Below are 115,343 nucleotides of genomic sequence, written 5' to 3' on the forward strand. Positions count from 1 at the left end.
AAAAATGCCCGTTGCCGCTTATGTTATTGAGAATTCGGCTGTCGCTGTATGTTGTTCAGCCCGTGTATCCCAACAGGGTGCTGAGGCAAGTCTCAATACGGCGCCTAATTTCAGAGGACAGGGTTATGCAGCAGAGGCTGTAAATTGCTGGCAGTATCATGTTAAAGAGAGCGGGCGGATTCCAATCTATAGTACATCGTGGGATAATATAGCTTCGCAAACTGTTGCCCGGAAGTTGGGACTAATTCAGTTTGGTGTGGATTTCAGCATCACGACTTCGTCATAAAAGGATAAATTCATTTATGTTAATGAAGTGCATCAATCCGCTGCGTTGAAACCTGGAATCAAAAGTTGGTGTTGCAGAAATGATTAGGACACTTTTATACAAAAAAACCTGCAATATGTCATTGTAGCGCATATCCGTATCTATCGGGATGAGTATAATTATGATCATAGCTTTGTCGAGTTTATTGAGAATGCCGTTCATAAGTTTGAGCAGGGACAGGAGTGATTCCATGATTCGCAAACGTATTGCAAGCGCCACGGTGATGCTATGTACAGCATGGATGCTGGTAGCATGCTCGAATCAGGCGGAAAGTCAGGACGTAAGCTGGAAGATTGAAAGCAATCTTCAGCAAATCGTGAGCGAACCTGAGGTTCTGACCAGCAGTAATCCCGGTGATTATATTGCTGCTAACACAGAGGCGTATGTTCAGATTCGGGATACGGGTGAAGAGGGGTTAAACGTCCTGATTCAGCAGCTGGAGTCCAGTGCAGATAATGGCCTTAAGGAATGGCTTATGGCTCAGGCAAGTACGGAGCTGCTCGGAGAGCGTAATCCCGTGGAACGCTGGCAAAGTGGCAAAGACTGGCTCAGACAGTATAAAATGAAGGTAGAATAATGAATAATGTCTCATCATCATTAGTGAATAATTTACAACGGAAGTAGTGGAGGGAACGGAATCGATTCTGAAGAAGCGGTAGCGTTCGCCTTTGTCTCCGAATTTGCACATTTATAAAATATATCAAGAAAATTTGGAGACAACAGCGATCGAAAGAACGATCCGTAACCGAAACGATCACCGCAGGTCGTCAAGTGTTAACGTCTGTGATGATCCGGAATAACATAACTCACCTCCCAGTCACCATGAGCAGGAATGAGAGGTTCCAGGAACCTGAAAGAATACGTTATAGAGGTGAAACCCTTGAAGAAGAAAATTGCATTTTTTGACTCGGGAATCGGTGGTTTAACCGTCTTGCACAAGGCTTTGCATCAATTCCCTGAAGAAGCGTTTCTGTATTATGCCGATACGTTACATGTTCCTTATGGGACCAAGTCCGCCGATGAGGTTAGAGGACATATCTTCAATTGTGTGGAGGCTATTGTTCAGGAAAATGTGCAAGCGATTGTGATTGCCTGTAATACAGCGACCAGTCTGACCGTGAAGGATTTACGTGCCAAGTATGATATCCCCGTTATCGGGATGGAGCCTGCTGTGAAACCGGCAGTGGAAATGAATCGAAAAACTGGCAAAAGAGTGCTTGTATTTGCTACAGCCCTGACCTTGAGTCAAACGAAATATCATGAATTGGTATCCCGAGTGGATGATCACCACAGTGTCGATTCCATTCCATTACCTGAACTTGTAGAGTGGTGTGAGCAGTTGGACTTTGATTCACAGAAGATTGCGGCGTATTTCCGCTTCAAACTGGCTGATCTTGATCTGGACTTATACGGTACAGTTGTACTTGGCTGCACGCATTACCCATTCTACACTTCGATTCTTCGTACAGTTCTGCCAGATCATATTCAGATTATTGATGGTAGTACGGGAACAGTTAACCGCTTGAAGCAGCTTCTTGGGTTGGCAGACCAAAAGGGCGTGTGGACAGAGGATAAGGTTACTTTTCTTAGTTCATCTGGCCGTTCGGAAGACCGGGAGAACATGCGAATTGCACTCCAATATCTGGAGAAGCATTGAATGTAAGTTGAATCATCAGGAGGTGAGGGTGATGCAGTCTATTTATCTCATCCGTCATGCCAAAGCTACAGGGCAAGAACCGGATGCCGAGCTTACGGATGAAGGACTTCGTCAGGCAGAAGAACTTGCTGAGATGTTGGCGGAGCACTCTATACAATACCTTGTGTCGAGTCCGTGGAAAAGGGCACTTCAAACCGCAGCTCCACTGGGCAAAACCGTCCTGCAACATATACATACGGATGAACGTCTTCAAGAAAGGGTGCTTAGTACCCTTCATCTGGATAACTGGATGGATGTGCTTGAACGTACATACACGGACGAAGACTGGACGGAAGAAGGTGGTGAATCTTCTCGTTTCGCGACAGCTCGGGGCCTTGAGGTGCTGGGCGAGCTGTGGAGTCGACCGGAGCATAGCGGGGCTGTGATTACACACGGCAATCTGTTATCTCTGCTCATTCGCAGCCATGATGAATCCTTTGGATTCGAAGAGTGGAAAAATCTATCTAATCCTGATGTATATGTCCTGGAAAAACAGCAGGGGGATAAAGTCACACACAGCATTCGCCGTATATGGCGAAGTTAAACATAAAGAGAGTGCTCCAGCGATTTTTAAGATCGGCTAGAACACTCTTTTCAGTTTACGATGTTGGTTTTACAAAGCGGCGACTAATAACATTACCCAACCTACCAAAAATGCTACTCCGCCCAGGGGTGTGATCGCCCCCAGTTTTCGAACGCCAGTTACACTTAGGACATACAGACTGCCCGAGAACAATAGGATGCCGGCGAATAGCAGCCATCCAGCCAGCAACACAAGAGAAGGCTGCTCCAGTCGATCAGCGAGCAGTCCGAGCAGGATAATTCCGATTCCGTGAACAAGGTGATATTGAACGCCAGTCTCGTATATTTTGATCATGTCAGCAGACAATCTGCGTTTGAGCGCATGTGCACCGAATGCTCCAAGGGCAACAGCAAGAAACATCATGATACTTCCAAGTATAATCAAGGTCTGCATGTGGTCTTGTCTCCTTTTTAATAGTATTAAGCAGAATTTTTCTGCTCGTTATTATGCTTACAGCTTACGCAATTGAATGCGCTGAATCGAATGATCCGCTTCTTTTTTCAAAATCAGTCTGGCTCGTCCTTTAGTTGGCAGGATGTTTTCGTGCAGATTTTTGGCATTGATATCTTTCCAGATCTGACTTGCCGTAAGAACAGCTTCATCTTCTTCCAGATTGGCAAAACGACTGTGGAAAAAGGAATTCTCATTCTGAAACGCTGTATTGCGTAGCAGCTTGAAACGCTCAATGTACCAGTGACGGATATGCTCCTCTTCCGCATCGATATAGATGGAGAAGTCAAAAAAATCACTGACCAACAGTGGAGTTTCCTTTTTAACCTGGAGCACGTTAATTCCTTCAATAATGAGGATATCCGGCTGACATATGGCATTCTCTTCACCTGCAATGACGTCGTAGGCAAGATGGGAGTATACGGGAGCCATCACTTCGGGTTTGCCTGATTTGACATCACCCATGAACTGAATCAGTGACTTGATATCGTAGCTTTCCGGAAATCCCTTCCGGTTCATGATGCCTTTCTCTTGCAGTACAGCATTGGGATACAGGAAACCATCCGTAGTGACCAGATCCACCTTGGGATTTCCTTTACCTCTTGCAAGCATAGCCTGGAGCAGGCGGGCAGTTGTACTTTTGCCCACGGCAACACTGCCCCCAATACCGATAATGTAGGGAGCGTGATGTGCTTCTTTTTTTAGAAAAGATGCCGTTAAGCGATTCAGCTCTCGTGAAGCTCCTGCATATAAGTCAATAAAGTGGGTAAGAGGTAGATAAATATCCTCAACTTCTTGAATGGATACCTCTTCATTTAATCCCTTTAGCTGTTCCAATTCCGCTTTCGTTAGTGGAAGAGTGGTCTGATATTTCTTCAAGTCAGCCCATTCCTTGCGGTTAAACTCGGTGTAAGGAGAGTATAAATTCATGAGATCCCGCTTTCTGTATGTAATGTTATGTTGGCACAATCATTAGTGTACCAAATTTCAGGGAACTGACAACACCTTTACATTGATGCTCCTTAGTATATTCCCTGAAAGTTGAATGAAAAGCAACTTATAGGAAATTGTAAACCAAATTATGTTAAAGTCAACGTATACCATGCGGGAGGGTGACAGCAAATGATCGTATATGAGAGAGAGCATGATTTTGTTTTGACCGCACAGCATGAGCATGGACTAGTAGCCGGAGAAATGGCTTCCCATTGGAAAAGGGAATTGTTAACTGATGAAGCACATCGAGAAGATCTGATTCTTGCCGCAAAAGAGCATGATCGGGGGTGGATTGAGTTGGATTCTGCTCCATTCTGGAATGATTATAGTCAGATACCGTATTCGTTTCGTGATTTTCCGCTACGTCCACGATTTGTATTTTACCGTAAAGGTATTGAAGAGGTTCGGGAGAAAAACCTGTATGCCGGGTTGTTGTGCAGCATGATGTATACAGATTTGTTTCAAAACAATCTGGGTGCTAACGCCAATGATGATGAAGATATCAGGGAGTATCTAAACGATGAACGGGAGCATCAGTTACGTATGGAACAGCAGATTGGTGGTGGTGAAGCGTTGAAGCTTAGGCTGAAACATGATGTGGAAATTATGCTTTTTTGTGATCAGCTCAGCCTTTTTCTCTGTATGGAGGAACCCGGAACACCTGCTGCACGTTATGATTTTTTTGCTGATGGACTGGGCTCTACTTTCGATGCCTGTTCAAGGCAGCCCATTCAGGCCGAGTGGCTTTCCAATGAGAAAGTAGGATTGTCTTTTGTGCCGTTTGATGAGGACTTTACAGTCGTTATGCCTTACAAATCGGTGCCGAAAGCAAGTATTCGCAAATTTGGTCTGCTGCAGGCTTATCGCCGTGCCGAGTGGAAAGAGCGCCGGGTGTTAATTACAGGCATGAGCTGAGTATCGCCTTTTCGATACTCAGTTCAAAAGCAAAGTATTGCATACATCATAAAGAGGCGGGCCTCCGAAATTTCCGGTGTCCGTCTTTCGTATGCGTTTATATCGAAATTGAATTTGCAGATAATCAGGAAAGTGAAGAGGGATTCTGAATAGAGATTGAAGCAGGAGAATCTATCTATGTACCAGAAGTGTTAGAGTACAACGAAGTATATAAGCTTAATTCAACATTTACACAAGAGCGGAGAGGACAGAAAAATACCTGGGAATCAAGGATTGGAAGGTTCTTCTATCTTCGTAGTGAATATGTGAATTGCAAGGGATTAGGTTTTGTATAAGGCAACTGGGAGGATAAACATGGACACTAGAACTGAGATTTTAACGATGTGTATGGTATGGGACAAACGGAATGATCAGGTGCTATTAATGAATCGACCGAACCAAAAAGGATTTCCGGGATACATTGCTCCTGGAGGGAAAGTTGATTTTCCAGAAAGTATTGTGGATGGTGCCGTGCGAGAAGTTAAAGAGGAAACAGGACTTGTGGTGAAAGAGATTACATACAAAGGTCTTGATGAATTTTGTGATCCGGAGCAAGGATTGCGATATATGGTATTCAACTACGTGGCTACTTCTTATGAGGGAGAGCTATTGAACGAGCCGCCGGAAGGCGAACTGTTGTGGGTGTCTCTAGGACAGGCGCTTGAGCTGCCCATGCAGGATTGGTTTGCGGAACGTTTCCCGAGATTTTTTCAAGCAGGTACGTTTGAGCGGAGTGTGATCTGGGAGAAATCAACCGGACGTACCCTGAAAGAGACGTTTATGGTGTATAGCGATTCGGTTCTTGAACAAAGTGAAGTCAAATAATTCAAAACGCTCAGGAGGAAGAAACCATGGGATACCAGCATGCACTGGAAGGATACATTGCAGCGACCAATACACATGAGTTTGATGAGGTAAGCAAATGGTTATCACCGGATGCCATATATTGGTTTACGGGAACGTCTTGTACTACGCTTAATGAAATTCGGGCTTATTTTGAAAACGCTTGGGAGACAGTCAAGGATGAGGTGTATCGTGCAGAAGATGTCACGTGGATTACGACTGGCGAAGAGCAGGCGGTCTGTATTTACACCTACCACTGGAAAGGAATGTATCAAGGGGAACCGGCTGCTGGAAAAGGTCGGGCTACCAATGTTTTTGTTGCAGGCATCAACGGAGAATGGAAATTAATCCACGAGCATTTAAGCACGGGTGAGTAACGTGTAGAATAGAACTTTTGCTTTTATAACAGATTACTTGAATAAAGCTAATAAATGAGGCTTCTATCTGAAGCATGTCTCATATTTTATCAGCCAATTCTATATATTTATATCCAGATATTATGATATAATGAAGTTTACTTTTTAAAAGGAGAGGACTTGCTATTATGGATATTACATTTCGTGAATCGCTTGAGGGAATAGGTATCGACCAACTTAGCGGGGATTTTTTCGAAGGTTGGCCAAACCCTCCATCTAAACCTACATTTCTGAAGTTGCTGGAACAATCCTATGCTGTTGAACTGGCTGTTGATGAAGAAAACGGAAATGTGGTGGGCTTTATTCAAGCGATTTCAGATGGAGTTCTTAGTGCATATATTCCCTTATTGGAAGTGCTCCCGGAGTATCAGGGTAAAGGGATCGGAACAGATCTCATCAAGCGTATGTTTAATCGTCTGGGTGATCTCTATATGATTGATCTTTTGTGCGATAACGAACTCCAGGAGTTCTATGAGAAACAGGGCATGCAAAAAGCATCTGGCATGGTGATTCGTCATTATCAAAATCAGGCTGGAGCGGTGAATAGCTAATAGATTTGGTGAACTAGATGGTTGAAATAAAGTATAAAAATCGTTCCGCAGTAACCCGAGGTTATAAAAAGAGAAAAATATGAATTCAGACCAAAACATTTATATACGGAAGGTTGTTATATATTTGGTGATCTAGCCATACATAGGCTTCTGCAAACGGGACGTAAATGAATATGTACGAGGAAAAGGTGGAGATTGGTGTGAAATTGTCGTTCCGGATTTTGGACTGGGAAGAAGAAAAACCTTATGAGCTTTTATTGATGGCTGATCCGTCCAAAGCCATAGTTGACGAATATTTGAGTCGCGGTGTTTGTTTTATCGCTGAATATGAAGGAGAAATGGTAGGAGAGTTTGTTTTGCTTAAGACGCGTCCAGAGACGGTAGAGATTGTTAATATTGCCGTACAGGAAGAGTTACAGGGACAGGGCGTTGGCAAACACATGATCAAGGAAGCGATAGAAGCAGCACGCAGGCTCGGTGGTCGAACGATAGAAATTGGGACAGGCAACTCAAGTTTTCATCAGTTGAAGCTGTATCAACGCTGCGGTTTTCGCATTATAGGGGTCGATCGGGATTTTTTTGTGAAACATTATGAAGAAGAGATTATAGAAGATGGTATTCGCTGCGTCGATATGATTCGTTTGGCTCTGGATCTGGATACCGTGGCAGAGGAGAACAAGAAGTGAAGATATATCGCCTCAAATCAGAGGATCGTCGCAGCATTACCGCTTATGGAAGTGAGGGAGCAGAGATTACGCCGATACTCCGAAGCACAACAGCCTGCCACGTAGCACAACTGAAACTGTCTGCAGGAGGAAGTGTAGGTTTGCATCCAGCAGTGGGTGAGCAGGTGTTTCTGGTGCTTGAAGGGGAAGGTTGGGTGGAAGGTGAGACAGGCGAACGGGTAGCTGTACGATCGGGAGAAGCCGCGTATTGGACTAACGGAGAGAATCACCAATCTGGCTCGAACAAAGGACTAACCGCATTGTTGATTGAGGGTGAAGAACTGATTGTACGGTTATCGCTAGAGTCGGGAGATTCTTAAGATAGGGGCTGATGATTTGAGTGTCTGGGTCATTGTTATTATTGGGGTGATTTTTACTCCGTCGTTCTATCAGATGAATAAGCGTATTCGTAGATTGGAAGAGCAAGCTAGGCATCTTTCAGACGAGAGGAAGAACCTTTAAGTGGATCGGTACACACACATGGGAGTATACGGTTTAGTCAGCTGGGAGCGAAAATTCCTGTTAGTTCATAAGGCAAGAGGAGCCTATATAGGGGAATGGGATTTGCCTGGAGGAAGGTTGGAGTTTGGTGAGCAACCGGGGGCAGCCCTACACCGTGAGATTGAAGAGGAGACGGGCCTTTCCAATCTACAATTGGTAATTCGTTCTGCGGAGTCGAACGTATTGGAGTGGGTTTACGAAGGCGAGCCGGAAGAGCTGCACCATATTGGAATTCTATACGATGTATATTTGACAAGCGAAAGTCGGCCTTATGAGATCAAAAGGGAACCGGATGGCGAAGATTCACTGGGCGCACAATGGTTTACTATGGAAGAGGTCGGAGCGTTATCGTTGACGCCATTTGCAGAGTATATGATTAACAAACCTATTTGATTTGAATTTTAGGACTGGTCAAATGGAACAGAATCGTTTATTCTGAGATGGATAGATTACAAATTTTTTTAATTGAATAGGACTGACACCTTAAAGCATAAGGCTGTGAATCTGCGGATTCGTGGCCTTTTTTTGTGTTTTTAGAGGTGAATTGGGTCTTTGGAAGGGGGTGCTGCATGCCTTGTGGTGATGGGGATCGCTGAAAAATAATACCAATAGCCTAGATTTGCATGGTAGAATATTGATGATTATTACAAATTTAGGTTTTGGCTTGAAGAGTAGTACGATTGCTGAAGAAGCAGAAGTTTGCCCCATACTAAGGTACATAGGAGAGTGAGTAGATTTGAAGAAGCAGATGAGATCAAACGTTAGGAAATCAAAAAGGAATGTGTTGATAGTAAGTTTGTTGACGACGGCTTTGATGGCAGGAACGCTGCTGACTACTGGAACCGTGGGTCTGGTGTCTACTGTGGATGCTGCTACAAGCACGAATGGAGCGGGCACAATGGCTTCTGCACTTACGAAGTTCAAAGATATCAAAGGGCACTGGGCGCAAGCTACAATTGTTAAAGCCTATGATAAAAATCTGATTTCCGGTTATCAGGATGGTACATTCCGCCCCAATGCCAAAATCACCCGTGGTGAGTATGCTACACTTCTCAGCCGTGCAACCAGCTTGGAAAAGGTACAAGGCGAGAATCCTTTTGCTGATCTCAAGGGACACTGGTCTGAATCAGCTGTGACACAGTTGGTCGGCCAAGGCTTCATTCATGCAAGTGATTATCCGAAAGGATTCAACCCCAATGCCGAGCTGACACGCTACGAGATGATGAAATGGATTGCCAACGGACTGATCAAGTCGGGAACCAGTTTCCAGGATGCTTTTGACGATAGCAAAAATACACTGCTACCTACCCCTGAAGTAAATCGGGGAACGATTCGTGCAGAACAAATTCCTTATCTTGCACTTGTTCGCGGCACTGGCATTGTCGGTGGATTTGAGGACGGTTCCTTAAAGCCTGCTGATCCAACAACGCGAGCTGAAGTGTCTGCCATTTTGCTGCGTTATATGGATGTCGAGGGTACGGATGCAGGAAAGTACAGTGATCTGAATGAAATGCGTGAGGTTGGCACGACGGGAACGAATTTAACGACGATTAGTAATTACTTTTATACTAAAAATTCTGTTACGGTAAGTGATCTATCTAAAGGGGATATAAAGTTATCTAACAATTCAGGAGTGCTCACGTTTCATAGGTTTATAGTAGTGAAAGTTCAAAATGGTAAACCTCAAGGAATATACACCAAACTATTTGTGGAACCCAAAATTTCAAGTGGTGATTACTATTTAACATTTACAGACCTATCTTTTACATCAAACACAGATAACACAGATTTAATAACCTATAGTAGTGGTCTGAATAATGGATTACTGAAGTTTAGAAGATTAGATTTAGATTATGCAAAGAAGAACGGATTCACTACCATTCCTAACAGTCCTAAAGAACTCATTACTAAGGGCAAAAAAGTTAGGTTCTGGACTAGATCTTCTTTAGATTTCAAGAATGGGACATATCATATCACTTCGGAGAATATAGGAGAAATGAAAATACAAAATATGTACTATTAGTGAGGTGATTGTACTTCTATGAAAAAACGAATGCGGTTGCCCGTATTCAATTGGTCTAAAACATTGGTTGTATTCTTCGTCATAAGTTTTGGCTTGGCGGGGTTGTCGATGAATAATTCTATTTATGCTGTAAGCGATCCATACGGTCCAAAGTCAATGAAAAGTCCTATTCTAAAATCTATTCAAGCTGAAAAAACAATCGGTACCCCCGGCGTTTACTGGTATCAAATTGATGATGGAAGATTTAGAGCAGACCACAGTGGAGGTCCCACATATTCCAACAATGATGGGGGTTGTGCTACTCCCTATCCCGCTTTAAAAGAGGTGCCGGATAGTGTTGACTTTTCACGCTGGCCAGCAGTTTCTTGGCCCCAATATAACGGGAATAATTTGTCGGCCTCGAGTTTCAAGGAAGTGAAAATCAAAAGTGTAGAGTATCAAACAAAACCTGAACAAGAATCTTATACAGGAGTAGGAAGAACGGTTATCACACCTCCAAGCACAATAGTCGGTATTCGGACTTTAACTGGTGGAAATCATGAATGGACTCAGAACGACCCATTTGAAAATGGCGGAAAAACAACTGCAGGCTGTATTAAACATAAAGTAGCCTATTTCACTCCAATGGACATCATCTGGGAAGGGGATCTTGAAGAAGAAAAGGAGATTGACGTAACCCCAGATTCTACCCTAACGGTTGGAGAAACCAAACAGATGGTAGCCAAAGTTAAAACGAAAAACTATGGAGCTACTCAATTTAGTGAAGGCATCGACGTAAGTCGGCGCGAGGCTGAGACCACCTGGTGGTCATCCGATCCGAGTATTGTGAGTATTGAACCGAAAACAGGAATGGTTAAGGCTGAAAAGCCGGGTACTGCTTTTGTACGTGCAATCTGGAACAACGGTACATACCTCATCTCGGATACGGCTGACATTACGGTAACGTCCGAACCAGGACTCATTGTGAACCTGCCAAACGGCTGTAAAGCAGACACAGCTACACCGCTGCAAGCTAAAGCTATCCTAACCAAGTCAGACCTTTCTGTTCATGAGCTTACTGCTCATCCCAAATTGACCTGGCAAAGCTCCAATCCAGCAGTAGCGACCATAGGTGCAGATGGGAAAATGACGATCAAAGGTATCGTCGGCAGCACTACCATCACTGCGCGATTTTTGGATACTGCCCAGCAGTTGGATGAGGAAGGAACTCAGGTTTTAGATGTAAAGGATTGCACAGGCAACGGAGGAGATGGGGGAACTGATCCAGGTAACGGTGGTGGTGTTGTGGGTTGCCCCGTGACCATCAGTCCACCTAATAAAGGAGCGTTGATCGATTCGGCTGCCATGGACCCATCTGTCCGGGGCGTGCTGAAAGCTGATGATCGGGGATCTGAGAAGTTTGATGTTACCCGTGGCATCCCGACTTCTGAAGATCTCTATGCAAATGTCATGGCTAAAGGATACTTGTTCCAGCACCGTTGGGTGAACATGACGGGAACAGTGACTTATACGGTTAACGTAAAAAAGAAGTATCACAAAACATGGACGATTCCGGGCAGAGCCTCGACAGGACCGAATGATCCAGGCACACCTCCACAACCTAAGGAACTAGACGTTCCTGTGGAAAAACCAATGCAGGTCATCCGACAATATAGTTATTGGCAGATTGATAATTTGGAAGTCTACCAGCTAAATCAAGCTACGATATCCAATTATGCACTTGGTGGCTACGGTGGTACAGTAACGCTGACTCCAAACGGATATACACCGCCGACCTTACAATCGGCTAATGATGATGCCGTTACCGCACATGTGAAACCTGCACCTTGCAAGGAAATCGACCTTGGCACTGAAACAAAGTCAGGCGGTGACAGCGAGCCGCCTACACCTGATGAGACGTCATTATTCCAATCCAAAGCGGAGACTGAGGTCAAAGAGAACACTGTAAATAATGACAAGGTAGTGTTTAACGGTACCACTGTGATGGATCCTGCTTCGATGGATAAGACTGCTCCGCGACCTGGGACAATCCCTCAGCCTGATATGATCGGCGACAACGTGCTGTACCAGAATCGTTTAACTATTCAGAATACACTGGTCAACAAGGCGGACCAACCGACAACGGGCGAGATCGCATATGGCTTGATTCCTGGCAACATTAAAGGCGGTCAGAATCAGAAGTTTTCTATTCAAGGAATCAATTCTGTAACGGTGCACACGCCTGTCGTTAACTACGCATGGGTGTCTGATGATCAGCCGCATAACCAGAAAACGGTGCCTGATTCGACCAGTTCAGCGCTCATTTTGGAACGACCATTTATCGTACGCCTCCCGACCTCAGGGCAGCATCTGGACGTAACCAGTTACCCGGGTTATGGCAATAGGGACTATGCCAAGTATTTTCGCATCAAACAGATCCGTTTCCCTTTTGATGTCTATAACGCCGATAGAAGTCAGTTCATTCCAGCCAAGACCTGGGTGGACATTCCGGTCAACCAACTGGATACCGTTTTCTATCTTCCAGTATGGGTGGATGAAGGACATTACCGAATTGAATTTCGCAATATTGCGGAAAATGCTCCTTCGACATTCACCGAACAGCAGGATGCCAACACGAATCTGACCCATCATGTTGCGGCAGATACGGTTCCGGTGGAGGTTATTGGGCGATTGTATGATTTTCACGTTACGGATATCGCCGATTATAATTGGGAGAACGTGTTCCGCAAGCAGCTCGGGAGTTCGGAGCCGACAGGAGTGAGCTACTGGACAGGACTTAACAGTATTGATGGTGATCCGCGAGGGAATCTGGCACCATTCGTGTTACCTGTTCGCCCAGGCAGTCATCCTGTGCAGGGTTTCAGTAATATTGCGGTGAAAACGGGTTACCATATCAAGTTCGACCTGAAAACAAAAGGCAATATGTTTGGCAAACAGGATGGTGTTCGAATTACTCCAACATTCTACTTTGTGAGCAAAGACGGCTCTTCCAGACAAGAAGTCGATCTTTACTACCACCGCGGTCAAGAGCGACTTATCAGGATAGGATCGGCGCAGGATTTGGAGAAACGGTTTGTTGTCCTGAACTCGAGATTGCGTAATGTACCCGGTACGGAATTGGGGGATACAGCGCGTTATCAGTATACGTATGAACTGACAGCCGATGAACGTAACCAGAGATCGCTCGCCGATTATATGGTTACGCTTGTAGATCAAACCTCTCACCAGAAAACGTGGGTAGGCCACTATGACTGGATGATCCTACCCGCTTCCATTCGTACACTGATTGGACCCAAGACAGACATTCCTTCGGGTGTTAGTGTGGACCGAGCGAATGCGGCGATCCAGCGTTGGTACGGAGAATACAGCCTGCCTGCAGATGTATACGCCGTGCCGAAGGGAACCAATCTCGAATCGCTTGCCAGACAAAATCAACTGGATGAAAAGGCTTCTGTATTTCTGAAGGACGGATATATCGTTGTCAACTTTAATATCGAGACACTTCGAGATGGGAATACAGAAGCTCCACACCTGCAATACATTTATGCTCCACTGATGAATCAGTGGAAGATGGAAGGTTTTAACAACAGTCCAGTAGACAGTCAAGGTAGAACTTGGCCCTTAAAGGATGGCGATGTGGTCTTTTACCATGCAGATCAGTCCAGCCGGAGCGATTTTCAGTCTCAGGTACCACATTAAAAAAATAAAAAGTCTGTCAGTTTAAATAAACTAAGTCTAAAAGAAGCTGCCCGGATGCTTTTACGCATTACAGGCGGCTTTTGATTTATAACATTGAATTGCAAGAAATACCCATTTTCTTGTTGAATACCAAGCCAAATGGTTAATATTTATCTTGACGGTTTGTTTTTGGACATTATGGACCACAATTCTAAATAAGGAGGCTGCAAATCGGGCGAAACCTGAAAATGTGCAGAAACCATCGTAGGATAAGCGATTAATAACAAAACGCCATACAATCAGAGCACATTTGTGGGTCGGAAATGTTCCAATTATTCGATTCATCTAATTTATGCATCAATTGAACTAAAAATAGGAAATGCTCCTGAGCGTAAAAGTTTATAGAATAGATATTAGAACACGGACTTCACTTGAAAAAGTTGAGGAAGGTGTAACCCTCGAACGGATCAGGACAGTATTCGACATCTGTGCGACGGTATATACAATCATCAGTTTACTATGATTTTGAAAACGCAGACAAACCTTGACGGGAGCGTCGGAACAACGTTACTACCACCAACAGCACGATTATTGGACTTCATGAAAAATTTAGCTTAAAATGTTGAACGAACGCAAATTACGGCTTAGTCAATGATTTCCGTCAAAAACTTATGACTAAATCAAGACGGAGGGAACGTCGATGACGATCGAGGAAGGCAACAAGAAACCCTGGGAAAGTTACTATGGCCCGAATATGGGATACGTACAGGAACAATATGAATTATACTCCCAAGACCCAGGTGCAGTTACACCGGCTTATCGTGAATTATTTGAACAATGGGGTGCACCGCCGATGTCTGGCAGGGATGCACATAAAGCCTCGTATTCTGGCAACGCCCAAAAGGCTTCCGGAAGCGTGGATATTCAACTATTACAGAAAGCGGTTACAGCAGGGAAACTGGTAATGAATATTCGTACCTATGGTCACCTTGCGGCCGATATTGATCCCCTTGGAATCAGTGAAGATTCAGATACTTCTTTGCTTGAACCGAAGCATTTTGAATTGAACGAAGAAGATTTGAAAGCTCTGCCAGCTTCCCTGATCTGGGAAGGTGCAGATGGACAGACGGTAACAGGATTGGATGCCATCCAGCGCCTGCGGCAAATATATACTGGTCCTATCGCTTATGAATTCAGCCATGTGCATGAAGTTCATGAGCGGGAATGGCTGAACCGCCGTGCAGAATCTCGTACTTCGCCGGCACCGCTTAATCCAGAGGAGCGTAAAGCTTTGCTGGAACGTTTGGTTGAAGTGGAGCAATTTGAAGATTTCCTCCACAAAACATTTGTTGGGCAAAAACGTTTTTCCATTGAAGGTAACGATGTGCTTGTCCCTATGCTGGATGAAGCAGTCCGAATTATGGCACACGCAGGTTCCAGCCATATTTTGATGGGGATGGCTCACCGTGGTCGTTTGAACGTACTTGCTCATGTACTGGGCAAGCCGTATAGCAAAATTTTCTCTGAATTCCATCATTCTCCGAACAAGGATTTGGTTCCTTCCGAAGGGTCAACAGGAATCAATTACGGTTGGACGGGGGATGTCAAATATCATCTGGGTGCAAACCGTTATGTAAAAGACGGCGAAACAGTACAAGCGCGTCTTACGCTCGCAAATAACCCAAGTCACCTGGAATATGTAAACCCAGTTGTACAGGGTTTTGCACGTGCAGCACAGGACGACCGCCGTGATCCGGGATATCCGAAGCAGGATGTAACCAAAGCAGCAACTATTCTGATGCATGGTGATGCGGCTTTCCCTGGGGAAGGTATTGTAGCAGAAACGCTCAATTTCAAAGCATTGCCTGGTTACCAAAATGGCGGAACGATTCATATTATTGTGAACAACCGTCTTGGATTCACAACAGACAGCAGCGATTCACGCTCAACGTATTATGCGAGTGACCTTGCCAAAGGATATGAAATTCCGATTGTGCATGTCAATGCTGACAATCCGGATGCATGTATCGCAGCTATTCGTATGGCAGCAGAATACCGTAACCTGTTCAAAAAGGACTTCCTGATTGACCTGATCGGTTACCGTCGTTATGGTCATAACGAAACGGATGATCCAGAAACAACACAGCCGACTGTGTATGACAAAGTAAAAGCTCATCCAACGGTTAGTCACTTGTACCAGGATCATCTGAAAGAGGAATCGGTTATCGACGATGCCTCCATCAACAGCATTCGTGAAGCTGTGACGAGCCGCTTAAAAGAAGCATATGAGCAGATGAAGAACAATGAAGTACATGAATATTACCAACGTCAAATTAGCGAGCCAGAAGCCGTTTCGATTATTCCAACTGCGGTACCATTGGAAAATCTGCGGACAATTAACGCCGATTTGCTGAAATGGCCAGAGAATTTTAATGTGTATCCGAAGTTGCAGCGTATTTTGCAGCGCAGAAGCACATCTCTGAACGAAGGCGAGAAAGTAGACTGGAGTCTTGCAGAGACGCTTGCGTTTGCTACCATTCTTGCGGATGGCAAACCAATCCGGATCAGTGGACAGGATGCAGAGCGTGCAACGTTTGCCCATCGGAACTTGGTGTTGCATGACTCCGAGAATGGTGCGAAATTCTGCCCACTGCATCATCTGCCACAGGCAAGAGCATCTTTTGCCATCTACAACAGTCCGTTGTCTGAGGAGTCCGTTGTTGGTTTCGAATACGGATATAACGTCTATTCACCAGATACGCTTGTAATCTGGGAAGCACAATTCGGAGACTTTGCCAACTGTGCACAGGTTATTTTTGACCAATTCGTATCTGCCGGCCGTGCCAAATGGTCACAAAAATCCAGTCTGGTCATGCTGCTCCCGCATGCGAACGAAGGTCAGGGACCTGAGCATACAAGTGCTCGTCTGGAACGTTTCCTGCAGCTTTGTGCAGAAGACAATATGACCGTTGCGAATTTGACAAGTGCATCGCAATATTTCCATCTGTTGCGTCGTCAGGCTTCGTTGACTGAAACGGAAGATGCTCGTCCGCTCGTTATGATGTCGCCGAAAAGTCTCATTCGTAATCCTCGTGTCGCTTCACCTGCAACAGAGTTCAGCGAAGGCAAGTTTGAGCCTGTGCTTGAGCAAGCAGGATTGGGCACAAAACCGGATCGCGTAGAGCGCATTGTTTTGTGCAGTGGTAAAATCGCCATTGATCTGGAAGATGCTTTTGAGAAAGATAAAGCAGATTGGTCTTGGCTTCACATTATTCGTGTCGAACAGCTGTATCCGTTCCCGGCGGAAGAAATCAAGCGTGTACTTGCACGTTTCAGCAAGCTGAAAGAGCTGGTGTGGGTACAGGAAGAAAACAAAAACATGGGTGCCTGGACATACATGGAGCCTCGTCTTCGTGAAATCGCGCCAGAAGGAACAACCGTTAAATACGAAGGTCGCCCGGAACATGCGAGTCCTTCCAGCGGTTATCAACTTGTGCATGGCATGGAACAGCAACAGATCATTACATCCGCATTGAAGCAAACGACGAAGAATAATATTCCACTGGGGAGGTAACAGCTGTGAGTGAAATTAAAGTACCTGCAATGGGTGAGTCGATAACGGAAGGAACTGTATCCAGATGGCTGGTCAAAGAAGGCGAAACCGTTAATCAGGGTGATGTTCTTCTGGAACTGGAAACAGATAAAGTAAATATTGAGATCAGTGCTGAAGAGAGCGGTGTTCTTGAGAAAATTGTTCGCCAGGAAGGCGAGACTGTAGAAATTGGTGAAACGATTGGAACACTCTCGGCAGGAACTGGAGGAGGAAGCGGCGCGCCCGCTTCCCAACCAGCAGCGACGGAGCAGAAACAAGCAGCTGCTCCTGCACCGGAAGCTCCTACTCCGCCACCAGCACCCGTTGCTGCAGCACCGGAGTCTTCGGATAGCAGCTCGAAGACAGCTTCACCGTCTGCTCGTAAACTTGCACGTGAGCGTGGTATTGAGCTGGATCAGGTACAGAGCAAGGATCCGATTGGCCGGGTTTATCAGGATGATGTGAAAACTCACAGCACGCAGGGTGCCGCTCCTTCAGCGTCTCCTGCTAAAGCTCCCGCTGCAGCACCTAGTGCTCCGGCAGCAGGTGGTTCCACGTATACCAAACCAGTAGAGCGTCAACGTATGTCACGCCGTCGTGCTACCATTGCGAAACGCCTGGTAGAAGCGCAGCAGACAGCGGCGATGTTGACTACGTTTAACGAAGTGGATATGACGGCAATCATGGATGTTCGTAAACGTCGTAAGGACAAGTTCAAAGAGAAACATGAAATCAATCTCGGGTTCATGTCCTTCTTCACCAAAGCAGTTGTAGGCGCACTGAAAAAGTTCCCAACCATTAACGCGGAAATTGATGGCGAAGATGTTGTACTCAAAAAGTACTATGATATCGGTATTGCGGTATCTGCCAAAGAAGGCCTTGTCGTACCGGTTGTACGTGATGCAGATCGTCTTGGCTTTGCTGAGATCGAAAAAAGCATTGCTGACCTGGCGTCCAAAGCGCGTTCCAACACGCTGGCATTGTCTGATCTGCAAGGAGGAACCTTCACCATTACCAATGGCGGAACGTTTGGCTCCCTGTTGTCCACACCAATTTTGAATACACCTCAAGTAGGTATTCTGGGTATGCACAAAATCCAGCTTCGTCCAGTAGCGATTGATGCAGAGCGGATGGAGAACCGTCCGATGATGTATATCGCCCTGTCTTACGATCACCGTATCATTGATGGTAGCGAAGCCGTACGTTTCCTCGTGACGGTGAAAGAATTGCTTGAAGATCCAGAGTCTTTGCTGATCGAAGGGTAATCCATAACGCTTAACATTAAATTGCCATCTTATAAATAAAAAAAGTAAAGCCCCTGAACGCGGAGCACAGTGTATGCTGTGCACCCGTTCAGGGGCTTTCGTCATTGTATAAGTAATTTGTATCGCATTATACGGAATCGGAGGTTTCTACATGTACTGTGGAATGATGGGCACTGCAGTCGGGCGTATGCCTCTCCAGCCACTCCATGACATGCCCTGCAACCTCAGTCCGATTCGTCTCATGCAGCATTTCGTGGCGTCCCCCCGGATAGAGGCGGTATTCAATATCCTCAAGCTGAAGCTCCCGATATTGGGAGACCAGGTTAAGCACTCCTTTGCCATGAAGTCCCACTGGATCTTGTTCACCCGAGAACAGATATACAGACTTATCCTTGGGAATACGTTTCATGTTGCGTGGCAAGTGAATGTCCAACAGCAGTTTGAAAAAGTCACGGAAAAAACCTGCGGAGCAGACGGCTCCACACAAAGGGTCATCCATAAACCGCTTGACCTCCTCGGGGTCCCGAGACAGCCAATCAAACGGCGTTGTTGCCGGACGGAAAGAACGATTGAATCCGCCAAATACGAGCGCATTGAGCAGCATACTTGGATGACCAGTCCCCTGAATGCCACACTGCAAGAAAGCCAGTTTCTCTCCAATCCGAAGAAGACCACGTTTGCCATTGGTACCGGACAAAATAAATGCATGGTAACGCTCGTGGCCAGCATACATTAGATGCTGTACCAAAAACGACCCCATGCTATGCCCCATCAGAAAGAGGGGCACATCAGGGTTTTCTTTGGCGGCAGATTCGCCCAGATTCATCATGTCACTCGCCATCCAGCGGAAAGCATCGTCGCCGGCATTACCCAACAAATTCGAGTTTTCTACCGTTTTCCCATGACCACGATGATCATTCGCATAGACCGCGTAGCCGTGCGTGGTGAGATGTTGGGCAAATTCAGCATATCGGGCAGCAGTCTCGCTCATGCCATGTGCAATCTGGACCACACCTTTGATGTTGCACTCCGGATCGGGAAGCCAGCGGTACACATGAATACGGGTACCTTCATCGCCAACCAGGCTAAAGGTAGATTCCTGCATCTCGTGTAAATCCTCCTTCACAGGTCACATTAAAGCCAGTTCAATTCAGGGAAAGCACCTTGAATAGATATTTGATTACTCGATTAAGGCAAATAAGAACGAAGAACAGTAGTGTTACCATCCAGCGTATAGGAGCCCAGGTTGGCAGGCAGTAAGTAACATTGTCCAGCTTTCAATTCAATTTTATCCGATTCCGCGTTATCCCACTCCAGCGTTCCGCTACCTTCACAGACCACAAGAATAGTGAAGCTTTCAGTACTTGTAGAGAGCTCCCAACGTTCTGTAACAACCCCTTTTTCCACTACAAAATAAGGGCATTCCGCAAGCTTCAGCCACTCACCCGGAGTCGCGTTGTTTGTTTTCATCGTCGTGGCGCCAGCACCCTCATAAGCCGTTACATTCAATGAATCTTCAACATGCAGCTCACGTGGTTTGCCATCCAGGCCTGGACGATTATAATCGTAAATCCGGTATGTTGTATCCGAGTTTTGCTGGATCTCAGCAACAACGACACCTGCACATAGAGCGTGTACCGTCCCCGCAGGGATAAAGAACGTATCTCCAGCCTCTACAGGTACTTGACGAAGGGTATCCATGACCGTACCATTCTCCAGCGCTTCCTTCAGTACTTCACGATCAACGCCTTCATTCAAGCCGTAGATGATATGAGCTCCTGGTTTGGCATCCAGCACGTACCACATTTCCGTTTTGCCAAGCTCGCCAGGAGGGAGCGCTTCGTAATCATCTGTTGGATGAACTTGTACGGACAGATCATCGTTACAATCAAGCAGTTTGATCAGAAGGGGGAATCGTCCGCCCTTTTCCGAAACTCCTTTGGTTCCAAGCCATGCTGTGCCCAGCTGCTCACGAACTTCGTCCAGGCCTTTTCCAGCAAGAACTCCATTTAATACCTTAGTTGTACCATTGGGATGATCCGCAATCATCCAGCCTTCTCCTATATGTCCTTCAGGTGGCGTCAGGCCGAATTGCTCCAGCGCGCGACCTCCCCATACACGTTCTTTGAACTCTGGTTGAAATTGCAATGGATATGGCGTAGGCATTCCTAATCTCTCCTCTAGTATATGAAATGGTGGATCGCTTTAATCAATCATGACCGCGTATGCGGCATGAATGTAACAGTGAATACGGTTGCACATCTTTATGTAGAACACAAAATGCATAAATTGCACCCAAAGAGTGCTTTGTTGCGATTGTGTCTAGTTTATTGCATTTGTGGATTAAAGGAAATTATTTTTTCTCAATGCCAATCAGAAAAGGGGAGGCATCACGCTGCAATTGGCGATAAATCACCACTTGTGCCTGCTCAACAGGCAGAGCAGAGGACCACTCCAATACCGCATCCGCTTCCTGTGATCCTCCATCATGACCTGGATACAGCACAACGGTAATAATGCCGCGCGGCTTGAGCAATGCCAGTGCAGCCTGGAGAGCAGCAATAGTACTGTCTGTTTCCGTAATTATGGTGGAGTCCGCACCTTCTGAAGGCAGGTACCCCAGGTTGAACATTACAGCACCGACATTACCCTGCCATGTTTCAGGGACGGCCTCAGCCATTCGATCATGGCTTAATTGAAGCATGGAGATGGAGCCCAATTTGGCGCTGTCCTCTTGTTTACGAATACGGGCTTGTGCCAAGGTAAGTGCCTCGCTCTGAATATCGAAACCAATGACTTGACCACGTTTACCAACTTTTTGTGCCAGAAACAGAGTGTCGGCTCCCGTTCCTACCGTTGCATCAATAGCTAAATCTCCAGGCTGTAGACGGGAAGAAATCCATTGATGGGCACAACTTAAAACCGAAAGAAAGCCCATCTTAAGCACCCCTCCAGTATTTTCCCTGCCAGGAATCCCGTTCACGCAGCTCACGATCAATGGAATTCAACACTTCCCATTTGTTCATGGACCACATCGGCCCAATCAGCAAATCACGCGGGGCGTCTCCTGTAAGGCGGTGTACAATCATTTCGGGTGGCAGCATCTCCAGCGTATCGACGATCAGTTTAATGTACTCGCCTTGTTCCAGGAAACGAAGAAGCCCGGCTTCATACTGCTTCACCATTGGCGTTTTGCGCATCAGATGAAGTAGATGAATTTTGATCCCCTGTACATCCATGTTGGCAACAGCCCGTCCGGTATCCAGCATCATTTCATGGGTTTCCTGCGGCAGTCCGTAAATAATATGTGTACACACCCGAATATTCCGTTTGCGTAGCTTCGCAACGGCTTCCTCATAACAATGAGTATCATGCGCACGGTTAATTAGGGTTGACGTGGACTCGTGAATGGTTTGCAGACCCATCTCAACCCATAGGTAGGTGCGTTCATTCAATTCAGCTAAGTAATCAACGACGTCATCCGGTAAACAGTCAGGGCGAGTGGCGATGGACAGACCCACGACACCGGGCTGCTTCAAGATTTCTTCAAAGTATTCACGCAGTTCTTCAACGGGTGCGTATGTGTTGGTATAGGCTTGGAAATAGCCAATGTAGTGGGCTGTAGGCCATTTCAGATGCTGTTTATCCCGAATGGTATTAAATTGGGTGACCAAATCATCCCGTCTGCTACCGGCGAAATCACCCGATCCACGAGCGCTGCAAAATGTACAACCCCCTTTAGCGATAGACCCATCTCGGTTGGGGCAAGTGAAACCCGCATCCAGCATCACTTTGAAAACCTTATTGTTAAATTCGTCTCTCATTTCGTAATTCCAGGTATGGAATCGTTTATCTCCCCACAGAAGAGGAGGTTGTATTGAAGGTGCATTCATCTTCAGGGTACTCCTTTGGCTTACCTAATGGCTTGCTTATTATATTACCGAATTCGACTCTTTTTGAACTTTTACCATTGTATCAAAAAACTCAAAAAAAGGGGAATCTAGTCGCAAAAATAGGCCGTAGAAACGAGGTTTTATCCTTGCTATAGTTTACACATTGTGTTATATTTAAACCAGCGTCAGACACCATCTAATGGGTACTATTCATCATAGCATTTGAATCAATGTTGACGTCATGGACCATACTATACCGTGAGGTGATATGAATGAATTCCCAAGTTAAAAATAATGATCTTCATCATGTTTCTGTAGAACTGACGGCAGAAGAAGCTCTGGCTTTGACAGGTGTTCGTTTCAATGGCAATCCGAAAGTGAAAGCGGCTGCAAGACAAAAAGTTCGCGATGCTTTCGAAAAGACATTTGATTTTTCACACCAAGATAAGGTAGACTATGAACTATTAAAGTAGTTGGACCCCAATTCCAAATAAATCGAAGAGGGAATCTTTGAGATTTGCCCCAAAGTGGCAGATCCGAAGATTCCTTTTTCATTGCTCTTTACAATTAGCCAGTTCTTCGGCAAAATGATTCTGAGACAAGTATGGATAAACGGAGGAATAAGATGCGTTTACGTGGCAGAAAAGGGATTCGGGAAAATCTGGAGCAACAAGTTGATCTCGTTGTTCTTGATCCCAAACAGTACAAAGGAAAATGGTCTGAACTGTTTGGCAATGACCATCCGATCTTTGTGGAATTTGGCATGGGTAAAGGTCAATTTATCAGCCAAATGAGTTATAAATATCCGGAATTTAATTTTATCGGTATTGATATGTACGACGAGCTGGTGCGTCGTGCCAGTGAGAAGGCCCGCAATGCATGGAGTCAGGCAGAAGTGGAAACACCGCCCAACCTGAAGCTGGCGCTGGCCAATATCGAACAGATTGAAGATGTATTTGAACCGGAAGAACTGGAACGGATTTATCTGAACTTCAGCGATCCTTGGCCGAAAGCCAAGCATGCACGTCGTCGTTTGACACATCCACGTTTCCTGAAGAAATATACGGAACTGCTTAACACAAAAGGACAGATTCATTTCAAAACAGATTCGGAGACATTGTTTGATTTCTCTCTCAATGCGATTGCCGACTTTGGTCTGCAAATGACCAATTTGTCCCTGAACCTGCACCGCGATGGATTGAATGAAGAGCATGTCATGACAGAGTATGAGCAGAAATTCATGGGCAAAGGCATGAACATTCACCGGGTTGAAGTCATCGTTGGTGAAGAGGCTTTGCGCGAGTATCAACAAATCCGCTTGGACAAGTATAAAGTTCGGGAAGCTACGGACGAGTCTGGCGAAGATCAAGAGTAATATTATAAAAAAGCGTGATATACATCTGGCTACCAGACTCTCATATCACGCTTTTTTTGCTATTTTCGATGAACTAAACCTCATGCTAAAGCTCCGAATGAAGCTCCTTACGCCGATAATCGTTGGGAGTGACCCCGTTGAATTTTTTAAACATCCGATAGAAATAAGAACTGTTGGTGAATCCGGTTTGCTCGGCAATATCAGCTACGGAGTTTTCTGTCTCAATGAGCAGATATTGCGCTTTGGCTATGCGGGTCTCGTTAATGACATCGGTTAGTCCTTTTAACGTTAGTTGTTTATAGAGTCTACTGACATAGATGGGTGACATGGCTAGTTCATCCGCAATTGAGGTCAGACAAAGATTGGTGTTTGCGTAATCTCGTTCAATAATGCAGTTAATTTTGCGAATGAGTTCTTCATGTTTGAGCGTTCGTTTTTCCTCTACTTTGGATCCAAGCTCATCGAACATGCGGTAGAAGTGTGCGTGAACTTCACTGAGATCCTCAGCATCATGGATCGGCAGCATTGAACGGTCGGAGATGGATTCAAGTGTAAGCTGGTTGTTCTTTTTGAGTGTGTTTCTCACATGATTTAGAGTCATGGTCAGATGGGATAGAGCCAGTTGAAATACGGTAAATGGATATGTTGCCGTTTCGCTCACGATGTCTGCATAGACCTGTTTGGCTTCGCCTGTCTTGCCTGTCATCAGGCAATCAATCAACTGTCTCTCTTTTCCAACAGGGAAAGCATACTCTTTGGCATGGTACGCCATGATGTCCGAGGTATAAATCAGGCAGCCCGGACCCATGAACAAACGATGAAGCGATGCTTCTGCTGATCGGGTATAAGAAGCAATACTGTTTTCCAGTGAATCTTCCGCTGGCCCGATAGTAAATGAAATGGAACATCTTAGATGTGTCATCACGGCAGCCTGCATCATGCACAACAGCTCCTCAATGGAGCTATACTCATAATCAGCTTCTTCTTGAATTTTATCATTAAAGATAAGTGTGATCAGATCGCCGCCCATATCCACAGCTTCGGTGTAGTAGTAGAGGTCAGCCGTTTCCGTGCAAATGTTCATCATTGCATATTTTATAAGTTGGACTTCATCCCGGTAGGTATCGCTGAAATCGGTAAAATGATCAATACGAAGCAGTACCAGTCTGGTTAGACGATGAACATCAACAGAAGAGCCATAGAACTTCATTCGTTCCTCCAGCATGCCTCCGGTTACCGTTTCCCGTCCTTGCAAAGCCCCGCGCAGAAAGTCCTGTCGCAAAAGATGCAGACTGCCACGACGCTCCGCTTCCATCACACGCATACGGACAAGCACTTTATCAATGGGATGATATAGCTTCCGGGACACGAGGTAGGATAAGAGCACTCCCGCAATTAATAGCCCAAGACAAAACAGAACAGTGTGTGTTCGCATATTACGAATATCTGCTGTAATCAGGTCATAAGGCGTGATTCGTACATAGCGCCACCCGAGATTGTCAGGAGCGGTGTAGGTAATAAGTGACTTTTTTCCATCAACCTCTGCGGTAAAGTAGGCGGACTGCTCCTTGTTTTCCAGGATTGGCTGCATAAACGTTTCATTGGACAAATCTTTCATCAGCGCACGATTGCTGAAATCGGACAATAACTGTCCCTGTTCATTGATAATAAACGTTTTCCCTGGCTGATCGACTGAGTTCATATTGGGGCTGAGCCAGTCGTCCTTAATATTTACGACAACCGCATAATTCAGTGTGGCATTGTCATTGATCGTGTCATAACAGAGGTACGTATAGCTGCTGACCTGAGTTTCCTCGGTCGAGCCAACTTGGTATGTACGCGGAATGGGGACAAAAGGCTTGTAGTCATGGAACCTGTCGAGGATACTTGTAATCCCTTGATCGTCAATTTCAGAAATGGACTGTTGTCCATTGCGAACTTCATTGGAGCTGATAAAGAACTCATCATTTTTGGAGTTATATACATAGATGGATTCGATAAAAGGGAGGGACATGCGATAGTTGTCGAGTTGTTCCATCGCTGACGTAATTTCATAGATACTCGGATTCGAATAGAGCAGCAGGGCAGAGATGGTGTAATCCTGATAAATCTGATAAGACAGTGATTTGGCGGTCTCGGTCATCTTGGAGACTTCCCGACTGGTCTGGGTAAGACTATTCATATCTGTTCGGTAGACCTGGCGAAGGGCAATACGATTATAGTTGACGTACAAAATGGTAGAAGCCACAAGCAAGGTGGCAACGGTGCTAACAATTATGCCGATGAGAATCCGTGCAAACACCTTCTGACTGTCCTCTGAACGTTTACGCATGACCTTTCCTCCCGTGGGCCTCCTGTTTTGGATGAACAAAGTTAGACTTCATAGCGAAGGATAAGACTTCATATATGGGCGTGGTGAATCACGGATGTATCTTGAATTATATATTATGTATGCGTTTACATCAACGAAGAACGGCTGCTATGCCCGATTTCCTTAGCTAAAGTTCAACTTTCGCTGTATTGTTCACTAGGTTCAACCTATGCACGATATCAACTTTTGTGAACGCTCAGGCTTCATTTCAGTGTTCGTTCATATTGTTCATATTCCGTTTCGCAGAATCGTTCATGATCCGGCCGGATGATTCAGTATCCGGTAGCGCTTAGGGCAACTACAATAAAAACAGAGCTCCACTGCGCGCCGCGCCGTAAGAAAATCGGGAGGGATCGAGCCATGCTCAAAGAATTGAACAAAAATAAAATTATGTTCCTGATGCTGCTGCCTACACTGATCTTTTTTCTGATTAACTCGTATTTTCCGATGGTCGGCATCTATTATGCGTTTACCCGCTATGATTTTGAAGGTGGTTTGTTCGGCAGCCCATTTGTGGGACTGGAGAACTTCAAGTTTCTTTGGCAATCAGGAATGCTGCTGAAGCTGACAACCAACACAGTGGGGTACAATCTGGCCTTCATTATATTGGGAAACGGGCTAGCGATCTTCTGTGCGATTTTGCTCAGTGAAATTCGAGGAAAAGTGTTTAAGAAAATTACGCAGTCGGTCATGTTTTTACCTTATTTCATCTCGTTTGTACTATTAAGTGTAATCGCTTACAACATGTTTAACTATGAATCTGGTTTCGTGAACACGGTACTCAAACGTTTCGAGGCGGGGCCTATTGATATTTACAACACACCCTGGATATGGGTGTTCCTGATCATCATTTTTTATCTGTGGAAAAATCTTGGGTACAGCATGGTCATCTACCTTGCAGCCATTACAGGTATCAGCGATGAGTATTACGAGGCCGCCCGGATTGACGGGGCCAATATCTTTCAGCGCATTTGGTACATCACCGTACCGATGCTAAAACCGACCTTTGTCATCCTGTTGTTATTCTCGCTCGGGAGCATTATGAAGGGACAGTTTGATCTCTTTTACCAACTCATTGGAAACAACGGTGTCTTATATAACGCTACAGATATCATCGATACGTATGTGTATCGTTCTCTGAAAGTGACGTTTGATATCGGAATGGCTACCGCGGCGGGTCTGTATCAATCGCTGTTCGGTTTTATCCTGATCATGACCGTGAACTATATCATCCGTAAAGTGAATGAGGACTACGCCTTGTTCTAATACGCCTATAGGCAGAAGGGAGACCCACTATGCACACGCGTACCCGAGATACAGAATTCACCTTGTTGTTTCAAATCATCGCTTACAGCATGATCCTGATTCTTTCCTTAATCTGTATCATTCCATTTCTTTTGATTTTATCCGGCTCATTCAGCAGCAGCGAATCCATTGTAAGAGATGGGTATCACCTCTTTCCAACCAATTTTTCCTTGGAAGGTTACAAGATGGTGTTCAAATTTCCGACCCAGGTGCTCAAAGCTTATGGCGTGACGGTCTTTACAACCGTTGTGGGTACGGCCCTTGGACTATTTCTCATTACGATGGCGGGATTTGTACTGCAACGCAAAGATTTCAAGTACCGGAACGCTTTCTCATTTTTCATCTACTTTACAACCCTCTTTGGCGGGGGATTGGTTCCTTGGTACATCATGCTTGCAAATTATTTCAATCTTACGGACACGTATACGGTGTTGATTTTTCCGGGACTGATGACGCCTTTTCTCATTATCCTAATGAAAAACTTCATTCGTTCAGCCGTTCCGGATGAGCTTATTGAGTCAGCTAAAATCGATGGAGCGAATGATTTCCGCATTTACTTTAGCGTAGTACTGAAACTGGCGATGCCCGGCATTGCCACTGTAGGGTTATTTCTGGCACTGGGGTATTGGAATGACTGGTTCACGTCATCCTTGTTCATTAACAACCCGGATATGTACCAGCTGCAATTCTATTTGTATAACACCATGAACACGATTACCTTCATTGACCAGATGGCGATTGGTACCGGCATAACTCTTAGCCAGGATGTACCTACCGAATCGACCAAAATGGCAATGGCTATTGTGGTTACTGGCCCCATCTTGTTCCTGTATCCATTTGTGCAGCGGTACTTTGTCAAGGGTCTTACCATTGGTGCGGTGAAAGGTTAGAACGTGCACGCGCTGTGGGTGCAGATGGCGGGATAACTGTCTATCCGTCTGCGTCTGAATCATGGCGAGTCTGCGCTAACATATAAGGTTGACCACAAAAAGGGAGGATGCGTATGCGTAACAAAACAATTCGGCACCTGTCTATGGTACTTGCCCTGATGTTGTTTGCCGGGGTGCTTGCCGCATGTAATAACGGTTCGGGGGGATCTGCGCAAGGAAGTGAGCAGGGAGGTTCTTCTGAAAACAAAGGGGAGAAGGTAACACTGCAATTCTACATGCTTGGTGATGCCCCCAAGGATCTGCCTGCGATTGAGTCGGAAATCAACAAGCTGGCTGAGGCAGATCTGAACGTCAATGTGAAATTTAACTATACCTCCTGGACAGACTGGGACCAGAAATACAAACTGCTGCTGTCCTCCGGTCAACCGATTGATCTGATCTTTACCGCGGATTGGACGTTCTACCAGTCTTATGCGAAAAAAGGAGCATTCCTGCCTCTGGATGAACTACTGCCTAAGGCAGCACCAACGCTCAAAGCTTATGTACCTGATGACATGTGGAACGCGGTAAAAGTTAACGACAAGATCTATACTGTACCATCGACATGGACTGAATATGTTACTGAGGGTATTGCGTACCGTGAGGATTTGCGTGAGAAGTACAATCTGCCCAAACCGGAATCTCTGGAGACACTCGAAGCCTATCTGGAGGGAATCAAAGCCAATGAACCGAATATGATTCCAATCGCGGATAGCAATGCGAACCATACCCATGGTATTCGACAATTGACATCCAAGCTGGTGAATACGGCAGGTCAGCTCCCTTATGGTCTGGATATCATGTATGATACACCATCCAATATCAATTCCTACTGGGGATCTGCACAGCATCTGGAAGACCTGAAAACGTACAAACGTTGGATGGACAAAGGCTTTTTCCCGAAAAACGTGCTGAATGTAAAGGATACGTCCAACTCATTGCTTCAAAATGGCAAATCGGCTGTTGTACTGTCGGGTGAGAATCCGAACAAATTTAATGCGGATGTGATCAAGGTCCAGTCCACTCACCCGGATTGGAAGCTCGGTTATTTCCCTTACCCGAATGCAAAAGGGGTTGCACAACCAGTTCACCCGATCCACAATGGTTTTGCAATTCCACGCAGCAGCAAAAACCCGGAGAAAGCACTCGCATTCTACGAGAAACTGGTTACCGACAAACGTTACAACTGGCTTACCGAATATGGTGTGGAAGGCAAAAACTTTGAAGTTCAAGACGGTTATTATAAAATGGTGGGCGATGCCCAGACCAATGGGTTCCCGCGTGAAGGCATGAATGGCTGGGCTTGGCGTAACCCGGAATTCATGCTCTATGATAAGAGCTTTGATGATGTGCTGGCTATTTTCAAAGAGCTGGATAAAATGAAAAAGCCGGATATCTTTACCGGATTTGCTGAGGATTGGACGCCATACCAAGCTGAGAAAGCTGCACTGGAGCAGGTAGAGAAGCAGTATCTCTATCCGTTGAATGTGGGATTGGTGGAGGATGTAGAAGCGGGTCTGAATACATTTATGGAAAAAGCCAAACAGGCGGGCCTTGAGAAGATTCAGAGTGAGTATACCAAGCAGTGGCAGGATTACTTGAAGTCTGCTGGTATTCAATAGTTTGCACTTTTCTTCATATTAAAAAAAGGTGCCTTCGATTCGAAGGCACCTTTACTGTGTACATGCGGGCTTGTTTGAAGCCGTCACAGTCTGGCTTGGTCTGCCGAGTAGGGACGCAGGTCCAGAAGGTCGATAATACTCTGTGCGCTCTGCATGGGGTGATACTTGGCAATCTGCGCCATGTGACGTTTGCGTTTGCGAACAATGTCAGGGTAGTTATGAAGCAGTTTATTCATCCATTTTACAACAACGTCAAGGGAAGTAATGGGTTCCCCCAAACCTCGTGCGGTGAAATACTGAACATTTTCTTCTTCCTGGCCCGGTATGGGATTATGGAACAACATGGGGATTCCCTTTGCCAACCCTTCACTGCATGTCATTCCGCCCGGCTTGGTGATCAGGAGGTCAGATACTTCCATTAATTTGTCCACTTCATTGGTGTACCCGATGATATGGATATTATCTTTTTGATACAACGGATTTTGTTCCATGCTGATTCGGCTTTTGTCATTGCGGCCAAGACAGAAAATAATCTGAACATCCTCATGCCAGCGTGTCAATAATTGGTTAACCACTTCATCACTAAGCATTCCCCAGCCACCGCCCATCACAAGCACAGTAGGCATGTTCTTTAAATTGAATTTGCCTCGGATCTCCTCCCGCCCGGGATGTTCCCAGAAGTTGGGGTGGATCGGAATGCCAGTAACCCGAATTTTGTCTAAAGATACACCTCGCAGCATTAATTTGGACTTTACCTCATCTGTAGAAACAAGATACAGGTCCACTTCTGGGCTAATCCATGTCCCGTGGGCGTCATAATCGGTGATGACTGTACAAAGTGGAACCTGCACACCCAGACGTTTCAGTCTGGATATGACAGCACTGGGAATTGGGTGGGTGCATACAATAACATTCGGACGAAGCTGACGCACAATACTGCGTGTATGGGTATAAAACAGTTTATGCAACGCGAGTGTAGTCAGCCGGTTCAAGGATTTTTTATATTGGTGCCTGTATACATACCCGATGAGCTTGGGCTGATTAATGACCGTTTTTTTGTACGCTGTAATAATGAGTGGCGCAACTCTGGGGTTCAGAAAACTTCCCAGCTCAAGCACTTTGGTTTGCACATTCGGCGAAAGTTTTCGCAAACTGCTGGACAGCGCATAAGCGGCTTGAGTATGACCAGCGCCAAAGCCTTCAGATAATAGTAATACTCTTTTTTTCTCCACGCTTGCTTCACCTGTTCCTGCTAGGTTTTCCTTAGTCTAACATATTCACATTATGTCCATAAAGCAACTGTTGCAAGTGCGACTAAAGTACCGATAGTAGCGCCTGCGAGCACATCTGAGGGATAGTGTAACCCCAGGTAAATTCGTGAAAATCCGACAATTAATGCAACAGGGAGTAACAACAGCAATAGGAACGGCTCCATTGCCATAAAAGGAACCGTAACCGAGAATACCGCAGTAGTATGCCCTGAAGGGAACGAATGGTCCGTCAGGGGGTTGCGGAACGTAATCGTATCCGGTAGGGCCAGATAAGGCCGAATGCGCGGATACAGTTTTTTGGCGATTGCTACGGGAATGTGGCTAACGGCCAGAGCGATGCATGCCTGAAGTCCTGTTGTACTCCAAGGAGCGGGAGCCAGTAGCCAGATTAGTAAGGATACTGCAATAGAAGAAGTTGCTCCGCCCAGATGGGTGAAATAATACAGCCAAAAGTTCATAAATCGATTATGAAGTCGACCATTAATCCACATAAATACATTTCGATCATACTCTTGAAACTTTACGAATAAACGGCTCATATTGGCCTCCTGCCAGTCAGGCCCCATGTTGGCGGCAGTATTTCCGGTAAATTGCTGTGTCCGGTTTCGTCCTGATTAGTATATAACCGTTTTTTCGTGAACTTGAGGTTATTTCAGGTATATGTTTATCATATTTTTAAATGTTGTCCTTTTCAAGAAGAACACATGTGAAGAAAGTAAAATTCATGTTAAAGAGTGGATATACACCCAACTTAACTTTTTGACTCGGACGATCTAAAAAAGATACAATGATTCAACATGGCTGAAATGTGGTTAAAAAAATGTGAGTTTAAGACTGAACTTTTTGAGGTCTGTTTACGTTATTTGATATAGAGCCTCTGTCGATATGTATCAGCCTGATGAAAAAAGCAGGGACTTTAGAAATAAAAATCAAGTAAACGGCTGAAAATAAGATATAACAGGCATGAATGCGAGGTTGGAGTATCACGAGGTGCCTATTCAGCGTTTAAAGTTCACATTTCTGCTTCAGGAAGTGGAATTGCGGTTTTGACAAATGGCTGAAAAGAATACAAAATCGATAAAGCAGCCAACTGGCATCAACCATGCTTGAATCATTGTCTGAAATATTTGCGTAGTAAACCAAAGAACAGGGTCATATTCTGCGCATCACAAAAAAATAAAAAGTGCAGAATCCAGGAAGAGAAACGTTTTAAGTAATCTGGTTTTGAAAAAAAGGGGGTAACAGAGAACGATGTTGGACGCTATATTCGTCACGATGCAGGTCATTCTGGCACTGCTAGCCGTGTACCAATTCACGTTTTCGCTGTTCGGTCTGATTAAGAAAAAGAAAAAGAAACATTATCCGGCGACAAAATCATTCGCTGTACTCGTCGCAGCACACAATGAGGAACAAGTTATTGGTGCCTTGATGGAGAACCTGAAACAATTGGATTACCCGGAAGATCTGTATGATGTGTTTGTCATTTGTGACAACTGTACGGATGGAACGGCTCAAATTGTAAGACAGCATGGATTGAATGCTTGTGTACGTACGAATGCTGATCTCAGAGGTAAAGGGTATGCCATCGAATGGATGCTTAAATACTTGTGGAAATTGCCACGTCAGTATGACGGGGTTGTCATGTTTGACGCGGATAACCTGGTTGACCGTAACTTCTTGCTCGAGATGAATGACGACTTGTGCAATGGTTCGCGTGTAATTCAAGGATACATTGATACCAAAAATCCGGAGGATTCCTGGATCACTGCAGCATATGGCGTATCTTACTGGTACATCAACCGTCTGTGGCAGTTGTCCCGTCATAATCTGAATATGGCGAATTTCCTCGGAGGTACTGGAATGTGCTTCGAGACCAACCTGCTCAAGGAAATTGGTTGGGGCGCTACAAGTCTGGTTGAGGATTTGGAGTTTACGATGCGCAGTGTTCAGCGTAATGTATATCCTGTCTTTAACTATGATGCCAAAGTATTTGATGAGAAGCCATTAACCTTTAAAGCTTCAGCAAGACAACGTCTTCGCTGGATGCAAGGTCACTTTACGGTTGCGCGTAGATATTTCTTCCCACTGCTGTGGCAGAGTATCAAGGAAAGAAGCTTGGTGAAATTTGACCTTGCTGTGTATGGAGCAAACGTGTACGTTGTTTTGCTTACGTTCCTGATGACAGCTGTCCTGTGGGTGGATACAGCGATATTCAGTGGTCCTCATATCGCAAACATATACGGGTACTTCCCGCTTTGGGTAGGATTCCTAGCGATTGGTCTGAACGTCCTGACATTCTTGTTGTCCATGGCGCTGGAAAAGGTTACGTTTGCCAAAGTGTATCTGTACCTGATCTTGTTCCCGATTTACCTTCTTTCATGGTATCCAATTACGTTCTACGCGTTCTTCACGCAGAACAACAAACAATGGAGCCATACCCAACATACACGTGTTGTACGTTTGGATGAGGTGCAGAGTAAACAGGGATAATGAATGGTCGACTGGGGTGAAAGCATGTCTGTAAAAAACATTGGAGAGAGGTTGACAATGGTTTTGCAGGATGTTATAGTATTCAAGTGCGTTAAATGAATAGCTATGGAATCACAAGTAGAAGTCCGACTTCTCACCTGATCAACAAACATGTTGGCTGGTCAACGATCCCAATAATTTATGAAGTGTATACTCATGAAGAATTGTGTTGATTACAGGGATGTCGGTAGCTTAACCGGCATCCCTTTTATTTTTGTGTAACAGGATATTCAAAATGACCTGGAGGTGGACGGTTATTAGTAAAGATCACATGATTAATGATGAGATTCGGGCGAAGGAAGTACGCCTTGTCGGAGCTGAAGGAGAACAAATTGGGATCACGCCGATTCGGGAAGCACTGCAAATGGCGATTGACCTGAACTTGGACCTGGTCAATGTGGCACCACAGGCTAAACCGCCGGTATGCCGCATCATGGACTATGGCAAATTCCGCTATGAGCAACAAAAGAAAGACAAAGAAGCCCGTAAGAACCAGAAAATTGTTGACATTAAAGAAGTATGGTTCCGTTCCAATATTGAGGAGCATGATTATCAAACGAAGCTTCGTAATGTAGTTAAGTTCTTGAAAGAAGGCGACAAGGTAAAATGTTCCGTTCGTTACCGCGGACGTGAAATTGCGCATGCCGCCATTGGTCAACGGATTTTGGAACGCGTTAAGGTGGAGGTTGCAGAACTTTGCACCATCGAACGTCAACCAAAATTGGAAGGCCGCAGTATGATCATGATTCTGGCTCCTAAAGCCTGATAACATTGGAGGAGGAAACACAAAATGCCTAAAATGAAAACACACAGCAGTTTGAAAGGACGCTTCAAAATTACCGGTTCCGGTAAAGTCCTGCGTTACAAAGCTCACAAAAACCACTTGCTTTCCCACAAATCAAAACGTGCTAAGCGCGTTCTGAACGGCAACCCAGTTATGGCTGCCGGGGACGTAAGACGTTTGAAACAAGGTCTGGCTAACTTGAAATAGTAAATCCGTATGGGGGATCGGCTTAGGCCGTACACATACCACGGATACATTTAATATTTATTGGGAGGTTCTTTAATATGGCAAGAGTAAAAGGCGGTTTTGTAGTACGTCGTCGTCATAAAAAGGTTTTGAAACTGGCAAGAGGTTATTTCGGTTCCAAACACCGTATTTTTAAAACAGCTAACGAGCAAGTAATGAAATCCCTGGTATACGCATATCGTGACCGTCGCAACACAAAACGTAACTTCCGCAGACTGTGGATCGTTCGTATCAATGCTGCAGCACGTATGAATGGTTTGTCTTACAACAAACTGATCCATGGATTGAAACTTGCTGGAGTAGACATGAACCGCAAAATGTTGGCTGATCTGGCCGTTAACGACATCAATGCGTTCAACTCTTTGGCTACTGTAGCTAAAGGCAAAATCAACGCTTAAAATTGTTTATGCAAGCCGCCGTACCTATGGCGGCTTTTTTTACGGCTTAAAGAGTGATCTACTCCAAAGAGTGGGGTTGTAGGAAACGAATATGCTGCAGCCTGTAAGGACACAATGAAAGCATGTAACGGGTGAATAACAGCCTGTGATAATACATAAAATACGAACGATGAAATAATGCAAATGAAAACAGGTGAGTTCCACATCTTTCTAGGAATAATGATAAGTTTTTGTTATATAACATCACATCGTTGTAACGTTAGTGTGTTAAATCGTTAAAATATTAAGCGCTTTCAATAAAAAAAGAGCAAAAATAAGTGAGATTTGGTGATGAAACATCTGGATTTTACCACGGGTTGAATGTATAATCACCTCTAGTAGGCTAGTCCTAAAATTTTCTCTTCAAGTCATAATGTTCGGTTTTTCGACAGGTGACACAATCGTTAAGGGGTAAGAATGCGCTTTTAATGTCGAAGAAACCATACATTCTGCATAAAAGCCATATTATCGATCTGTTGATCCGTTCCATTTTGGCCTGGACTGAAATTAGGTATATATCATTAAGGGGGAACAAGAGAAATGAAAAAGATGCTCAGCTTGTCTTTGGTCATGTTGCTGGCAGTATCGGTTATGCTCGCAGGTTGCGGTAGCAAACCGAAAGAGGAAACAAATGCCGGAGGAACTACAGGTGGCGAAAACACTGAAGCTAAATCCGATTTGAAAATCGGTATGGTTACTGACGTGGGTGGAGTTAACGACAAATCGTTTAACCAATCCGCTTGGGAAGCGCTGCAAGCAACTGAAACTGAAACAGGTGTAGCTGTTAAATACCTGCAAAGTAAATCCGATGAAGAGTACATTCCAAACCTGAACGAGTTCGTTAAAGGTGGATATGATCTGACTTGGGGTATCGGTTTCCAATTGGCTGATGCGATCAAGACTGTAGCTGAACAAAATCCTGATTCCAAACTCGCGATCATCGACAGTGTTGTTGATGTTCCTAACGTTAAATCGGTAACATTTGCTGAAGAAGAAGGTTCTTACTTGGTAGGTGTTGTAGCTGGTCTGACAACTAAATCGAACAAAATTGGTTTTGTTGGCGGTATGGAAAGCCCACTGATCAAAAAGTTTGAAGTAGGTTTCAGAGAAGGGGTTAAAGCTGTTAATCCTAATGCTGAGTTCATTTCCAACTACACAGGTGCATTTGATAAGCCTGACCTGGGTAAAGCAGCAGCAACAACACTCTACAACAAAGGCGTAGATATCATTTTCCACGCTTCCGGTGCTACTGGTAATGGTGTGTTCAAAGAAGCAATCGCTCGTAAGGAACAAGGTCAAGACGTTTGGGTTATCGGTGTAGATAAAGACCAATCCCTGGAGTTTGGTGATGATGTAACACTGACTTCTATGATCAAAAAAGTTGACGAAGCTGTTAAGCGCGTAAACCAAGAAATCATCGATGGAACATTCAAAGGCGGAGCTGAGAATCTGACTTTGAAAGAAAACGGTGTAGGTATCGCTGATACTTCTACGAAAAATGTTTCTGCTGATACACTTGCAAAAGTGGACGAGTACAAAGAAAAAATCATCAACGGCGAAATCAAAGTTCCTACAGAGTAATCTGATTCTGCCTGTAAAAATGAATAATCATCGAGGCCGGTCTTGACCGGCCTTATGATTGTCAGAGTAGGAAAATTTGCTCAGGTCATCATAACAATTGTACAAGCTATGTAGTACGTGCTTGGGGATTAGCCCACGGCAAAAGCAAGAAGACTTCGTATCAACGCTCCCGTAGGAGCTTTTCTTAAGATTATGGAATGCAGAAGTTTCGGTGAAACTGAAGGATTCGATGATCCTAAGAAAAATTACCGCTAAAACGCGGTCATCTTCCTTAAATAAACGTCGTTAGACGTTTTTCTTACGTTTGCGGAACCACACTATATCAGGTATAAGGGTGATTACATGGGTGCAGCAACCCCCGTCGTTGAGTTGAAACAAATCACGAAGCGTTTCCCAGGCATTGTTGCCAACGACGCCATCAGCCTTCAGCTTCGTAAAGGCGAGATCCATGCTCTACTGGGCGAAAACGGCGCTGGTAAATCAACGTTGATGAATATTGTCTTTGGTCTCTATCAGCCGGATGAAGGTTCCATTGAAGTGAATGGCAAGCCTGTCATCATCGACAGCCCTAACAAAGCAATCGATCTTGGCATCGGCATGGTGCATCAGCATTTTAAGCTTGTACAGCCGTTCACGGTAACAGAGAACATTATTTTGGGATCTGAACCAAGGAAAGGTCTCAACATTAATTATAAAAAAGCTGCTGCTGAAGTGCAGCGTCTGTCTGAACAGTATGGACTCAAAGTGAATCCGCATGCCAAAATTCATGACATTTCCGTCGGAATGCAGCAACGTGTTGAAATTATAAAAACGTTGTATCGTGGTGCAGACATTCTTATCTTTGACGAGCCTACTGCTGTATTAACACCTCAGGAAATCAAAGAACTGATGGTAATCATGAAAAAGTTGGTGGCCGAAGGCAAGTCCATTATTCTGATTACACACAAACTGAAAGAAATCATGGAAATCTCCGATACGGTGACAATTATTCGTCGTGGTAAAGTGATTGATTCAGTTATAACATCAGAAACCAATCCGAATGAGTTGGCAGAAAAAATGGTTGGTCGCAATGTCACATTTAAAGTGGACAAGAAGCCAGCTACTCCAGGTAACAATGTGCTTGAAGTTAGCAAATTGACTGCCAAGAATAAAGAAGGTATCTCGGTACTGAACGAACTCAACCTGAATGTACGTGCAGGAGAGATTGTAGGAATCGCAGGTGTTGATGGTAATGGACAGAGCGAACTGATTGAGGCTCTTACCGGACTGCGTAAAGTAGATAGCGGTTCGATTCGCCTCGAGGGTAAAGAACTGTCTAATCATTCTCCACGCCATATTTCGGAGTCGGGTGTAGCCCATATTCCGGAAGATCGGCACAAACATGGACTTGTTCTTGATTTTTCTGTGAGTGAAAATATTGTCCTGGAATCGTACTATAAAGCTCCTTATACGCGTAAAGGATTTCTTAACTTCGAAGCGATCAAGAAGCAAGCGAAGCGTCTTGTCGAGGCATTTGATGTGCGTACACCAAGCATTGAAACAAAAGCCCGCTCTTTATCGGGGGGGAACCAACAGAAAGCCATTATCGCACGTGAGATTGATAAGAACCCTGAACTGCTTATTGCTGCCCAACCAACTCGTGGTTTGGATGTAGGTGCTATTGAGTTTGTTCAAAAACAATTGATTGCACAACGTGATCAGGGCAAAGCGGTATTGCTGATCTCATTCGAGCTGGATGAAATTATCAACGTATCCGACCGAATTGCTGTCATCTATGAAGGACAGATCGTGGGCGAGGTGCTGCCGGAAGAAACCAATGACAGGGAGCTCGGCTTGATGATGGCGGGCAGCACCCAAAAGAGAGGTACTGTGCATGAATAACGTATTAAAATGGTTTACCCGTGATTCATTTATATTACCTATTGTAGCCATCATTATGGGTCTGATCCTGGGTGGTATTGTCATGCTGATCGGCGGATACAACCCGATTGAAGCGTACAGTGCATTGTTTACGAAAGTTTTCGGAGACATGTATAACTTTGGTGAAGCGGTTCGGGAAATGACACCGCTGATTATGACAGGACTTGCATTTGCATTTGCGGCACGTGCAGGACTGTTTAATATCGGGGGAGAAGGACAATTTCTCGTCGGTATGACTGCGGCGACTTTTGTAGGCGTGAAGTTTGCAGGTCTGCCAATCTACATTCATGCTCCACTGGCTTTGATTGCTGGTGCAGTATTTGGTGGTCTGTGGGCAGCTATTGCCGGTTATCTGAAAGCAGCGCGTGGGGTTAACGAAGTTATCAGTAGTATCATGCTGAACTGGATTGGTCTGTATCTGGCCAACCTGATCGTGCGCCAATTCCTGCTGTTAAAAGGTGAAAATCGTTCGGTGGATATCAGTGATACCGCATCGATTAGTCTGACATGGCTTTCTGAGTTGATGGGCAACTCCCGTGTTCACATGGGAACCTTGATTGCTCTTGTCATGGCTGTACTCTTTTATATTTACATGTGGAAAACCAAACAAGGGTACGAGATTCGTGCCGTAGGATATAACCCGAATGCGGCAGAGTATGCGGGTATGCATGTCAATCGCAATATCGTTAAAGCCATGTTTATCAGTGGTATGCTTGCAGGTCTTGGCGGCGCATTCCAGGTACTAGGGGTGTTCCAATATCAGACCGTTATGTCGGGCTCGCCAGGAACAGGTTTTGACGGCATCGCGGTTGCACTGATTGGTTTGAATCATCCGTTTGGTGTGTTGCTGGGCGCGGTGTTGTTCGGTACGCTTACTTATGGATCTGCGGGAATGAGCTTTGCTGCGGATGTACCGCCCGAGATTATTCGGATTGTTATCGGTTCGATTATCTTCTTCATTGCGGCACAAGGCATCGTGCGCTGGGTACTTAAACCGTTCTATTCCAAGCGCAAGAAAGAGAAGGTGTTGTAGATGGACTTGTTGACAATTGGGCAAATTATCAATACGACGCTTGTCTTTGCCACGGCATTGATTTTTGCATCCCTGGGCGGGATTTTCTCGGAAAAATCCGGTGTGACCAACCTTGGACTTGAAGGTTTCATGGTATTTGGTGCGTTTGCTGCGGGGATTGCTGCGCATTATGCACAAGAAGCGGGTATGGGTGGAACGACGTCTGCCTGGATGGGGATTTTGTTCGCGGTTGTGCTGGGCGTAGTGGTTTCGCTGATCCACGCGGTTGCCTCCATTACGTTTAAGGCTGACCAAATTATTAGTGGTATCGTCATTAACTTTCTGGCAGCGGGAAGCACACTTTATCTGGTAAAGCTGCTGTTTGAAGGATCAGGCGATTCACCATTGGTACAAGGATTCAGTAAGTTTAATGTGCCACTGTTAAAGGATATTCCTTTGCTTGGGGAAGCTTTCTTCAAGAATGTGTACCCGACAACATATCTGGCTATTCTTTTCGTCTTTCTGACTTATTACATTATGTACAAAACCCCATTCGGTCTTCGTCTTCGCTCTGTTGGTGAACATCCAAGTGCTGCAGATACCGTTGGTGTTAAAGTGCGTCGTTACCGTTATGTTGCGGTGATGATCAGTGGTGCGTTGGCTGCTATTGGTGGAGCTGCAATCACGCTGACTACGACAGGCACATTCTCTCATAATACAGTTTCCGGTCAAGGTTACATTGCGATTGCAGCGATGATCTTTGGTAAGTGGAATCCGATTGGTGCCTTTGGGGCGGCTGTGTTCTTTGGTTTCTCGCAAGCTATCCGGAACTATGTACAGCTGTTCGAATGGTCTCAAAGTATTCCCCAGGAAATTATTTATATGCTGCCATACCTGCTCACCATCATCGTGCTCGTTGCGGCTGTTGGACGCTCTTCTGCTCCGTCCGCACTCGGGGAACCGTATGATCCGGGGAAAAGGTAACGACAGAAATTATGTTTTCCCGCATAATGCTTTACTTAAAAGGTTCGCCTCGTGCGAACCTTTTTTTTGTTTCATAAAGAAAATGAGCAGATTACCAGCTTACTTAACTTGTTATAGAGAAAGACACCCATATTTTCATTTAGGGACAAAGAAACAGGCGAAGCCAGCCCTGGACGAATACACTGTTTTGAACGATCCGAGGAGGAGGGGAAAGTATGAAACAACATGTTACGCGTGATGAAGCGATGAAATTAATAGGCAAAAATATTGTCGCGATCAAAAAAGACGGTACTCGGGTGACCGGAAGACTGTTAAAAGTATCGGGCAATAAATTGGTGCTGAAACGTGCAGTTGGCAAAAAGGTACACACCAAAGCTATTTTGCCATTGGTATTATTTGATTTACTCGCCGTCGCTACGCTTCCTTATGCTTACGGCCCTGGCGGCCCTGGATTCGGTTTTGGTCCAGGTGGTGGACCAGGATTTGGCCCGGGACCAAAACCAGGCCCGGGGTATGGACCGGGATTTGGTGGTGGATACGGACCAGGACCAGGACCAGGACCAGGATATGGACCCTATGGACCACGGCCACCAGGCTTTTTCTAGACCGATTTATAATGTTTTTTCCAACTCGTAACAGCGGCTTAACATAATGTATCGAATGGTGCTATATCCATTTTTTTGGTAAAATCGAAGGCCTTTTGTATTGCCTTCGTCAACCATCACTTTGGATCTTTTGCAACCACGAGATGCTGCAAAATTTTCCGCTTTGAGCAGCAAAGTCTGACCGTATTTCTTTCGCTGTTCTTTTGTGGCAACAGCCATCATATCCACATACAGCAGTTCACCGTGCATGAGAAAATGGATGAATGCGACAGCTTCGTTGTCAGGATTTTGTGAGACAACAAAGGTCATGCCCCTGTTCATTCGCAGGGGTATTTCTTTGCGTATTTTATTGATTTCACTTTCACTCATATGAGATAGAGGAACAAGTTGAGAGTCAATCAGCCTCATTATGGCGGCATCATCCAGCTTGGATTTACGTTGCCGAATCACCATTGGAAGCCTCCTTTCAGGACCAGTCGTGCTGCTCGTATATCCTATGCCTGAGGCAAGTTGAAAGGTGACTGAATGAAGTGTTGGGATTGGGGTAACGTTAAAGATGGAAGTTGAAGGATTAGGGACGTTCTGAATTTTTATACAAAAGGGGTATTGACTTATCGGTTGGAGGAATCATATAATGTTCCTAACATTTAACGAGAATATTTCATCGGCTATGAAGAGGACGAAGTTTTAAGGGCTCTTTTGCTCAGAGAGTGGCTGGAATTGCTGAAACCACCACCATTACCCCTTATATACGAGCTCACCTCGGAGCTGTTTTCCTGAAAAGCATTGGATGTCACTCCATTGGGTATTAGGGAAAATCGTATGTCTGCGTTACAGACAACAGGTATGGAGAACGGGTATATCCGTTTGATCTATCGTTTTTTGTACCTGGTAAGGTCCGTTATTGCGAAATTTCGGACAAAGTTGGGTGGTACCACGGAAGCAACAACCTTTCGTCCCTCGCAAGCATAAACTTGTTTGCAGGGATGGAAGGTTTTTTTTGTAACTTTAAATGTCATAATGATGTAAATTCCGAGAGGAGGATGACTGATGGGAGCTCAAATTCCAGAAGTACGATCGACAGATGAATTACGTGAAAAATGGATGAAGCCGGAGGTCATTAGCGGTTCCGAAATTCTGCTGAGAAGCTTGTTGCTGGAAGGTGTAGAGTGCGTTTTTGGTTACCCGGGCGGCGCAGTGTTGTACATTTACGATGCGATGTATGGTTTCGAGGATTTCAAGCACGTGTTAACCCGTCACGAACAAGGCGCCATTCATGCAGCTGACGGATATGCACGGGCGAGCGGAAAAGTGGGTGTCTGTATCGCTACCTCCGGACCTGGAGCAACGAATCTAGTTACGGGTATTGCAACAGCGTATATGGATTCCGTACCACTCGTAGTCATTACGGGGAATGTAATTTCCAGCCTGATCGGCTCAGATGCTTTCCAGGAAGCGGACATCACCGGAATCACAATGCCAATCACCAAACACAGTTACCTGGTAAAAGACGTAGAAGATCTGCCACGTGTCATTCATGAGGCATTCCATATTGCGAATACAGGTCGTAAAGGTCCCGTATTGATCGACATCCCGAAGGATGTATCGGCAAACAAAACGTTGTTTGAACCGGTGACTGAACCTGTTACATTGAGAGGGTACAACCCACGGACAGTACCGAACAAACTTCAGGTTGATCGTCTGGCTCAGGCGATTCAGGAAGCGGAACGTCCGATGATTCTGGCAGGCGGCGGTGTAGTTTACTCCGGTGGACACGAAGCACTGTTCGAATTTGTGGAGAAGACAGGCATTCCAATCACGACAACACTTCTCGGACTTGGAGCATTCCCGAGTGGTCACGAATTGTGGACCGGGATGCCGGGTATGCACGGAACATACACTTCCAATCAGGCGATTCAAAAATCGGATTTGCTCATCAACATCGGCGCACGCTTCGATGACAGGGTAACAGGCAAGCTGGATGGATTCGCTCCACATGCCAAAATTGTGCACATTGATATTGATCCGGCTGAAATTGGCAAAAACATCGCAACCGACATTCCAATCGTTGGTGATGTGAAAACGGTTCTCGAAATAGCGAACAAAGAGGTTCAACGTGCTGAACGTGCGGATGCTTGGAGAGATCAGATCAAACAATGGAAACAAGAGAAACCTTACAGCTACACAGATTCAGAGGAAGTATTAAAACCGCAATGGGTTGTGGAAATGCTCAATGATACAACCAAAGGCGAAGCAATCGTGACTACGGACGTTGGACAGCATCAAATGTGGGCAGCCCAATATTACAAATTCAACAAACCGCGTTCATGGGTAACCTCCGGTGGACTGGGAACGATGGGTTTTGGATTCCCTTCTGCAATTGGTGCTCAAATGGCCAATCCGGACAGACTCGTAATCTCCATCAACGGTGACGGCGGTATGCAGATGTGTTCTCAAGAACTCGCAATTTGTGCCATTAACAACATCCCGGTGAAAATTGTTATTATCAACAATCAGGTCCTTGGAATGGTACGTCAGTGGCAAGAGATCATCTATGAGAACCGTTACAGTCATATCGACTTGGCAGGCAGCCCTGATTTTGTAAAACTTGCTGAAGCTTATGGCGTAAAAGGATTGCGTGCAACCAACAAGGAAGAAGCCGAGCGTGCTTGGCAAGAAGCTCTGGATACACCAGGACCGGTCGTTGTTGAATTCGTAGTACGTAAGGAAGAAAACGTATATCCAATGGTTCCGCAAGGAGCGACAATCGATCAAATGCTGATGGGGGATGCTGAGGAATGATAAGACATACGATTTCGATATTGGTCAACGATCAGCCTGGCGTCCTGCAGCGGGTATCAGGGTTGTTCGGTCGACGGGGATTCAACATTGAGAGCATTACGGTAGGTCAATCCGAGGAACCGGGTTTGTCCCGGATGGTCATTGTAACGATTGGTGATGACAAAACGCTGGAACAGATTGAAAAGCAACTGTACAAAATCATTGATGTCATCAAAGTAGTTGATTTCAGTCTGAAGCCGATGGTTGCCCGTGAACTTGCATTGATCAAGGTCAAGGCAGAGCCATCCGAACGTCCAGAAATTCTGGGTGTGGTGGAGACATTCCGCGCATCTGTTGTAGATGTTGGTCCAGGCAGCCTGATTGTACAGGTGGTCGGGGATACAGATAAAATTGATGCGATGATTGAACTGCTTAAGCCATACGGCATTCGCGAACTGTCACGTACAGGCATAACTGCATTGGTACGAGGCAACGTTTAAGCAATTATATTGAGAAAAAAAGCATGGTCTGATGCTTATCGACGGAACGACAATGATGTGTTAGCAGCATTAAGCTGAGAAATACCGTTCATCTTAGATGAGGTGCCAGTCCCGTACAAGTTGCAATTTAACATTTTAGTGATGTAACGCTTGACTATATAGCCACACACCCGCATTAATGGGCGGGTGTCTGAACGGATCGGATCAGACCAGAGACGCTAAAGCAGGAAAAGCGTGCCGGTCCCTTGAGACACCCGCTCATTAATGAAGGGTTCTTTACAATACAAAGGAGGACTTATAAACATGCCAGTAACTACTTATTATGAACAGGATGCAGAGCTTAACGTATTGAAAGGAAAAACGATTGCGGTCATCGGTTACGGTAGCCAGGGCCATGCCCAAGCTCAAAACCTGCGTGACAGTGGATTGAACGTAGTCATCGGACTTCGTGAAGGTAAATCTTTTGACACTGCAAAAAATGACGGATTTGAAGTTCTGTCCCCGGCTGAAGCTACTAGCCGTGCAGACGTAGTGCAAATTTTGCTGCCTGACGAAACACAAGCTTCTGTATACAAAAACGAAATCGAACCAAACCTGAAAAAAGGCGCTGCATTGCTCTTCTCCCACGGTTTCAATGTTCATTTCGGTCAAATCGTTGCTCCAAAAGACAGCGATGTATTGCTGGTAGCTCCTAAGTCCCCTGGCCACATGGTACGTCGTACCTACGTGGAAGGATTCGGTGTACCGGGCCTGATCGCAATTGAACAAGATGCAACAGGTAAAGCCAAAGATATCGGTTTGGCTTATGCCAAAGGTATCGGTTGTACGCGTGCAGGGGTTATCGAAACTTCCTTCCGTGAAGAAACAGAAACAGACCTGTTCGGTGAGCAAGCTGTTCTGTGTGGTGGTGTAAGCGCCCTGGTAAAAGCTGGATTCGAAACATTGACAGAAGCGGGTTACGCTCCTGAAATGGCATACTTCGAGTGTCTGCACGAATTGAAATTGATCGTTGACCTGATGTATGAAGGTGGACTTGCAAGCATGCGTGATTCCATCAGTAACACAGCTGAGTACGGTGACTATGTAACTGGACCTCGCGTAGTAACTGAAGATACGAAGAAAGCAATGAAAGAAGTTCTGACAGATATCCAACAAGGTAAATTTGCACGTGACTTCATCCTGGAAAACCAATCCGGTCGTGCATTCCTGACAGCAACTCGTCGCAACGAAGCTGAACACCCAATCGAAGTGGTGGGCGGACAATTGCGTGAGATGATGCACTGGATCAAGAAGTAAGCATGCACTTTAACGTAATCTAGTAAACTTACAGCTTCAACCGGGAATAGCGGCCGTGCATATGCGTGTGCCGCTATTACTGGTTTAGAGGAACATAAAATACAAGTCTAGGAGGTGCGAGGCGTGCGTAAAATCTATGTATTTGACACAACGCTGCGTGATGGAGAACAATCCCCGGGGGTCAATCTGAATACTCGTGAAAAGGTGGAAATTGCGCACCAGCTCGAGCGGCTTGGTATTGACCGGATGGAAGCCGGTTTCCCCGCGGCCTCTCCAGGCGATTTGGCGGCAGTTAATGCAGTAGCCAAAGCGGTCAAAAACGTTACCGTCATTGGCTTGTCCCGTTCCAGAGAGCAGGATATCGATGCGGTGAAAGAAGCGTTAAAAGGTGCTCAGGACCCGTGTATTCACATCTTTTTGGCAACTTCGCCCATTCATCGCCAGCACAAATTGCGCATGGATCGAGCTCAGGTTCTCGATACAGCTCGTTCCGCAATTCGTTATGCGAAGAAAACTTTTTCGAAGCTCGAATTCTCGTTGGAGGACGCAGGTCGTACCGAGTATGATTTCCTCGTTGAGATGGTAAATATGGCTGTGGAAGAAGGCGCAGCTGTTGTAAATATCCCGGATACGGTGGGCTATCTGAGCCCATATGAATACGGAAATATTTTCAAACATCTTAAGGAAAATGTACACAACATTGATAAGGTGCAGCTGAGTGCACACTGTCATAACGACCTGGGGATGGCAACTGCCAACACACTTGCAGCCATTCAGAATGGAGCCGATCAAATTGAGGGCACCATTAACGGCATTGGTGAACGTGCAGGTAATACCGCGATTGAAGAGATTGCCATGGCACTGGAGACACGTCAGGAATTTTTCCAGGCGAAAACTTCGCTGCAACTTTCTGAAATTGCTCGGACCAGTCGTCTCGTGAGTCGTTTGACGGGTATGGTTGTGCCTGGCAATAAAGCAATTGTTGGTGCGAATGCGTTTGCACACGAATCCGGAATTCACCAGGATGGCATGCTGAAGGAGAAAACAACCTACGAAATTATGACGCCAGAGACCATCGGTCTGAAGGAGAGCAAGCTCGTACTGGGTAAACACTCGGGGCGTCATGCCTTCCGTGAGCGCTTGATTGAGTTGGGTTATGAACTGGAAGATGAAGCATTGAACCGTGCTTTTGCCCAATTCAAAGATCTGGCTGATAAGAAAAAAGAAGTGACTGATGAGGACTTGCTGGCGGTCATCGAAGAGAAATTGCAGGATGCACCTGAGGTGTTTAAACTGGAATCCATCTTTGTGACGTATGGTGATGAATCCACTCCAACGGCTAAAGTTCGTATTGCTACACTTGATGGTGATACGGTGGAACAACAAGCAGAAGGAAATGGATCGGTAGATGCCATCTATAATGCGATTGACCAAGTGAGTGGGGAAGATGTAACTCTATCTGACTACTCGATCAAATCGGTTACGCATGGTAAGGACGCATTGGGTGAGGTACACGTCGTACTTACTCAAAACCAAATATCTGTACAAGGACGTGGCGTTAGCACCGATATTCTGGGTGCCAGTGCACGCGCTTATGTCGATGGATTGAACAAGTTGATTGAGAAACGCAAGACCTACACGAATCGCGTTAATGTGAACCTGTAACACATCATTTGCAGCAAGCAAAGCTCTTCATTGGACTGGAATTCGTCTGGCTGGAGAAGCTGAGATGGAGTTCCCAGCCCTAAGTATTGTAGTTCAGTGAGGTACATAAAAAGTCTGACCCTCAAAATTTGAAGGTCAGACTTTTTTGTTGTTACTTATAGGATAATTGCATTATTATTTAGAGCGTTTTCCTTGAAATGACGTACCCAGTTAAGCCGATAAGCTTTTACCAAGCATAAGCGTTTGGAGCTTGTCCTCCCGGACCGGGGAAGATTTCATCCAAACGTTTGAGGACCGTTTCATCCAAAGGTACATCCAAACATTTGAGCGCAGTTTCAAACTGCTCCAGTGTACGTGGCCCAATAATGGGTGCGGTAACTGCCGGATTGGCGGCAACCCAGGCCAAAGCTATAGTATCCTGCGGTTCGCCGAGTTCGCGACAAAGTGCTGCGAATTGTTCCAGCTGAGTTTGATGGGACTCAATCCGTTCAGCAATGCCACCACTGCGTGTACCTTCCAGCTTCTGGAGCGCATTACGTCCGAGTAACCCACCGTCCAGCGGACTCCATGGGATAACGCCAAGACCCAGTTCTTTCGCTGCGGGTAATACTTCCAACTCAGGCAAACGGCAGTTAAGACTGTATTTATGCTGCTCGGATACAAGACCGAGGAAATGGCGATTTTTAGCTTCACTTTGTGCAACGGCAATCTGCCAACCAGCAAAGTTGCTCGAACCTACGTAACCAATTTTGCCCTGATGGACAGCATTCTCGAACGCGCCCCACAGCTCGTCCCACGAGATGGCGGGATCAACATGGTGCATCTGATACAGTTCAACATGATCGGTTTGCAAGCGGCGGAGTGAACCTTCCAGATGCCGTCTGATTTTGTAAGCAGAGAGACCTGCATCGTTGTTTGGACCGTCTGTATCGTCGTGCATGGAGCCATAGACTTTGGTCGCAAGAACGACTTTTTCACGTCTACCGCCGCCCTGTTTAAACCAGCGCCCAATGATCTCCTCGGTGAGACCCGAATTTTCGCCCCATCCGTAAATGTTAGCGGTATCAAAAAAGTTCACACCAGCATCGAGTGCCGCATCCATGATACGGAATGCCTCTTTTTCGTCTGTGGCAGGACCAAAGTTCATCGTGCCGAGACAGATCCGGCTGACTTTAAGACCTGATTTTCCCAAGTACGTGTATTGCATGATTGCAATCCCTCCTGAGTTACCTGAATTTGTCTTCAGGCTTTATTTTAACTCAGTCAGAGGTACAGAACAACCAATCTTAAACCGCTTATAGGTAAAAACTATTAAAGTCATAGATTGTATATCTTGGTCAAATGACCTCCGAATATGATACAAAAGAGAGAGTTAAAAATGACACGTTAATCATTGAAGTGAATAACCGAATGAATGGATATAAGGAGTGGACAACCCATGGCAGACGTAAAAAAAATTGCAGTTATCGCAGGTGACGGAATCGGTCCTGAAGTCGTAGCGGAGGCAGAGAAAGTTCTCAAACGTACGGAGGAAGTGTTCGGATACCGTTTTGAGACAGAGCATGCGTTGTTTGGTGGAATCGCCATTGATGAGAAAGGTACACCGCTTCCTGAAGAAACACTGACAGTATGTAAGAGCGCAGATGCTGTGTTGCTCGGAGCCGTTGGTGGTCCAAAATGGGACAACAACAGCAAGGAATTGCGTCCGGAAACAGGCTTGCTTGGCATTCGCAAAGCGCTCGGATTGTTCTCGAACCTGCGTCCGGCAGTGGTATTTGATTGCTTGAAGGATGCTTCCACCTTGAAACCGGAAGTGCTGGAAGGTACGGATCTGATGGTCGTGCGTGAGTTGACCGGTGGAATCTACTTTGGTGAAAAGTTCAGACGTGAAGGTGCACAAGGTGAAGAAGCAGTGGATACATGCGTATATAATGTAACCGAAGTGGAGCGCATCGTTCGTCAGGCGTTTGAAATTGCCCAAGGACGTAGCAAAAGACTGGCTTCAGTAGATAAAGCCAACGTGCTGGAAACTTCCCGTCTTTGGAGAGAAGTTGTTAACCGTGTAGCACCGGAATATCCGGATGTTGAAGTGGAACATGTGCTTGTAGACAACTGCGCAATGCAGTTGCTGCGTCGTCCATCCAGCTTTGACGTTATCGTGACTGAAAATATGTTCGGAGATATCCTTAGTGATGAAGCAGCGATGCTGACAGGTTCGATCGGCATGCTGGCATCTGCATCGCTGGGTGAAGGTAGCTTTGGTCTGTATGAGCCAGTACACGGTTCAGCGCCGGATATCGCAGGTCAAGGACTGGCAAACCCGATCGCAACGATCCTTTCGCTGGCATTGATGTTCCGTACAACCTTTGGTTATGCCGAAGGTGCTGACGCAATTGAAGCAGCTGTGTCTGATGTGCTGAATGCGGGACATCGTACAAGCGACATCGCTGTAGACAAGAGTAAAGCGATCAGCACGACAGAAATGGGCGATCTGATCGTCGCGGCAATTCAGAAACAGGCTTAATAATAGTAACAACAGTACAGCCCTTTGCTCCGATCCGGAATTGCAGAGGGCTGTTCCTTTATGATTTTTGCCACGAAAAATCCTTATTTATAATTATTATAATAAAACAACGATTATAATCTTGACTTTGAGAAGTCCGGATGATAACATTTTACTTGTACTTGTTATCAAGTAACAAACCCATTTTAATTACAGGAAAAGAGTTCTCGTTTTTCTTGATGATGAGCATTCAACTAGAGTGCTTACATAATCCCAAAGGAGGAATTGTTAGTTATGGCAGAACGTTTGGTTGGTAGACCCGCACCGGATTTTGCAATGGAAACAGTATCGGGAGATGGACAAGACTTTGGTTCCGTAAAACTGTCCGATTATCGTGGCAAATGGCTCGTATTTTTCTTTTATCCTTTGGATTTCACTTTTGTGTGCCCAACTGAAATTACAGCTTTGAGTGATGCTGCTGAGCAATTCAAAGCTTTGGATACTGAAGTTCTTGGCGTGAGCGTTGACTCCGTACACAGCCACAAAGCTTGGATCAACACACCTAAAGACAGCAATGGTCTTGGTCAATTGAACTTCCCATTGGCTTCTGACATCACGAAACAAGTTGCTAAAGATTATGGCATTCTGATCGAAGAAGAAGGCGTTGCACTGCGCGGCTTGTTCATCATCGATCCAGAAGGCGAATTGAAATACCAAGTAGTTAACCACAATGATGTAGGCCGTAGTGTTGAAGAAACACTTCGTGTACTGCAAGCTCTGCAATCCGGTGGATTGTGTGCAATGAACTGGAAACCAGGCGACAACAACCTGTAAGCCTGATTGAACTTGAACGTTTATGGTTCAAGCCCTCATCCCTCATGGGATTGAGGGCTTTTTGCACCCTTTTGCTAGAATGTAAGCCCTAAAGGAAGAAAAGTGTTTAAACAGGGACGTAAACGTGGTAATGATGTAATAGAAGAAAGCCTTCATTTTATCTCTGGAAAGAGGAATCGAAGGGCCTCAAGGCGAATAGGGTATGGAAACCCGGTAAATATTCCGGTGCTCTGCATTTATAATTTGTACATGAATGTGATACACTGATGGAACTATTCCTTTTTCGGAAGTGCTTGAAGTGTACGGGACTGCTATCCATTAAAAAGTCTCGGCACGTTATAAGGAGGGTGAACAAAAATGAGTTACTGTTGTGGGGCAAGTATGGTGGGAACAAAGGGCACGCTGAAGCATTACCGCACCCAGGTTCATAATGTTCCCCTGCTGTTTTGTCCGGTGTGTCACCGGGTAGAAGTGCATTATAAAGTGGAAAATGAATATGAAATTTTGGCTGAATATGCGCATGGAGATGGTGCGTCGGAGATTGATTTTCAAGATTACGTGACAGAAGATGAAGATGCGATTTTTGAAAATTGCGTGAATCGTGAAAGCGAGGATGCTATGGTCATTGTGCAGCGTCAGATCGACATGTCTCTGGATCTACTTCGTCTTGCCAAGGAAATGAAGGATGAGAAGTGGGAAAGCGAACTCAAGCGTCGCTTAGCCGTCATGAGTCAGCGCAGACTCAAAATTCAGCATAACAAGAGTGGACTATAGATTGAATTTAATTATTTAAAATTTAAACTATACGAACGAGGCTTATTCGCTAATCGAGCGAAAAAGCTTCGTTTTTGTTGTATATAGAAACTAATTCACGGTTTTTCTTAAAATAATTTCCATTCGACACTTTCTCCGATTGACTCCCTTCTATAAACTTGTCTATGATAAAAACAGACTTGCAAAAGAGGCGGAGCAAAAATGTTCGTGTTTGGGAATAGGAGAAGGTTAGAATGGAACAGACGTATAATGTTTTCCGGATCGACTCTTGGTTACCCGGAATAGACCAGCTTGGGTTCCGGACATGCCATCCATATTTTCGGCTCTGCCCCCTAATGAAAGGGCACCGGTAATGAAAAATAAAATCGGCCCTTCCTGTTTCTGTGATGATATGATGTCCGAATGGCAAGTTTATCATTTACGTGAAAAGGAGGAACCTGACATGATTAGTGAATTTCAGGATACAGTGCCTCGACCAACGAATGGATTCCCGCCTGTACATCTGGATAACAACAAGTATGAGAATGTCCTGGAACATCTGGATAGCGGTATAATGTTGTTTGACAGTAACGGTGTATTGACGTTTATTAACGTTCAGATGGCAAAATTGTTGGAGCTTCCTAGGAGTCTATTGAGCGGCTGCACCCTGATGCAAATGTTGCATCATCCACAGATGAGCCGATTCAAGAAAAAGAAAATTTTACGCATCTATCGGGAAACTATCTTTCATCGTAAGCGCTATCATGAATTGATTGACGAGTATGGCAGGCATTGGCTGGTTACAGTAACGTACGGGGATCAGATGGATGGGGACTTCCTCTTCAGTGTGAAGGATGTTTCCGATTATAAACAAATTGAGCAGACCGCTTATCAAAATGACAAACTTGCAATGTTGGGGCGGATTTCGGCATCTATTGCCCATGAGATTCGCAATCCTTTGACGGCTATCCGCGGATTTATCCAGTTGCTTCGTCCTCATTTGTTGCAATTGGGGAAAGACGAGTACGCTCGAATCATTCTAACGGAGATTGACAGGGCGAATGACATTATCTACGAATTTCTGAATTCCTCCAAACCGTCAGCTCCTCAGAAGACCATTATGTCTGTTGACTCTTTGCTCAAAGAGGTGGTCTTGCTGACCGAAAGCGAAGGATTAATGAAGGGGTGCGAGATAACCCTGGATGAAGCAGAAGTCCCGTTAAATGTGTCCATTGATGTCAAACAGATTAAGCAGGTAATTTTGAATATGGTTAAAAACGCAATGGATGCTATCGAGGATGTGGGCGAAGAGCACACTGGCTTGATTCAGATCTCCACGGGAACCGAGAACAAGTATGTGCAGATCTCCATTGCTGATAATGGACAGGGGATGGACCACAACACCCTTGTCCGCCTGTTTGACCCGTTTTTCACCACTAAGGAGAGCGGAACAGGGCTGGGACTTTCCGTGAGTTACCGCATTATCAAGAATCACGGAGGCACCATCTCTGTGGATAGCAAAAAAGGGGAAGGCACCCGATTCATCATCATGCTTCCATTGGTGTAAAGACAAGATCACTGCGAACAGGAATTGGCTAATCGCCGGTTCCTGTTGTTTTTTGTTGGGACGATTAGGGTTATAGTTAGAATGAATGCGAATACATAGCTCAATTTACGGGAGGTAGAACCAATTATGAATATCCAGGGAATGGAACAAATGAACAAACAGCTAATGGACCATGTAGGAAAGATCATTGTGGGAAAAGACCATACGATTGAGCTTGTGATGACAGCCATCATTGCTTCAGGACATGTCCTACTGGAGGACGTGCCCGGTACGGGAAAAACCTTGTTGGCAAAATCAGTAGCATCTTCACTGGATTGTATCTTCCAGCGTATTCAATTTACACCGGATCTGTTGCCATCTGATTTGACGGGTATTCATTTTTTCAACCAAAAAGAAGGTGACTTTGAATTCAGACCTGGCCCCCTGTTTGCCAACTTGGTGCTGGCAGATGAGATTAACCGGGCTACACCACGTACCCAGTCCAGTTTGCTGGAGTGTATGGAGGAACGGCAGATTAGTATTGATGGTTCGACCAGACAGCTGGAACGACCGTTTATCGTCATTGCCACACAAAACCCAGTAGATAACCAGGGAACTTTTCCGTTACCGGAGGCACAGATGGATCGTTTCATGATGAAGATCCGAATGGGCTATCCAAGCAGTGAAGAAAGTGTGGAAATTCTGAGACGTACGGTAGCGAGCCGTTCTGTTGCCGATCTGTCCGCTATCATTAGTCGCGAGCAGCTGCTTGAGGCACAGAGCACTTATACATCGGTCCAAATCGACGAAGATCTATTGCGATATATTATCCGTCTGACAGAAGCGACTAGGCAACATCCCGAGCTTTCACTGGGCGTAAGTCCACGAGGAGCTCAGGCGTTGCTCAAGGCAAGTCAGGCCTGGGCTGCTTTACATGGCAGAGACTTCGTTCTCCCTGATGATATTAAAATATTGGCGGAGCCCGTGCTAGCCCATCGACTTGTATTCCGCAACCGGGTGAGGCAACAAGATGGCTTGGCGGAGCGTATTATTCAGGAACTTCTGAGCCAGACTGAAGTGCCGACGGAGAATCTTGCTACAGGCAGCGGGCGATAACATATGGCATTACTATGGCTAGTCATTGTCGGAGGCATTGTTATTGGAGTACACGGCATATGGTTCGGCCGTCCGGCTTTACGCAAGCTGAAGTACACCAGACAATTCAGCAAAATGCGTTGTTACGCCGGGGATGAGCTGGAGATGGTTGAGACGATTGCGAATGAAAAACGAATATCGGTTCCATGGCTCAGACTTGAAGCTATGATGCCAGTTTCATTTGTATTCCGTTCCGGCTCGGGCATGGATATCAGTCAGGGAGATATTTATCAGAATCATAAAAGTATCTTTACTTTGAAACCGTTTACCCGTATTACGCGCAAGCATCCTTTTGTATGCAGCAGACGTGGGATCTACACGTTAAACACTGTAACTATGACCGGAGGGGATCTATTTGGCCTCTGGCGTACTTCGAAGCCAATTCCCGTTCATCTGTCGATGGTTGTATATCCTTCACTTGTTCATGCGGAGGATCTGCCTGCGATCTATCAGGTATGGCAGGGTGAGGTTGAGGTATCCCGTTGGATTGTTGAAGATCCTTTTCTGATTCTCGGGGTACGACCGTATGGTGCGGGTGATCCGATGAACCGTATTCATTGGAAAGCGAGTGCACGCACAGGAGAATTGCAGGTTTATAAGCAGGGATGGACTGCGGACCCTCAATCCTGGATTGTGGTTAACATTCAGGAGTCAGCAGATATGTGGAGTGTCGTTACCCGCCCGGAGATGATCGAACGGGCACTTCGTTATGCGGCAACAGCAGCGGTAGATGCGATTGGAAGAGGATTACCCGCAGGGTTTGCTCATAATGGCTATCGTGTGAGTGGAGGGCGCGATCCATTGCGGATTGAGCCGGATTACGGCAGTCCTCATCTGGAAATGTTACTGGAAGCTATGGCAGAGACGGAGCTGAAATGCATGGTTCCCATGGAGCAGTTCCTGAGTGATGAAGTAATACGGAATGAAGAGGCTCAGCAGGTTCGCAGTTATCTCTTAATTACGTCCTATGTATCTCCAGCTATGGAACATGAAATTGCGCGTTTGCATGAGCAAGGCCACCGTGTGACCATACTCCCAGTAGAAGGCGGGAAAAGCGATTCCAAGGCGGTGAGTGCATGAATGAGTCCAACAGCAACAGCATCAAAGAAAAACTACTTTTATCCATATCAGCCGTTCTGTTGATTGGGGTATATTTCTATCCGCTTTTAACGCTGACTTCCCTTTATGCAACGGGACATTTGCCATACACATTAATGGCTATCTTTGTTATTGCTGGCTGGTTAGGTCAGTGGGTACAGCACAGGTTACCAACCATCAGCGAAAAAAACACGTTTATTCGATGGGGTGCAGCATTGCTAATGGGACTGTTGGTCTCATTGGTTATCGCACTAGTACGGGCATTTCCTTTACCTGAGTTGCTGACGGCAGTGGTATGGGGTGTTATTTCAGCCTATATTGGGTTGAATTTTCAACCTGTCTTCCGTTCGATTTTGATTTGGCGCTTGCAGATTTGGGGTGTAGTCAGTGCAATTGTGCTTAGTGGGGCGGCCAATGGAATTGAATTTATGCAACCTCTTCTTGCTTACACCGGAACCATATATGCAGCGGGAGTAATCGGTTTTGTTGGCTGGCTAGTAGGCCAGTACAGTGTGCAGCTGGATCGTGCGATATTAAATGATGGCTCAAAAAGGATCGTGTTACGTGAGTTTGCCCGGGCGAATCACCAGCGTCTGTTATGGATGCTGATTGTAATCGCTGGAATTGGTGCTTTTCCCAGTCTTGTTGCCTGGCTAGGACCATTGCGTGACCGTCTGCTTGCTTGGATCAGAGGTTTAATAGGCTCGAGTTCCAATCAGGAACCTCCTATTACGCCTACAGCTCCAAATGAACCGCCAATGATACCTGAAGGGATGGAACCAGCAGGGGAACCCTCTATTTTCTGGGATATCCTGGGTTGGGTAGTCATGGGGGCTGTCGCAGTTGTGATCTTGTGGCTTATCCTGCGTTTGGGGCAGAAGGCGATAAACAAACTTATGGAGCGTTTCAAAGGGCTGATGCAGCCCGGTCAGAAGAAGGTAGAACCCCGGACGGAGTATGTGGACATTAGCGAAACGTTAGAGGCGCCTGCAAAAACGCGCAAATCCTGGTTCAGCAAGAAGGAGTCGCTGCCTTCACAGGAAGCTGAACGTGTTCGATTTTATTATCGAAAGTGGATCGACAGAGCTGCACACCGGGGCGTGCATATACAGGGTGCACATACGCCACTGGAGGCTGCGGAGACGATTGTTCAGCATGGAGCCAGAGAAGATGACCAGAAGCTCTCTGCAATGCTACCAGATACCTATAACGCTGTGCGCTATGGGAAGAAATCTCCAGACGATTCCGAGATGAGTGAGATTGATCGGATATGGAAATCTTATCGAAGTAAATAAGTCGGGAATCCCTTTACTTTTCTTGTTACGTTCAAGTATCATGAGAGGAATACACAAGTTGGTCAGAAAAGGAGCAGACATTAATGAAGACAAATCATTGCAAAATAGTAGATTGTACAATCCGTGATGGCGGATTGGTAAATAACTGGGACTTTAGCGTGGACTTTGTTCAACAGCTCTATGCTGGATTGAATGAAGCCGGCGTTGATTATATGGAAATTGGATACAAAAACTCACCTAAGCTCTTGAAAGGTGCAGAAGAAGCAGGACCATGGCGTTTTCTGAATGATGATTTCCTGCGCAAAGTTATTCCGCAAAAAGGTAACACCAAACTGTCTGCACTCGTTGACGTTGGACGTGTGGACGAGAATGACATTCTGCCACGCAGCGAAAGCATGCTGGATCTGATCCGTGTAGCTTGCTACAGCAAAGATGTAGACAAGGCACTTGCTCTGGTTCAAACATTCCACGATCGTGGATATGAAACAACGCTGAACATTATGGCATTGTCTAATGTTATGGAAAATGAATTGCTGGAAGCATTTGAACTGATCAAGGAAAGTGCTGTGGATGTTGTATACATAGTAGACTCCTATGGAAGCCTGGATCATAACGATGTGAAATATCTGGTGGAGAAGTTCAAAACTCATCTGCCGAACAAACGTCTTGGCGTTCACACACACAATAACATGCAACTGGCGTTCTCGAACTCGTTGGTAGCAGCTGAGCTTGGCGTTGAACTGCTGGATGCCTCCGTATACGGTATGGGACGTGCTGCAGGGAACTGTCCGACTGAACTGCTTGTTGCTCATTTGAAAGGCACGAAATACAATCTTCGTCCAGTACTCGGTGTATTGGAGCAATTGATGGTCCCTCTCCGTGAAAAAGAAGAATGGGGTTACATTTTGCCTTATATGATTACAGGTACATTGGACGAGCATCCTCGCTCGGCGATGGCACTGCGTTCGTCGGAAGACAAAGATAAGGTTGTTGATTTCTATGATAAATTGACAACACCAGAAGTGAATTTTGACAAATAAGCTTGTTGCATAATTCTTGAAATTGACTTCCAGTCATCAAGAGAAGGGATCTAATGCGTCTATGACTTTAGCGCTTTAGCGTTTTAAGTCGAATGGTGCAGATGTGGCGAAAATTAGTCTAAAATACAGTTGCAATTTAAAAAGACATGGACTCCAATGGGGGGTTCATGTTTTTTTTAGTTCTTATTGCCTTGTTTTTCTACATATCTATGAATAAATATTCCTAGGAGTGCTCATTTTTTTTGTTCACGTCTGCGGAAATAAATGTTATTATGTACCAGATAGCATGTATTCGCATGTGAATTGAACGTTGGTAGATATAAAAATGTCGAATATTGTAACAATGTAGATTTATATCGTTAAAGTTATTTCAGGATAGGTGATCCCGGGAAGGAAAACACGGCATGAAGGCTAATCAGCAAGATCAGAGAAAAATAGGTTGGGTCGCGATAGGCGGCTTATTGTGTTTCCTCGCAAGTCAATGGTTTCGTTCCTCTGCAAGCTCTGATCTGATCATATCGGGTTACCCGGTTTTGACACTCTTGGGTGGCTTCGCTGCAGCAGCGGCCTGTATCGGCATTTATAATCAAAGCTGGTTATTTCAGACTCAAAGACTGACCCTCCGAAGGGTCCTTATGACTACGCTGTTTTTATTGATTGGTTTGTTTGAATTAGTTCACATCGTTTCTTTTGCCGAAGAAATGCCAAATGGCGCGATGGTGGAGTCGGAGTTCTCGCTGAAGATGATGTCGCTTGGATCTCTTGTTTGTGCGGCAGGTTTGCTGTTCATATATGCAGTTAACGAGAGGGAAATTGCGTTACCACGCAAATTTTTAATCTTCAGTGGAACACTCGGTGTTTTTGTTGTTTTGTATACAGTGGCAATTCAGGAATGGGCTGTACTGCCGACCTTGCTGGAGGGGAATGTGCTTGGCGGCATGTTTACCCGAATTCATTTTCTGATCGGAATCCTGTATGGCGTGACTGCGGTCGTGTTATTTGTTCAATGGAAAAAAGGCAAAGATGGTGATCTGCCTACCATCCTTTGTGCAATCCTCTGTTTTTTCTTTGGAGAATGTTACTTTGTCTCTGCTACGAAGATTAATGATCTCAATCTGTTGCTAGGTCTGTTAAGCGATTGTTTGGGCTATTTCTTCATCCAGAAGGGATTGTATTCGTCTGTGGTGGATACGCCTTTTCTCAAACAACAGGTGGCTGAAGCGAAAATGAACTTTATTGCTCATCATGATGATGTGACAGGGCTACCGAATCGCCGTCGTCTTTCTCAGCGACTGAAAGTGATGATGGACGAGGCCATGGTGGAGGAGCAGCTTGTCGGCGTACTGGTATTGAACATTAACCGATTCAAAACGATTAATGATTCACTGGGTCAACAAGCGGCTAACCGTGTACTTCGTCAGGTTGGACAGCGTTTGAAGCATTCTTCGCTCCCGGGAGAGGAAGTGTTCGGACTGGGAAGAGATGAATTCGTGCTGACAATGACAGACTTCTGCACAACAGATACGGCGTTGCGGCGGACAAGATCGATCTTGCAACTGTTCGAAAAACCTGTAACGGTAGATGGGAACGAATATCATCTCACGCTGGGTATAGGTATGGCGATATTCCCGCATGACGGAGACTCACCTGAAGAGATCATCCAGAATGCGGATACGGCGCTGCATAATGCCAAAGAGCAGGGAGTGGAGCTAAACCGATATGCCCATGCGATGCAGATGAAAGCCCAAGAACGTTTGCAGCTTGAGAATGATTTGCGCAAAGCGCTAGATCGTGGGCAATTCTATCTTGTGTATCAGCCGCAGGTTAATCTGGCTAGTGGTTTGATTGTGGGTATGGAGGCTTTGGTGCGTTGGCAGCATCCGCTTAGAGGGTCAGTATCCCCTGGGGAATTTATTCCTCTTGCTGAGGAGAGTGGGCTGATCGTGCCACTTGGAGAATGGGTATTGCGTGAGGCCTGTACACAGAACAAGCGATGGCAAGAAGCGGGTTACCGCAAGCTTTGTGTATCGGTTAACCTGTCCATGAGACAATTCAGGCATTCCCATCTGCTGGACAGCATCAGCGGCATTCTCAAGGAGACAGGCTTGGAACCTGTGTGGCTTGAGCTGGAGATTACGGAGAGCATGACGTTTGACAAGGATCGTGCGTTCGAGCAGTTGCGCAAAATTAAGGAAATTGGTGTGCACATCAGTATTGATGATTTTGGCACCGGGTACAGTTCACTGCATTATTTGAAAGATCTGCCGATTGACCGTCTCAAGATCGACCGTTCCTTTGTCAATGAAGTGATGGAGGATAGCAATAACGCGGCAATTGTGTCGACCATTACCTCAATGGCTCATCACCTACAGTTGAAAGTGACGGCTGAGGGCGTTGAAAATGAGGACCAGCTTTCGTTTCTTCGTGATCAGCATTGTCATGAGGCTCAAGGGTACTTTTTCAGCAAACCGATTGTGGCAGCAGATTTTGAAAAAAAATTTTTGAGAGATGTGGATAAACCCACGGGGTAAGGATAGACAGGGGCGTGGACACGCTTCTGTCTTGTTCTGTTTCGAAATGTTAGGGGGGAAATGGTAAAAAGAAGTTGCAAGCGTTGGATGATCATGGTATATTAATTTTGTGAAATTCATGTAAATGTTCCTCGGAACTTGACGGGACGTAGCTCAGCTTGGTAGAGCACCTGGTTTGGGACCAGGGGGTCGCATGTTCAAATCGTGTCGTCCCGATCGTCATTCGCGCGGGTGTAGTTCAATGGTAGAACTTTAGCCTTCCAAGCTAATAGCGTGGGTTCGATTCCCATCACCCGCTTAACTAATGCAACACCTGAAACCCTTGTGAAAACAAGGGTTTTTCTTTTTCTAGAAGTTAGTTTAATCTAAGTCATGTTTGAATGGAGAATATCACTGACTCCGAATTCAAAACCTTTGCTTTTCCTCCATCATCTGGTACAATAACGGAGAAATCGATACTAGACATGAATGAGAGGTAACCATACGTCCCATGAAGTAAAACACATGAATTGAACCCCAGTAACTGCAGAGAGTTTATGACGCAGTCAGCCAAAAAAAGCGGCTGAGCAATGAGGGGATTCGTGTGTCCAAATTCAGCTATGGGATCAGGTATGGAAACAGGCAGGCTGTTCTGGCTTGTGTGTACCCTTTTAGGGGTTCTTTGTTCATACTGTGGGGTATCTTATGCTTGTTTTTTGACGCTTTATCCAATCCTGAATTGCCAGACCGCCGGCTGATGCCAGCGGTTTTTTATTTTGAATTGCAGGAAGGATGAGGCCTCATGATGACAATGGTACGCCTACATGAAGTATCGAAAGAGTGGAACGGGAATGAGTTGTTCGCAGGATTGAATCTGGAAATAAATGAAGGTGAGCGGCTCGCCATTCTGGGTCGCAACGGCTGTGGCAAGACCACCTTATTACGCATAATTCTTGGAGAAGAAGATGGTGGTGGACGCATCGAACGCCACATTCCGCAGCAGGAATGGGGTTTCATGCGCCAGCGCTCCTTGATCAAGCCTGAGATGAATGTGCTTGATGCCGTCCGGCAGGAAAGTGGACGGATCTACGAGGTGAAGCGTGACCTGGAAGAATTAGAACAACGTATGAGCAACAGTGGAGCCGCAGATGAGCAGCGGCTGCTCGAAGCTTATACGATAGCGATGGAGCAATATGAGCAATTGAACGGGTATATGTGGGAGACTGAAGTAGAGAAGGTACTAACGCGACTGGGGTTATCGTCGGAACATTGGATTCGGCCGTATCATTCTTTGAGTGGTGGGCAAAAAACGAAGGCCCGTCTCGCAGGACTATTGGTCAGTAAACCCAAATTTCTGATTCTGGATGAACCGACGAATCATCTGGATGAAGAGAGCATGCGCTGGCTTGAAGAATGGCTTTCCGCCTATGCCGGAACATTGTTGTTTGTCTCTCATGACCGGACCTTTATTGATGAGGTTGCAACGGGTGTCATCGAGTTTAGCCCGGATGCACTAACCAAATATAAGGGGGGCTACACTGATTACAAAGGCCATAAGGAACGGGAATTGCGTGAGCAGGAAGCAACCTATCGCAAACAGGAGCTGGAACGGAAAGCGCTAGAAGAGACGATCCGCAATTATCAGCAGTGGTTTCATCAGGCTCATAATTCAGCAAGCGATGTGGAAGTGAAAATAACTCAGAGCTTTTACAAAGCGAAAGCCAACAAGAACATTTCCCGCTACCATGCCAAGCAAAAGCAACTGGAGCGCCTGGAGAAGGAACGCGTGGATAAACCCCGCGAAGCTGCAAAATTGAACATGGAGCTGCAAGTGAACACGCTGGCTGCCCGCCAGCTCCTTGCATTGGAAGACGTAAGCTTTGGTTATCCGGGAAGCCCAACATTGCTTCACAATCTCCGGATTGCGGTCGAACGTGGAGATCGTCTTGCCGTACGTGGTCCGAATGGCACAGGCAAGACGACACTGCTCAAATTGATGATTGGAGAGCTGGAACCATCCCAGGGTAAAGTGACACGACATCCACAACTGAAGATCGGTTATTTTTCGCAAGAGCTTGAGGGGTTACCGGAAAGTGAGACACTTCTGGATAGTTTGCTCAGTCTTCCATCCATGACACAAAGTGCTGCACGTACCATTCTCGGATGCTTTTTATTCTCAAGAGATGATGTGTTCAAGCGTATTGGGGATTTGAGTATGGGAGAAAAGTGCAGAGTTGCATTCCTGCGGTTGTATTTCGGGGGATCTAACGTGCTGGTGCTGGATGAACCGACCAATTATCTGGATATTGATACACAGGAAGTAATGGAGAATATATTGAAGCAGGCATCCGGAGCACTGGTTCTCGTATCCCATGACCGCATGTTGACCAAAGTACTCGCCAGCCGCTTGCTTGATTTAGAACCCGGTGGGAAGGCTACACTGTATGAAGGTGGAGTGGAGGATTGGGAGCAATCCATCAAACTGCGAGAGTCCGCCCTTGAGGTTCGGGAGTCAGATGATGAACGGCTGCGGCTTGAAATGCGTTTATCCGAGTTGTTATCTCCCATGAACAGTGCGGGCAATGATATGTTGACTAAGCCTGATGATGTAATTGAACGGGCGGCTGAAGTTGCGGAGGTTCGCGAAATTCAGCGTCGTTTGAAACAGTTGCACGAGCTGCGAAAACAGAAGTAATCGATTGACGAAGCTTATGCCGTTTTACTTTTTGGCTTAACGTTTGATCATGCGGCTTTACGGCTTGCTATTTCGAGCGATTTTGCATATAATAATGGACGATCATCAGTAAATTTGAAGGTTTATCTGACATGCAAACGTGATGATGGAGACAAGTAAGCAGTGCCTCTGGACAGGGAGGAAGCGCCGTAGATTGAGAGCGTTTCTGTAGAACAAGGCTGCTGAAATTCACTCCGGAGCGGTTCCCTGAACCATATCTTGCGATTCATCGCATGAGTCAGTAGGGGGTAACGGTTAACGGTCGTTATTCCGTATAGAGTGAGGCAAACATGTTGCAGGCCGGAAGGGCTGGGCAGCATTGAATGTCTAACAAGGGTGGTACCACGGTCTTTTCGTCCCTTCAGGGGAGAGAAGGCCTTTTTTTGTTGCATTAAACCACATAAAGGGGGCATTTACACATGAAAGAACGTTTGGAGGCATTAAAGATCGAAGCGCTGGAGCAACTGTCTGGCGTGAACGATCCACAGACGCTGAGTGATCTGCGTGTAAAGTATTTGGGGAAAAAGGGTGCATTGACCGAGATTTTGCGCGGTATGGGTGCGCTTAGTGCAGAGGAACGTCCGGTGATTGGTCAGGTTGCCAATGATGTTCGCGGCGCGATTGAAGAAGTCATTGACAGCAAGCAGGAGCAGTTCCAGAAGGAAGAGACGGCGAAACGTCTGCAATCCGAGAAAATTGATGTGACCCTGCCAGGACGTCGCGGACGTCAAGGTGGACTGCATCCACTGACCAAAGTGGTACAGGAAATCGAAGATATTTTCATCGGTATGGGATACCGCGTAGCGGAAGGTCCTGAGGTTGAAATGGATTATTACAACTTCGAAGCACTGAATCTGCCGAAGAACCACCCGGCGCGTGATATGCAGGATTCTTTCTATGTAACAGAAGACCTGTTGATGCGTACGCATACGTCCCCGGTTCAAGTTCGCACTATGCAAAGCATGAAAGGTGAAGTGCCTGTTAAAGTCATCTGTCCGGGTAAAGTATACCGTCGTGACGATGACGATGCGACGCATTCGTTCCAGTTCAATCAGGTTGAAGGTTTGGTTATTAGCGAGAACATTCGCATGAGTGACCTGAAAGGTACCTTACTGCAATTCGTACGCGAAATGTTCGGTTCACACACTGAAATTCGTCTCCGTCCAAGCTTCTTCCCGTTCACCGAGCCAAGTGCTGAAGTGGATGTGACTTGTGTGCAATGTGGTGGCAGTGGCTGCCGGGTATGTAAACAGACAGGTTGGCTTGAGATTTTGGGCGGCGGTATGGTTCACCCGAAAGTGCTCGAGATGGGCGGTTATGATCCGGAGAAATACAGTGGGTTTGCATTCGGAATGGGCGTAGAGCGTATCGCCATGCTGAAATACGGCATTGATGATATTCGTCATTTCTACAACAGTGATATGGCGTTCCTGAAACAATTCGGACGACTGTAATTACCGAAGTAGCATACAGGGCGAACGCCCTTCATTTGCAACACCAATTCATAGATTAGGAAGTGAACGTCCATGAGAGTATCGACAGATTGGCTGTCTGATTATATCGCGCTGGAAGGCGTGGTACCGCAGGAGTTGGCAGAGAAATTCACCCGTGCGGGGATTGAGATTGATGTAGTGGAGAACCGGAACCAGGGCGTGAACAAAGTGGTTGTTGGTTACGTGAAGAGCAAGGAGAAACACCCTGACGCTGATAAGCTGAATGTATGTGTGATTGATGCCGGACAGGAAGAAGATCTGCAGATCGTATGTGGTGCGAAAAATGTGGATGCCGGTCAAAAGGTAGTCGTTGCCCTGGTAGGAGCGAAGCTCCCTGGTGGACTCGATATCAAAAAAGCCAAGCTGCGCGGCGTTGTATCCCTTGGCATGATCTGCTCTGCGAAAGAACTGGGCATGAACGACAAGTTGCTGCCGAAGGACCAACAGGAAGGCATTCTCGTTCTGCCAGCACAAACGGAAATTGGCACACCAATCAGCCAAGTACTTGGTCTCGACGATCATGTTCTTGAACTGGACCTGACACCGAATCGCTCCGACTGTCTGAGCATGCTGGGTGCAGCTTATGAAGTAGGTGCAATTCTCGGTCGTGAAGTGAAACTGCCTGATCCAACTCAAAAGTTGGTGGAAATCGGTGATGTGGCTGCGAATCATATCTCGGTTGAGATTACGGCTGGCGAACAATGCAGTCATTATGCAGCCCGCTATGTAACTGGCATCAAGCTCGGAGCTTCCCCGCAGTGGATGCAAAACCGTTTGATGGCCGCTGGCATTCGTCCGATCAATAATATCGTTGACATCACGAACTATGTCATGCTGGAATACGGACAGCCGCTGCATGCTTTTGATGCAGATAAGCTGGAGAAGGGCCACATTGAAGTGCGAATGGCCAAAGAAGGCGAAACGATCGTGACGTTGGATAGCCAGGAGCGCAAGCTGGAGCCGCATATGCTGCTCATTACTGATGGCGTGAAACCGGTAGCCATCGCGGGTGTTATGGGTGGCGAGAATTCCGAGGTAACGGAAACCACAGTGAATCTGTTGCTGGAATCCGCCAAGTTCGACGGCGGAACTGTTCGGAAAACGTCGCGCCAACTGGGGCTGCGTTCCGAAGCAAGCATGCGTTTTGAGAAAGAAGTCGATCCGGCTGCTGTCATTACGGCATTGAACCGTGCGGTTGAATTGATCCAGCGTTATGCGGAAGGCGAAGTTCATCAGGGGATCGTGGAAGCTGGAACAGCCGCTGCGGATAAACATGTTGTGCAGCTGTCGCTGGATAAACTGAATCGCTATCTGGGAACCGAGTTGTCCCTGCTTGAAGTGAAAACCATCTTCGCTCGTTTACACTTTGCGTGTGGTGATGCGCAGCAGGGTCTGCTTGATGTTGAAGTTCCTAGCCGCAGAGGGGATATTACACTTGATGTGGATCTGTTTGAAGAGATTGCCCGTCTGTACGGATACGACAATATACCAACCACGTTGATCGAAGGACCAACAACACCGGGTACTTACACACGTTCGCAAGCAATGCGCCGTACCATTCGTGGCCTGTTTGCAGGTAGTGGCTGGCAGGAAATGATCAGCTATTCATTTATACACCCGGATAAAGTATCCTTGTTCCCTGCTCTGACAGAAGGCAGTAAAGCCGTGAAGCTGGCTATGCCAATGAGTGAGGATCGCAGCGTGCTTCGTAAGAGTATTTTGCCGCAAATGCTGGATGCAACGGTGTATAACATGAACCGCAAGCATGATTCACTGGCTGTATTTGAAGTAGGTAGTGTATTCTTCACTGAAGAAGAAAAGCTGACGAAGCAACCGCATGAAATTCCGGTCCTGAGCTTGTTGCTCACCGGAAATCGTGCATCCCAGCAGTGGAATGTGGGAGTTGAGAAAGTGGACTTCTTCGATCTGAAAGGTGCACTTGAGAACCTGTTCGCCTATGTGGGCCTGGAGCAGCGCATTCGCCTGGTAGCAAACAGTCCAGAAGGCTTCCACCCTGGTCGTTCCGCATCGGTATACCTTGAAGCAAAAGATGGCGGAGAGGGCAAACTGATTGGTACGATGGGTCAATTGCATCCTGAACTGCAACAGCAATATGATTTGAACGATGTATATCTCGCAGAGATCGGGCTTGAAGCTATCTATAGTGAAGCGGATGCGGATATCCGTTATCGTGAGCTTCCACGATTCCCGGCAGTTGAGCGGGATATCGCAGTTGTTGTGAGTGAAGATATCGAAGCTGGGGATATGCTGCGTTCGATTCGTGAATCTGCTGGCGAACTGTTGCAAACCGTACAGGTATTCGACGTGTTCACAGGCAGCAAGTTGGGTGAAGACAAGAAGAGCGTAGCGATGGCTCTCGTTTATCGCAACCGCGAACGTACTTTGACTGATGAGGAAATTACCGAGGTTCATGCTCGTGTTGTTGCTCGTCTGGAGGAGCGATTTGGAGCCGAATTGCGTAAATAGAACATAAGTCAATTTTTTGAACAAAGATTAGCAGGAATTGCTTGAAGTCACATCGAATCCTTAGCATTAGAGGATCGATGTGACTTTTTTTGTTTTACAGCTTAGAATCAACATACAGACTTAAAGGAGGGCACAACTGTGACTACACCTGATCGTACACGCGTCACCGTAGAGATCTACGGGACTTCCTATAAACTGGTTGGCAGCAGTGCCGACTATATGAAACAAGTAGCTAACCTGGTGGATGAGCGAATGAGCGCCATCTCCAAACATAATTCCCGACTGGATACCCCGCGTATTGCAGTTCTGGCAGCTGTACATATGGCTGAGCAGTCTCTTCAGACTCAGGAAATTCGGAATGAGCTAAAAATGCTGACCGGTGAACGTACCGAAATGAGAAATGAACTCAATCGGCTGAATGCCATACAAAATGAACATCAGCAGGAACTGGAACGCAGGGACCAAGAACTCGCTGAAGCAATGAAACTTAAGGCTGAGGCGGAACAGGCCATCGCGAAACTCCAGAAGGATCAGCAGGCAGAAGTAGCCAAGCTGAATACATTACTGGAGCAGGAACGCGCTCAGGCAGCAGGTCGCGAGCAAAAGCTTCAGGCTCAAACTGCGGCGCAACTGAAAGCGGCTGAGGAGAAGGCACAGGCGCGTCTCAAAGAAGCAGAAGAAAAAGCAGCGAATCAAATCAAGAATGCACAGACTCAGGCGGCAGCTCAGCTGAAGGAAGCACAGACACGTTCAGCAAATGAGTTGCAGCAAGCCCAGGCCAAAGCGGCTGCACAATACAAGGAGCTACAGGATAAGACGGCAGCTCAACTGAAAGAAGCAGAAGCTCGGGCCGTGGCAGAACGTCAAAAAATTGAGGTGCAGGCCGCACAGCAAGTACAAACAGCGAAGGAACAAGCAGAAGCGGCAATTTTGTCTGAATTGGAACAAGCAGAGGCCCAATTGCAAAAAGTTCAGGAAGAAGCACAGCTTCAATACAGTGAACTTCAATCCGAGATGGAACAGCGTATACAGCAGGCAGAGCAAGCTGCCGTCAATCAAGCTCAAGAACTGACTGAAAAGGCAAAAGAAGAACAAGCCGCACTGCAGCAACAAGCAGAGCAGAAGCGACTGGCTGAGATTGAACAGCTGAATGCAACGTTCAAGGAGTCATCCGAACAGGCGGAATTGGAATGGATGGAAAAAGAAGCGGCTTATGAAGAGCAGCTTCAGCAAATCCATGAAGCAGCCCAGACTCAGGCGAAAGAAGCTGCGGCAACTGCTGAGGCTTTGCTGCAAGAAGAGCAAGGCAAGCTGAAGCAGCAGTTGGAAGAAGAACGTAAACAGGCCAAATCGCGCTTAACCGATGTTGAAGGCCAATTAGCCGAGGTACGTAAGCAGCTCAAGAATGCTCAAGAAGTTGTTGTAGATCAGGAGCTACAACTCCAACACGAGCGTAGTCAAACAGAAACGCTGCGCAATGAACAAGCCGTATACAAACAGGAACAGGATGTTCAGCTTCGTCGAATTACGGAATTGGAGCAGCAACTGGATCTATTGAAAGCAGATAGTGCTCAGCTGACTGAACAACTTCGCAACACAGAAGCTGAGGCAGAACATTTCCGGGAAGCGGAACAGCAATGGAAACAGCAGTACAACGAGACCGTTGAACGTGAATCTTCTCTGACAGCACAACTGCGAAAAGTACAGGATCAGCACGGTCAGCTTGAACAGGAAATCAAGAAACTCCGTGAAGCCGAAGTGAAGTCCGAGGATGAGCAGCGCAGGTTGCAAAAAGTGCTTGAGCAGGCCCATGCGGCAGTACGCACATTGCAACATGAACTTGGTGCACTGACGCAGAGCGAGCAGTCTTGGAAAGAGCAGGCTGAACAACGTCTGATCGAGATCGGTGAACTGGAGACACAGGTACTTGAAGCTGCAGAACAGAATGAAACGTTGGAGTCTGGTGTACAGTCCCTTCATGATGAATTATCCGTTGTTAAAGAAGAAGCTCGTCACGCCAGCGAAGAAGCAGAACGTTATCTTGCGCAAGCTGGTCGTCTGGAGTTACAACATAAAGAGCTTGATGGTGAATTGAATGAAGCTCGTGAAGAACTGAACAAGCTGCAGGAAAATTATAAACAAATCCGTAAGGATTATGGTGATGCACTGCAGCGTGAAGAAGACTATACTCGCAAGCTGAATGAGATGAGCGAAGAAAAGAAAGAAATCGTGCGTGCGCTTGAAGAATCCAGGCAGAATGCTAATCAGCTATCTGGGCGTATCGATGAACAAGGCAGCTTACTGACTCAGACAGAAGAAGAAGCACTTGAGTGGCAGATTAAGCATGAAGAATTGTCTGCCAAACAGGCAGAGCTCTCCTCTCGCCTGAAAGAGCTGACTGATCGGGAAGTTGAGCTAAGCTCAAGAGTAGAACAAGCGGAACAACAAGCGGAACAACAAGATCAGGTTTGGCAACGTCGTGCAGATGAATGGGCGGCTCAGGAACAGTCCTGGCAGGATCGATGGACTACACTGGAGAATGAATTGAATCTCTGGCAGAAAGAAAGTGCTGCCAGTGTGGAGAAGGTAGAAGAGCTGGAACACGAGCGGCAGCAGCTTGCCCAGCAGCGTGCGGAAGCAATCGAAGAAAAGCAGACGATGGAAAATGAACTGCTGGATATCGGTGAGCGGTATGAACTTGCGGCCAATCAGTTACGTTTGCTGCAGGTTGAACGTGAAATGGAGCAGGAGAAGGCGGAGCAACTGAATACAGATTACCGCCAATTGCGGGATGAATATACGAAATTGCAGACGGAATATAACGAATGGATTGAATTGATTGAGCAGGATCAGACCTAGCTGATGATTATGTCATAACTGGAATCCTGGACAGCGCACTCTTGTACAATTTGTTATAATGAAGAAAGAGCTCCCGTCGCTACGGGGGCTCCTTGTCTTGAACACTATTCTTCAACAATAATTTTGGAGATCATACTGCTGTGACCGCTTCCGCAAAAGACAGAACAGGACATTTCAAATTCCCCTGCTTTGTCGGGAGTAATCACTTTGGAACTGTTCTTGGTATCCAGCTGAAGGTTCAGCTCGGGCACGAGTACACCATGGTTTCCGTTTGCATTTTCATAAACAATCTTAACCGGAACACCTTTTTTCAAATGGTATTCAGGTTGGTCAAATTCATAGTTGCTTGCTTTGATTACCAGTTCTTCGCTTGCAGTTGCGCCCGAATCGGACTCACCGTTTGATTCTGCGGATTGTCCAGTTCCTCCACATGCTGCAAGAACCAGGATCAACATACAGGCTGTAAGCCATGCCATACCTTTCTTCATCATATGCCTCCTTAAAAAGCGTGATATGGATAAAATTTGAATGATTTCTCCAGTCATCATACCGCAAATTGACGATGCCTGTACATGCTGCCTATGTCGTTTTTTTGAACATCAGCATGCTCACAACCTAAAAAAATAAACCTCATCAGGCGTTTAAGCCATCAGAGGTTTAGGGGAAGCCAACAACAGTGTTATGGGGAGTTGGTACGTTGGAGCCTATGCGTGATCTTTGGATCTTCTTCCGGCATCAAAAGGGGTGGAAACCGGGATGAACAGATCGATGATCCCAATGACCAATGCAGCCAGAACTGCACCAAGCAGACTGACATGTACATGATCTACGACATATTGACCAATCCAGATCACCAGTGCGCTGACGATGAAGCCGACAATACCGCGGCCAAAAGGGTTAACCCTTTTACCGAAGATGCCTTCAACAACCCAGCCAAGCAGAGCGATAACCAGAGCAAGCATCAGTGCGCTCCAGAAACCACCTACGGCGAATCCGGGTACGATCCAGCTGACGACCATCAATACAATTGCGGCGATGATAAATCGCACGACATGTCCCAGAAAATTCATGATGTTATACCTCCTTTATTCAGATCGAATTGAGCATTGTACATCCTGTTCAATGGCGAGGTTGCACAATCCTGACACCTGTAGTTTGCGGCGCTTTGTCCCAAGTTATGTGTGGAAGGATTCGTTAAATAGCGCTAGAAAGTTTCTTTCGTTATAATACAGTTATAGTTTGGAAGGAGTTGTACCCTTGGACACGAAAATTTTACACACATTGGAATATCGCAAAATTTTAAATACATTGCAAAGCTTTGCCCAGACTACGATGGGGAAAAGGAAAGCGGACCAATTGGAGCCGATCAGTGAACTGGAAGAAGTGAAGAGACTGCTCCAGCAAACAGATGAAGCTTTTACGTTTGATCGTCTGAAAGGCTCTCCATCTTTTGGGGGAATTGTGGATATCACCGCTTCGATCAAACGTGCTGAAATAGGGGGCACGTTGAACCCGCATGAGTTACTGGGAATTTCCAACACTACCTTTGCAGCACGTCGGTTGAAACGTCAGATCGCTGCGCTCCACGATGATGAAAAGGTGGAATCGATTTTCTATATCAGCGATCAGTTATCTGAGCAAAAAACGCTTGAAGATGCGATTCGTATCTGTATTGACGACAATGCCGAAGTCTCAGACAGCGCGAGCGTAACACTGGCGCAGATTCGTCGTGAACTGCGCGGCGGTGAAGCTCGCATCCGCGAGAAACTGGATTCGATGATTCGTTCTTCGACGGTATCCAAAATGCTGCAGGACCAGCTGATTACAATTCGGGGAGACCGTTTCGTGATTCCCGTTAAATCGGAGTACCGCTCGTACTTTGGCGGGATTGTGCATGATCAATCCGGTTCGGGAGCAACTCTGTTTATTGAGCCAGAATCCATCGTTGCGATGAATAACAAATTGCGTGAGACCCGGATCCGGGAAGAACGCGAAATTGAAGTGATTTTACAGAAATTAACGGCACTTGTCAGTGAACAGGCAGAGTGGTTATTGTATGATGTTGACTTGCTAGGCTCTCTGGATTTTATTTTTGCCAAAGCACGTCTTGCCCGTGAATTGAAAGCCACATTGCCACGCATGAATGACCGCGGGTTCATCAAGCTCAAGAAAGGGCGCCATCCGCTAATCTCGATTGAAAATGTGGTGCCAACCGACATTGAACTCGGCAACGATTATACGTCCATTATTGTAACGGGTCCAAATACGGGTGGTAAAACGGTAACGCTCAAGACCATTGGATTGCTGAGTCTCATGGCGATGTCTGGTTTGTTCGTTCCGGCCGAAGACGGCAGCCAGCTATGTGTATTTGATGCGATTTACGCGGACATCGGTGACGAACAGAGCATTGAACAGAACCTGAGTACATTCTCCAGCCATATGACGAACATCATTCGGATATTGAAAAACATGACGACCAAGAGCCTGGTGCTGCTTGACGAACTTGGGGCAGGTACTGATCCGGCAGAAGGGTCTGCGCTGGCGATCTCCATTCTGGAGCATATGCATCAGACCGGATGCCGTATGGTAGCAACAACGCATTACAGTGAGCTGAAAGCTTATGCTTATGAACGCAAAGGTGTTATTAATGCCAGCATGGAATTCGACGTTAATACACTGAGCCCAACATACCGACTTCTCGTTGGGGTGCCGGGACGGAGTAACGCGTTCGCAATTGCGGAGCGACTGGGTCTGCCAGGATACATTCTGGATTACGCCCGTGGCGAAGTGAAAGAGGAAGACCAACGCATAGAGCATATGATCGCTTCCCTGGAAGAGAACAGGCTTACTGCTGAGCAAGAACGTGAGAGTGCAGAGCGTTTGCGCCAGGATATGGAGAAATTGCGCAGCCGTCATCAAGCCGAACTGGAGAAGCTGGAACAGCAGCGTGACCGTCGCATTGAGAAAGCGGAAGAAGATGCCCGCAACATTGTGGACAAAGCCAGAGCGGAAGCCGAGAAGATTATAGCCGATCTTCGCCAGCTCGCCATGGAAGAAGGCGCATCCGTGAAGGAGCACAAACTTATTGCTGCTCGCAAACAACTGGATGAAGCAGAACCAGAGAAACGCAAGAAGACGGTTAAGCGCACTGCAACGGCAACAAAGTCTCGGGCCATCGGCCCGGGCGACGAAGTACTTGTCTACAGTTTGAATCAAAAGGGTCATGTGGTGGAGATGTCAGGCAGCAAGGAAGCCATAGTTCAATTGGGGATCATGAAAATGAAAGTATCCCTCAATGACCTTGAATTACAGCAGTCTGCACCATCAGAAGCAAAACCGAAGCAGAAACCGGTAACGGGCATGAAACGAACTCGCGATGACAATGTGAAGAGTGAACTGGATTTGCGGGGTACGAATCTGGAAGAAGCCTTGATGGAAACAGACCGTTTTATCGATGAAGCTTTCCTTGCTAATCTGGGTCAGGTTTATATTATTCATGGTAAAGGAACAGGGATTTTGCGATCCGGTATTCAGGATTATCTGCGTAAGCATAGACATATAAAAAGTTACCGGCTGGGCAATTACGGAGAAGGCGGAAACGGTGTGACCGTCGCAGAATTGGAATAGCCCGACCAAGAATCAAAGAAGTTCTGCCTCCTAAGTGAATTCAGGCAGCAGAATGGGGAAGGGGAACGATGAGTGAAAGGGACGATTGACCAATTGCTGTCTCATCCCTTAGGGATGGTGCTCGGATTTTTCTCCGTAGCGATTATGGAGCTGCTTGTATTTCTGGCTTGCTTTGAACTGGTGACCAAGTACAAATGCTGGCATGAAATCAAGAAGGGCAATGTGGCGGTTGCGATGGCTACAGGAGGCAAGATCTTTGGAATCTGCAACGTGCTTCATTTCTGCATTCAGGCCAAATCATCGGTGTATGAAGCTATGACGTGGTCATTTGTAGGATTTGTCCTTCTGCTCATTGCATATTTTCTATTCGAGTTTCTGACACCGGTTTTCTCCATTGACAAGGAGATTGAAGCGGATAACCGGGCCGTTGGATTGATATCTATGATTATTTCCGTCTCGTTGTCATTTGTTATTGGCGCGAGCATCATGTAGGGGGACCGTTCATGAAAATATTGATACGGATTCTGTTTGCTGCATCGATTGTATTTTTTTCCATAGGCGTCATTTATGTGTTAAACACATGATTATCTGAAAGAGAAAGGTTGATTCAATATGGAACCAACAGTATGTCCATGGTGCCACACCGAGATTGTATGGGATGAGGAGCTAGGTCCTGAAGAAGAATGCCCTTACTGTCACAATGAATTAAAGGGATATCGTACACTAAACATCAATATCGGTGATGAAGAGAACAATGAAGCCGAGGAAGACATCTATGATATGGATGATGAAGAGGACGGTGAACAAACTACGGATCTCGCCAATCTTTGGGGAGATGAAGTAGAGCTGAAATTGCCAGAGCTTCGTACATTGACGAAGTATGCGGATGAGGGCAATGATCTGATACAATACGAAGAAGGCGTGGAGAAGCAGCTTGATTTGCAAGAAGAGGTGCCGGAATGCCCTCACTGCCGTGAATTTATGATCCTCACGGGCACACAGAAGGCAACCAAGGATTCCTTCAATCCTGTCGCCAATGCCGTCTCTGGTACGGACTCGTTGCTGGATGCGCCGTTCTCTGTACAAATGTATGTATGCTCAGGCTGCTTCCAGGTTCAATATAACTTGTCCGAAGATGACCGTTTGCGTCTGATCCAGAATTTGAGTGCGCGGAAATAAGGGGTATAACGTTCTGAAAATATAATATTCCGGGAAATTCATCATGTTTTCCTTCTGCTTGGGGTACGTTAACCCTGAGACCTTGCCTGTGAAGTGCTGACTTCAGGCGGAATAAGGAGGGAGCAGATGAAGATTTCTCTGGGCCGACAATCCATTCTGCTACTAGGCGTGAATGGATTGTTTGTGTTAGCCGGAGCTTTGTCGGGGACGTTTCTGAATGTGTATCTGTGGAAAAGCCGTCCGGACTACGCCATGCTAGGATGGTTTACGATAAGCCAGCAAATTGCACTCGGACTCACGTTTTGGCTTGCGGGGAAGTGGGTCAAGGAACATAACAAAATGAGTGCGTTGCGAGTGGGGACGGGCTTGTCAGGTGTTTTTTACATGCTTGTTTTATGGGCAGGGCCGAAAGCGGTCGACTGGATATGGCCTCTGGGGATTTTGTTTGGATGTGCACTCGGATTGTTCTGGATTGCGTTCAATGTGGTTTACTTTGAGGTGACTGACCGGGAGAATAGGGATCTGTTCAATGGTTGGGTGGGTCTACTGGGTTCCATGACAGGTATCATCGGCCCGTGGTTCTCAGGTCTTATTATTTCACGAATGGTTGACAATTCGGGTTATCGCCTTATTTTTACGGTGTCGTTGGTGATCTATGTGATTGCCGTCGTGTTCAGTTTTTTTCTGAAAAAAAGGGAGGTCAGCGGCACGTACCGCTGGTCTGAACCGTGGCGACAGTTATCTGCAAAAGATAGCGCATGGAGACCGCTTGGCATGGGACTGTTTGCACAAGGCGTGCGAGAAGGCGTGTTTGCCTTTCTGATTGCGTTGCTCGTCTACGTGGCAACTAAGCAGGAGTATAAGCTTGGGCAGTTCTCGCTAATTACTTCTGCCGTAGCTCTGGTGAGTTACTGGGCCGCAGGAAAATGGTTTAAGCCTCAATACCGGTCCAGAGGGATGTTAGCCGGAGCGGTTTTGTTATTCATCGTATTGATTCCTCTGTTATGGCAGGTCAGCTATGGAACACTTTTGATTATGGGAATTGGATCTGCCTTGTCGATGCCGTTGTATATTTTGCCGATGATTTCGGCAGGTTTCGACCTGATGGGGACGAGCGGCGAAAATGTAGAGAAAAGGGTCGAACTTGTCGTATTAAGGGAGCTGTGCTTGATGGTCGGTCGTTTATTTGGCCTTGCTGTATTTATTCTGACTGTCATGAATGGACCTTCGTTACGAACGTTAACCTGGCTTATTGTGGCGCTTGGGGCTTTCCCGCTCATCGGATGGATATTTATGCGCAAAATGTTAGTACATCCGGATCAGCAAGAACCCTCTGCATAGGTAAAAAGGGTACAGTCCAGGGATTTGATCCTGAGCTGTACCCTTATTTATTGAGATGTTGCTTATACAGGAGAAGGTTTACTCGTTCTCGTTAATGAGAAAAGTTCCATATCGCCATTCTTAACTCCTGTAACAGCATCGGCCAAAATGGAAGCAGCGAACATGCTGTACACCGTCCCGTTACCGCCATAACCCTCAAGAAAATAAGAATGTGGGTATTGAGGATGTGGACCGATAAACGGAAGACCGTCATTCGTATTGCCAAACACGGCACCCCAGGCATAATCGACTTCTAGACCGTCCAATGGGAAATAAGAGCGGACTTCTTCTAGGAGTGTATCTCCACGGTGTTTTGCCCGAATCTCACGCTGATCTTCCCTCGGTGTCTCTTCATCCAGACCACCAGCAATGATCCGTCCATCTGGTGTGGTTCTCATATATAGGTAAGGGCGTGCTGTCTCCCAGATCAGACTGTGCTCATACCATTCCTTCAGGTCTGGCAACGGTTTAGTAGCAATTGCATAGGTGGTTTGCAGGTAGGCTCCTTGATCCTTTTTGATGGCCTGCGTCTCATAACCGGCAGCAAAAACAACCTTTCTGGCCCGGATTTTCCCACCTAAAGTATGACACAGCACACCATAATCATCGAATTCACAATGAATCATCTCAGTCTGTCCATAGATTCGTGCGCCTCGTTTGCTTGCCGATTTAAACAAGGCATGAACAAAGCGATACGGGTTCACTTCGGCATCCCCCAACGTATACAGTGCGGCAGGTTTGCTGAAGGGGAAATGGTTGCTAATTTTGTCGGAATTCCACAGTTCAGCTTCAAAGCCATAGCGCTTCAAGGTTTGATATTCTTCCTCCAGCATGGCTACATCATCAATGCTGCTGGCAAAACAGAGACTGGTCCGCGGAATAAACCAGGGATCCGTATCCAGCCTGTCCGCAATTTGTGTGAGCTTCTGCATGGCTTCAAGACATAGTTCATAGAACCGCACGCCTGCCTTTTCGCCAAAGGTATGAATACAAGAGGTCAGTGTTTTGTCGTTTGTGTACTGTAAAAGACCTGTATTGGCTGAGCTGCTGCCATGCGCAATCTTTCTCTTATCAATAACAACCGTGTTAACTCCACGCTCCGTAAGCAATTCGGAAGTCAGTGCGCCCCCCATACCTCCACCTATGATCAAGCAGTCACAGGAGATGTCGGTTTGTAGCGAGGGATAGTTGGGATTTGTATTAAAAGTGGAAGGCCAGAAAGTTGTACCATAGACCAGATCCATTAGAAACATCTCCTTCGTGATTACGTTTGTATACTTTTGAGTGACCGGGTTAACAATAATTGCGCATAAACTTTATGCCGAGGAGGTCAACGAAACATGCAGAATCAATCTATGCAAGCGCTGAGTCCGAAAGAATTGAATTATATTGCGGATTCAATAACCAATGAAGAACTGCTGATCAAGCAGTGTGCGGCCACAGCTTCCATCTCACATAATCCGCAAATTCAGCAGGCGCTGAATCACTATGTTCGTTCCCATGAGCAGCATATGAACACACTCGTCAATGCTCTGCAGCAACATCAATCTCTTGCTCCAACACAAGTGCAGTAAGCCGAATCTAACCGTATAGGAGGAAACCGGGTGTATTCTCAAAATTTATCATCTAATGGATCTTTTATGCAGGAGCAGGATTTGTTAAAGTCGATTCTTGCGGATTTAAGACGAACCGCGCGCGAATATACGACTGCAACATCTGAAGCATCTTGCCCGATTACACGTCGGATGTTCACAGACTTGACCAATGATACACTCCGTCTGCAAGGTGAGCTGTTCAATGTAATGCAGCAAAACAACATGTATTCGGTGGGTTCGAAGGCATTGCGCCAGGATGTGGACAAGCAGATTCAATCGGCTCACCAGACTCAACAGAAATGCCAGCAGTTCATTCAGGAAAAGAATACGCAGGCCAGTACTTACAACCAGGCGCCTAATGTTCCCCAGCATCAACCGAATTACGGTAACCCTTATTACATGTAACCTTTGTAATTATGGTTTGAAGCAGGGACAGTTGCAGACCATACCACCGCTTGCCCGAATTCAGGGCGGGCGGTTTTTGTCTTTGCATGATCGTTGAATTCATGTAATATAAGTATTAATTCATTTTCAGGAACCTGGATGACGCTGGAGGGAAAGACATGAAGGATCTGAACGATCTGCAATTAAAAGTTCTGGATTTGTTGAAGGAAGACGCGAGAAGGACTCCCGCACTGCTGTCGACGCTGCTGGGGGAGTCGGAAGATAAGATCAAGAACGCCGTGGCCCAGCTTGAACAGGACCACGTGATTGTGAAATACGCAACCGTTGTGAACTGGAGCAAGATTGATGATGAGAAAGTAACAGCCCTGATTGAAGTACAGATTACACCTGAGCGTGGTCGTGGCTTTGAAGGGATCGCTGAACGCATTTATCTGTATCCGCAAGTGAAATCGGTATATCTCATGTCAGGTGCATATGATCTGCTCGTAGAAGTAGAAGGTGGCAACCTGCGTGAAGTTGCTAATTTTGTATCGGAGAAATTGTCTCCGATTGACTCTGTACTTTCAACCAAAACGAATTTTATTCTTAAAAAATATAAGCAGGACGGGATTATTTTTGAAGACCATCAGGAAGACAACCGTCTCATGATCTCGCCGTAAAGGAAGATGCGTCATGATAGTGAATGAACAGACAACAGGAAACAACAAGAAAATGACTTCGTATCTGGCACCTTTGGTTCAACAGATACCGCCATCCGGCATACGCAAATTTTTTGATCTGGTTGGCGATAACAAGGATATCATCACATTGGGTGTAGGTGAACCAGACTTTGTAACACCGTGGCATATGCGTGAAGCTTGTGTATATTCACTCGAAAGAGGCATGACCAGTTATACTTCCAATGCAGGTATGCCGAAATTGAGGGAAGCCATCAGCGAGTATCTGGACACTCAGTTTGATACCAAGTATGATCCAAAGGACGAAATTATTGTTACCGTTGGTGGCAGTGAAGCCATTGATCTGGCATTGCGTGCATTAATCGTACCCGGAGATGAGATTCTGATACCAGAACCTTCGTATGTGGCATATTCTCCAATCGCTTCGATTGGTGGAGGCATACCGGTTGGTGTAGAAACATATGCGAAGGATCAGTTTAAACTGACTGCCGAGGCGCTCGAAGCGGGAATTACGCCGAAGTCCAAGGTTGTTATTTTATGTTATCCGAGCAATCCGACAGGTGCCATCATGACCTATGAAGAATGGTTGCCTATTGCTGAAGTGATCAAAAAGCATGATCTGATCGTCATTGCGGATGAGATTTATGCTGAGCTGACATATACGCAAAAACATGTTAGTTTCGCTTCGATTCCGGATATGAAAGAACGAACCATTTTGGTTAGTGGGTTTTCCAAGGCTTTTGCGATGACTGGCTGGCGGATCGGGTATATGTGCGGACATCCTGAACTAATTGCAGCCATGCTCAAAATTCATCAGTATACGGTGATGTGTGCACCTGCCATGGGACAGGTGGCCGCGCTTGAGGCATTGACAAACGGTTTGGGTGAGAAGGATAGAATGGTTGAATCCTATAATCAGCGTAGACGCCTTATCGTGCAGGGTTTTAGAGATATCGGGCTGGACTGTCATGAACCCCAGGGAGCATTTTATGCATTTCCTAGTATCCAGAAGACGGGGCTAAGTTCGGATCTTTTTGCTGAGCGTTTGCTAACGGAAAATAAAGTGGCTGCTGTTCCGGGTAATGTATTTGGTCCACAAGGTGAAGGATTTCTTCGTTGTTCCTATGCAACATCGGTGACCCAATTGAATGAAGCATTGGAACGAATCGGAAACTTTGTTTACAAACTGCAAAAAGAGGGTTAATAGGGATTAGAAGCTTCTGATCGACATAAATTTTCTTCAAACTAGAAAAAAATAACTTTCTTTTACAAAATATTGTGATATAATTTCAATTTGAAATATGTTTTTCTTGTATTTGTAAACTAAATTTTCCAAGGAGGGGTTGGCTTTGTTTTGTGTTGAATATGATTTACCGACTAATCGTGGGCATTATTTGGCAGAAGGCGATCATGGCGACCGATGGTCGGTGAAACCGGATCACGCATCTTTGCATAACGTTTCCTTGGAAGATGAGATCCATATGCTACGCCGCAGGATGGAACAGATATTCCTTGAAGAGAAATCATTCACATCCGATATTGTAATTGAAATTAGCAGTTTGCTAGATTTGAAGATTAATGAATACATGAAGGCTAATCCGATTAAAGGGAAATAATTTTTCGTTGTATCGAAACGTTACGCATATGCGATTCGAAGAAGACCCGGAAGGGGTCTTTTTTTTGATCTATGAACAGATTGCTTCGGACAGGCAGGGTTATTTTTTTGCGTGGAACAATTGTGATATATTGTACATAGGAGACTAAAGGGGGAACTGGAATGAAGAGATTTTGGGGGCTTACCGCAATCATTTCTATGATTTTTCTGCTTGCTGGCTGTGGCGGTAAGGACGGTTTTACGATTTTTATTATTGACAACCAAGGAAATCCATCCGTGATCTCGGAGCAGTTGCAAGCTAATTTGCAGCAGAAGTTGGGCGAGGAGCCCAAGGTGGAAGTTATCACCAGTGCGATGTATGATGTTCAAAAAATTATGGTAGAGTATGCGGCTGGTGGACATGATATTTTCATTTTGCCTGAGGCTGATATGAAGCAGTACGGAAGTAACGGCTCCAATATTCCGCTTGATGATACATTTGATCCGGAGAAGTATAAGCGCGGTGTATTTGAAGGCGGGGTCCTGGTTGAGAAGGGTGAAGGAGATGACGGTTCAGACATCAAGACAGAATCACATCTCTATGGCATTCCGCTGGAAGACATGCAAATGTTCAAAGATGTAGATTATGCTGCGCAAAATCTGTTTGCTACCATTCCGGTGTCGGCGTCTAATGTCGAAGAATCCAAGAAAGTGCTGAAGGCGCTGACAGAGTAAATGCAATCTAGTATGGCTACTGAAGGAGGGGAGCGGATTGCTAATTACGGTCACAGGCGGAATAGGCAGTGGTAAAACCCGATTTGCGCTTGGATACGCAGCCCGGATCAGCCGGGAGGGCATCTATTTATCCACTGGTGATCATGATCCCGTGATTCCTGAATTGCCATCCGCTCATTATCGTGCCATCCAGGCTGGGAACGGCCAGCACCTGACGGAGGTGCTTCACCAGATTAATCGGGAATCCAATCTCTTCCTGGCAGATCAGCGAATTGTCATTGTGGATAGTCTGACAGCATGGATGGCAGCCGGGTTCAGGGCAAGTGATGATCTGGATCAGCAGCGTTCAGAGACACAGCTGTTGCTGGACGCCCTTCTGTCTTACCAGGGAAAGTTGCTCGTGATTACCAATGAAATGCATGGCTCTTTGTATCCTTCAGAGGAAGAACGAATTTTTGCAGCAAGAATGGCGTCAGTTAACCGGGCGTTGCAGGCGCATTCGGAACAGATGTATCTGTTGATATCTGGCTTGCCTGTTGATCTCAAAGATCGAGGGCTGCGATATGAAGATTAGCATTTCATAATGTTATAAACGATGGACGAGCCTAAATAAAGCCTCCGTCACCACAAATTGTGGTGAGGAGGCTTTATTTTATGACAAAAGCTACGCGTGTAAATTTCTTTATTTCCGAGTTTTATTTCGTCTGATCCACCAGATTATACAGCCCACAACAATAATCGCCAGAAGGACATATACGACCAGGGAGTACACGTCCATAAAGTTAAGGATACTCTCCCATGACGCACCAAGCGCTGCACCAACCGAGACGAGAATGATATTCCAGGCTAGTGTTCCAATGGTTGTGAAGAGCAGGAATAAACCAAATTTCATGTTGGACATGCCGGCAGGAATCGAGATCAGGCTGCGAACAAGGGGAACCATACGACAGAATAGTACGGTCCACATTCCATATTTGTCAAACCATGCATCGACACGGTGAATATCTTCTTTTTTGATCCGCAGAATATGACCCCAACGTTCTACAATCTTCTCCAGCCGATTGACATCAATCAGCAGTCCGATCCCATAGAGAATGACAGCCCCGAGCACAGAACCAATGGTAGCAGCAATAATAACACCGGGAAGGGTCAGGCTGGTGTAGGTGGTCATGAAGCCGCCAAAAGGTAATATGATTTCGGAGGGGATGGGGGGAAATACGTTTTCGAGCGCAATAATGAGTGCAATGCCTATGTAGCCGTATTGTTCCATGAAATCGGTTATCCAGTTTTGCATAATCGTCTCCTCTACTTTTGGTTTGCAAGGATTTGGCGTATACTCGGCAGAGTACACCAACTCATATATACGTGTGAAGGATCTCACTGGTTTCTGAAAATAATAGCATTCCCGTATTCATAGCAGGTCAAGTATACTGATTAAGTTAAACTCTAGAAGGGCATGCATTTATATTTAACCCCAGCGTTCTACCATGCGAATGATATTAACAATAGGAGGGATTACAATGGGCATATATACACGAACAGGTGACGAGGGACAGACCTCAGTCATTGGTGGACGGGTCATCAAGGACGATGATCGGGTTGAAGCTTACGGTACAATTGATGAGCTGAATTGTTTTGTTGGGCAGGCCATTAGTTTTATTGATCAAGCAAATGGGGAATTTGAAGATTTGCGTGAACACTTGCTCGAAGTTCAGCAAGAATTGTTTGATTGCGGGTCCGATCTCGCCTTTGTAAAAATCAGCGAAACCAAATATAAAGTGCGGGATGAGATGGTCACCCGGCTTGAGCAATGGATTGATCAGTACGATGCGGAGAATCCGAAGGTGGAACGGTTTATTTTGCCTGGGGGTAGTCTGCTCTCTTCCACATTACATGTCTGCCGTACAGTATGTCGCCGTGCTGAGCGTCGGGCCGTAACACTCGGACAGCATACGGATATCAACCCTTCTGTACGACGTTATTTGAATCGTCTGTCTGATTATTTCTTCGTTGTTGCACGGACTGCCAATGCGAGACAACAGGTAGCTGACATTGAGTATGTGCGGAGCAAAAAAGTATTCCGCCGCAAAGACAAAGAATGAGCGGTTATTATTCACCACTTACTTACACGGTTCCCGAACATGAAGATGGCTGGTTGCTGAAGACCGTGCTTCAGCGGCGCCTACAGGTTTCGCGCAAGCTCCTGTCGAGACTCAAACTTACAGAGCAGGGAATCATGCTAAATGGCGAGCGGGTATACATCAGCGTCAAAGTTAGCGCAGGTGACGTCCTGGAAGTCCGGATGGAACAGGAAGAGTCGGATGATATTTTACCTGAGCCGATTCCCTTTACGATACTGTATGAAGACGAGCACTTACTTATCGTGAACAAGGATTCCGGTGTCATCGTACATCCAACACATGGGCATTACACAGGTACATTGGCAAACGGGGTTGTCCATTATTGGAAGTCCAAAGGCGAGCGTTTCCGCTTCAGACCGATTCATCGACTGGATCAGGAAACATCAGGTGTGCTGGCAATTGCAAAAAATCCATATGTGCACCAGCATGTGTCTGAACAGATGATTGCAGGAACGGTGGATAAACAATATATTGCCTTTGTGCATGGTAGTCCTGCTCAAGAAGAGGGGGCTATCGATGGCCCGATCGATCGTGATCCCGAAGAGCCGCATCGTCGAATCGTTACACCTGACGGGTATGCGGCAAGAACGTTATACACGACAGTCGCCCGATGGGCAGGCGGCAGCGCCAGTGCGGTGAACCTGAAGCTGGAGAGCGGCAGAACCCATCAAATAAGGGTACATATGACATCGATCGGCTGCCCGTTAATTGGAGATCGGATGTACAAGACCCTTCCCGTGCATGAGATCGATGAGCAGATCATGGCTGTTCGGGAGGAACGAGACACTTGGATTTCCCGTCAGGCATTGCACGCATGTGAGCTGTCGTTTGACCATCCTATTTTGCAGAGCCGCATGACGTTTCAGGCCCCATTGCCCGCAGATATGGCTGCGTTGGAGAAACGTTTGGACGATGAGGCGTCGCCAAGGGAAACGTTGTAAATGCGTCAAGCACTTGTGATATGCGCTTTGTGCAGTACTTCAGTTGATGATATGGCTGCATATCACCTGGATGTAAGATAACCAATGTGAGGGATGTCAAAGCCCCCGAACAACATGCCGTAGGCTAAGGTCTTTGAGCCCTTAGTCTTTAATCTCTTAAACTCTTGGGTTCTTAAGCTCTTAAGTTCTTGATTCTAAAACAATATAGCGAATGTGTATTTTTACATTTGCAATAGTCAGTAAAGTTACATTGCGATGGTATCGGTTTGGAGCGACTTTTGGATTTGCGAAGCAAACCAAGGGAAGCGAGAAATCGAAACCGGAGCACCACCGGAGCAATTTTAGGAGGACAAGTAACGATGAGTGATCTGAAAGTATATCAATATGCCAAATGTGGCACGTGCCGCAAAGCCGTAAAATGGCTGGAAGCTCAGGGGCATGAGCTGGAATTAATCCCTATTTTCGATACACCACCATCCGAAGCAGAATTAACGGGGTTGATTCAGAAGAGCGGACTTGAAGTGAAGAAGTTTTTTAATACGAGTGGGGAAGTATACAAGGAGCAGCAATTGAAGGACAAGCTCCCGGGGTTGTCCACAGAAGAGCAGATTCGTTTGCTGGCTTCCAATGGTCGCCTGATCAAACGTCCAATCGTTACGGATGGTCATAAAGTGACCGTAGGATTCAAGGAAGACACGTATGAGCAGGAATGGAACAATGCGTAAATTATAAATGAATGATTTCATTGATTGTTAAATGAACCAAGGTAAAAAAGGCTCTGAATGTTCAAATTTCAGGGCTTTTTTGGCTGGTCGATCCTTGGCGGAACTATGCTATAATGATAGAATTAGTTCGATATTTTATTTGCTATAGAAACTTAGCTAAAGATTTACACGAGAACGGAGAGGACAGAAATAACCTGAGGAAGCGGAGCTAAAAGCTTTCTAAAAGAAAGCTCCATCGGAAGCATACACTTCGCCTTTATCACCGGATTTTCCCTTTTGAAGAAGGGAATCAAAAAAATCTGGGGATAACAGCGATCAGAAGGTTGTTCTGTCATCGGAGTGGCAAGTGTAAATATTCTTTAGTTCAATTTTCTATGGAATCAGGACAGGAGAGAACAAATTCAAGTGAATCAACGTAATGAACCTACTTTGTTGCTGGTAGATGGTATGGCGGTGTTGTTCCGTGCATTCTATGCAACATCTGCAAGCGGATATATCAGACGTACAAAGGCAGGCATGCCAACCAACGCAGTATACGGATTTATCCGTTATTTCTGGGATGCGGTTCAGACCTTTGGGCCAAGTCATGTCGTATGCTGTTGGGATATGGGGGGCAAGACGTTTCGCGGTGAAGAGTATGCAGCGTATAAGGGGAACCGTCCGGAAGCTCCGGATGATCTGATTCCTCAGTTTGCTCTGATTCGTGAAGTGATGGATAGTTTGAACATTCCGAATATTGGCGCTCAAGGATATGAAGCCGATGATTGCATTGGTACACTTGCCAAATACTACACCGAGCAGACAGATATGAACGTGATGGTACTTACGGGTGACCACGATATGTTGCAACTGATCGATGACCGCACAAGCATTATTATTATGAAAAAAGGTCATGGCAATTACATGGTGTATACGCCTGAATCCCTGATGACGGAGAAACAGCTGACACCTCGTCAAGTGATCGACATGAAAGGTCTGATGGGCGATGCCAGTGACAATTATCCTGGGGTACGGGGCATTGGGGAGAAGACGGCTTTGAAACTTGTCCAGGAGTTTGGCTCCATTGAAGGTGTTTTGGACAATATGGATAAGCTTACCCCTTCAGTACGTAACAAGATTGAGAATGATCTCGAAATGCTTCATCTGTCCCGCAAACTGGCAGAGATTCACTGTGCAGTTCCGGTAGCTTGTGCACTGGATGTATGTGAATTGCGTCTTGATCCGGATATGGTGATGGACAAGTTCGAACAACTTGAGATGAAGAGCCTGGGCTCTTGGATGGGAGTGGCAATAGGGTGAGTAGTATGCAGACAAAACGGACGGGAAAAAAGTGGTGGACAGGGGCTATGGCCCTCGTCCTTGCTTTGCCTGTAATCCTCTCAGGAGCGGTGAGTGCTCCACAGACAGCGGATGCCAAAGCGGCAATTAGCACCAAAGTACAGAAAGTAAAAGCAGCAGGACGCAGTTTTACCGTGCAGACGGTTAGTATTCCCAAGGGTACACCAGTTACCGTAGGATTAGCGAAGAAGCAGGTCGGTCAGACTGCAACATTACCTTCGATTATCAAGGCTTATGGCGCACAAGCAGCTATAAACGGAGCTTTTTTTGAAGCTTATAACGGAGCTCCAGATCCATACGGCATGTTAATAGCAAATGGTAAGGTTATACATATTGGAAGATACGGTACGACGATTGGGTTTAAGGAAGATGGCTCAGCCATCATGGATTCGCTTCAAGTGAGTCTGACGGGTAAAGTAACAGATACAGAAGGGAAATCGCGCAGTTGGTATGCGACCTTTATCAACCGAACCCCTTCCGCGAATGCGAGTATTACGATGTTATACACGACTGAACGGGGATCCACAGTCGGGTTCAAGGGAGGTACGGCGGTTGTGATGGAGAAAGGGATTGTCACCAAGAAAGTACCCAATACCAATGTAGCCATTCCGAAGAATGGCTCGGTGCTGGTCTTTACGGGAAATCAGAAATCTTCGTCGGACCGCTTCACCGTTGGCTCAACCGTAGAGATGAATTATAAATACACCAATGCAGCAGGTAAGGAGATTCCTTGGCAAGATGTAGTCACCGCTGTGGGCGCAGGTCCACGTCTGGTGAAAGACGGCCAAGTTGCCGTAAATCCAGTGAGTGAGGGCTTCAAGGATACCAAAATTCTCAACGCCTCAGGCGCAAGAAGCGGTATTGCCATTATGGCCGACGGTTCGGTTATGCTGGCTACCGTTTCGGGAGCGACAATCAAGGAATGGGCTGCTGTCATGCAGAAGCTCGGTGCCAAGCAGGCAATGAATCTGGATGGTGGTGCATCCTCAGGCATGTACGCTGGCGGCAAAATGCTTACTTCCCCGGGCCGTTTGTTAAGTAATACGCTTGTTTTTGGTGGCTCTGTTCGTTAAAAGAAAGCTATTATGGGAGGTAGGATTAGGTGACACTCACACACAACCGGAAGCCAGATGAAAGCAAAACGGCTGTATTAGCTGTAAACGTGGGGCAACCTCAGGCATTGCCTGGCCAGAAGCGCGAAGTGATGAGCGGCATTGTGAAACATCCCATATCCAGCCCGGTCTTCCTGTCATTCACCGGAATGACAGGAGATGGCCAGGCGGATCTGGAGCATCATGGCGGACCTGATAAGGCGGTTTGTGTATACGATTACAGTCGTTATCCGGCGCTTGAACAACTGATGGATCGCAAGCTGGACTGGGGGGCTTGTGGAGAAAACCTGACCGTCGAAGGCTGTATGGAGGATGAAGTCCGGATTGGTGATGTGTATGAATTGGGGGAAGCCAAGGTACAGGTCAGCCAGCCAAGAAAGCCTTGCTTCAAGCTAGGTGTACGGTATGATTACAAAGAGCTGCCTGTTTATTTTCAGGATAGCGGACATACCGGATTTTATTTTCGGGTGTTGCAAGAAGGCGAGGTAACCTCTGCTGCAATATTCAGACGAATCAGCACGGACCCTACATCAATGACCATTCTGGAAGCCAATCGAATTATGCATCAGGGGAAGCATGATGCCGTTGGTATGCGTGCTTTGCTGGCCATTCCAACGCTGGCCGACAGCTGGAAGCAGACCTTGTTGAAGCGATTGGCAAAGCTCGAACCTGCTGAACTGGATTAATCCATGCCCTCGTTTAGAGAACAGATTCGAAGATCCATTTTAATTTTAAACTACTTGGGAGAGTGACTAACATGACGATTTTAGGCGCAATTGAAGCTGGAGGAACCAAATTTGTATGTGGTATCGGTACGGAAGAAGGAGAAGTTCTTGAGCGCGTAAGCTTTCCAACGACGACACCGGAAGAGACGATGGCTCAAGTAATCGCTTTTTTTGAAGGTAAAGGTATTGAAGCTTTGGGTGTAGGTTCATTTGGTCCAATTGATCCGATTGAAGGAAGCCCGACCTATGGTTACATCACAACAACACCCAAACCGCATTGGGGTCAGTATAACCTGATTGGTAAGCTCAAGGAGCACTTTGATGTACCGATGACGTTCGATACGGATGTAAACGGTGCTGCGCTTGGGGAAGCAACCTGGGGGGCTGCACAAGGCCTGGATAGCTGTCTGTATATTACTGTCGGAACGGGTATTGGTGCAGGCGCAGTTGTAGGTGGCAAAATGGTCCATGGATTGTCACATCCAGAGATGGGACACATCATTGTACGCAGACATCCTGAAGATACGTATGAAGGTTTCTGTCCGTATCATGGAGACTGTCTGGAAGGGCTTGCCGCAGGTCCTGCCATCAATAAACGTTGGGAGCAACCGGCTTACGAACTGCCATCCGATCATAAGGCCTGGGAGATTGAAGCACATTACCTGGCGCATGCTCTGATGAATTATGTATTGATCCTCACACCTCAGAAAATTGTAATGGGTGGCGGTGTGATGAAGCAGGAGCATCTGTTCCCAATGGTTCGCAGCAAACTGCAGGAATTGCTCGCTGGATACGTTCAGCATCCTGCACTTCAGTCCGAAATTGACCAGTATGTCGTTTCACCGGGACTTGGCGATAACGCAGGACTGTGTGGTTCGCTTGCGTTGGCCAAATTGGCTTTGAACAAATAAATAGCTTTACAAACAAGCAGTTGACGAATTTTTCCATTGTGGTAATATATGAGCAACAGCATAGCACGGTTAATGAGGAAGCACCTCTCTTGCATGGATTTTGCGGGAGAGGTGTTTTTTTTGTTGCTTAATTTAGCACAATACAGACTGTGTTTGAGCTGAACTATTGAAGGAGGGACAAGATATGGAAGTCATTTTCATGAACAGATTATCCAGAATGTCAGGTCAGAATGAAGAGCATGCGCAGTTGTGGATCGGTGAAGAAGAAGGAGCGTGGCATCTGGGATGGAGCCGATATGAGGAAGGAGATCGAACGGATGCCATCTGGTATACTGGCAGTTCGTGGGACGAGCTGTTACATGTTTATCGTCATCAGTTAGCCATACAGATGGGCGAAGGATATCGTCCGTTGCTGCAGGGTTTGTTTCACGAAAATGCTGATTTGAAGTCGCGCAGTTATGGCGGTCAGCGTCTTCATTGTTACAGTGAATTATATGGCAATGAGGGGCTGTATATGGACCTATGCATATGGCGCAGGAAGAGAGCAGCGTCTGACCGGAAGGCCCCCTATTTTATTGCAACAAACCGGTTGTTGCGCATGATCAGTGCATTTGTTCCACAAACCATCGATGAATTGATGCAACTGCCTGGCGTAGGTGAGAGCAAGGCTTCCGAGTACGGAGCTGAATGGTTGGAGCTTACAAATGGACTGGAACGTTCCACATCTTTTCCGCTAGAGTGGGTGTACTCGGTTCTGAAGGAACAAGAATATGAGAGCTGGCTGTACAAACAGAGAGAGCAGAAATACAAGCAGGAGCTAGACAGATTCACCACACGGAAGCAGGTACTTGAAGGTATGAAAGAAGGATATACGTTGGAGGAGATCGTGAATCGTTCCGGATTGTCCCGTCGGGAGCTAATTGAACTGTTGGAGACACTGGATTTGGAGGGGTATGACACAGATTGTCTACTTGATGCGGAGCTTGCTGTCATGCCCGAAGAGGAGCAAGAGGCGGTATGGAGTGCCTACGAGGAGCTGGGAGATACGTTCCTGAAGCCCGTGTTACATAAGGTGTATGGAGAGGAGAAGCCTGGCGGGAGCAATCTGGAGCAGGTCTACGAAAGGCTGCGCATGATTCGCATCCGGTTTCGTCGTCACACAGAGACGGAGCAGAACGCAGGCTAGATTGGAAATAGGACGGTAGTTGTCATGCAGTAAACGGACAATAAAAAAGACGAGGCGTTCCTCCAGATGTGGAGTGCTTCGTCTTTTGCTATTTCAAACCCAATCTTTTTTGCGGAAAATAAAGAACATGCTCAGGCCCAGTGTAACCATTAGGCCAATAACGACAAAATAACCATATTTCCAGTCCAGCTCAGGCATGTTCGTAAAGTTCATCCCATAGATGCCAGTGATAACGGTCAGCGGCATGAACACCGTGGTAATGGCGGTGAACACACGCATGATTTCATTCGCCCGGTTGGCGATACTGGATTGGTAAGCTTCTCGCAAGTTCCCCATCAAGTCGCGATAAGTCTCGAAGGTTTCGGATATTTTCACAGCATTCTCATAAATGTCACTGAAATACTTCTGCAGTTGATCATCAATAAGACGCAGATCTTTTTTATTGAGTGTGTTAATGACCTCTTTCTGAGGTCCCAGCACTTTCTTCAGCCATAAAATCTCACTGCGCAGCCCGATAATCTCATTCAGATGAGACTTCTTGGTATGCATCAGGATGTCTTCTTCTAGCTTCTCGATGCGCGCTTCAATTCGGTCACCGACTGTGAAATAATTATCAACAATCAAGTCAACCAACAGATATAGCAGCTTATCCGGCGTACTGATTTCCTGTTCCCAAAGGATAGGTTTCAATGTCCGCAATTCGCTGACTTTCTGTTTGGTAACACTGATAATAAAGTGTCTGCCAAGGAACAAGTTGACGGCACGTAAAAAAATCTCTTCATCATCGAAACGAATGCTATTAATAACAATAAAATAATGGCTCTCATAAATTTCAATCTTCGGACGTTGTTCTTCGTCACTCAAACAGTCTTCCACGGCCAGATCATGCATCATGAACAGCGGTTGAAGTACCGCCAAATCGTCTACGTCCGCATCAATCCAGTAAAACCCCTCCGCTGGTGGAGTCAGCGCCTGCTGAATGTCGTCCACCGGAATAAATACACCGTTGTTAACCAACCGGATTTTCATTATTCATCTACTCCTTCTGCACCCGCCAAATGGGCGGATTTCATCAATATGGGCGCAAAAAGAACAGATCAGCCGGTCGGCAGCGGAGCCTGGAAGTCAGGACTGCGTTCGCTTTATAATCAAACGGAAGTAACGTCCCGCTGCCGGCATGCTGATATCAATTCTCTATGCAGTTTGTCGGAATTCGGCTGCCAGTCAGGCCTCGGGTCGCCATCCATTGAATATGTCACCTCTCACATAAGGGTTTATAACACTTGTCTAGTATACCGCTGGTACAGGGTCCTTTCAAGCGCAAAAATGTGTCGATTTCGCGCCCTGGAGCAGTGTATGACAACGGATGAGGAACGGTTCCGATCCTGAGGAACAGACATTGAACTACACCTTGACGTGAGGGGATTAATGTCTTAAAGTAAAAGGTGAACCACACTAGTTTTTACAATTGAATAAAGCGAAATCTTATCAAGAGTAGGTGGAGGGACTGGCCCGATGAAACCCGGCAACCGGCGGTATACCGCACGGTGCTAATTCTTGCAGCGACCAAGTGTCCAAGTGACACTGTTGTAACTGAGAGATGAGAGAGGCGCATATCTATTTACATATGACCTTTCTCGGAATCCGAGGAAGGTCTTTGTTATATGCACCGACTTCTCAGCAGTGATTTTCGCTAAGGAACTTGAGCTTGTTGCCAGCAATGTGGTTGCAATTCAGCGCCTGCAGGCAAGCTCATGGCAGCCTATAACTGTACGGATGCGAATCGTATCGAATCCGCAGTGGCTGCATCTATTTATGCACAAGGAGGAGTTAGAAACACCATGCCAATCAAAATTCCAGACACACTGCCTGCCAAGGAAGTACTTGCAGGAGAGAACATCTTTGTCATGGACGAGACATCTGCTTACCAGCAGGACATTCGTCCACTACGTATCGCTATATTAAACCTGATGCCTACAAAGGAAACGACAGAAACTCAATTGCTTCGTCTGGTGGGTAACACACCCATTCAGGTAGATATCGTTCTGGTTCATCCGAAGTCTCATACGTCCAAGAACACTTCCCAGGAATATTTGGACTTGTTCTACAAAACCTTTGATGAGATCGAACACCGCCGTTTTGACGGCATGATCATTACAGGCGCCCCTGTAGAGCAAATGGACTTTGAAGACGTGAACTATTGGAAAGAAATCCAGGAGATCTTCGAATGGACCAAAACCAATGTGACTTCGACCATGCATATATGTTGGGCTTCCCAAGCGGGTTTATACCATCATTTCGGAGTTCCCAAAGTTCCTCTGGATGAAAAATGTTTTGGCGTATTCTCACATACGATCAACAGATCTAATGTGCAGTTGCTGCGCGGATTCGATGAAGTATTCAACGTCCCGCATTCCCGCCATACGGAAGTGCGACGTGAAGATATTGAAAAAAATGATAACCTTGAAATATTGGCTGAATCAGAGGAAGCGGGTATTTTCCTGGTTGCTACCAAAGACGGCAAACAGATTTTTGCAACCGGACATGCCGAGTATGACCCGCTTTCATTGAAATGGGAATATGACCGTGATGCAGCTAAAGGCATGGACATTGCGCTGCCTAGACATTATTTCCCGAATGATGATCCTTCCCGTGTTCCCCCGGCCACTTGGCGGGCACATGCAAACTTATTATTCTCTAATTGGCTCAATTACTATGTGTATCAAGAGACACCTTACGATATTGGTCCGCAAATCTAATCGACATTACAGGAGGATGCTGCAATGGAAGACAACAAGTTGAAAATCGAAAGTCGATTGGCCCAAATTGGGTCTATCAATGAACCGGTAACGGGTGCCATTAATTTTCCGATCTATCAATCCACTGCGTTTCGCCACCCCAAGCTTGGACAAAGCACGGGATTTGATTATATTCGTACGACCAATCCAACCCGTAAAGTGTTGGAAGAAGCAGCGGCAGCGTTGGAATCTGGTGATGCAGGTTTTGCCTGTAGCTCCGGTATGGCTGCCTTGCAAACGATTTTCGCTTTATTTGGGCAAGGGGATCATCTGATTGTATCGCTGGATCTGTACGGCGGAACGTATCGTTTGCTTGAGCGCATCCTGTCTCGATTTGGTGTGACGGCAAGTTACGTCGATACCAATGACCTGGCAGCTCTGGAAAGTATTCGTCAGCCGAATACAAAAGCGGTATTTATTGAGACACCAACCAATCCACTAATGATGATTACGGATGTGGAAGCGGTTTGCTCCTGGGCCAAGAGCCACAATCTGCTGACCATTGTGGATAATACACTACTGACTCCGTTCTTCCAGCGTCCTATTGAACTCGGTGCTGATATCATCATCCATAGTGCCACGAAGTATCTGGGTGGTCATAATGATGTACTTGCCGGATTAATTATTACAAAAGGGGAGGAATTGTCGGCCGAAATGGCATTCCTGCACAATTCTATTGGAGCAGTGTTGTCTCCAAGCGACTCCTATCAGCTGATGAAAGGCATGAAGACACTCGCTCTTCGCATGGAGCGACATGAGTATAATGCCTTGACGATTGCCAAGTACCTTTTGGAGCACCCAGCCGTTAATGAAGTGTATCATCCTGGTTTGTCGGATCATCCCGGATTTGAAATACAGAATAAACAATCCAGTGGAAATACAGGCATTTTCTCTTTCAAAGTAAAGGATGCCCGTTATGTTGAACCGTTGCTTCGTAATATCAAACTGATTGCTTTTGCGGAAAGCCTCGGGGGTGTAGAGTCATTGATGACTTATCCTGCGGTACAGACCCATGCGGATATTCCGATTGAAATTCGTGACGCTGTAGGTGTGGATGACCGTCTATTGCGCTTTTCTGTAGGGATCGAGCACGCCGAAGATCTGATTGCCGATCTGGGCAATGCACTCACAGCTGCACAGCAGGAGATAGAAGGGGGAACGCATCATGAGTGAGCAAAACAATAATGCCAATAATCATGAACGGAATGTTCATTCCGACCTGAAGTTCGATACTAAGCTGTTGCATTTCGGTGACGAAATCGATAAAACCACCGGGGCTTCCAGTGTGCCAATTTACCAGGCCTCCACATTCCATCATTTTGATATTTTTAATCCACCTCAACATGATTATAGTCGTTCCGGTAACCCGACTCGTCAGGCATTGGAGGATTACATTACATTATTGGAAGGTGGGGCACGCGGATTTGCCTACTCCTCAGGCATGGCTGCCATCTCCAGTGTGTTCATGATGTTCTCGGCAGGCGATCACATGATTGTGACGGAAGATGTATATGGAGGAACGTATCGACTGCTTACTTCCATTCTGAGCCGGATGCAGATTGAGACTACCTTTGTGGATATGACCAATATTGAGGAAGTAAAGGCAGCGCTCAAACCGAACACGAAGGCAGTTTATATGGAGACACCATCCAACCCGACACTTCGGATCACGGATATTGCTGCAGTCACCTCCTGGGCACAGGAACATGAGTTAATCTCCATTCTTGATAACACCTTCATGACGCCTTATTACCAACGTCCGATTGAGCTCGGGGTAGATATTGTCGTACATAGTGCGACCAAGTTTCTTGGCGGACACAGTGATGTGCTGGCAGGTTTAGCTGTTGCTCGTACGGATTCATTGGGTACACAGCTAAAACAATTGCAGAATGGACTTGGAACCGTCCTCGGGGCTCAGGAATCCTGGCTGCTGATGCGTGGTATGAAAACCTTGGGTGCGCGCATGGCACACAGTGAACAGAGCACAGCGAAGCTGGCTGCTTGGCTTAGTGGACGCAGTGATATTACGGCTGTATTTTATCCGGGGCTGCTGGATCATCCCGGCCGTGAAGCTCATGAACGTCAGTCAAGCGGATACGGCGCTGTCGTGTCGTTTGACGTAGGTTCGGGAGATCGGGCCAAGGCTATACTTAACCGTGTGAAATTGCCAATTGTTGCCGTGAGTTTGGGTGCGGTTGAAAGTATCTTGTCTTATCCTGCGATGATGTCTCATGCGGCTATGCCGGCTGAGGTTCGCCGTGATCGGGGTATAACTGACGGATTACTGCGCTTCTCGGTTGGTCTGGAAGACATCGATGACTTGATTGCAGATCTGGATCAGGCACTTCAGGATTCGTAGAGTCCGCTGTATTGAAACACGGGTGTTAGAGCCCGCTGAAAAAGAAATGAAATAGATGGCATATGTAAACATTTTTATTAATTTTTAAAGCACCTGCTCATAAGGTGCTTTTTTTCACATGTAACCTGTGTTACGATATGTGGAGTACAGAAATGCGATGTTGCCACCAAAACTTTCATCTATATGAGCAAGTTGGGACGGATCGTGATTATATTTTCTCTTCATGAGGGAGGCTTTTTTACGATGAGTACGGTAGACCGTATCTTAGATAAAGCCCTTCGGGGCGAACGTTTGGATTTGGAAGACACGATTCAGCTGTTTGAATCAAATGAAGTAGACAAAATAGGGGCAGCCGCCAATGTGATTGTAAAACGCATGCACCCCGAACCATACAGAACATTTGTTATTGGGCGTAACGTCAACTACACGAACGTGTGTGATGTGTACTGCCGTTTTTGTGCTTTCTACCGCAGACCTGGGTCTGACGAAGGGTATGTACTTCCCGATGAAGTCATTTTCCAGAAGATTCAAGAAACCGAAGACGTAAATGGTACCGAGATTCTGATGCAAGGCGGAACGAATCCGAATCTGCCGTTTAGCTATTACACCGACCTGCTCAAAGCGATCAAGGAGCGTTTCCCTAATATTACGATGCACTCCTTCTCGCCGGCAGAAATTATGAAAATGGTTGAAGTGTCCGACGGCCTTACTTTGGAAGAGGTTGTACGTGCAATTCACGAAGCAGGACTGGATTCCCTGCCTGGTGGTGGTGCCGAAATCCTGGATGACCGTACACGCCGCAAAATCAGCCGTTTGAAAGGTTCATGGCGCGATTGGATGGACGTTATGCAGACAGCTCACCGTATCGGTATGAACACAACGGCAACGATGGTTATCGGCCTTGGTGAAACGATGGAAGAGCGCGCACTGCACCTACTTCGTGTACGTGAAGCTCAGGATGAGTGCATTGCGAACAAGTATGATTCCGAAGGATTCCTGGCGTTCATTCCTTGGACTTTCCAACCGGATAATACAAACCTGAAGCTGGAGCGTCAGACGCCAGAAGAGTACCTGAAGACGGTAGCGATCAGTCGACTGGTATTGGACAACATCAAAAACATTCAATCCTCATGGGTAACGATGGGACCTGAAGTCGGCAAAAAATCACTCGAATTTGGTTGCAATGACTTTGGTAGCACCATGATTGAAGAGAACGTGGTATCTGCTGCAGGCGCAACGTACAAAGTTAACATTGGTTCCATTACGCAACTGATTCGGGAGTCCGGTTATATTCCGGCACAGCGTAATACAAGATATGACATCCTGCGGACGTTTGATGAAGATAATGCCATTCAACAAGATTTTGTAATGCAGAACTAATATATATTTTAAAATACATCATGCTGATGAGTTGGATCGATAAGATCATTCAGTCAGTTTGGATATGAAGTCCGTTGATTACTCTTTATAAGGGGAATCGGCGGATTTTTAATTTCACTTCACACCAAGCCCTTATTCACAGATCATCAAACAGTACATATTACGCATTTGGCGATATTTTATATTGAAATTCAACTGTTACAATGAAAGGACACGTGAGTAAGCTGACATGCTGGGAAGGGGCAGGCTGATGAAAAAGAGAAGACTTGGTAAGACGGGACTGGAAGTACCTGTGCTGAGCTTTGGAGCATCCTCTCTAGGTTCGGTATTTCGTGATATTGACCAAGATGAGGGTGTTCGTACGGTTCACGCTGCTGTAGATGCAGGGATGAACTATATAGATGTTTCGCCCTATTATGGATTAACGAAAGCCGAAATCGTGCTTGGAGAAGCCATCCGTAGTTTGCCACGCAGCTCGTTTACGTTGTCGACCAAGGCTGGACGTTATGGGGAGAATGCATTTGATTTTTCGCGTAAGCGGATACATGATAGTGTACAAGAGAGTCTGGACAGACTGCACACCGATTATATCGACATTATGTTCTTGCATGATATTGAGTTTGTCCCGGCCGAAATCATTATTGAAGAAGCTTTCCCAACCTTGCTCCGGCTGAAAGAGCAGGGAGTCATTCGCCATGCAGGAATTTGTGGATTACCGCTGCCGTTATTCGAAAAGGTATTGCCACAGATTGATGCCGATGCCATCATTTCCTACTGCCATTATGCATTAAATGATACTTCACTACTGTCCTTACTGCCCCTTCTGGAAAATAAAGAAGTTGGCCTTGTGAATGCTTCGCCTCTTTCTATGGGCTTATTAAGCACAAGAGGAGCTCCTGCCTGGCACCCGGCAGATGATCGCGTGAAGCAGATTTGCCTGCAAGCGGCGCGGTTCTGCGCGGAACAGGGCACTGATATTGCGAAGCTTGCTGTACAGTTTGCAACAGCCAATGAACGGATTCCAACAACACTGGTCAGCAGTGCAAGTGAACATAATATCCGCAACAATGCAGCTTGGATTGACGAACCACTAGACCATAAACTGTTAACGGAGGTGCTGCGTATTCTGGCTCCGGTTCATAATGAGAGCTGGGCCAGCGGACGTCCTGAATATAACATTGAACATAACATGAAGTCACAAGCATCATCGAAGGGGGAACAGGAATGAGAGCAGTTATATGTGAAGAAATAAATCGTTTGGCGTTGCGAGACATAGCTGAACCCGAAAGAACCGAGAATCAGGCGCTGGTTACTATCCGACGAATTGGAATCTGTGGCACAGATTTGCATGCCTACAAAGGAAATCAGCCTTTTTTTACCTATCCCCGTGTATTGGGTCATGAGCTTGCAGGGATTGTTGAAGAAATCGGGGAGAATGAAGCGGGCCTGAAGGCGGGAGATCAGGTTAGTATTATTCCATATTTGCATTGTGGTCATTGTATCGCTTGTCGATCAGGGAAAACAAATTGTTGTGTGTCCATGCAGGTGATGGGTGTACATGTGGACGGCGGCATGCGAGAGAGGATCGTTGTGCCTGTCTCCCATCTAATCCAAGCCGACGGACTTACACTGGATGAAACTGCGATGGTAGAACCGCTGAGTATTGGTGCTCACGCGGTCAGAAGAGCAGCCCTAAGGCCTGGTGAACAGGTTGTTGTCATTGGAGCTGGACCGATTGGCCTGGGTGTGATGGCTTTTGCCAAACAGGCGGGTGCTCGGGTGATTGCTATTGACCGGAATCTGGACAGGCTGGAACTTAGCCGCACGTGGGCCGGAGTGGATAATATGGTTCAGGCCAATGAACAAGCGGCACAGCAAGTTGCTGAAATCACGAATGGGGACTATGCGACGGCTGTCTTTGATGCAACAGGAAACATGCAATCGATGAATGATGCGATCCAGTATGTGGCTCATGGTGGACAATTAATCTTTGTTGGACTGGTTAAAGCCGATATTTCCTTTCATGATCCAGACTTTCATAAGCGGGAGATGAGCATTCTGGGCAGCCGAAATGCAACCCGAGAAGATTTTGAGGAGGTCATGTCGATCTTGCGGGAGAAGAAGTTGAATATGGATGGCTACATTACACACCGGGCGAGTTTTGATCAATTGCCTGTTTCGATTGACACCTGGTTACGACCGGATTCGCATGTAGTGAAAGCGATAGTGGAGTTATAAAAAGAATAACTGAAAAAACTCTCTCTGATCCTGAATGAATGGTTAACATCCATGGGAAATCAGAGAGAGTTTTGTTTGCCTAGCTTATAGGAATCTAAATTATTTTTCCGGGTTCGTCACAATACCTGCATGTGGATCAATATGACGCACAATGGATTTGAGCCAGATCATTTCGAGGAAATGAATCTCATAGTAGAGTGCTCCCGGAACGTGTTGGATCCATCCTTCAGCGACAGCAGGATGCCCTGAATCCGTTGAAGAATCCAATGTTCCAGGTTCACGGCGCAGGCGTTTACGGATGGCTTTTTCAACTTGAGCGCTTTGTGTGGTTAAAATACATATTTTGCGCTTAGCTGTGAATCCGCGGAATGCAATATACACCATTTCATATGCAATGAGATAAGCAATTACCGAGTACATCGCTTGATCCCAACCGAAGATAACACCAGCAGCGGTTAGAATCAACAAGTTGAGCAGCATGATTATTTTTTCGATAAGCATCCGTTTCCCGCTAAATACACGTTCAGGTGGACGGGAGGACGGATCACCGATTTCCAGCGTATCCAGTGTCCCACCATACCGCACGACTAGACCGATTCCTAGACCGAGACATAATCCACCAAACATGGCGGCAGCCAGCGGGTGCTCGACAAGCGGCGGCATGGGATGAAGCACAATGGCACCAATCGAAAAGACAACCAAACCCAGAACAGTTACCAGTACGAATTTCTTTTGCACGAGTCTATAGGACAGAAAAATAAATGGAACGTTGAACAAAAACAGGAACAAACCAATCCTCATTTCGGTCCAGTGGGCGAACAACGAAGAGATGCCTGTAATGCCTCCAATAATGATCTTATTGGGATGTAGAAACAATTCAAGTCCCACGGAGGCCAGAATTCCACCCGCTATTACAAACAATAAATTCAACATGCGACGGGCAGATGATAATCTGGTCTTGGCGGTTTGTGGCACTGGATTAGCCGATATCAGAGGTGCTTTCATAGGTCATCCTCCTTTGTGCGGCTTTCGTGCCATTCTCCCTGGGTTAATCACAGAAAGATCGGCGGTAGAGCCGCGATTACGATACGTTGTCTGTTCTGAACAGACAAGGGGGTTATCCTTCTTTCTGTAGAACCTTCGGTTCTTCTTTCTTCTTCCGAGGATCCTTGAACTTGAATATTTTATCCAATAAACGGAATACATGTTTGGACTCTTTGGTTAATAAAGGACCCAGAATGGCCAGAATTAGGACATAGAGCGCGGCAAACGGTTGAATCATTGGCAACAGTCCCCCGGCTTTACCCATGTTGGCCAAGATGATGGAAAATTCACCCCGTGACACAATGGTTAATCCAATATTCGCCGATGCTTTGGGCGATAGTCCTGCACTGCGTCCGGCCATCATACCTGCCAGGAAGTTACCGAACAATGTAATAACAACTGCAATCAGAGCTAACCATACGGCTTCGCCACCCAAGGACAACGGATCAATGGACAATCCAAAGCTGAAGAAGAAGATTGCTCCGAAGAAGTCACGGAACGGTAGAATCAAGTGCTCAATCCGTTTCGCGTGTTCTGTTTCAGCAAGCACCAGACCAACCAGTAATGCACCAATCGCTTCGGCAACATGAATGGTTTCAGAGAAGCCGGCTACCAGGAACAAGGCTCCGAATACAACGAGAGAGAATAGCTCATTCGATCGAATTTTTAGCAATTTGTTTAGTAGCGGTGTTGCTTTGCGTCCAAGGATAATCACGATAAGCATGAATCCGAGAGCAATAAGTGCGGACATGATGACGCCTCCGATGGAGGATGAATCACTAAGCACAAGTCCGGACAAGATCGAGATATATACAGCGAGGAATACATCTTCGAACATAATAATACCCAATATCATCTCTGTTTCAGGATTGGCCGTTCGTTTCAAATCCACGAGTACCTTGGCCACGATGGCACTGGAAGAGATGGTAGTTATACCTGCGATAATAAGTGCTTCTGCAACTGGGAAACCGGACATAAAACCGAATATTAATCCCAGCGTGAAGTTAATCCCAATATAGATGGACCCGCCGACTGCAATGGATTTACCCGATTTGATCAGACGGCCAACCGAGAATTCCAGCCCGAGATAGAAGAGCAGGAACAGAATACCAATTCGGCCCATAAACTCAATAAACGGCTGACTTTCAATGAAACGAAAGTCCAGATGCCAGATCTTCATGGCATGAGGTCCAACGGCCATCCCGATCAGAATGTAAAATGGAACGACCGAAAATCTCAGTTTTGCGGATAAGAGTCCGGCTGCTGCAATGAGCACAAGCGCCAGACCCACTTCGAATATCAGATGATCCATCGACTCACCCCCTTCCGGTCAGGAGGAGGGATTTGAATAGCTTTTGCTGATTGCGTTCTCCAACGGCTACTACCGTGGACTCTGCACTAATCACGACCTCCGGACCGGGGCTGATATGTTTTTTGTGATTCTTCTCTACAACGGCAATAACCGTTGCCCCTGAGTTTTGACGTACGTCCAGTTCACCAATAGATTTACCGATACATCCGTAGGATGGCTCGATTTTGTACCATTCAATTATCAGATCGTCAAACGTTACTTCAATATTTTCAAGCTGCTTTGGTTTATAGGTCAATCCACCAACGATGGCAGCAATCTGTCTTGCTTCATAGTCATCAAGCGTAATCATGGAGATGCTTTGGTCTGGATCATCGTACTCAAAATGGTACATTTCCCGGCGACCGTCATCGTGAATAATGACAATAATTTTATCTCCACTGCTCGTTTCAATCTGGAATTTCTTGCCGATTCCCGGCAAATCTGTTTCGCGTACATCCATGGATAGTATGCCTCCTTAAATTGAGGCTGGCCACAGAAGACAGGCTTATTTCCCGAAAATAGAATGATCTGCTGCTCTTAGGAACATTAAATGATGCGGGTAAACAGAGCCAGGGACTCCTGACACACAGCCTTGTGTTGTGAATTTTTAATGAAAATGGGGATAACAAAATAGACGTTAACAAATAGGTGTTGCCAATAAAGCTGATCGATATCTAACATTTGCTAAAAGGGTTATAAGTTATGCACAAGCACACCGTCTTTCAGACAGAGGCGTCTCCATGCAAAGCAACCTAAAATACGGTGTAACGGCTAGCTAAGAGCGTTCACGTAAATTGGTGCTATAGGGGTGGGAGATACATACATACTGGTGAATTTGATGGGTAGCAGAAATAATCTGCGTTTAAACAGACAAATCAACGGTTTAAAGGGTAGACGCGGTGTAGGAATTCGCAGCATTAGCAACAAAGCGAGCACAAGAAAGACAGGTTTGTTATGCGTGACCGCAATCAACTTCGACATGACTTGTGGGTATTTGCGAATGGCAGGTTTCTGCTGAGACTCCAATGTGTGGACAAGCACTTCCTTGTTGGAAGTCGTCTCAACGGTTACCTCGACAGCGGATTCCGACTGCATCGGAATAGGGAAGGACAACGCTTGGAATACGCACAAAATGATAATAAAAGCGTAACGGAGTATTCTTGGTTGTTGTCTCATTTTGGCTTCCCCCCTTTTCCGTGAAACATACTGTTATAAAAATAATAACACATTTTTGTCTTAACTCCAAACAGATTGATAATATACTGAGAAATCATGACACGCTTTCCATCAATCCGCTTCGTATATCCCTATCGGCCTTGCCATATACTTTGAACAGGAAGGAAAGGAGTGATTCTTATGGAACTGTTCGCCGTATGGACCGATGTATCAGGGCAGGAGGAAGCGGATCAATTTTATCGTTGTGTGAAGGAAAAAACCAAAGGTTTACATATAAGCAAAAGAGGATTTCGGCTCACCTTCAAACATAATGACGGAAGAGCGGCCTGGGTATGCAGAGGCAATGAGAATCACGCTGACTTCCAGCAATGGTTGCCCCAGATCAGTGATTTGCTTGCAACGGGACTTGCAGATTTCATTATGGATACGCGTGAACGTATTATGGTAGAAGAGATGATCTCAAAGGCCTGCTCAGTCATGGATGAACATGAGGTGGAGAAGGTAAACCGGATATGCATGCCTTTATTATTCAATGGCGACTTGGATCAGCCAGGCCTGCGAGAGCGTCGCCGTACCACTTTGGCCAATGGATTGAAGCAGGATTTGGAAGAGGTGCATTTTTTTCATCTTGAAGGCATTCTTAATTTCCGGATTCGGCCATATAAGCAGGAACTTCATGAGCTGGTAGAATATGCGCTGGATGAATTCTGGATGGATCGTCAATATGAAGAGTTTATGGGGCTGCTCAAGTATTTTGTGTTCTTTCAGGAGGCGAAAGTACCTCTTGTGCATTTGATACACAAAGGTTTGCATGAATTTCAGGTATTGGATGCTGCGCTTAATGTGCTGCCTGTACAAAAGGATGAACAGGTCGTCGTGGAGATGCCAGGACTTGAATTGGAAATGGATATCGAAGATATGATCGTGAGTACGCTGATCTCCATCTCACCTGAAAAGGTCATGCTGCATACACGCACTCCAGATCTGCCTATCATCTCTACGATCCGCCAGATCTTTGAAGACAAGGTGCAATTATGCCATCATTGCCCTGAGTGTGAAGTATTGCGCTCCGGATTGTTGACAGGTCTTGACGCAAGTGATATCGGCAATTATAATAACTGTTGATCCATGATATTTATTTGAGGTTGTTATGGAACAATAAACAAAAGCGTTGACAAAGACAAGAACCATACGCACGGTCAGTGCAGAGAGAGGGAACTAGGCTGAAATTTCCTCCGGATGCCACGTTTGGTTTACCCCTTTGAAGCTGCAGTTTTGAAAATGGATATGAACATTACCTCTATATACAGGTAGTTATCCATGAGTAAGGATATGCCGGGTCATGCCCGTTACCGTCATGCCAATGAGGGCTGTACTCCAATATGGATGAAGCAGCTGAATTAGGGTGGAACCACGAGAGTATACAACACTCGTCCCTTTGCCGGGACGGGTGTTTTTTTGCGTTCCTTTGCAAAAATCGCAGGAACAGCAATAGATAATCCATCCATGATCGTGTATGGACAGAGGTTGAATTTACAGGAGGAATGAGACAAATGGCAGTTAACATTAAACTACCCGATGGTTCGGTTCGTGAGTATGCCGACGGGAGCAGCATTGAAGATGTAGCCGCTTCGATTAGCAGCGGACTTCGCAAAAATGCCGTAGCCGGCAAACTGGATGGGATCGTGGTGGACTTGTCCACGACACTTCATGAGGGAGCATTGGTGGAGATCGTAACACTGGATTCACCAGAAGGTCTGGAAGTAATGCGTCACAGTACAGCTCACTTGCTCGCTCAAGCTGTGAAGCGTTTATACGGAAACAAAGAGGTACATCTCGGTGTTGGCCCTGTCATTGAAGATGGTTTCTATTATGATATGGATCTAGAACAGCCGCTAAATCCCGAAGATCTGCAAAAGATCGAGAAGGAAATGGAACGTATTGTTAATGAGAACTTGCCGATTGTACGTAAGGAAGTTAGCCGCGAGGAAGCGATCAAAATCTTCGAAGAAGTGGGCGATCCTTACAAGCTCGAATTGATTCGTGACTTACCAGAAGACAGTGTTATCACTATTTATGAGCAAGGTGAGTTCTTCGACTTGTGTCGTGGACCACACGTACCATCCACCAGCAAAATCAAAGTATTCAAACTGATGAATGTTGCCGGTGCTTACTGGCGCGGAGATAGCAAAAACAAAATGCTGCAACGTATTTACGGTACAGCTTTTGTGAAAAAAGCACAGCTTGATGAGCATTTGCATTTCCTGGAAGAAGCACGTAAACGGGATCACCGTAAACTGGGTAAGGAGCTCGAAATCTTCACATTCTCCCAACTGGTTGGACAAGGTCTGCCAATCTGGTTGCCTAATGGTGCCAAGCTGCGCCGGACGTTGGAACGTTATATCGTGGATTTGGAAGAGAGCCTCGGATATCAGCATGTGTACACACCAGTGCTTGGTAATGTTGAGTTATACAAAACATCCGGACACTGGGAGCACTATCAGGAAGACATGTTCCCGAAAATGGTTATGGACAATGAGGAACTCGTTCTTCGTCCAATGAACTGTCCTCACCATATGATGGTGTACAAGTCCAGCATGCACAGCTACCGTGATCTGCCGATCCGGATTGCCGAGCTTGGCATGATGCACCGTTACGAAATGTCGGGCGCATTGACAGGTCTGCACCGTGTACGTGCGATGACGCTGAACGACTCTCACATTTTTGCACGCCCGGATCAGATCAAGGAAGAATTTGCACGTGTTATTGAGCTGATTCAAACGGTTTATAAAGATTTCGGCATTCACGATTATCGTTTCCGTCTGTCCTATCGCGATCCTCAGGATACCGAGAAATATTTCCAGAATGACGAGATGTGGGAAATGTCCCAACGCATGCTGCGTGAAGTTGTGGAAGAACTCAACCTTCCATTCTATGAAGCAGAAGGCGAAGCGGCATTCTACGGTCCAAAACTGGACGTTCAGATCAAGACAGCACTGGGCAAAGAAGAGACATTGTCTACCGTTCAATTGGACTTCCTCTTGCCAGAGCGGTTTGAGCTTGAATATGTGGGAGATGATGGGCAGAAACATCGTCCGGTCGTTATCCACCGCGGTGTAATCAGTACGATGGAGCGTTTCACTGCATTCTTGCTGGAGAACTTTGCAGGGGCTCTGCCACTGTGGTTGTCTCCTGTACAGGCGAAGGTTATTCCGGTATCCGGCAACTTCGATGACTATGCACGTGAAGTGGAAGCGAAGTTGAAACGTGCAGGGATCTCTGCTGAAGCTGATCTGCGTAACGAGAAGCTCGGTTATAAAATCCGTGAGGCACAGCTTGAGAAAATGCCTTACATGTTCGTCGTTGGTGAAAATGAACGTAATGCAGAGGGTGTATCTGTGCGGAAACGTGGAGAAGGCGATCTCGGCATGAAACCTTTGGACGAAATTGTAGCCCAGCTCAAAGAAGAGATTACAACAAGACAGGTGTAATCCTGAATTGTTGGTTTTATAATAGAAAACCGTTTGAATCATATTGGAGTAAATCCAATGGTTCAGACGGTTTTTTTGTTGTTTTCAGGTTTTCTAGACATCCGGTTTAGAAGCCATAACGGGGAAAAGTATAGAATTTTTTCATTTTGGAAAACCTTTGCAGTAAGGGGGAGGTTCTATAATGAAAAAGCAATTCTTAATTCAAAAGAAAAACATAAGGTTCATCATCTCTTGCTGTGTAGTGCTCACCGGAGTAGTCTTGAACTGGAATCAGGCAGAAGCGTATACCTTTGAAGAGGAAAATGAAGTCATGTATGTGGAGAATAAGCACAGCGAAATTCCAAATGAGTTTGAGGGTGTATATCCAGAAACAACAGTTTATGAGTACAGTGATCAGGCTCAGCTCACAACGATAGTCTATATGGGTTTTTTATGGTCACCGCAGCCTATTGTCATTCCGCGACCGGAAATTCCGGAGAAGCACATCGCAGTTGACCCATCCATGCCGGTGCTCGCTCCGCGTACAGAACAGGTATTGGACACACATAAGGTGACGGCTACCGGTTACACTGCAGGGGTGGAATCTACCGGAAAAGGTCCAAAACATCCTCAATACGGAATTACGTATTCAGGTGTAAAGGTGCGCCGCGATAAAGAAACGGTCTCAACGATTGCAGCGGATCCGAAGCTGTTCCCACTGGGCTCCATTTTATATATTCCCGGTTACGGTTACGGCATCGTTGCAGACACGGGCTCGGCGATCAAGGGCAATAAAATTGATCTCTATTTCCCTACAACAAAGCAAGTGTATAAAGAATGGGGCAAAAAGGACGTTGAAGTACAGGTTATCAAACAAGGTGCCGGAAAATGCACTGAAAAAATGCTGGAAGAGTTATCCGAAGCCATCGATGTGTACAAATCCGTACCGGATGCATGGCTGGACAAGGCTGTTTAATGTTGAATTTTAATACATGAATAACGTACGCGCACTCGTCACATAATACTCTCTGGGGACGAACCCCGCGTTGCAGACATGCAATGTAAATATGAAGAGAGAGGTGATCGTCGTGGCTAAGAAATCTCAAGGTTCACAAACGCCAAACGAGAAGTACAATGCAGAGTTTGGAGAAGAGAATGCAGCAAGCAAAGTGAAACAATCGCAACAAAACAAAGTGAAGGATAACTTCCAAACACCTGATGAAAAATACAATGCTGAGTTCGGTACTGAGAACACAGGCAAAACTCAAAAGTAAATCACTGCAAAAACACCTTGGAGGATTTCTCCAAGGTGTTTTTAATTTTTACATAAATATCCTTCCGCCTCCGTCTGAAGACCGAGATCAATTCCATCTGCCGCCGCTGTTAACCAACCCTTGTCTGTTGTAAACTGGATACAGAATACAGACAAAGGAGACATGAGCGATGAAACGATCTACGCGGGACCGCTGGTGGGTTGGCATTCCTCTTATTGCGATTGGCGCAATAATATTGTTCAGGCAATTGGGCTATGACATAGATATCGGATACATGTTCAGAACATATTGGCCGTTATTTTTGATTTGGTGGGGTGTAAAAGGTATAACCGAAATTCGGCGCAACGGGAGTCATGCATTGATCGGACCCGCCATTGTACTGGCGATTGGTGGATACTTCTTGGCACGCAATCTGGGATGGATCGATTACTCCATGGGTGAGTTTATACGCTACCTGATACCGGTGATGCTTATTGGTGGGGGATTATTCGTTCTGATCGGACCTCGTCGTCGTGACCGGAAACATCATGACCAAGTACAACCGCCTCCACCACCGGAGCCGCCTTATAAGCCATTGTCCCCTGAGGACCTTGAAATGCCGTCTTCGTTTGACGAACAGTTCGAGAAAACATTTGGCAAACCGAAACAGGAACAAAAGAATGATTCGCATGGCTCATTTTATACAGATAAAGAAGACCATAAATCACACGGACATCAACACCATCATAAACATCAACATCATCAACACAAGCATAAAGGTTTCGGTTCAAATAAAAAGGCATATGGAACATTTGATGACGATGACCACTATGATGATGATCCGAATTATTATGGTGGCCATGGAAATACGATTAACAAATCGGCATTTATCGGTGATATGTATATGGGACAGGAAGTGTTCTCCCTGAAACCGATGAACATTTCGGCATTTATTGGCGATACGGTTATTGATTTGACGAAGGCGCAAATACCTTACGGTGAGACGAAGATTAACATTTCCTCTTTTATCGGGGATGTGAAGGTATTTGTTCCGGAAGATATGGATCTGGGTGTGACTGTGACGACGAACTCGTTTATTGGAGACATGTCGCTGTTAAATCAAAAACGGGGTGGATTTCTAAGCAGTGCTCAGGCTGAAACGGCGCATTATCGGGAAGCAGGAAAAAAAGTACGGATTGTCGTTAGTGTGTTTATTGGAGATGTCAAAGTGAATAAGGTGGGTTAACGCATGATTCGAACGATTCTCAAAGCAAATAAGTGGGAACTGATGATGTATTTTGCGCTGACCGGACTCATTACTTTGGGTGGGTTTTACTTGCTGTACGGGGAAGTGCTGATGGGAACAGGGCGTCAGCGTGCGTGGACCTATGTTGCTGTTGTTCTACTGGCTACCGTAATCACGGGATATATTGCCGCCTTGCGGCTTCAACGCAAGATTGATCTACTGGATCTCAACATGCTGAAAGTGTCCAAAGGCAATCTCTCCGTTCGTATGCCTGAGGCAGATGATGCCTCCTTCGGGCGGGTATATCAGGAATTCAATGTCATGATGGATTCGATTGAGAAAAAAATGAGATTGCTTCAGCGGCTCGGTGAGCAGGAAGTCATTGAGAAGGAACAGGCATCGGAACGCGCCGTGATTGAAGAGCGCAAACGGATGGCAAGAGATTTGCATGATACGGTCAGCCAGCAGCTTTTCGCCATGCATATGTCGGCTTCCTCCTTACCACGTCTGCTTGAGATGAATCCCGAGCATGGCAGCAAAGTGCTGGATCAACTTATTCAGATGTCGCATATCGCACAACGGCAGATGCGCGGGCTTATTGCTCAGCTTCGCCCGGTGGAGTTGGAGGGAAGGAATCTTGGCGAAGCGCTGGATAGCTGGTTCCCGGATTATTGTAGGCAGAATGGTTTAAAAGGAGTGAAAGAGCTGGAACTGGATGGCGGAATTTCCGATGCCATCGAGCACCAGCTGTTTCTTGTTATTCAGGAAGCGGTCGCTAATGTGGTAAAACATGCGGAAGCGGGTCTGGTCAGCCTGTCCATACGAGAGAGTGAACATCAGATCAGCATGAGCATTAGTGATGATGGTCAAGGTTTTTTGCAGCAAGCGGAACGGCCTGGTTCATACGGATTATCAACGATGCGTGAACGGGCAGAGAAACTTGGGGGTCAGGTTCAGATTATATCGAAGCCGGGAGCGGGGACGACGGTGCGGGTATTCATCCCGAAATTCCCGAAAGAACCAGAGGGGGAAACGGAATGAGCGGAAAAGTGAATGTAATGATTGTGGATGATCATGATATGGTGCGGATGGGGTTAAAAACGTATCTTATGTTGGAGCCTACATTTCATGTGATGGGGGAAGCGGGTAACGGACAGGATGCATTGAATCAGCTGCGCAAGCTGGGAGAAAACGATCTGCCTGACCTGATCCTGATGGACCTGATGATGCCGGTGATGAATGGCGCGGAAGCGACACAAGCGATCATGACCGAATTTCCGGGGATGAAAATTGTGATGCTGACCAGTTTTCTGGAGGATGACCTTGTCGTACAAGCGATTGAAGCCGGAGCGGTCAGTTATGTACTGAAGACGGTATCTGCTGAAGAGTTAATCTATGCTCTGCAAGGAGCATACCGAGGTATGCCTGTAATGACAGGCGACGTATCACAGGCATTGACCCGTGGCATCAGGCAGCGCACAGCAAGAGAGAACGAATCCGGACTGACGGAACGAGAAAAGGAAGTGCTTTTACTGATTGCAGAGGGCAAGACCAATAAGGACATCGGGGAAGAACTACATATTAGTATCAAAACCGTCAAAACTCATGTGAGCAATCTGCTGATGAAATGTGAAATGGACGATCGGACACAGCTTGCAATCTACGCTCATCGTCAGGGCTGGGTGAAGAATAAGGGTTAGAATGCAGATTTGGCGGGAAAAATGTTCTATAACAGCGTGCTTTTATCTCCTTTTTAATTGTTTTTAAGGTACGGTTAAGGTTTAAAGTACAAAATAAGGACAGTTAAAGAATATCTCTTGCGAAGAAGAGATTGGGAGGTAGAGAGGCATGGACGAACGTAATTACAGAGCGAACCGTCAAGACGAGGAAAATGAAACTAAACAAGCGGAGAATCGCAATTCATCCGGGACGGACGATTCCTCCTATTATTATTCTTATGGACCTTTTCAGTCCGTGAATCAGGAAGATACAGCAAGTTATAATGGGGAACAAAATCAACGTGAAGAAGGAAATGTAGAGATTACAAGACCTGACCCCGTGAAGCCCGTACCTACTTACTACAGTAATTACAGTAACGAATCATCTGATCAAGCCAATAAGTCATCTAGAGGGGGCGGTAATGGTTCAGGTAACGGAGGAGATCAAGGGAACGGCGGCAAGAACAATGGCAATTGGAATTATAACAACCGTCGGCCACGTTCTTCTGTAAGATCGCTCCTGTTCTCTTTCATCGCCGGGATGCTGGTCATTACAGTGCTGATGTATACAGCGGACAGAACAAACATGTTTACCCCACAGGAAGCGCTGACAAGTGCAGACAATGAAAGCTCCAGTCAGTCATCTCCTCCTACTAACTCAGGCAGCAGCAATAACGTGACAGCGTCATTACTGCCAACGGGCAAAGAGGATGTATCCTCTGTAGTAACGAGTACAAGTCCGGCTGTCGTCAAAATCGAAACACTTGCTAAGCAGTCTACACGCAGCAGCAGCCAGGGTGGTTCTACGATGAGTGATCCATTGTACCAATACTTCTTTGGTAATGGAAGCAATGGCGGAACAGATAGCTACCAAGGCCAAAATCAACAGCAACAAAGCAGCAATCAGTTGGTTCCACTCGGCATTGGATCCGGATTTATTTTTGACAAAGAAGGCTACATCCTGACGAACCAACACGTGGTTCAGGGTGCAGATGTGATTCAGGTAACGTTGGAGAACAACAGCAAACCGTATGAAGCTAAATTGCTGGGAAGCAGCTTCGACCTTGACCTTGCCGTATTGAAAATTGAGAAAAACAGCGGTGATGATGCTTTCCCTGTCGCTCCACTGGGCGATTCTAACAGTACACAAGTTGGTGAATGGCTTGTAGCTATTGGTAACCCGGAAGGTTTTGAACATACAGTTACTGCAGGTGTGTTGAGTGCGAAAGAACGTACGATCAGCATTCCTGATGAAGAAACAGGCAAAACTCGTGAGTATAGCCACTTGTTACAAACGGATGCTTCCATTAATCCTGGTAACTCCGGTGGACCGTTGCTTAACCTCAATGGCGAAGTCATTGGTATGAACGTTGCGGTTAGCGCGGATGCACAGGGCATTGGGTTTGCCATTCCTTCGAGTGTAATCTCGGATGCGGTTAAATATCTGAAAGAAAACAAAGAAGTTCCCAAAGAGCCCGTACCGTTCATTGGTGCATCTCTGATGGCCCTCACTCCTGAAGTGGCTAAACAGATGGGAACGGATATCACTGAAGGTTCAGTTGTAGCCAGCACGATTTATCAATCCCCTGCTTACCAAGCTGACCTGCGTGCTTATGACATCATCACAGGTGCCAATGGTACAGCGTACAACACAAGCCAGGATTTGATTGATTTCATCAAGAAACAGGAAATTGGCAGTGAAGTGACACTGAATGTGGTTCGGGACGGCAAAAAAATGGATGTGAAACTCAAAATCGGCAACAAAAACGATTACGATACTACACAAACGACGGATCAACAACAACAGCAACCTTAATGCCGAATCATGGGTTATAGAATAAGAGGTTTAGAAGAGCGGAAGGGTTCGAGGGCCCTTTCGCTTTTTTTGCACTATATACGTTTGTACTCCATCAAGGGTGGACTTGAAATGCAACAAGGTATTTGGAGAAGATGCAGATTGGGCTTTTGGCTGTTACAATGAGATTAAAACGTTAAGGGATAAAGGAGAAAGACCATGCGCTCAACTATTCTGATTGTTGATGATGATGAAAAAATCGTGTCCATGCTTCGGCGGGGACTTGCTTTTGAAGGATATGATGTACAGACAGCTTCCAATGGGGCGGAGGGCCTCAGTAAGCTGATGGATAAAGAGCCGGATATCGTGGTTCTTGATGTCATGATGCCGCAAATTGACGGGTTTGAAGTATGCCGCAGACTTAGAGAAGCGGGGAGCAAGGTACCCGTGCTGATGCTCACTGCCAAAGATGAAGTACAGAGCCGGGTAATTGGGCTGGATACAGGTGCAGATGATTATCTCGTGAAGCCGTTTGCACTTGAAGAATTGTTGGCTCGTGTCCGTGCCTTACTGCGTCGTAAAGCGGATATAGCGGACACGCCTGATAATCGTCTTATGTATGAGGATATTATTCTGGATAATGATTCTCGTGAGGTGTTGCGTGACGGTCAGCGTCTGGAACTGACTGCCAAGGAGTTCGAATTGCTGAATCTGTTCATGCAAAATCCGAAACGTGTGCTGTCCCGTGATCTGATTATGGATAAAATCTGGGGTTATGATTACAGTGGTGAATCCAATGTGCTCGAAGTGTATATTGCCATGCTCAGACAAAAAACCGAGGAATACGGCGGCAAACGTTTGATCCAGACGATCCGGGGAGCCGGTTATATTTTGAGAGGTGACTCCTGACATGTCCATTCGGTTAAGATTAACCGCGTGGTATTCAGGCATCTTGGCAGCCGTGCTCATTTTTTGGGGAGTTGTGATCTACGCTTTTGTTTATTTTAATACGTATCAAGAAGTGGAACAGCAACTGAAAGATAAAAGTGAACGAATTACGAATCAGATTGGTGTCAATCCGCTGTCACAGTCGCTGGACCTGGACCCTTTTACGGAAAGTCAGCTTCAGGAAGCTCAGATATACATCCAGTTGTGGGATTACCAGAGCAGATCTGGTAAAATCTCAGGCAATATGGAGAAGCTTCAGATTCAATTTCCCGTTGTGAAATCCAATGAGATCCAGAAAAAGCGTGGAATATCCAAGATCTATGTGAATGGGACCCCTTTCTTGGTGAATCAACAGCCCCTGTCTCTTCAGGGAACCAACGAAATAAGGGGGCTCCTTCAAGTCGGCGCCAATGTTAGTTCTCAGGAACGATTGCTGGAAGCTCTGCGAAATATTCTGGTTTTTGGCTGGCTTGTAGCGATGGCACTTGCGATTACTTCGGGTCTGATTCTGGCTCGCAAATCCATGCGTCCGCTCGTCAATGTGATTGATGCCGCCAATCAGATTCAGTCCGGGGATGACCTTAGTGTGCGTATTCAATACACGGGTCCCAAGGATGAGATTGGACGTCTGATTGAAACAGTCAATAATATGCTTGAACGAACAGAACTTTCATTCCGTGGGCTCGAGGAGACGAATAAAGCTCAGCGCAGATTTGTGTCTGATGCCTCGCATGAGCTGCGTACACCGCTGACCACGATCCGTGGCAATGTGGACTTCCTTAAGAAGCTGTGGGATCAGGAGAGCACGGACCGACCGAATTTGGACGAAGAAACGGTTAAACAAATGTCGCTCGAAGCGATAGAGGATATGGCGGATGAAGGCAAACGCATGAGCAGGCTGATTAGTGACATGCTGTCTTTGGCCAGAGCCGATACAGGACAGAAAATCGAACTGAATCCGATCCCGTTGCAAATTTTGGTGCAGGAAGTGGCTCGCAGATCGCAATTCCTTGATCATCAGGCAGACTGGCGTCCAGGGGATCTATCGATTCTGAATGGCATATATGTGAACGGCAGCAAGGACTATTTGCAGCAGATGCTGTTTATTTTTATCGAGAATGCTTTCAAGTACACTCCAGATGGTTCGGTTACGCTTGATGCGATACTTTATAAAGGTCAGGTAGGACTGCGCATCAGTGATACGGGGATCGGAATGGATAGGGATGAAGTTCCGTTTATCTTTGACCGGTTCTATCGGGCGGATGAATCCCGCGGTGCCACACCAGGTATAGGTCTGGGATTATCGATCGCGAAGTGGATCATTGAGGAACACCAAGGATCTGTCGAGGTTGTAACCAGACGTGGAGAAGGAACGACCTTTATCATTTGGTTGCCGGTTGTCTTTGCTCCGCCTATCGAATAAGGTTATAATAGACTGGACTGCAATTACATCGGCTATCTTTGCCGAGAAAGAAAGCGGGTGGCAACCAAGTGGAAGTACTACGAATTTCGCCGCGGGGATATTGTTACGGAGTTGTGGATGCGATGGTGCTCGCGCGCCAGGCGGCACGCAATCTGGACCTACCACGGCCTATTTATATATTGGGTATGATTGTGCATAATCAACATGTGACGGACTCTTTTGAAGATGAGGGCATTATTACACTGGACGGACCGAATCGGATTGATATTTTGAGCCAGGTAGAGACTGGAACAGTGATCTTTACGGCCCATGGTGTATCTCCGGAAGTGCGTAAGATGGCACGTGATAAAGGCCTGACTACAGTGGATGCAACTTGTCCGGATGTAACCAAAACCCATGACCTTATTCGGGAGAAGACGGCTGAAGGATACGACATTATCTATATTGGGAAAAGGAACCATCCAGAGCCTGAAGGTGCGGTTGGTGTTGCACCCAATCATGTTCATCTGATCGAGCAGGAAGAGGAGATTGACGGACTGAACGTACCTCCCGGTAAAATCCTTATTACGAATCAGACAACGATGAGCCAATGGGACATTAAACACATTATGAGCCGTCTTCTGGAGAAGTATCCAGGCGCAGAGATTCATAATGAGATATGCTTGGCTACCCAAGTCCGTCAGGAAGCTGTTGCTGAACAGGCAGGGCAGGCAGATCTGGTCATCGTTGTAGGTGATCCTCGCAGTAATAACTCCAACCGGCTTGCACAAGTATCGGAGGAAATTGCGGGTGTAACGGCATATCGTGTATCAGATGTGGCGGAGATTCAGCAGGAATGGCTGAAAGGTGTGAATAAGGTGGCGGT

Annotated in this window: 102 protein-coding genes, 2 tRNA genes and 1 riboswitch (2 of these 105 running past the window's edge); of the genes, 84 read left to right on the forward strand and 20 right to left on the reverse strand. The window is 46.1% G+C overall.

Going from position 1 to position 115,343, the window contains the following annotated elements; genetic code table 11:
- The 4 genes from ACDJ58_RS07285 to ACDJ58_RS07300 form a co-directional block, all read left to right on the forward strand.
- On the forward strand, window positions 1-286 hold the 3' end of the coding sequence (locus ACDJ58_RS07285; RefSeq protein WP_413376754.1) for a GNAT family N-acetyltransferase. 410 nt of this gene lie to the left of the window's left edge; the window shows 286 of its 696 coding nt (coding positions 411-696); its start codon lies off the left edge, out of view; its stop codon occupies window positions 284-286.
- Window positions 287-515: 229 nt separating this feature from the next.
- On the forward strand, window positions 516-902 hold the full coding sequence (locus ACDJ58_RS07290; protein ID WP_413376756.1) for a hypothetical protein: 387 nt from the start codon (window positions 516-518) through the stop codon (window positions 900-902).
- A 255-nt stretch (window positions 903-1,157) separates the two neighbouring features.
- Window positions 1,158-1,982, forward strand: coding sequence for a glutamate racemase (gene murI / locus ACDJ58_RS07295; protein WP_413376758.1), 825 nt, complete (start codon window positions 1,158-1,160; stop codon window positions 1,980-1,982).
- Between the two features lie 31 nt (window positions 1,983-2,013).
- Window positions 2,014-2,565, forward strand: coding sequence for a histidine phosphatase family protein (locus ACDJ58_RS07300; protein ID WP_413376760.1), 552 nt, complete (start codon window positions 2,014-2,016; stop codon window positions 2,563-2,565).
- Window positions 2,566-2,634: 69 nt separating this feature from the next.
- Here ACDJ58_RS07300 and ACDJ58_RS07305 read toward each other — a convergent pair whose 3' ends face one another.
- Window positions 2,635-2,997, reverse strand: a complete 363-nt coding sequence (locus ACDJ58_RS07305; RefSeq protein ID WP_413376762.1) for a DUF423 domain-containing protein — start codon at window positions 2,995-2,997, stop codon at window positions 2,635-2,637.
- A 57-nt stretch (window positions 2,998-3,054) separates the two neighbouring features.
- Window positions 3,055-3,984, reverse strand: a complete 930-nt coding sequence (coaA, locus tag ACDJ58_RS07310) for a type I pantothenate kinase (RefSeq protein WP_024628283.1) — start codon at window positions 3,982-3,984, stop codon at window positions 3,055-3,057.
- Window positions 3,985-4,176: 192 nt separating this feature from the next.
- Here coaA and ACDJ58_RS07315 point away from each other — a divergent pair, with 192 nt between their 5' ends.
- The 11 genes from ACDJ58_RS07315 (at window position 4,177) to odhB (ending at window position 18,595) form a co-directional block, all read left to right on the forward strand.
- The gene (locus ACDJ58_RS07315) at window positions 4,177-4,962 is read left to right on the forward strand and encodes a DUF3891 family protein (RefSeq protein WP_413376765.1); all 786 of its coding nucleotides are present in this window, start codon (window positions 4,177-4,179) and stop codon (window positions 4,960-4,962) included.
- A gap of 354 nt (window positions 4,963-5,316) precedes the next feature.
- Window positions 5,317-5,826, forward strand: coding sequence for an 8-oxo-dGTP diphosphatase (locus tag ACDJ58_RS07320; protein WP_413376767.1), 510 nt, complete (start codon window positions 5,317-5,319; stop codon window positions 5,824-5,826).
- A 26-nt stretch (window positions 5,827-5,852) separates the two neighbouring features.
- Window positions 5,853-6,221: a YybH family protein gene (locus tag ACDJ58_RS07325; protein ID WP_413376769.1), complete on the forward strand. Its 369-nt coding sequence runs from the start codon at window positions 5,853-5,855 to the stop codon at window positions 6,219-6,221.
- A gap of 167 nt (window positions 6,222-6,388) precedes the next feature.
- Window positions 6,389-6,811, forward strand: coding sequence for a GNAT family N-acetyltransferase (locus ACDJ58_RS07330; RefSeq protein ID WP_413376771.1), 423 nt, complete (start codon window positions 6,389-6,391; stop codon window positions 6,809-6,811).
- A gap of 167 nt (window positions 6,812-6,978) precedes the next feature.
- Window positions 6,979-7,497, forward strand: coding sequence for a GNAT family N-acetyltransferase (locus tag ACDJ58_RS07335; protein WP_371129116.1), 519 nt, complete (start codon window positions 6,979-6,981; stop codon window positions 7,495-7,497).
- Entirely contained in the window at window positions 7,494-7,856 is a 363-nt protein-coding gene (locus tag ACDJ58_RS07340) for a cupin domain-containing protein (protein WP_413376774.1), read from the forward strand. The genes ACDJ58_RS07335 and ACDJ58_RS07340 overlap by 4 nt, the downstream gene beginning before the upstream one ends.
- Window positions 7,857-7,998: 142 nt before the next feature.
- Window positions 7,999-8,430 carry an NUDIX domain-containing protein gene (locus tag ACDJ58_RS07345; protein ID WP_413376776.1) on the forward strand — a complete coding sequence of 144 codons (432 nt, stop codon included), beginning with the start codon at window positions 7,999-8,001 and terminating at the stop codon, window positions 8,428-8,430.
- A 343-nt stretch (window positions 8,431-8,773) separates the two neighbouring features.
- Window positions 8,774-10,060 carry an S-layer homology domain-containing protein gene (locus ACDJ58_RS07350; RefSeq protein ID WP_413376778.1) on the forward strand — a complete coding sequence of 429 codons (1,287 nt, stop codon included), beginning with the start codon at window positions 8,774-8,776 and terminating at the stop codon, window positions 10,058-10,060.
- Window positions 10,061-10,474: 414 nt separating this feature from the next.
- Window positions 10,475-13,759: a DUF5704 domain-containing protein gene (locus ACDJ58_RS07355; RefSeq protein ID WP_413376780.1), complete on the forward strand. Its 3,285-nt coding sequence runs from the start codon at window positions 10,475-10,477 to the stop codon at window positions 13,757-13,759.
- Between the two features lie 679 nt (window positions 13,760-14,438).
- On the forward strand, window positions 14,439-17,312 hold the full coding sequence (locus ACDJ58_RS07360; RefSeq protein WP_413376782.1) for a 2-oxoglutarate dehydrogenase E1 component: 2,874 nt from the start codon (window positions 14,439-14,441) through the stop codon (window positions 17,310-17,312).
- Window positions 17,313-17,317: 5 nt separating this feature from the next.
- Window positions 17,318-18,595 (forward strand): 2-oxoglutarate dehydrogenase complex dihydrolipoyllysine-residue succinyltransferase, encoded by a 1,278-nt coding sequence (gene odhB, locus ACDJ58_RS07365; protein ID WP_413376784.1) that lies wholly within the window; start codon window positions 17,318-17,320, stop codon window positions 18,593-18,595.
- 127 nt (window positions 18,596-18,722) lie between these two features.
- On the opposite strand, the gene ACDJ58_RS07370 is transcribed toward odhB, so the two are convergent.
- From ACDJ58_RS07370 to ACDJ58_RS07385, 4 genes are all read right to left on the reverse strand, one after another.
- Window positions 18,723-19,700, reverse strand: a complete 978-nt coding sequence (locus ACDJ58_RS07370; RefSeq protein WP_413376786.1) for an alpha/beta fold hydrolase — start codon at window positions 19,698-19,700, stop codon at window positions 18,723-18,725.
- An 83-nt stretch (window positions 19,701-19,783) separates the two neighbouring features.
- The gene (locus tag ACDJ58_RS07375; protein ID WP_413376788.1) at window positions 19,784-20,761 is read right to left on the reverse strand and encodes a type I phosphomannose isomerase catalytic subunit; all 978 of its coding nucleotides are present in this window, start codon (window positions 20,759-20,761) and stop codon (window positions 19,784-19,786) included.
- A gap of 187 nt (window positions 20,762-20,948) precedes the next feature.
- Window positions 20,949-21,533 (reverse strand): class I SAM-dependent methyltransferase, encoded by a 585-nt coding sequence (locus tag ACDJ58_RS07380; RefSeq protein ID WP_413376790.1) that lies wholly within the window; start codon window positions 21,531-21,533, stop codon window positions 20,949-20,951.
- Between the two features lies 1 nt (window position 21,534).
- Entirely contained in the window at window positions 21,535-22,488 is a 954-nt protein-coding gene (locus ACDJ58_RS07385) for a TIGR01212 family radical SAM protein (RefSeq protein WP_413376792.1), read from the reverse strand.
- 272 nt (window positions 22,489-22,760) lie between these two features.
- On the opposite strand from ACDJ58_RS07385, the gene ACDJ58_RS07390 reads away from it, so the two are divergent.
- Both ACDJ58_RS07390 and trmB read left to right on the forward strand, forming a co-directional pair.
- Window positions 22,761-22,961 carry a hypothetical protein gene (locus ACDJ58_RS07390; RefSeq protein ID WP_062320234.1) on the forward strand — a complete coding sequence of 67 codons (201 nt, stop codon included), beginning with the start codon at window positions 22,761-22,763 and terminating at the stop codon, window positions 22,959-22,961.
- Window positions 22,962-23,113: 152 nt separating this feature from the next.
- Window positions 23,114-23,863 carry a tRNA (guanosine(46)-N7)-methyltransferase TrmB gene (gene trmB, locus ACDJ58_RS07395; protein WP_413376794.1) on the forward strand — a complete coding sequence of 250 codons (750 nt, stop codon included), beginning with the start codon at window positions 23,114-23,116 and terminating at the stop codon, window positions 23,861-23,863.
- 85 nt (window positions 23,864-23,948) lie between these two features.
- Here the strand turns inward: trmB and ACDJ58_RS07400 are convergent, their stop codons facing one another.
- Window positions 23,949-26,195: an AraC family transcriptional regulator gene (locus ACDJ58_RS07400; protein ID WP_413376796.1), complete on the reverse strand. Its 2,247-nt coding sequence runs from the start codon at window positions 26,193-26,195 to the stop codon at window positions 23,949-23,951.
- A 399-nt stretch (window positions 26,196-26,594) separates the two neighbouring features.
- On the opposite strand from ACDJ58_RS07400, the gene ACDJ58_RS07405 reads away from it, so the two are divergent.
- The 3 genes from ACDJ58_RS07405 (at window position 26,595) to ACDJ58_RS07415 (ending at window position 30,090) form a co-directional block, all read left to right on the forward strand.
- Window positions 26,595-27,500 (forward strand): ABC transporter permease, encoded by a 906-nt coding sequence (locus tag ACDJ58_RS07405; protein WP_076289941.1) that lies wholly within the window; start codon window positions 26,595-26,597, stop codon window positions 27,498-27,500.
- 89 nt (window positions 27,501-27,589) lie between these two features.
- Window positions 27,590-28,429 (forward strand): carbohydrate ABC transporter permease, encoded by an 840-nt coding sequence (locus ACDJ58_RS07410; RefSeq protein ID WP_413379537.1) that lies wholly within the window; start codon window positions 27,590-27,592, stop codon window positions 28,427-28,429.
- A 107-nt stretch (window positions 28,430-28,536) separates the two neighbouring features.
- Window positions 28,537-30,090 carry an ABC transporter substrate-binding protein gene (locus ACDJ58_RS07415; RefSeq protein WP_413376798.1) on the forward strand — a complete coding sequence of 518 codons (1,554 nt, stop codon included), beginning with the start codon at window positions 28,537-28,539 and terminating at the stop codon, window positions 30,088-30,090.
- 83 nt (window positions 30,091-30,173) lie between these two features.
- Here ACDJ58_RS07415 and ACDJ58_RS07420 read toward each other — a convergent pair whose 3' ends face one another.
- Window positions 30,174-31,322: an MGDG synthase family glycosyltransferase gene (locus tag ACDJ58_RS07420; protein ID WP_413376800.1), complete on the reverse strand. Its 1,149-nt coding sequence runs from the start codon at window positions 31,320-31,322 to the stop codon at window positions 30,174-30,176.
- Window positions 31,323-31,372: 50 nt separating this feature from the next.
- Window positions 31,373-31,900 (reverse strand): phosphatase PAP2 family protein, encoded by a 528-nt coding sequence (locus ACDJ58_RS07425; protein ID WP_109999523.1) that lies wholly within the window; start codon window positions 31,898-31,900, stop codon window positions 31,373-31,375.
- 712 nt (window positions 31,901-32,612) lie between these two features.
- Here ACDJ58_RS07425 and ACDJ58_RS07430 point away from each other — a divergent pair.
- The 9 genes from ACDJ58_RS07430 (at window position 32,613) to ACDJ58_RS07470 (ending at window position 41,459) form a co-directional block, all read left to right on the forward strand.
- Entirely contained in the window at window positions 32,613-33,851 is a 1,239-nt protein-coding gene (locus ACDJ58_RS07430; RefSeq protein WP_413376802.1) for a glycosyltransferase family 2 protein, read from the forward strand.
- Window positions 33,852-34,161: 310 nt separating this feature from the next.
- Window positions 34,162-34,656: a translation initiation factor IF-3 gene (infC, locus tag ACDJ58_RS07435; protein ID WP_024628309.1), complete on the forward strand. Its 495-nt coding sequence runs from the start codon at window positions 34,162-34,164 to the stop codon at window positions 34,654-34,656.
- A gap of 24 nt (window positions 34,657-34,680) precedes the next feature.
- Window positions 34,681-34,881 carry a 50S ribosomal protein L35 gene (rpmI, locus tag ACDJ58_RS07440; protein ID WP_062320217.1) on the forward strand — a complete coding sequence of 67 codons (201 nt, stop codon included), beginning with the start codon at window positions 34,681-34,683 and terminating at the stop codon, window positions 34,879-34,881.
- A gap of 77 nt (window positions 34,882-34,958) precedes the next feature.
- The gene (gene rplT / locus ACDJ58_RS07445; protein WP_017689664.1) at window positions 34,959-35,318 is read left to right on the forward strand and encodes a 50S ribosomal protein L20; all 360 of its coding nucleotides are present in this window, start codon (window positions 34,959-34,961) and stop codon (window positions 35,316-35,318) included.
- A gap of 579 nt (window positions 35,319-35,897) precedes the next feature.
- Window positions 35,898-36,938, forward strand: a complete 1,041-nt coding sequence (locus ACDJ58_RS07450; protein WP_413376805.1) for a BMP family lipoprotein — start codon at window positions 35,898-35,900, stop codon at window positions 36,936-36,938.
- A 342-nt stretch (window positions 36,939-37,280) separates the two neighbouring features.
- Window positions 37,281-38,819: an ABC transporter ATP-binding protein gene (locus tag ACDJ58_RS07455; RefSeq protein WP_413376807.1), complete on the forward strand. Its 1,539-nt coding sequence runs from the start codon at window positions 37,281-37,283 to the stop codon at window positions 38,817-38,819.
- Window positions 38,812-39,891, forward strand: a complete 1,080-nt coding sequence (locus ACDJ58_RS07460; protein ID WP_413376809.1) for an ABC transporter permease — start codon at window positions 38,812-38,814, stop codon at window positions 39,889-39,891. Before ACDJ58_RS07455 ends, ACDJ58_RS07460 begins: the two co-directional genes overlap by 8 nt.
- Entirely contained in the window at window positions 39,892-40,854 is a 963-nt protein-coding gene (locus tag ACDJ58_RS07465) for an ABC transporter permease (RefSeq protein ID WP_413376811.1), read from the forward strand.
- Between the two features lie 215 nt (window positions 40,855-41,069).
- Window positions 41,070-41,459 (forward strand): hypothetical protein, encoded by a 390-nt coding sequence (locus tag ACDJ58_RS07470; RefSeq protein ID WP_413376813.1) that lies wholly within the window; start codon window positions 41,070-41,072, stop codon window positions 41,457-41,459.
- Between the two features lie 6 nt (window positions 41,460-41,465).
- Here the strand turns inward: ACDJ58_RS07470 and ACDJ58_RS07475 are convergent, their stop codons facing one another.
- Window positions 41,466-41,909 carry a GNAT family N-acetyltransferase gene (locus tag ACDJ58_RS07475; protein ID WP_163759649.1) on the reverse strand — a complete coding sequence of 148 codons (444 nt, stop codon included), beginning with the start codon at window positions 41,907-41,909 and terminating at the stop codon, window positions 41,466-41,468.
- Between the two features lie 600 nt (window positions 41,910-42,509).
- On the opposite strand from ACDJ58_RS07475, the gene ilvB reads away from it, so the two are divergent.
- The 4 genes from ilvB (at window position 42,510) to ACDJ58_RS07495 (ending at window position 47,701) form a co-directional block, all read left to right on the forward strand.
- Window positions 42,510-44,261, forward strand: coding sequence for a biosynthetic-type acetolactate synthase large subunit (gene ilvB, locus ACDJ58_RS07480; RefSeq protein WP_413376815.1), 1,752 nt, complete (start codon window positions 42,510-42,512; stop codon window positions 44,259-44,261).
- Window positions 44,258-44,740 (forward strand): acetolactate synthase small subunit, encoded by a 483-nt coding sequence (gene ilvN, locus ACDJ58_RS07485; RefSeq protein WP_024628317.1) that lies wholly within the window; start codon window positions 44,258-44,260, stop codon window positions 44,738-44,740. The genes ilvB and ilvN overlap by 4 nt, the downstream gene beginning before the upstream one ends.
- A 303-nt stretch (window positions 44,741-45,043) precedes the next feature.
- On the forward strand, window positions 45,044-46,036 hold the full coding sequence (ilvC, locus tag ACDJ58_RS07490) for a ketol-acid reductoisomerase (RefSeq protein ID WP_053780427.1): 993 nt from the start codon (window positions 45,044-45,046) through the stop codon (window positions 46,034-46,036).
- Between the two features lie 123 nt (window positions 46,037-46,159).
- Window positions 46,160-47,701 carry a 2-isopropylmalate synthase gene (locus tag ACDJ58_RS07495; RefSeq protein WP_413376817.1) on the forward strand — a complete coding sequence of 514 codons (1,542 nt, stop codon included), beginning with the start codon at window positions 46,160-46,162 and terminating at the stop codon, window positions 47,699-47,701.
- A 226-nt stretch (window positions 47,702-47,927) separates the two neighbouring features.
- Here ACDJ58_RS07495 and ACDJ58_RS07500 read toward each other — a convergent pair whose 3' ends face one another.
- The gene (locus ACDJ58_RS07500) at window positions 47,928-48,908 is read right to left on the reverse strand and encodes an aldo/keto reductase (RefSeq protein WP_413376819.1); all 981 of its coding nucleotides are present in this window, start codon (window positions 48,906-48,908) and stop codon (window positions 47,928-47,930) included.
- Window positions 48,909-49,139: 231 nt separating this feature from the next.
- On the opposite strand from ACDJ58_RS07500, the gene leuB reads away from it, so the two are divergent.
- The 15 genes from leuB (at window position 49,140) to zapA (ending at window position 70,008) form a co-directional block, all read left to right on the forward strand.
- Window positions 49,140-50,225, forward strand: coding sequence for a 3-isopropylmalate dehydrogenase (gene leuB / locus ACDJ58_RS07505; RefSeq protein WP_053780430.1), 1,086 nt, complete (start codon window positions 49,140-49,142; stop codon window positions 50,223-50,225).
- A 273-nt stretch (window positions 50,226-50,498) separates the two neighbouring features.
- Window positions 50,499-51,038 (forward strand): peroxiredoxin, encoded by a 540-nt coding sequence (locus ACDJ58_RS07510; protein WP_024628322.1) that lies wholly within the window; start codon window positions 50,499-50,501, stop codon window positions 51,036-51,038.
- Window positions 51,039-51,395: 357 nt separating this feature from the next.
- The gene (locus ACDJ58_RS07515; protein ID WP_024628323.1) at window positions 51,396-51,812 is read left to right on the forward strand and encodes a hypothetical protein; all 417 of its coding nucleotides are present in this window, start codon (window positions 51,396-51,398) and stop codon (window positions 51,810-51,812) included.
- Window positions 51,813-52,254: 442 nt separating this feature from the next.
- Complete coding sequence (locus ACDJ58_RS07520) at window positions 52,255-53,358, forward strand: ATP-binding protein (RefSeq protein WP_413376822.1); 1,104 nt, start codon at window positions 52,255-52,257, stop codon at window positions 53,356-53,358.
- A 126-nt stretch (window positions 53,359-53,484) separates the two neighbouring features.
- Window positions 53,485-54,453: an AAA family ATPase gene (locus ACDJ58_RS07525; protein WP_413376824.1), complete on the forward strand. Its 969-nt coding sequence runs from the start codon at window positions 53,485-53,487 to the stop codon at window positions 54,451-54,453.
- A 3-nt stretch (window positions 54,454-54,456) separates the two neighbouring features.
- Entirely contained in the window at window positions 54,457-55,572 is a 1,116-nt protein-coding gene (locus ACDJ58_RS07530) for a DUF58 domain-containing protein (protein WP_413376826.1), read from the forward strand.
- The gene (locus tag ACDJ58_RS07535; protein WP_413376828.1) at window positions 55,569-56,885 is read left to right on the forward strand and encodes a DUF4129 domain-containing protein; all 1,317 of its coding nucleotides are present in this window, start codon (window positions 55,569-55,571) and stop codon (window positions 56,883-56,885) included. Before ACDJ58_RS07530 ends, ACDJ58_RS07535 begins: the two co-directional genes overlap by 4 nt.
- A gap of 83 nt (window positions 56,886-56,968) precedes the next feature.
- Window positions 56,969-57,925 carry an aldolase catalytic domain-containing protein gene (locus tag ACDJ58_RS07540; RefSeq protein ID WP_090895136.1) on the forward strand — a complete coding sequence of 319 codons (957 nt, stop codon included), beginning with the start codon at window positions 56,969-56,971 and terminating at the stop codon, window positions 57,923-57,925.
- Window positions 57,926-58,329: 404 nt separating this feature from the next.
- Window positions 58,330-60,456, forward strand: a complete 2,127-nt coding sequence (locus ACDJ58_RS07545; RefSeq protein WP_413376831.1) for an EAL domain-containing protein — start codon at window positions 58,330-58,332, stop codon at window positions 60,454-60,456.
- A gap of 142 nt (window positions 60,457-60,598) precedes the next feature.
- A tRNA-Pro gene (locus tag ACDJ58_RS07550) sits at window positions 60,599-60,672 on the forward strand.
- 11 nt (window positions 60,673-60,683) lie between these two features.
- Window positions 60,684-60,754: transfer RNA gene (locus tag ACDJ58_RS07555), tRNA-Gly, on the forward strand.
- A gap of 483 nt (window positions 60,755-61,237) precedes the next feature.
- Window positions 61,238-63,130 carry a ribosomal protection-like ABC-F family protein gene (gene abc-f, locus ACDJ58_RS07560; RefSeq protein ID WP_413376833.1) on the forward strand — a complete coding sequence of 631 codons (1,893 nt, stop codon included), beginning with the start codon at window positions 61,238-61,240 and terminating at the stop codon, window positions 63,128-63,130.
- Window positions 63,131-63,588: 458 nt separating this feature from the next.
- Window positions 63,589-64,623 (forward strand): phenylalanine--tRNA ligase subunit alpha, encoded by a 1,035-nt coding sequence (gene pheS, locus ACDJ58_RS07565; protein ID WP_024628331.1) that lies wholly within the window; start codon window positions 63,589-63,591, stop codon window positions 64,621-64,623.
- 72 nt (window positions 64,624-64,695) lie between these two features.
- Window positions 64,696-67,149, forward strand: coding sequence for a phenylalanine--tRNA ligase subunit beta (gene pheT / locus ACDJ58_RS07570; protein ID WP_413376836.1), 2,454 nt, complete (start codon window positions 64,696-64,698; stop codon window positions 67,147-67,149).
- A 138-nt stretch (window positions 67,150-67,287) separates the two neighbouring features.
- On the forward strand, window positions 67,288-70,008 hold the full coding sequence (zapA, locus tag ACDJ58_RS07575; protein ID WP_413376838.1) for a cell division protein ZapA: 2,721 nt from the start codon (window positions 67,288-67,290) through the stop codon (window positions 70,006-70,008).
- Window positions 70,009-70,112: 104 nt separating this feature from the next.
- Here zapA and ACDJ58_RS07580 read toward each other — a convergent pair whose 3' ends face one another.
- Together ACDJ58_RS07580 and ACDJ58_RS07585 are read right to left on the reverse strand one after the other, a co-directional pair.
- On the reverse strand, window positions 70,113-70,496 hold the full coding sequence (locus tag ACDJ58_RS07580) for a cytochrome C oxidase subunit II (protein ID WP_413379540.1): 384 nt from the start codon (window positions 70,494-70,496) through the stop codon (window positions 70,113-70,115).
- A 216-nt stretch (window positions 70,497-70,712) separates the two neighbouring features.
- Complete coding sequence (locus ACDJ58_RS07585; protein WP_053780442.1) at window positions 70,713-71,078, reverse strand: phage holin family protein; 366 nt, start codon at window positions 71,076-71,078, stop codon at window positions 70,713-70,715.
- A gap of 187 nt (window positions 71,079-71,265) precedes the next feature.
- Between ACDJ58_RS07585 and ACDJ58_RS07590 the strand changes: the two genes are divergently transcribed.
- From ACDJ58_RS07590 to ACDJ58_RS07605, 4 genes are all read left to right on the forward strand, one after another.
- Window positions 71,266-73,635: an endonuclease MutS2 gene (locus ACDJ58_RS07590; protein ID WP_413376840.1), complete on the forward strand. Its 2,370-nt coding sequence runs from the start codon at window positions 71,266-71,268 to the stop codon at window positions 73,633-73,635.
- A gap of 114 nt (window positions 73,636-73,749) precedes the next feature.
- Complete coding sequence (locus ACDJ58_RS07595; RefSeq protein WP_053780553.1) at window positions 73,750-74,127, forward strand: DUF350 domain-containing protein; 378 nt, start codon at window positions 73,750-73,752, stop codon at window positions 74,125-74,127.
- A gap of 120 nt (window positions 74,128-74,247) precedes the next feature.
- On the forward strand, window positions 74,248-74,814 hold the full coding sequence (locus ACDJ58_RS07600) for a hypothetical protein (RefSeq protein WP_413376842.1): 567 nt from the start codon (window positions 74,248-74,250) through the stop codon (window positions 74,812-74,814).
- Window positions 74,815-74,940: 126 nt separating this feature from the next.
- Entirely contained in the window at window positions 74,941-76,155 is a 1,215-nt protein-coding gene (locus ACDJ58_RS07605; RefSeq protein WP_413376844.1) for an MFS transporter, read from the forward strand.
- Between the two features lie 62 nt (window positions 76,156-76,217).
- Here the strand turns inward: ACDJ58_RS07605 and ACDJ58_RS07610 are convergent, their stop codons facing one another.
- On the reverse strand, window positions 76,218-77,438 hold the full coding sequence (locus ACDJ58_RS07610) for an NAD(P)/FAD-dependent oxidoreductase (protein WP_413376846.1): 1,221 nt from the start codon (window positions 77,436-77,438) through the stop codon (window positions 76,218-76,220).
- 96 nt (window positions 77,439-77,534) lie between these two features.
- On the opposite strand from ACDJ58_RS07610, the gene ACDJ58_RS07615 reads away from it, so the two are divergent.
- The 7 genes from ACDJ58_RS07615 to ACDJ58_RS07645 all read left to right on the forward strand — a co-directional run bounded on the left by ACDJ58_RS07615 (window position 77,535) and on the right by ACDJ58_RS07645 (window position 81,774).
- A complete protein-coding gene (locus ACDJ58_RS07615; protein WP_413376848.1) occupies window positions 77,535-77,768 on the forward strand; it encodes a hypothetical protein in 234 nt (77 codons plus the stop codon).
- A gap of 30 nt (window positions 77,769-77,798) precedes the next feature.
- Complete coding sequence (locus ACDJ58_RS07620) at window positions 77,799-78,194, forward strand: spore coat protein (RefSeq protein WP_413376850.1); 396 nt, start codon at window positions 77,799-77,801, stop codon at window positions 78,192-78,194.
- 158 nt (window positions 78,195-78,352) lie between these two features.
- Complete coding sequence (locus tag ACDJ58_RS07625) at window positions 78,353-78,853, forward strand: Lrp/AsnC family transcriptional regulator (protein WP_024628343.1); 501 nt, start codon at window positions 78,353-78,355, stop codon at window positions 78,851-78,853.
- A gap of 13 nt (window positions 78,854-78,866) precedes the next feature.
- A complete protein-coding gene (locus ACDJ58_RS07630; protein ID WP_413376853.1) occupies window positions 78,867-80,075 on the forward strand; it encodes an aminotransferase class I/II-fold pyridoxal phosphate-dependent enzyme in 1,209 nt (402 codons plus the stop codon).
- A 190-nt stretch (window positions 80,076-80,265) separates the two neighbouring features.
- Window positions 80,266-80,487, forward strand: coding sequence for an aspartyl-phosphate phosphatase Spo0E family protein (locus ACDJ58_RS07635; protein WP_413379542.1), 222 nt, complete (start codon window positions 80,266-80,268; stop codon window positions 80,485-80,487).
- A gap of 161 nt (window positions 80,488-80,648) precedes the next feature.
- On the forward strand, window positions 80,649-81,200 hold the full coding sequence (locus ACDJ58_RS07640) for a hypothetical protein (RefSeq protein WP_247901667.1): 552 nt from the start codon (window positions 80,649-80,651) through the stop codon (window positions 81,198-81,200).
- A 37-nt stretch (window positions 81,201-81,237) separates the two neighbouring features.
- Entirely contained in the window at window positions 81,238-81,774 is a 537-nt protein-coding gene (locus tag ACDJ58_RS07645; protein WP_072734039.1) for a bifunctional adenosylcobinamide kinase/adenosylcobinamide-phosphate guanylyltransferase, read from the forward strand.
- A 108-nt stretch (window positions 81,775-81,882) separates the two neighbouring features.
- On the opposite strand, the gene ACDJ58_RS07650 is transcribed toward ACDJ58_RS07645, so the two are convergent.
- Complete coding sequence (locus ACDJ58_RS07650; RefSeq protein ID WP_413376856.1) at window positions 81,883-82,494, reverse strand: DedA family protein; 612 nt, start codon at window positions 82,492-82,494, stop codon at window positions 81,883-81,885.
- 226 nt (window positions 82,495-82,720) lie between these two features.
- On the opposite strand from ACDJ58_RS07650, the gene ACDJ58_RS07655 reads away from it, so the two are divergent.
- From ACDJ58_RS07655 to ACDJ58_RS07690, 8 genes are all read left to right on the forward strand, one after another.
- On the forward strand, window positions 82,721-83,302 hold the full coding sequence (locus tag ACDJ58_RS07655) for a cob(I)yrinic acid a,c-diamide adenosyltransferase (RefSeq protein WP_413376858.1): 582 nt from the start codon (window positions 82,721-82,723) through the stop codon (window positions 83,300-83,302).
- Window positions 83,299-84,282, forward strand: a complete 984-nt coding sequence (locus ACDJ58_RS07660; RefSeq protein WP_413376860.1) for an RluA family pseudouridine synthase — start codon at window positions 83,299-83,301, stop codon at window positions 84,280-84,282. The genes ACDJ58_RS07655 and ACDJ58_RS07660 overlap by 4 nt, the downstream gene beginning before the upstream one ends.
- 359 nt (window positions 84,283-84,641) lie before the next feature.
- Window positions 84,642-85,007, forward strand: a complete 366-nt coding sequence (locus tag ACDJ58_RS07665; RefSeq protein ID WP_413376862.1) for an arsenate reductase family protein — start codon at window positions 84,642-84,644, stop codon at window positions 85,005-85,007.
- Between the two features lie 405 nt (window positions 85,008-85,412).
- Entirely contained in the window at window positions 85,413-86,306 is an 894-nt protein-coding gene (locus ACDJ58_RS07670; RefSeq protein ID WP_413376864.1) for a 5'-3' exonuclease, read from the forward strand.
- 5 nt (window positions 86,307-86,311) lie between these two features.
- A complete protein-coding gene (locus ACDJ58_RS07675) occupies window positions 86,312-87,418 on the forward strand; it encodes a phosphodiester glycosidase family protein (protein ID WP_413379544.1) in 1,107 nt (368 codons plus the stop codon).
- Window positions 87,419-87,447: 29 nt separating this feature from the next.
- Window positions 87,448-88,143: an MOSC domain-containing protein gene (locus ACDJ58_RS07680; protein WP_413376866.1), complete on the forward strand. Its 696-nt coding sequence runs from the start codon at window positions 87,448-87,450 to the stop codon at window positions 88,141-88,143.
- Between the two features lie 71 nt (window positions 88,144-88,214).
- Complete coding sequence (locus tag ACDJ58_RS07685) at window positions 88,215-89,093, forward strand: ROK family protein (RefSeq protein ID WP_413376868.1); 879 nt, start codon at window positions 88,215-88,217, stop codon at window positions 89,091-89,093.
- Between the two features lie 184 nt (window positions 89,094-89,277).
- Window positions 89,278-90,279, forward strand: a complete 1,002-nt coding sequence (locus ACDJ58_RS07690; protein ID WP_413376869.1) for an HRDC domain-containing protein — start codon at window positions 89,278-89,280, stop codon at window positions 90,277-90,279.
- Window positions 90,280-90,372: 93 nt separating this feature from the next.
- On the opposite strand, the gene corA is transcribed toward ACDJ58_RS07690, so the two are convergent.
- Complete coding sequence (corA, locus tag ACDJ58_RS07695; protein ID WP_053780458.1) at window positions 90,373-91,308, reverse strand: magnesium/cobalt transporter CorA; 936 nt, start codon at window positions 91,306-91,308, stop codon at window positions 90,373-90,375.
- A 453-nt stretch (window positions 91,309-91,761) separates the two neighbouring features.
- Window positions 91,762-91,886: riboswitch (SAM riboswitch) on the forward strand.
- A gap of 234 nt (window positions 91,887-92,120) precedes the next feature.
- Here corA and metA point away from each other — a divergent pair.
- The 6 genes from metA (at window position 92,121) to ACDJ58_RS07725 (ending at window position 99,054) form a co-directional block, all read left to right on the forward strand.
- Window positions 92,121-93,038 carry a homoserine O-acetyltransferase MetA gene (metA, locus tag ACDJ58_RS07700; RefSeq protein ID WP_113051738.1) on the forward strand — a complete coding sequence of 306 codons (918 nt, stop codon included), beginning with the start codon at window positions 92,121-92,123 and terminating at the stop codon, window positions 93,036-93,038.
- A 24-nt stretch (window positions 93,039-93,062) separates the two neighbouring features.
- Complete coding sequence (locus ACDJ58_RS07705; protein ID WP_413376872.1) at window positions 93,063-94,250, forward strand: aminotransferase class I/II-fold pyridoxal phosphate-dependent enzyme; 1,188 nt, start codon at window positions 93,063-93,065, stop codon at window positions 94,248-94,250.
- A complete protein-coding gene (locus ACDJ58_RS07710; RefSeq protein ID WP_413376874.1) occupies window positions 94,243-95,436 on the forward strand; it encodes a trans-sulfuration enzyme family protein in 1,194 nt (397 codons plus the stop codon). Before ACDJ58_RS07705 ends, ACDJ58_RS07710 begins: the two co-directional genes overlap by 8 nt.
- 243 nt (window positions 95,437-95,679) lie before the next feature.
- Window positions 95,680-96,816 carry a cyclic dehypoxanthinyl futalosine synthase gene (mqnC, locus tag ACDJ58_RS07715; RefSeq protein ID WP_413376876.1) on the forward strand — a complete coding sequence of 379 codons (1,137 nt, stop codon included), beginning with the start codon at window positions 95,680-95,682 and terminating at the stop codon, window positions 96,814-96,816.
- A gap of 250 nt (window positions 96,817-97,066) precedes the next feature.
- The gene (locus ACDJ58_RS07720) at window positions 97,067-98,044 is read left to right on the forward strand and encodes an aldo/keto reductase (protein WP_413376878.1); all 978 of its coding nucleotides are present in this window, start codon (window positions 97,067-97,069) and stop codon (window positions 98,042-98,044) included.
- Window positions 98,041-99,054 carry a zinc-binding alcohol dehydrogenase family protein gene (locus tag ACDJ58_RS07725; RefSeq protein WP_413376880.1) on the forward strand — a complete coding sequence of 338 codons (1,014 nt, stop codon included), beginning with the start codon at window positions 98,041-98,043 and terminating at the stop codon, window positions 99,052-99,054. The genes ACDJ58_RS07720 and ACDJ58_RS07725 overlap by 4 nt, the downstream gene beginning before the upstream one ends.
- A gap of 99 nt (window positions 99,055-99,153) precedes the next feature.
- Here the strand turns inward: ACDJ58_RS07725 and ACDJ58_RS07730 are convergent, their stop codons facing one another.
- The 4 genes from ACDJ58_RS07730 to ACDJ58_RS07745 form a co-directional block, all read right to left on the reverse strand.
- Window positions 99,154-100,059 carry a YitT family protein gene (locus ACDJ58_RS07730; protein ID WP_413376881.1) on the reverse strand — a complete coding sequence of 302 codons (906 nt, stop codon included), beginning with the start codon at window positions 100,057-100,059 and terminating at the stop codon, window positions 99,154-99,156.
- A gap of 112 nt (window positions 100,060-100,171) precedes the next feature.
- The gene (locus ACDJ58_RS07735; RefSeq protein WP_063564230.1) at window positions 100,172-101,410 is read right to left on the reverse strand and encodes a cation:proton antiporter; all 1,239 of its coding nucleotides are present in this window, start codon (window positions 101,408-101,410) and stop codon (window positions 100,172-100,174) included.
- 4 nt (window positions 101,411-101,414) lie between these two features.
- Window positions 101,415-101,909, reverse strand: a complete 495-nt coding sequence (locus ACDJ58_RS07740) for a cation:proton antiporter regulatory subunit (RefSeq protein WP_053780467.1) — start codon at window positions 101,907-101,909, stop codon at window positions 101,415-101,417.
- Window positions 101,910-102,220: 311 nt separating this feature from the next.
- On the reverse strand, window positions 102,221-102,625 hold the full coding sequence (locus tag ACDJ58_RS07745; protein ID WP_076289900.1) for a hypothetical protein: 405 nt from the start codon (window positions 102,623-102,625) through the stop codon (window positions 102,221-102,223).
- Between the two features lie 180 nt (window positions 102,626-102,805).
- On the opposite strand from ACDJ58_RS07745, the gene ACDJ58_RS07750 reads away from it, so the two are divergent.
- From ACDJ58_RS07750 to ACDJ58_RS07800, 11 genes are all read left to right on the forward strand, one after another.
- Window positions 102,806-103,750: a putative sporulation protein YtxC gene (locus ACDJ58_RS07750; protein WP_413376883.1), complete on the forward strand. Its 945-nt coding sequence runs from the start codon at window positions 102,806-102,808 to the stop codon at window positions 103,748-103,750.
- 428 nt (window positions 103,751-104,178) lie between these two features.
- Window positions 104,179-106,116 (forward strand): threonine--tRNA ligase, encoded by a 1,938-nt coding sequence (gene thrS, locus ACDJ58_RS07755; RefSeq protein ID WP_413376885.1) that lies wholly within the window; start codon window positions 104,179-104,181, stop codon window positions 106,114-106,116.
- Between the two features lie 421 nt (window positions 106,117-106,537).
- Window positions 106,538-107,071 carry a 3D domain-containing protein gene (locus tag ACDJ58_RS07760; RefSeq protein ID WP_413028025.1) on the forward strand — a complete coding sequence of 178 codons (534 nt, stop codon included), beginning with the start codon at window positions 106,538-106,540 and terminating at the stop codon, window positions 107,069-107,071.
- Window positions 107,072-107,183: 112 nt separating this feature from the next.
- Complete coding sequence (locus ACDJ58_RS07765) at window positions 107,184-107,369, forward strand: hypothetical protein (protein ID WP_379446904.1); 186 nt, start codon at window positions 107,184-107,186, stop codon at window positions 107,367-107,369.
- A gap of 169 nt (window positions 107,370-107,538) precedes the next feature.
- Window positions 107,539-108,594: a cell wall-active antibiotics response protein LiaF gene (gene liaF, locus ACDJ58_RS07770; protein ID WP_413376887.1), complete on the forward strand. Its 1,056-nt coding sequence runs from the start codon at window positions 107,539-107,541 to the stop codon at window positions 108,592-108,594.
- A 3-nt stretch (window positions 108,595-108,597) separates the two neighbouring features.
- On the forward strand, window positions 108,598-109,635 hold the full coding sequence (locus ACDJ58_RS07775) for a histidine kinase (RefSeq protein WP_413376889.1): 1,038 nt from the start codon (window positions 108,598-108,600) through the stop codon (window positions 109,633-109,635).
- Window positions 109,632-110,294, forward strand: a complete 663-nt coding sequence (locus tag ACDJ58_RS07780) for a response regulator (protein ID WP_376032682.1) — start codon at window positions 109,632-109,634, stop codon at window positions 110,292-110,294. Before ACDJ58_RS07775 ends, ACDJ58_RS07780 begins: the two co-directional genes overlap by 4 nt.
- 148 nt (window positions 110,295-110,442) lie before the next feature.
- Complete coding sequence (locus ACDJ58_RS07785; protein ID WP_413376891.1) at window positions 110,443-112,128, forward strand: S1C family serine protease; 1,686 nt, start codon at window positions 110,443-110,445, stop codon at window positions 112,126-112,128.
- A 198-nt stretch (window positions 112,129-112,326) separates the two neighbouring features.
- On the forward strand, window positions 112,327-113,016 hold the full coding sequence (locus tag ACDJ58_RS07790; protein WP_076289894.1) for a response regulator transcription factor: 690 nt from the start codon (window positions 112,327-112,329) through the stop codon (window positions 113,014-113,016).
- Window position 113,017: 1 nt separating this feature from the next.
- On the forward strand, window positions 113,018-114,478 hold the full coding sequence (locus ACDJ58_RS07795) for a sensor histidine kinase (RefSeq protein ID WP_063564240.1): 1,461 nt from the start codon (window positions 113,018-113,020) through the stop codon (window positions 114,476-114,478).
- A 68-nt stretch (window positions 114,479-114,546) separates the two neighbouring features.
- A protein-coding gene (locus tag ACDJ58_RS07800) for a 4-hydroxy-3-methylbut-2-enyl diphosphate reductase (RefSeq protein ID WP_413376894.1) crosses the window boundary here: on the forward strand, window positions 114,547-115,343 show its 5' portion. It continues 157 nt past the right edge of the window; 797 of the gene's 954 nt are visible here — the first part of the coding sequence; it begins with the start codon at window positions 114,547-114,549; its stop codon lies beyond the right edge, outside the window.

The sequence above is a fragment of the Paenibacillus taichungensis genome (assembly GCF_047302525.1).
Classification (GTDB): domain Bacteria; phylum Bacillota; class Bacilli; order Paenibacillales; family Paenibacillaceae; genus Paenibacillus; species Paenibacillus taichungensis_B.

Bases quoted from the DNA above. Each gene is read 5' to 3' on its own strand.
- ACDJ58_RS07290 (WP_413376756.1), top strand. From the start codon at position 516: ATGATTCGCAAACGTATTGCAAGCGCCACGGTGATGCTATGTACAGCA.
- murI (WP_413376758.1), top strand. From the start codon at position 1,158: ATGAGAGGTTCCAGGAACCTGAAAGAATACGTTATAGAGGTGAAACCC.
- ACDJ58_RS07300 (WP_413376760.1), top strand. From the start codon at position 2,014: ATGCAGTCTATTTATCTCATCCGTCATGCCAAAGCTACAGGGCAAGAA.
- ACDJ58_RS07305 (WP_413376762.1), bottom strand. From the start codon at position 2,997: ATGCAGACCTTGATTATACTTGGAAGTATCATGATGTTTCTTGCTGTT.
- coaA (WP_024628283.1), bottom strand. From the start codon at position 3,984: ATGAATTTATACTCTCCTTACACCGAGTTTAACCGCAAGGAATGGGCT.
- ACDJ58_RS07315 (WP_413376765.1), top strand. From the start codon at position 4,177: ATGATCGTATATGAGAGAGAGCATGATTTTGTTTTGACCGCACAGCAT.
- ACDJ58_RS07320 (WP_413376767.1), top strand. From the start codon at position 5,317: ATGGACACTAGAACTGAGATTTTAACGATGTGTATGGTATGGGACAAA.
- ACDJ58_RS07325 (WP_413376769.1), top strand. From the start codon at position 5,853: ATGGGATACCAGCATGCACTGGAAGGATACATTGCAGCGACCAATACA.
- ACDJ58_RS07330 (WP_413376771.1), top strand. From the start codon at position 6,389: ATGGATATTACATTTCGTGAATCGCTTGAGGGAATAGGTATCGACCAA.
- ACDJ58_RS07335 (WP_371129116.1), top strand. From the start codon at position 6,979: ATGAATATGTACGAGGAAAAGGTGGAGATTGGTGTGAAATTGTCGTTC.
- ACDJ58_RS07360 (WP_413376782.1), top strand. From the start codon at position 14,439: ATGACGATCGAGGAAGGCAACAAGAAACCCTGGGAAAGTTACTATGGC.
- ACDJ58_RS07370 (WP_413376786.1), bottom strand. From the start codon at position 19,700: ATGCAGGAATCTACCTTTAGCCTGGTTGGCGATGAAGGTACCCGTATT.
- ACDJ58_RS07375 (WP_413376788.1), bottom strand. From the start codon at position 20,761: ATGCCTACGCCATATCCATTGCAATTTCAACCAGAGTTCAAAGAACGT.
- ACDJ58_RS07380 (WP_413376790.1), bottom strand. From the start codon at position 21,533: ATGGGCTTTCTTTCGGTTTTAAGTTGTGCCCATCAATGGATTTCTTCC.
- ACDJ58_RS07385 (WP_413376792.1), bottom strand. From the start codon at position 22,488: ATGAATGCACCTTCAATACAACCTCCTCTTCTGTGGGGAGATAAACGA.
- ACDJ58_RS07390 (WP_062320234.1), top strand. From the start codon at position 22,761: ATGAATTCCCAAGTTAAAAATAATGATCTTCATCATGTTTCTGTAGAA.
- trmB (WP_413376794.1), top strand. From the start codon at position 23,114: ATGCGTTTACGTGGCAGAAAAGGGATTCGGGAAAATCTGGAGCAACAA.
- ACDJ58_RS07400 (WP_413376796.1), bottom strand. From the start codon at position 26,195: ATGCGTAAACGTTCAGAGGACAGTCAGAAGGTGTTTGCACGGATTCTC.
- ACDJ58_RS07405 (WP_076289941.1), top strand. From the start codon at position 26,595: ATGCTCAAAGAATTGAACAAAAATAAAATTATGTTCCTGATGCTGCTG.
- ACDJ58_RS07410 (WP_413379537.1), top strand. From the start codon at position 27,590: ATGATCCTGATTCTTTCCTTAATCTGTATCATTCCATTTCTTTTGATT.
- ACDJ58_RS07415 (WP_413376798.1), top strand. From the start codon at position 28,537: ATGCGTATGCGTAACAAAACAATTCGGCACCTGTCTATGGTACTTGCC.
- ACDJ58_RS07425 (WP_109999523.1), bottom strand. From the start codon at position 31,900: ATGAGCCGTTTATTCGTAAAGTTTCAAGAGTATGATCGAAATGTATTT.
- ACDJ58_RS07430 (WP_413376802.1), top strand. From the start codon at position 32,613: ATGTTGGACGCTATATTCGTCACGATGCAGGTCATTCTGGCACTGCTA.
- infC (WP_024628309.1), top strand. From the start codon at position 34,162: ATGATTAATGATGAGATTCGGGCGAAGGAAGTACGCCTTGTCGGAGCT.
- rpmI (WP_062320217.1), top strand. From the start codon at position 34,681: ATGCCTAAAATGAAAACACACAGCAGTTTGAAAGGACGCTTCAAAATT.
- rplT (WP_017689664.1), top strand. From the start codon at position 34,959: ATGGCAAGAGTAAAAGGCGGTTTTGTAGTACGTCGTCGTCATAAAAAG.
- ACDJ58_RS07450 (WP_413376805.1), top strand. From the start codon at position 35,898: ATGAAAAAGATGCTCAGCTTGTCTTTGGTCATGTTGCTGGCAGTATCG.
- ACDJ58_RS07455 (WP_413376807.1), top strand. From the start codon at position 37,281: ATGGGTGCAGCAACCCCCGTCGTTGAGTTGAAACAAATCACGAAGCGT.
- ACDJ58_RS07460 (WP_413376809.1), top strand. From the start codon at position 38,812: ATGAATAACGTATTAAAATGGTTTACCCGTGATTCATTTATATTACCT.
- ACDJ58_RS07465 (WP_413376811.1), top strand. From the start codon at position 39,892: ATGGACTTGTTGACAATTGGGCAAATTATCAATACGACGCTTGTCTTT.
- ACDJ58_RS07470 (WP_413376813.1), top strand. From the start codon at position 41,070: ATGAAACAACATGTTACGCGTGATGAAGCGATGAAATTAATAGGCAAA.
- ilvB (WP_413376815.1), top strand. From the start codon at position 42,510: ATGGGAGCTCAAATTCCAGAAGTACGATCGACAGATGAATTACGTGAA.
- ilvN (WP_024628317.1), top strand. From the start codon at position 44,258: ATGATAAGACATACGATTTCGATATTGGTCAACGATCAGCCTGGCGTC.
- ilvC (WP_053780427.1), top strand. From the start codon at position 45,044: ATGCCAGTAACTACTTATTATGAACAGGATGCAGAGCTTAACGTATTG.
- ACDJ58_RS07500 (WP_413376819.1), bottom strand. From the start codon at position 48,908: ATGCAATACACGTACTTGGGAAAATCAGGTCTTAAAGTCAGCCGGATC.
- leuB (WP_053780430.1), top strand. From the start codon at position 49,140: ATGGCAGACGTAAAAAAAATTGCAGTTATCGCAGGTGACGGAATCGGT.
- ACDJ58_RS07510 (WP_024628322.1), top strand. From the start codon at position 50,499: ATGGCAGAACGTTTGGTTGGTAGACCCGCACCGGATTTTGCAATGGAA.
- ACDJ58_RS07515 (WP_024628323.1), top strand. From the start codon at position 51,396: ATGAGTTACTGTTGTGGGGCAAGTATGGTGGGAACAAAGGGCACGCTG.
- ACDJ58_RS07520 (WP_413376822.1), top strand. From the start codon at position 52,255: ATGATTAGTGAATTTCAGGATACAGTGCCTCGACCAACGAATGGATTC.
- ACDJ58_RS07525 (WP_413376824.1), top strand. From the start codon at position 53,485: ATGAATATCCAGGGAATGGAACAAATGAACAAACAGCTAATGGACCAT.
- ACDJ58_RS07530 (WP_413376826.1), top strand. From the start codon at position 54,457: ATGGCATTACTATGGCTAGTCATTGTCGGAGGCATTGTTATTGGAGTA.
- ACDJ58_RS07535 (WP_413376828.1), top strand. From the start codon at position 55,569: ATGAATGAGTCCAACAGCAACAGCATCAAAGAAAAACTACTTTTATCC.
- ACDJ58_RS07540 (WP_090895136.1), top strand. From the start codon at position 56,969: ATGAAGACAAATCATTGCAAAATAGTAGATTGTACAATCCGTGATGGC.
- ACDJ58_RS07545 (WP_413376831.1), top strand. From the start codon at position 58,330: ATGAAGGCTAATCAGCAAGATCAGAGAAAAATAGGTTGGGTCGCGATA.
- abc-f (WP_413376833.1), top strand. From the start codon at position 61,238: ATGATGACAATGGTACGCCTACATGAAGTATCGAAAGAGTGGAACGGG.
- pheS (WP_024628331.1), top strand. From the start codon at position 63,589: ATGAAAGAACGTTTGGAGGCATTAAAGATCGAAGCGCTGGAGCAACTG.
- pheT (WP_413376836.1), top strand. From the start codon at position 64,696: ATGAGAGTATCGACAGATTGGCTGTCTGATTATATCGCGCTGGAAGGC.
- ACDJ58_RS07580 (WP_413379540.1), bottom strand. From the start codon at position 70,496: ATGAAGAAAGGTATGGCATGGCTTACAGCCTGTATGTTGATCCTGGTT.
- ACDJ58_RS07585 (WP_053780442.1), bottom strand. From the start codon at position 71,078: ATGAATTTTCTGGGACATGTCGTGCGATTTATCATCGCCGCAATTGTA.
- ACDJ58_RS07595 (WP_053780553.1), top strand. From the start codon at position 73,750: ATGGTGCTCGGATTTTTCTCCGTAGCGATTATGGAGCTGCTTGTATTT.
- ACDJ58_RS07600 (WP_413376842.1), top strand. From the start codon at position 74,248: ATGGAACCAACAGTATGTCCATGGTGCCACACCGAGATTGTATGGGAT.
- ACDJ58_RS07605 (WP_413376844.1), top strand. From the start codon at position 74,941: ATGAAGATTTCTCTGGGCCGACAATCCATTCTGCTACTAGGCGTGAAT.
- ACDJ58_RS07610 (WP_413376846.1), bottom strand. From the start codon at position 77,438: ATGGATCTGGTCTATGGTACAACTTTCTGGCCTTCCACTTTTAATACA.
- ACDJ58_RS07615 (WP_413376848.1), top strand. From the start codon at position 77,535: ATGCAGAATCAATCTATGCAAGCGCTGAGTCCGAAAGAATTGAATTAT.
- ACDJ58_RS07625 (WP_024628343.1), top strand. From the start codon at position 78,353: ATGAAGGATCTGAACGATCTGCAATTAAAAGTTCTGGATTTGTTGAAG.
- ACDJ58_RS07630 (WP_413376853.1), top strand. From the start codon at position 78,867: ATGATAGTGAATGAACAGACAACAGGAAACAACAAGAAAATGACTTCG.
- ACDJ58_RS07640 (WP_247901667.1), top strand. From the start codon at position 80,649: ATGAAGAGATTTTGGGGGCTTACCGCAATCATTTCTATGATTTTTCTG.
- ACDJ58_RS07650 (WP_413376856.1), bottom strand. From the start codon at position 82,494: ATGCAAAACTGGATAACCGATTTCATGGAACAATACGGCTACATAGGC.
- ACDJ58_RS07655 (WP_413376858.1), top strand. From the start codon at position 82,721: ATGGGCATATATACACGAACAGGTGACGAGGGACAGACCTCAGTCATT.
- ACDJ58_RS07660 (WP_413376860.1), top strand. From the start codon at position 83,299: ATGAGCGGTTATTATTCACCACTTACTTACACGGTTCCCGAACATGAA.
- ACDJ58_RS07665 (WP_413376862.1), top strand. From the start codon at position 84,642: ATGAGTGATCTGAAAGTATATCAATATGCCAAATGTGGCACGTGCCGC.
- ACDJ58_RS07675 (WP_413379544.1), top strand. From the start codon at position 86,312: ATGCAGACAAAACGGACGGGAAAAAAGTGGTGGACAGGGGCTATGGCC.
- ACDJ58_RS07685 (WP_413376868.1), top strand. From the start codon at position 88,215: ATGACGATTTTAGGCGCAATTGAAGCTGGAGGAACCAAATTTGTATGT.
- ACDJ58_RS07690 (WP_413376869.1), top strand. From the start codon at position 89,278: ATGGAAGTCATTTTCATGAACAGATTATCCAGAATGTCAGGTCAGAAT.
- corA (WP_053780458.1), bottom strand. From the start codon at position 91,308: ATGAAAATCCGGTTGGTTAACAACGGTGTATTTATTCCGGTGGACGAC.
- metA (WP_113051738.1), top strand. From the start codon at position 92,121: ATGCCAATCAAAATTCCAGACACACTGCCTGCCAAGGAAGTACTTGCA.
- ACDJ58_RS07705 (WP_413376872.1), top strand. From the start codon at position 93,063: ATGGAAGACAACAAGTTGAAAATCGAAAGTCGATTGGCCCAAATTGGG.
- ACDJ58_RS07710 (WP_413376874.1), top strand. From the start codon at position 94,243: ATGAGTGAGCAAAACAATAATGCCAATAATCATGAACGGAATGTTCAT.
- mqnC (WP_413376876.1), top strand. From the start codon at position 95,680: ATGAGTACGGTAGACCGTATCTTAGATAAAGCCCTTCGGGGCGAACGT.
- ACDJ58_RS07720 (WP_413376878.1), top strand. From the start codon at position 97,067: ATGAAAAAGAGAAGACTTGGTAAGACGGGACTGGAAGTACCTGTGCTG.
- ACDJ58_RS07725 (WP_413376880.1), top strand. From the start codon at position 98,041: ATGAGAGCAGTTATATGTGAAGAAATAAATCGTTTGGCGTTGCGAGAC.
- ACDJ58_RS07730 (WP_413376881.1), bottom strand. From the start codon at position 100,059: ATGAAAGCACCTCTGATATCGGCTAATCCAGTGCCACAAACCGCCAAG.
- ACDJ58_RS07735 (WP_063564230.1), bottom strand. From the start codon at position 101,410: ATGGATCATCTGATATTCGAAGTGGGTCTGGCGCTTGTGCTCATTGCA.
- ACDJ58_RS07740 (WP_053780467.1), bottom strand. From the start codon at position 101,909: ATGGATGTACGCGAAACAGATTTGCCGGGAATCGGCAAGAAATTCCAG.
- ACDJ58_RS07745 (WP_076289900.1), bottom strand. From the start codon at position 102,625: ATGAGACAACAACCAAGAATACTCCGTTACGCTTTTATTATCATTTTG.
- ACDJ58_RS07750 (WP_413376883.1), top strand. From the start codon at position 102,806: ATGGAACTGTTCGCCGTATGGACCGATGTATCAGGGCAGGAGGAAGCG.
- thrS (WP_413376885.1), top strand. From the start codon at position 104,179: ATGGCAGTTAACATTAAACTACCCGATGGTTCGGTTCGTGAGTATGCC.
- ACDJ58_RS07760 (WP_413028025.1), top strand. From the start codon at position 106,538: ATGGGTTTTTTATGGTCACCGCAGCCTATTGTCATTCCGCGACCGGAA.
- liaF (WP_413376887.1), top strand. From the start codon at position 107,539: ATGAAACGATCTACGCGGGACCGCTGGTGGGTTGGCATTCCTCTTATT.
- ACDJ58_RS07775 (WP_413376889.1), top strand. From the start codon at position 108,598: ATGATTCGAACGATTCTCAAAGCAAATAAGTGGGAACTGATGATGTAT.
- ACDJ58_RS07780 (WP_376032682.1), top strand. From the start codon at position 109,632: ATGAGCGGAAAAGTGAATGTAATGATTGTGGATGATCATGATATGGTG.
- ACDJ58_RS07785 (WP_413376891.1), top strand. From the start codon at position 110,443: ATGGACGAACGTAATTACAGAGCGAACCGTCAAGACGAGGAAAATGAA.
- ACDJ58_RS07790 (WP_076289894.1), top strand. From the start codon at position 112,327: ATGCGCTCAACTATTCTGATTGTTGATGATGATGAAAAAATCGTGTCC.
- ACDJ58_RS07795 (WP_063564240.1), top strand. From the start codon at position 113,018: ATGTCCATTCGGTTAAGATTAACCGCGTGGTATTCAGGCATCTTGGCA.